The sequence below is a fragment of the Deinococcus metalli genome (genome assembly GCF_014201805.1).
GTDB lineage: Bacteria > Deinococcota > Deinococci > Deinococcales > Deinococcaceae > Deinococcus > Deinococcus metalli.
In genome coordinates this window covers 54,641-165,031 of sequence record NZ_JACHFK010000009.1, presented here as the reverse complement: position 1 = coordinate 165,031, position 110,391 = coordinate 54,641, and the positions used below count along the sequence as shown (strand labels likewise).

Sequence of the window (110,391 nt, the reverse complement as noted above, 5' to 3'; positions counted from 1 at the left end):
TCACGCCGGTCGTGCGCCCGCCCATCGGGGACACGCACCTGATCAAGCAGTACCTCGACCTGGGCGTGCAGTCCCTGCTGATCCCGATGGTCGAGAGCGCCGAGCAGGCCCGTGCGCTGGTCGCCGCTACCCGCTACCCGCCGCGCGGCGTGCGTGGCGTGGGCAGCGCCATCGCCCGCGCGTCGCGCTGGAACGCGGTGCCGGACTACCTCGCGCGGGCGGACGCCGAGATCTGTCTGGTCGTCCAGATCGAGTCGGCTGCCGGGCTGGCCGCGCTGGATGAGATCGCCGCCGTGGAGGGTGTGGACGGCGTGTTCATCGGGCCGGCGGACCTGTCGGCCAGCCTGGGGCACCTGGGCCACCCGGAGCACCCCGACGTGGTGGACGCCATCGCGGACGCCATCCGGCGCATCGTCGCGTCGGGGAAGGCGGCGGGCATCCTGCACTCCGACACCGCGCAGGCGCAGGCGTATCTGGACGCGGGCTGCACCTTCGTCGCGGTCGGCGTGGACGTCAGCCTGCTCGCACACGCGACGCGGCGGCTCGCGGCGCAGTTCGGGCGGGGCGAGGCCGCCGGGTCGGGCGGGGGCGTGTACTGAGTCTGTCCCGGGTTATCCGAAGCGCGTCAGGAACTCGTCGCGGGGCATCCACGCCATCTTCGGCCCCTGCATGCTGGGCGGGCGGACCGTGCCGTGCACCAGGCGCAGCACGCGGAAGCCCAGGGCGTACACCCGCGTGCGGGCCGGGGGCAGTTCCAGCAGCGTGAATCCCGCCTGTTCCATCGGGCCGTAGAACAGCGTCACCGCGAAGACGGCCCGCGCGTCCGCGAGGTCCGGGCGCTGCCGCAGGGCCACGGCGACGTCCTTGAGGCTGCGCTGGTACGCGCGGTACGTGCCGAGCTGGCTGCGGGCCGCCATGCTCACCAGCCGCGCGGAGTCCAGGTGCAGCTCGGCGGTGGGCGTGTTTCGGGGCAGCGGCAGGGGCGGGGGCGCGCCTTGCAGCGGGGCCACGCGCATCACGGCGTCCGCGCGGTCGGTCAGGTCGATCACGTGGTGGGCGCGCGTGAAGTTCGCCTCGACGGTCTGGCCGTATGCGTGCACCAGCAGGTCGCGCGGCGTGGCGCGGCGCAGGTCCGGCAGATCGCGCACCGGACGGGGCCGGTAGCCGCGGGCCTTCAGGTCGCTCAGCGTGCCCGGCAGGTCGGCCGGGTTCACCCGCACCGTGCCGCCGGGCCGGGCGTCTGCGCCGGGCAGGGGGAGCGGGTGCACGCCCCGCGCCGCCAGGGCGCGCAGGTCCGCCCACCGGGGGGCCGGCGCGGTGGCGGTATCCCAGGCCCGGACCGGCTGGCCTGCGGCGACGTCCAGGGCGGCCAGTGGCACGGCGGCGCCGCGGCCGGCGATCTCGTGCCCGGCCCGCGTGGCGGCGCGCAGGGCGTCGTCCCAGCCGGCCCCGGCCCCGGCCGGGACGATCACGGTCGCCCGCGTGGTGCCCAGGGCCTCGAGAACGCGCTCCAGCGTGGCGGGGTCGTCCACCGGCACCGTCAGACCGATTTCAGGGCCGCCGCTGCCGCCCTGCCACGCGCCGTGCGCGCCGGCCCGCAGCAGGGCGTGCCGCAACCGCACCAGGAGGGGAAGGAGCGCGGCCATGCGTGAACTGTAGCGGGTTTCGGGTGAGTCCAGGATGGCCGGGCCTCCACCGGAAGTCGGGCGACATCCTCATGGCTGGCGTCGTATGCTCTACTGGCGATGCTTCACGAATCCTTGAAGATCCAGAAGCGGGGCCCGGCCGGCGGGCGCGAATGAGGCCACTGCGCATCGGCCTGTTCACGGACACGTTCCTGCCGGATCAGAACGGCATCGTGACCAGCGTCGGACTGCTCAGCGACGAGCTGCGCAAACTCGGGCATCACGTGGACGTGGTCGCGCCGGATTTCCCGGAGCACGTGGACACCCGCCAGGACGTGCGGCGCGTGGATTCCGTGCGGTACATGTTCCTGCCCACCTACCGCCTGGCGTGGCCGACCCGCAAGGACTTCGAGCAGAAGTACGACATCGTGCACACCCACACGCCCCTGACGCTGGGGCTGGCGGGCATGCGGCTGGCGCGCAAGTGGGACGTGCCGCACGTCGCCACGTATCACACGCACATTGAGGCGTACACGCACTACGTTCCGGGCCTCACCGCCGTGCAGCGGGCGACCGGGGTGGTCACCAGGGCCATGGGGCTGCTGTACGGCCGCGCCGCTGCCGTGATCGCCCCGACCCCCGGGATGCTGGACGTCCTGCACGACATGAAGATCCGCTCGCCGGTCGTGATTCCCACGTCCATCGACCCGGCCGTGCTGGAGGCCGCGCCGCCCGTGGAGAATCCGTGGCCGGAGGGCACCCGGCGGCTGCTGAGCGTGGGCCGGCTCGCCAAGGAAAAGCGTTTCGATCACGTGCTGGACACGGTCGCCGCCCTGCCCGACGCGCACCTCGTGCTGCTGGGCGAGGGTCCTGAGCGCGAGCACCTAGAAGCGCACGCCGAGCGGCTGGGTATCACCCACCGCGTGACGTTCCTGGGCGTGAAACCCTGGACGCAGATCGGCGCGTACTACCGCCTGGCCGAGCTGTTCGTGTTCGCCAGCGACACCGAGACGCAGGGCCTGGTGCTGCAGGAAGCGCAGCTCATGGGCATGCCGGTCGTCGCCGTGGGCGCGCGCGGCACCCTGAGCGGCGTGGCGCACGAGCGCAGTGGGTACCTGGTCGCGCCGGGCGACGTGAACGCCATGATCGCCCACGCGCACCACCTGCTGGAGGACGCCGAGCTGTGGGCGCGAATGTCAGTAGGCGCGCGCGAGTTCGGGCACACGACCACGCCAGCCGGGGTGGCGCGGCAGGTTCAGGACGTCTACGCGGACGCCCTGAACCTGCCGCGCACCGTCACTTTCCCGGTCGAGGCGGGCGTGTCGGGTCATCCGCGAAGTACCCTCGCGTATGACCGGTGATGTTGCGGTAGTGCTGCCACAGGAAGGGGACCAGACCCTTGTCGAGCCGCCGTGCGCTCGTCTCGACCAGGGCGCCCGGCACGTAGCCCAGGCCGCCCAGCCGCGCGAGTTCCTGACCGAGGATCACATCCTCGTAGGCCTCCACCATGGGGTAGCCGCCGGCCAGCAGCGCCGCCTCGCGCGAAAAGGCCATGTTCCCGGCCGCGAGGTTCGGTTTGCCGACCACCCGGCACACGTGCAGGAAGGCGCTGTACGCCGTGCCCGACAGCCGCGACCACACCGGCGCCACGCCGCAGAAGCGCATGGGGCCGTACAGCGCCACGTGCCCGTCCGTGTGTTCCGCCAGGCGCTCGAGCCAGTCCGCGCACGGCAGCGAGTCGGCGTCGGTGGTGGCGACCCATGCGCTGCGCGCGGCGAGCAGCCCCGCCTGCCGGGCGCGGGCCACGCCGCGCTCCGGGCACGGCACCACCCGCGCGCCCCACGACGCAGCCACGTGCGCGGTGTCGTCCACGCTGCCGTTGTCCACCACGATCACCTCCGCCGGCGGGCGGGTCTGGCGGCCCAGCGCCTCCAGGGTCGCGGGCAGGTACGCCGCCTCGTTGCGCGCGGGAATGACCACGGAAAAGTCGGGCACCCGCCCAGGCTAGCAGTTCCGCGGGAACGCAAGTCCCGTCACAATGGAGCGCTGTGACCCTGCGTGACCGCCTGCGACTGCCCCTGGCCCCCGGCACCCTGCCCGGCGTGCTCGCCGCCGCCGCCGCCCTGGCGTGTTCGGAGTTCGTGCGCAGCGGCCTGTACGGCGCGTACCTCCAGCAGGCCGCGCCGGGACTGCTGAACCTGCCCAAGAAGGAGGCGGTCGCGGTGGCCGCCACGGCCTTCACGGTGCACTTCATCTCGGACACCGTCATGCGGCCGGTGACCGGCACTCTGATCGGCCGCTACGGCGGGCGGCCGGTGGTCCTGGCCGGCGCGGCCGTGAGCCTGCTGGCCATGGCCGTGCTGGCGACCGCGACGCACTCCATCTGGCTGCTGCTGCTGGTCGCGGCGCTGCACGGCGCGGGCTTCAGCGCCATGTGGCCCACCCTGATGAACCTGACCGCCGAGGCCGCCCACGAGTCCCACCAGGGCCGCACCCTGACGGCGGTGTCCATGACCGTGCTGCCCGCCATCGGCCTGGGTGTGCTGCTGCTGGGCGCGCTGGGCGGGCGGCCCTTCGGGCAGGTGGCGGCCCTCATCGTGGTCGTGCAGGCCCTGTCGCTCGTCGCCGCGCTGTTCGTGCCCGGACGAACCCGGACCACGGCGGCTGCGCCCACCGCGCGTCCGGTCCGCGCCCGGCTGGGGGTCGCGGCCCGCGCGCTGGCGCCACTGATCCCGGCGGCGTTCATGCAGACCCTGACCATGACCCTGCTGGGGCCGCTGCTGTTCACGCTGTACCCAGAACTGCACCTGGATTACTGGCAGATGGTGGCGGTGCTGGGCTTCGGCGCGGCGGTGGCCTTCGGCAGCATGCCGTTCACCGGCCGCGTGGCGGACCGGGGCCGGGCGCGGCTGGCGGTCATGCTGGGCTTTGCGCTGCTCGCGGCGGGGCTGGGCGGCATCGCCACCCTGCCGCCGCTGTGGGCGCTGTTCCCGCTGGCCGCCCTGGTCGCGGTGGGCTACGCCTTCATCGCGCCGGGGTGGTCGGCGCTGGTCGTCAGCCGCCTGCCCGAGCGCGAGCGGCCCGCCGCGTGGGGCGCCCTGATGATCTTCGAGAACGTGGGCACGTCGCTGGGGCCCATCGCCGGCGCCTTCGCGTACCGGCAGCTGGGCACGGCCGGTCCCTTCGCCACCGGCGCCGTGCTGGCGCTGATCACGGCGCTGGGCTACCTGATCTTCCGCCGCGCCTTCACCCGGCCCATCGAGACTGGCCCGGTGGAGCGGCCCGCCGACGCGCCGCTGGAGTCCTGAGCCGACCGTGAAGCGGGCGCTGGGGTGGGCCGTCCTGACCGTGGCCGGAGCGGTGCTGGCCGCCGAGGTGCTGGGCCGCGCGGCTGGCTGGGGCGCGCTGGGCGCCGGAGCGGACGACCGCCCCCGCGTGGCCGTGACCTTCGACGACGGGCCGTCTGGGCGCACCGCCGCGCTGCTGGACGTGCTGGCCCGCCACGGCGCGCGAGCGACGTTCTTCGTCACGGAGCCCGCGTGCCGCGCCCACCCGGACGACCTGCGCGCGATCCGCGCCGGCGGGCACCGGGTCGAGGCGCACGGCCGCTGGCACACGCACGCGCTGCTGCTGGCGCCGTGGCGCGAGTGGGCTCAGGTGCGTTGGCATCCCCGCGCAGCCGAGCCGGGCCGGCACCTGTACCGCCCGCCCTACGGGGGGCACAGTCCACTGACCCGCGTGTTCGCGGCCCTGAACGGGCGTCAGGTGGCCCTGTGGGACGTCGAGGGCCGCGACTGGACTGCCGGTGATGCTTTCACACTGGCCCAGCAGACCGTGGCGCGCACGCGGCCGGGCAGCGTGATCCTGCTGCACGACGGCCCGGACGTCACGCCCGCCCTGCTGGACGCCCTGCTGGCTGGCCTGAGGGCACGCGGCCTGGAGGCCGTGACGGTGGACGACCTGCCTGCCCGGCGCATTCCGCTGTACGCGGGACTGCGGCGTCTCCTCGCCAGCTACGGCGGCTGAGCCTCCATGAAGGCCACTTCGCGCTGACGTCATCTTCGGGCCATGGATACGCCCTAGGCTTACTCAAGCGAGGTGATTATGTCTCTGAACGACCTGAAACAGAACCACATGATGGCGCACCTGACCCAGGCCCTCGACGACGGCCAGGACATCGGACACTACGGCCGGCTGGTCTACGCGATCGTGGCCCGGCACTTCCTGAGCGACAAGGCGCTCGCGGCGCAGCTCGCCAAGGACAGCGACTTCACTCCCGAGGCGGCGCAGGATCTCGTCCGGCAGGTGCAGGACGCGGATTACAGCCCGCCCCGCCGCGACACGATCCTGGAGTACATGGGCAAGCAGGACTTCCCGATCCTGCCGGACGCCAGCGATCCCGACGAGGGCAACGTCTACCGCGACCTGGAGTTCCCGCAGCACGTCTACGACCACATCCAGCAGTACCACCACCAGAAGGCAGAGTGAACGCCTGACGCTCTGAGTGCCGAACGCTCCACCGTCAGGCCGGCCGGGCCATCTCCACCAGGGAGAGGCCCGGCCGGCCATGTTCCGTGGGGGAATCAGCCGGCGGGCTTGCTGACCCGCTGGCGGCCCATCAGGGCGCGGCCGAGCGTGACCTCGTCGGCGTACTCCAGCGCGCCGCCGACCGGCAGACCGTACGCGATGCGGCTGACCAGCGCGCCCAGGGGTTCGAGCAGGCGCTGCAGATAGAGCGCGGTGGCGTCGCCCTCGACGGTGGTGCCGGTCGCCAGGATGATCTCCATGCCGCCCTGCACCCGCGGCAGCAGCGGCTTGATGTGCAGCCGGTCCGGGCCGACGCCGTTCATGGGGCTCAGGACGCCGTGCAGGACGTGGTACAGGCCCCGGTACTCGCCGCTGCGCTCGATGGCCAGCACGTCGCCGGGTTCCTCGACCACGCAGATCACGCCCTGGTCGCGGCTGGGGTCTGAGCACACGTCGCACCGTTCGGCGTCGGTGATGTTGAAGCAGATGGGGCACGAGTGCAGGTCGCGCTTGGCTTCCAGCAGCGACGAGGCGAGCCGCTCGATGTCCTCGCGCGGCTGCTCGAACAGGTGGAAGGCCAGCCGCTGCGCGCTCTTGGGGCCGATGCCCGGCAGGCGCGACAGTTCGCGGATCAGCGCGACGAGGGAAGGGGGGTATTTCAAGCGGGCCTCAGAAGCCGGGGATGCCCAGGCCGCGCGTGGCGTCCTGTTGCAGGGCGTCCGCCTTGGCGCTGGCGTCCTGCACGGCCACCAGGATCAGGTCTTCCAGGGCTTCCACGTCCTCCGGGTCGACGGCCTTGGGATCGATCTTCAGGGCGGTCAGCTTGCCGTGGCCGTTCATGGTCACGGTCACCAGGCCGCTCGCGCTGCCCTCCACCGACTTCGCGGCCAGGTCTTCCTGGATCTTCGCGGCAGCGACCTGCGCCTGCTGCATCTGCTTCATCAGTTTCTTCATGTCCATGCCGAGCAGTCTACCGGGACACGGCGGCCGGGAAGGTGCCGGGCTGCCGGGTTCGGGGCGATCATGGCCCGATCACCGCGCGTGACGATGATGGCGGCTGAAGGGCGGCGGCTGCGCTGCCCCTTCGGGACATCATGCCGGGGCGGGCGCCGGGGGGCGCGGCCGTGCGCGGCATGTCCACGGGGGAAGGAGGACGCCCGTGTTCCGCTGATCGTCGGCCACACCACCGCTCAGGGCCAGCGCGCCCTGGGGCCGCCACCGTGTTCCGAAGCTGCCTGGGTCGCCGCGCGATCCGGGAGGGGGGTCGTCATGCTGCCTACTCCATCAGTCCCGCCTTCCGTCCGTTCCTCGCTGGCCCGCGTGAGCGTGTGCCTCACGGTGGGCGCCGTGCTGGGCGGCGCGGCCCTCGCCAACCCGGCCGAGGACGCCGTCCTGTCGAATTTCCTGGCCCAGCCCGCGTCGGGCCTGGGCGACATGATGGCCCCCAGTCCGTGGATGTGCGGCACGCTGTTCGGCATTCCCGATCCGGGCACGCAGGCGATCCTCGACCTGCACATGAACTGGCACTGCTCGTACGACAACACCATCAACCCGGCGCTGGGCCGTTTCCCGAACGACGGCAACCGCTTCTTCGGGTTCCACCGGCAGTTCCTGTACACCTTCAACACCTTCCGGCAAGCGCAGGGCCTGCCCTTCGTGCAGACGTGGATGCCCTTCCCGAACGCCGTGATTCCGCTGGGGCACAGCACCCGCCCCGACAACACGCCCTGCCCGCCCACGCCGATCGCCACGACCGTGTCGGGGCGCTGGACCATCGGCTGCACCAGCCTGCCGAACAGCCAGCGGCTCCCGGCGGCCGGCGGCACCCTCGACCCCACCGTGACCACCATCGAGGACTACGGCAACGGTCTGGTGCCGTGGCACAACGGCTCACACGTCGCCATGGCGAACTCCGGCGCCCCGAACGGCCCGGACTGCGCCGGCGCACGGAACATCGAGTGCGTGACCACCGCGCCGCGCGACCCGATGTTCTTCCGCTTCCACAACTTCGTGAACGACCTGCAAGACGAGCTGCTGACATACCAGGACACCGACGTGATGGTCGTGTTCGACAAGTCCGGCTCCATGACCCTGCCCAACGGCATCGGCAGCGACACCCGCCTGAACTCCGCCAAGGACGCCGCGCGGCTGTTCGCGGACCTGCTGCGCGACGCCAGCAACAACCGCGTGGGCCTGATCAGCTTCAGCACCGCCGCCAGCCCCAGCCCGGAGATGCCGCTGACCCTGGCGAGCGGCGCGAACAGCGCCATGAACACCGCCCTGAGCGGTATCAGCGCGGGCGGTGCGACCAGCATCGGCGGCGGCCTGCTGGGCGCGGTCACGGCCCTGAACGCCAGCAGCAACCCGCACAAGGCCATTCTGCTGCTCACCGACGGCGTGGAGAACACCGCGCCCATGATCGCGGACGCGGTGGGCCGGAACCCCAACCAGCTGCGCGACACGCACGTGTGCGCGGTGGGCTTCGGCACGCCCGGCAGCCTGGACGGCCCGCGGCTGCGCGAACTGGCCGAGCGGCAGGGGGGCACGTACCGCTCGGACGCCGACCCGCTGACCCTCAAGAAGTACTTCGTGGAGTGCTTCGCGGACATCTTCGACACCTTCGTAGGCAAGGACCCGGTGGCGACCCTGGGCGCGGCGCAGCTCGCCAGCGCGCCCACCGTACACGTGGCCAGCGGCGACGGCGAGGTGGTGTTCGTGCTGTCGTGGGACACGCCGGTGCCGCCCGGCAGCCTGCGCCTCGCGGTGACGTCGCCGTCGGGCGCGGCCGTGAACGTGAACGCCCCCAACGTGGAGAGCCGTTTCGGGCCGACGTGGCACATCGTGCGGATCAAGACGCCCTACCTGCAGGAACGCGACGGCCGCTGGACCGCGCGGGCGGTGCGGCCCCTGCGGTCATTCGTGAACGGCGTGAGCCCCGACGCGTTCCGCGATCCGGCGGTCGGCACCGCCATCTACGGGCAGCAGCTCGCGCAGCTGTGCGCGGCGGCGACGTGCGGGCGCACCCTGTACTTCGAGGAAGCCGTGCCCAGCCTGAGCCACGGCGGGCACGGCAATAGCCTGTACCCGGCGATCATCGGGGCGCGGCGCTCGGGCGTGCTGCCGGCCGTGACGCGCGTCGCCACGGCGGCGGACTTCCAGGCGGCACTCGCGCAGGGCGGCTACGACCTGATCGTGGTCAGCACCCTGCCGGACGGCAAGGCGCAGCCCTACGACGACGTGCTCGCCAAACTCGCGTGCAGTGAACGCGGCCCGAAGATCCTCCTGAACGACGCACGTGCCAGCGGCGGCGAGGCCACCCTGCGCTGCCTGGGCGCGCTGCGCACGGATGAACGCGGCATCGACCGCATGAAGGGCGACGGGTCGCTGTTCACCGGTGGCGTGGGCTTCGTGGCGATGGGCATGCCGGGCATGGCCATGGCGCCCAGCACCGTGACCTTCAAGCGCACCGGCGCGGCCGGCACCGCCGTTCCGGGCGTGGCCGCCAGCGGAAACGCCGTGGTCATCTCGCGCGCCGTGGGAGCCGCCCCGGCCGCGCAGCGCTACTTCATCGAGTCTCTGGCCAGCGGCGCCGCCCGCGTGCGGCCCTTCACGTGGCGCAGCCCCAATTACACCGGAGAGTCGCTGCACCCCGCGTTCCACATCCCCGAGCTCTACATGCCGCTCAATGGCTTCGACAAGGTCACGGCCCGCGTTAAGGTGACGCGCCCGCTCGAGAGCCAGAGCCGCCTCCTGGCGCGCGCCGACATCAAGGAGGGCGGCGGGCAGCAGGGCGATCCGCTGAGCGTGCGGCAGGCCGCGGACCTGCGCACCAATCCCAAGCAGGCGTCGGGCGCGATCAGGACCGAGACCCTGACGTTCCCCCTGAACGACGCCGGTCAGGACGGCGACACCAGCGCCGGCGACCGCTACTGGGAGGTCGCGCTGCCGGCCGATGTGGCGAAGTTCGACGGCCAGTACACCTTCCACGCCTACTTCACGCTGTGCCGCGGCGCGCTATGCGTGGACCGCGAGGCGGAACAGACCGTGACCGTGGACGCCCTGCCCGATCCCGCGTCCAGCCGCGTCCAGCTCGTTCCTGTGGCAGGCGCCGGTGCCGGGGGCGCCACCGTGCTGTACACCCCGCTGGACGCCGCCGGGCAGCCGCTCGGCCCCGACCGTCAGTCGCTCCTGCGCTTCGCGGGCAGCAAGGGCGTGGATGTCAAGGACGTGCGCAGCGCGGATTCCAGCGGCACCTACCGCATCACCGCCACGTACGACCCGCTGAACACCAACCCCACCCTGACCGTCGCGCCCTTCGGCCGGCCGGAGCAGGGACTGGAGATCAAGCTGAGGTGAGGGGCTGAAGGTCGAACGGTCGAAGACGCAGAGAAGCCGTTCTTCGACCGTTGGACTGGGTGGCGCCTCTACAGCGCCGCGAGGCGGGCGTGTTTGGCGCGTCGGTAGAGCTGGGCGGGGCGGCCCACCCCGGTACGGCGCTCGCCGCTGGGCGTCAGGATGCCCTGCGACAGCAACCTCTTGCGGAAGTTGCGTTTGTCCAGATTGCGGTTCAGCACGGCCTCGTACACGCCCTGGAGTTCCGGCAGCGTGAAGGTGTCCGGCAGGAACTCCATGGCGAGGTTGCCGTACTCCAGGCGCAGTTGCAGCCGCCCGATGGCCTTGTCGAGGATGGCGTGGTGGTCGAAGGCCAGCGTGGGGGGCTGGTGGGCGCTGAGCCACTCGGCGCCCAGGGTGTGCCCGCCGGCCGTGACGTGCACCGTGCCGTGGGGCAGCACGGCCAGGTGCGCGACGCTCACGATCCGGCCGCGCGGGTCGCGGTTCACCTCGCCGAAGGTATAGAACTGCTCGAGGTGGCGGGGTTCGAGCTGCACGGTGGTCTCGGTGCGCAGTTCCCGCAGCGCGGCCTCGTGGAGCTCCTCGCCGGGTTGGACGAAGCCGCCGGGCAGGGCCCAGTCCCGGGCGTGCGGCAGGGCGCCGCGCTGCACGAGCAGGACGCGCAGTTCGCCGCCGTGCATGGCGAAGGCGGCCACGTCCACCGCCAGGCCCACCTGTGTGGCCTGTGGTGGAAGGATCAGCCGGGTCATCCCCGGATGGTAGATTCGTGTACTCGGTACGTCAAGGATAAGCGTCTAGGGGTTTGGCGGTCAACAGAGTCCAGTACACGTTTCGCCCGGGATTTCGGGCGCTGCTGCGCGCAGGGATGACTTCGGCCGGAGCCGTGGTCCACGTGGTAAACTACGGTCTCCCCGCAAGTGCGTGGGACAGCCGCCCTGGCGCCAGCGTGCGCAGGGCGAGCGGAGGTGATGAACATAGCGAAAGACCACAAGGTCAACGAGCAGATCCGTGTCCGGCAGATCCGTCTGATCGGCGCGGAGGGCGAGCAGGTGGGCATTATCGACACGCGCGACGCCATGGGTATGGCGCGTGAAGCGGGCCTGGATCTCGTCATGGTCAGCCCGCAGGCCGTTCCCCCTGTGTGCCGCCTGCTCGACTATGGCCGGTTCCGCTACGAGCAGCAGCAGAACGAGAAGGAAAACCGCAAGCGCGCCCGCGCGCAGGAAGTCAAGGCGATCAAGTTCCGCGTCAAGATCGATGACCACGACTTCAACACCAAGACCGGGCACGTGCGCCGCTTTCTGGAAGAAGGCCACAAGGTCAAGGTCACCATCATGTTCCGTGGCCGCGAGCGGACGCACCCGGAACTCGGCGAACGGATTCTGACCCGCGTCGCGGAGACGCTGGCGGACATCGGCGCGCCCGAAAGCATGCCGAGCATGATGGGCATGGACATGAACATGATCATGGCCCCCAAAGCCGCGCCGGCGCCCCGCCGGGACCGCGCCGAGGACGAGGGCGTGGCCGTGTCGGCCCCGGCCAGCCCTGCCGCCGCGCCCGAACCGACCGCGACCGTCTGAGGCAACAGCGCAGCCAGGACGCCTGGAGTGTCCTCGCCAGCTCAGCAGTCAAGCACGGCCCACCGCCAATGGTGGGCCGTCTCGCGTTCAGCCCTGCTTTATTTTGTAAACTGAGGATGTGGAGTTCGACTCCGGGAGGTTCACCGTGATCAAGATGTATACCACCACGTGGTGCGGCGACTGCCAGGCCGCCAAGCGCGCCCTGACCAGCCGCGGCATTCCCTACGAGGAGATCAACATCGAGCAGGACGATCAGGCCGCCGAGTACGTGATGAGCGTGAACGGCGGGCGCCGCAGCGTGCCCACCCTGGTCGCGGGCGACGTCGCGGCCAGCCTCAGCGGCTTCCGGCCGCAGAAACTCGACGCGTTCCTGGCCCAGGCCGGCCTGTAAGCCCCACGCACGTGCGGGCCGCCCTATATAGGGCGGCCCGCATTCGTATCAGCTCCCGGCCGGCACCGGCCGCACTGTGTAGATGCCGGGATCGCTGGGGTTGCTGGACGCCACGAGGTGCGCGACCTCGTCGGCATCGGGCTCGGCCAGCACCCGCGTGAAATCCGACGCGCTCAGGACCGTCTCGCGCACCGGCAGATTCTGGCCCTCGGCCCAGCGCACCAGCGCCGACAGGGCCTGGGCGCCCGCGGCCCCGAAGCGCGGCCCGAAGGCCGCCGCCGTGACCACCGCCGAGGCGCCCGCGCCCTGCCCCGTGACCAGCAGCGCCGCGTATCCGGCGCGCGGGCGCTCGCCCTGCCGGTCCGTGACCAGGATCAGCCTGCCTCCCGTCAGCTCCGAGCCCTCCACGCGGGCCATGACGGCGTTCAGGGTCTCCTGCGGCGCTCCGGGCACTCCCAGCGGATCGGCGACGTTCATGTGTGCAGTGTAGCCGCCGGCATCACATCAGCGCGCGGTGGTCCGTGAGCATGCAGCGGTTCTGCACGACCTCGATGCCGCGCGCCGTCAGCTCGGCCGCCACGCTGTCGTCCCGGATGCCCTGCTGCATCCACACGACCTTCGGCAGCGGCTGCATGGCCAGGATGTCCTCCAGGTGCGAGCGCACCTTGTCGCTGCGGCGGAACACCTCCACGACGTCCACCGGCACCGTGAGTTCCGCCAGGGACGCGACCGCCTTCTGGCCGAAATAGCTCTCGCCGCGCTGCGCCAGGGCCGGATTCACGGGAATGACCGTGTAGCCCTGCCGCTGCAGGTACTCCGGCACGAAATGCGCCGGCTTCATGGTGTCCGGATGGAAGCCCAGGACCGCCACCACCCGGCTCTGTTTCAGGATGCGGGTCAGGTCGGCATGCAGCGTGGTCACGAGGTCGCTCCTTTGGCCGCCCCGGCGGCAGCGGTGTAGGCGGTGTGGGCCGCGTCCAGCGTGGTCGACAGCTCGGCGTCCGTGTGCGCGGCGCTGACGAAGATGCTCTCGAACTGCGACGGTGCCCAGTACACGCCCCGCGCGAGCATGCCCTGGAACCACGCCGCGAACCCCGCCGTGTCGCTGCCGGCCGCCTGCGCGTAGCTGCCCACCGAGCCGTGCGGCGCGCCTTGATGGAAGGCCGTGAGCATCGACCCGATGCGGTTGACCGAGATGGGCACGCCCGCCGCATGGGCCGCGTCCTGAAGCCCGGCCGCGAGCCGCGCCGTGTACGCGTCCAGGCGGGCGTAGATGTCGGGGTCGGCCTCCAGCGTCCGCAGGGTCGCCAGGCCCGCCGCCATCGCCAGCGGGTTGCCGCTCAGGGTGCCGGCCTGGTACACCGGGCCCTGCGGAGACACGAACTCCATGATCTCCGCCCGGCCCCCGTAGGCCCCGACCGGCAGGCCGCCGCCGATGATCTTGCCCCAGCAGCTCAGGTCGGGCTCCAGGCCCAGCAGGCCGGTCGCGCCGCTCAGCGACAGCCGGAAGCCCGTCATCACCTCGTCCGCGATCAAGAGCGCGCCGGCATCCTTCACACGGTGCAGGGCGTCCACGAAGTCCGGCGTGGGCACCAGGACCCCGGCGTTGCCCACCACGGGCTCGAAGATCACGGCCGCGATCTCGGCGCCGCGCTCCTGCATCAGGGCGTCCAGCGCGGCCGGGTCGTTGTATTCCGTCACCAGCGTCAGGGCCGCGTATTCCGGCGGCACCCCCGCGCTGCTGGGGGCCGCCGCGCCCAGCGGGCCGTCGGCGTTCGTCATCAGGCCGCTGCCGGCCTCGACCAGCAGACCGTCGGCGTGCCCGTGGTAATTCCCGCGGAACTTCACGATGAACTTGCGGCCGGTGAAGCCGCGCGCCAGCCGCAGGGCGCTCATGGTCGCCTCGGTGCCGCTGGACGTGAAGCGCACCTTGTCCGTGCCGGTCAGGCGCGTGACGAGTTCCGCGAGTTCCACCTCGCGCGCGGACGGCGCCCCGAAGCTCGTGCCGCCCGACAGCGCGTGCGCGACTGCTTCCCGCACCGCCGGGTGGTCGTGGCCCAGGATCATCGGACCCCACGACCCGATGTAGTCGATGTACCGCGCGCCGTCCACGTCGGTCAGGTACGCGCCGTGCGCCGAGGCGATGAAGCGCGGCACGCCCCCCACCGAGCGGAACGCGCGCACCGGGCTGTTCACGCCGCCCGGCGTGACCGCCCGCGCCCGCGCGAACAGCGCCTCCGAGCGCGCCGTGGACGACGGCCCGGCGGGGGACGGAGCGGGAGCCACGGGCACGTCACGGGTCATGGCCCTACGTTAGCGCGGGCCCCCGCCAAGGAAGGAAGCCCGCGCTCCTTTATCGTCCCGTGTGCCCGCGCTACAGGCCCAGCAGCCCCACCGCCGCGGTCGCCGTCAGCTCCTGCCGGAACGGCTCGACCAGCGCCTTCTCCTGCGCCGAGGCCGTCTGCACGGTGGAGTTCAGGTCCGGCATCTGGCCTTTCTGGAGTGCGTCGGCGGCCTTGGCGAAGTCCACGTCCGGCACGCCCAGGCCGCGGTTGATCTCGGTGCGGACCGCCGCGTAGCGTTCCGCGCTCATGTTCTCGCGGCGCAGGGCGGCCGTCTGGGCCGTGCGGGCCGCGCCGATGCTGCTGCCCACCTGCCGCAGCACGTTCAGCACCTGCACCACGTTCGGCGTCTGGCCCGCCTGGATCTGCGTGTACACCTCCTGCGCCCCGGTGAAGCTCTCGCCCAGGGCCGCGCGGATGTCGCGGCGCACCCGCACGAACTTCTGCACGTCCGCCCTCGTCAGCGGGGCCTGCACGTTCCCGCTGGGCGGCGGCGTCTGCCCCTGCGACTGCGTCTGGGGCGGCCGCCAGTTCGCCAGGAACTGCTGCGCGGGCTTGATCACCACGAACCACGCCACCGCCGCCAGAACCACCAGCACCAGCAGCGATCCACCACAGCCCAGGCACCCGCAGCCCACTCCACGTCTCTGTCTCATCCCTGACCGGTACGGCGCCCAGGCCCGCTGGGTTCCCGGCTCGGTGCCGGCCCATGACCTGGCTGCCTCAGGCGGCCGGGAAGTCGCCGGTCAGGGCGGTCACGAGCGCCCAGCCGCTGCGCAGCGACGCCGTGACCGGGCCGCCCCGCGTCTCGTTGCTGACCGTCCAGCCGCTGCCCAGCGGCACGTCCGCCCCGGACAGCGGCCAGCGCACGCCCGACAGCGAGAGCCCGCCCAGGTCGGAGGCCGCGATCACGCTGAGCGTCGTGCCCGGCGGAAGGTCCAGCGTCAGCGCGGGGCCGGGCAGCAGGGGCCACGCCCACTCGTCGCCGCTGGTCAGGGTCACGCCCGCGTGCGCGTCGCGGGCCAGCCGCAGCGCGCCCAGCGTGAGGGCCGCCGTGTGGTCGAAGCGGCCCCCGAAGGCCCCCACGATCACCACCTCGTGCGCCCCCCGCTTCAGGGCCACGCGCACGGCCAGTTCCGCGTCCGTCTCGTCCTTCGCGGCCGGGTGCACCTCGCGCGGGGCATCCAGCTCCAGCCCGGCCGAGGAATCGAAATCCCCCACCCACGCCTCCACGGTCACGCCCAGCACGCCCGCGTGCCGCGCCCCGCCGTCCGCCGCCACGACCACGGCCGGACGCGGCAGCGCCCGCAGCGCCGGGGTGGAGACCAGTCGGCCGCCGACCAGAATCCACGCGGTCATCCCGCCAGTCTAGGGCAGGTGCCATAAGAATGCGGTGCCGTTCCGCATTCGTTGGCCGAGCGGACTGGCACAGCTCGAAGAGAGCGAGTGAATTTGACAAGAGCATTGGGCAGAATGGAGGCACCTGGGGCGCTGTCCCCCAGGGGCCGTAATTCTGTCAAATGCTCTAGGGCCAGGGCTCAGGACGGCGCGCGGGCCGACCCGGCCGGGCGGGGCCGCAGGCTCCACAGCCACACCGCCATCACGCTGTTGATCACCACGTTGAAGACCGCGCTCTGGAACGGGTAGTGCCCCACCGCCCACCAGTAGATGGTGATGACGACATTCAGCACGAGCGCCAGGCCCACCACGCCCATCACCGGGGCGTAGCGCTCGGTGTCGGTGGAGAACACCCAGTACAGCGCGTCCAGGCTGACGAGGATGCCCCCGTACTCGGACGCCAGCCCCCAGTTCGTGAGGTGCAGGTCGAAGACCCCGTCGCCCACCCTCGGGAACAGCAGGGCCACGCCCGCCAGACACAACCAGACCGCCAGCACACGGAACGCTATCTGCCTGTTCCTGAGTAGGTCTTCCTCCTGGGGACGTGGCCGCCACGGGCACGCGTCCACGCGCCACCGGGTAAGTCGGGCGCGGCCGACCCATCCCACACCCCGATCTTGAGTGGAGATCACGGGCCGCCGGCGCCCGCATGCGGCGGGACGGCCCGGTCGTCCGGCACGTCCAGCAGGCTGGTCAGGTTCACGTCGAGCCGCAGCGTGTTCCCGTCGATCAGCGCGGACTCGCGGGCGCTGAGGTGCAGGGTCAGGGGGCCGAGCGGGTGCGCCACCGTGACGGTCCGGCCACGCTCCGTCGGCTGCTGGGCGGTCACGGGCACGGCCGCGCCCATGCCCACGCGCACCGCGGCCTCCGGCACCAGCCGGGCCCGGTCCGGCCCACCCGACAGGATGTTCGCCCACCCCAGGAACGCCGCCACCCACGCCGATTCCGGCCGGGCGAACACGTCGTGCGCCGCGCCCTGCTGAACAATCTGACCCGCGCGCATGACCGCCACCCGGTCGCTCAGCGCCAGGGCCTCGCGCTGGTCGTGCGTGACCAACAGCACGCCCGCGCCCACCCGGCCGAACAGCGCCCGCAGGTCAGAGCGCAGCTCGTCGCGGCGCTGCTCGTCCAGGTTCGACAGCGGCTCGTCCAGCAGCAGCAGGCCCGCGTCGGTCGCCAGCGCGCGGGCCAGGGCCACACGCTGCTGCTGCCCACCCGACAGCTGCGCGGGACTGCGGCGCTCCATCCCCGGCAGGCCCACCAAGGCCAGCACCTCGCGCGCCCGCGCCCCCGCCACGGCCCGTGGAGCGCCACGCCGGCGGGGGCCGTAGGCCACGTTCTCCAGCACGCTCAGGTGCGGGAACAGCGCGTAGTCCTGGAAGACCAGGCCCACGTGCCGGGCCTCGGGCGGCCGTTCTGTCACGTCCCGCCCGGCCATCTCTATGCGGCCCGTGTCCGGGCGTTCCAGGCCCGCCACGCAGCGCAGCACCGTGCTCTTGCCGCAGCCGGACGGCCCCAGCAGCGTCAGCGTCTCGCCCGCCGCGACCTCCAGCGACACGTCCTGCACGGCCCGCACCGTCCCGAAGGTCTTGCTCAGGCCGGTGATGGTCAGCGCGGTCACGTCATCTCTCCCCGGCCACCGTCCAGCACCGTGAAGGTCAGCGCCGACAGCAGCAGCAGCGCCGTCGCCAGCGCGCACGCCTCGCCCAGATTGCGCTCGCCGGGCCGGCCCAGCCGCTCGTACAGCCCGGTGCTGAGGGTCGCCCACTCCGGGCGTGTGAGCACCAGGGTCGCGCCGAATTCCCCCAGCACGGTGGACAGGGCCAGCGCCGCGCCGCCCCGCAGGGCCGGAAGGGTCAGCGGCCACGTCACCGTGCGGAACACCGCCCACGGCCCCGCGCCCAGTGAACGCGCCGCCTCCAGCACGCGCGGCGGCAGGGCCCGCAGTGCCGGCAGCAGTGAGCGCACCACCAGCGGCAGCGCCAGCAGAACGTACGCGGCCAGCAGCATCGGCAGGGTGGCGGCCAGCCGGGGGTACGCGAGCAGGTACCCGACCGCCAGACTGACCGGCGACACCATCAGCGGCAGCAGCGACGTGGCGTCCAGCACCCGCGAGCGCGCCCGCCATGCCCCCAGCGCGAACGAGCCACCCAGCAGCACGGCCCCCACACCGGCCAGCAGCGCGAAACGCACCGTGTTCCACACCAGCAGGCCGGTCTGCTGGTCGGTCAGCACGCCCTGCCAGTACGCCAGCGTCGGGCCGGCAGACCCCAGCAGGCCGCGCGCCACCACCGCCAGCAGCGGCGCGAAGCAGATCACGGCGGTCACGGTGCCCAGCGCCAGCACCCCCAGCAGCGCGCCCCCCCACGCCCGCGGCACCGCCGGGGCGGGCACTCCCGTGCCCCCGCGCGTGAGCGACACGTACACCCACGTCGCCACCAGCGTCAGGGCGAGCTGGCCCAGGATCAGTGCGCTCGCCTCCGGCAGCCGCAGCGCGAAGGCCGACTGGTAGACCTCCACCTCCAGCGTGCCGTATGCCTCGCCGCCCAGCGCCAGCGGCAGCCCGAAACTGAGCGCCGAGTACAGGAAGACCAGCACTGCCCCCGCCGCCACGCCCGGCAGCGCCAGGGGCACCGCCACCGACCACGCCGCCCCCCACGCCGACGCTCCCAGCGACCGCGCCGCGCCCAGCAGCGCCGGCGGCACCCGCGAGAAGCCCCCGTACGCCAGCCGCACCATGACCGGCAGGTTGAAGAACAGGTTCCCCAGGATCAGCAGCGCGGGCGAGTCGCTGATGTCCACGCCCGTCCAGCGCGTCACCCAGCCGTGCGGCCCGAGCAGCGCCGACAGGCCCAGCACCGCCACCAGCACCGGGGTCACGAACGGCAGCAGCAGCAGGCGCAGGAACAGGGCCTTGCCCGGCACGTCGTAGCGCGACAGCAGGTAGGCCAGCGGCGCGCCCAGCAACAGCGCCAGCAGGGCGGTGCCGGCTGCCTGCGCCAGCGTCCACGCCAGGCGGCCCAGGAAGTAGGGGTCGCGCCACACGCTCAGGTTCACGCCGCCCTCCAGCAGGGTTCGCACGAGCGGCACGGCGAGGAAGGCGGTGATGAAGAGGAGGGCGGGGAGGGTCAGGAGGAGGGGGGGGTTGCGGCTCACGGTTGCCCCACCCCCCCAGCCCCCCTACCCCGGCGGGGCAGGGGGGAGCGGCGCTGCGCTGGGCAGGAGTTGGTCCGCGCGGTGGGTCGGCGGGTCAGGCCTGCCCATGTTCCGGCCTCGACGCCATGCTCCGCCCCGCGATAGGCCCGGACGCTGCGCGTCCAAGGGCCGGTGGGGATCTGCGGCGAGTTGTTCGGTGGGACGTCTGGAACCGCTGATCGACTTTTGACCACCGGAGCCAGGAACCCCTCCCGCTGGCGTGGTGGGTGGGGCACAGGGTGGATGGCTGCTCTCGTGATCCCTCTCCGGCCTAACGCGCCCGCAGGACGTTGGTGATCCAGGCGTCCACGAGGCGCTGGGGATTCGCGGGCACGGGAGTTCCCCCCGGCTGACTGTCAGGCACCTGGGCGTAGCGGTAGACGGGGTCGAGCTTCACGCCGCTTACGGCCGGGTAGACCCACATGCGGGTCGGGAAGTCGGCCTGCACGGCGGGACTGAGCATGAAGTCCACGAACTTGCGCGCCAGGGCGGCCTGCCTGGTGCCCTTCAGGATGCCGACGCCCTCGAGTTGCAGCCACGTGCTGCCGGGCAGCAACAGGTTCCCGGTGGGGGCCTGATCGGGCAGCTTCTTGGGGTCGTAGCCGTCGGCGTAGTAGACCTCGGCGGCGGGACTGCTGGCGTAGGACAGCACGATGGGGTACTTGCCGCCATTGCGGCTGAACTCCTTGTTGTACGCGTCGCTCCAGCCGCGCGCGACCTTCATGCCGTTCGTGCGGGCCGCCTTCCACCACGCCCACGCGCCCTGTTCGCCGTAGTGGGTCACGGTGGCGAGCAGGAAGGCCAGGCCGGGGCTGCTGGTGGCCGGGCTCTCCACGACCGTCAGCTTGGCGTAGGTGGGGGTCTTCAGGTCGTCCAGGGAGGTGGGCAGGGCCAGCCCCGCTTTCTGGAAGTACGCGCGGTCGAAGTTCAGGGCCACGTACCCGTAATCGACGGTGTTCAGGGCGCCGGCCTCGTCCAGGCGGCGGGCGGCCGGCACGTTTGTCAGGTTGGGCGAGACGTACGGCGTGAGCAGGTCGGCGGCCTTCGCGCGGGCCAGCAGACTGTTGTCCAGGCCATACACGACGTCCGCGATGGGAGCGCGACGGGTCAGGATCAGCCGGTTGAGGAGGTCGCCGGCGTCGCCGCCCTTCACGAAGCGCACCTTCACGCCGTTCTGCTGCTCGAACGCAGCGATCAATTTCTTGTCCACGTCGAAGGAGTCGTGGGTGGCGACCGTCAGCGTGGCGGTCTGGGCGTGGGCGGCGCCGGCAAGCAGCAGGCTCAGAAACACAGCAGGTGTACGCATAAAAAAGTCCCCTCGCGTCACGAGGGGAAGCGGGGAGGCAGCCCTGCGCTGCACTCCGGTCACGCTCCCTCCGCCGGAATGACCCGGATCAGGTTCCTGGGGTAAGTCTCAGCCCGTGTCCGCCGCAAGTGGCGGAGGCGGGGCACCCCCGGTGACGCGGGAGCAGGATAGCAGGTGAGCACCGCCGGCGGCCCGGGGCGCGAGTCCTGAAGTGGACGTTTCGGCCGAACACGGACACGTGCGGCCGGAATGCGGCATGGTGGGGGAGATGACGTCCGCCGACCGTCCGTCCCGCCGCGCGGCGCCGCCGGCCCTGCTGGTGCTGGGCGTGGTGCTGGTCGCGCTGAACCTGCGCCCGGCCATCGCGGGCTTCGGGCCGCTGCTGCCGCAGCTCCAGTCCGAACTCCACCTGAGTGCCGCCACGGCGGGTCTGCTGACCACCATTCCGCTGCTGTGCTGGGGGCTGCTCGCGCTGCTGGCGCCGCTGCTGACGCGCCGCTGGAGCAGCGAGACCGTGATCCTGGCGATGGTCGCCGTGCTGGGCGTGGGCGCGCTGCTGCGGGCCGGGCCGACGCTGGGCGTGATCCTGCTGGGCACCGTGCTGGTGGGCTCGGGGATCGCGGTGGTAAACGTGCTGCTGCCCAGCCTGGTGCGCCGCGACTTTCCCGCGCGCGTCGGCCCGATGCTGGGCGTGTACACCCTGGCGGTGGTGGGCGGGGCCGCGCTCGCGTCGGCGGTGGCGGTGCCGCTACAGACCGTGGGCGGGTCGTGGCGGGCGTCGCTGGGCACGTGGGCTGGCGTTGCCCTGCTGGGCGTGCTGGGCTGGCTGCCGGCCGTGCGGGGCCGCCCGCACCGTGGCGTCGGCGCGGTGCCGGTGTGGCGCGACGTATTCCGCAATCCCGCCGCGTGGCCGGTGACGCTGTTTATGGGCACGCAGTCTCTGGTGTTCTTTACGTGGCTGGCGTGGCTGCCGCGCGTGTGGCACGACCAGGGCCTGAGCGCCGGGGTGGCGGGGTCGCTGCTGTCGGTGGGCAACGTGGTGCAGCTGCCCTTCGCGCTGCTCATGCCGATCCTCGCGGGGCGCTGGGGCGCGCGGCCGCTGATCGTGGTGGCCGCCGCGCTGGATCTGATCGGCCTGCTGGGGCTGCTGCTCGCGCCGGCGCAGCCGCTGGTGTGGACGCTGCTGCTGGGCGCGGGCTGCGGCAGCACCTTTCCGCTCGCGCTGTACCTGATGGCCGTGCGCGCCCACACGCCCGCGCAGGCCCCGCAGCTGTCCGCGCTGGCGCAGGGCGTGGGCTACTCGCTGGCGGCGACGGGACCGGTTGCCTTCGGGGCGCTGCACGACCGCACCGGCGGGTGGAATGCTCCGCTGTGGTTCCTGATCGTGGTCACGGGTCTGGTGCTGGTCACCGGCCTGTGGGCCACCCGGCCGGCGCGGAGGGCCGCATGAGTTTCCATCTGGTGTCGTGGTTGATCGTGCAGGACGGTGCCGGGCGTGTCCTGCTGGGCCGGCGCGCGGGCACGTCGTACGGCGAGGGCGAGTGGGGCCTGCCGGGCGGCCGGGTCGAGCCGGGCGAGGCCCTGGCAGACGCCGCCGTCCGCGAGGCGCTGGAGGAGGTCGGGGTGGTCGCGCACGTCGCGGCGCTGGACCCCCTGGGCGTATGCCGCTACGACCACGGCGGAGCGCAGGGCGCCGACGTGTTCTTCCTCGCCCGCTCGTGGTCGGGCGAGCCCCGGCCGCTCGACAAGACCTCGGAGGTCGCGTGGTTCGCGCCGGATGCCCTGCCGCCGGACGCGCTGTGGTGGGTGGGGGGCATCCTGCGCGCGCACCTGCTGGGCGGCGCCCGCCTGACGGAACTGCTCGACGGCTGGGCAGACCTGCGCGTGCTGATCTGACCGCAGCGAGCGGTCCACACCTGAAGTAGGGCGCTGCCCCCAATTCGTCGGGCTGCCCACAGCCATGCCCAGGGCTGGCTCCGATGCGCGTGTCTGGCATGCAGGAGGCGGCCCATCGTTTCCCTGAAGGATGAACACCTTCCGGTTGCCAGGGGTACTTTCGTATGGAATACTTCCAAATGAAATGAGTCTGTCCCTGTCTCCCACTGATGCCCCACCGGACGACCTGTACGACGTCGTCCGGTTGACCCTGCGCCTGTCGCGGCGCTTCATGCAGGCGCTCGACGAGCCGCTGGAGCAGGCCACCGGCCTGAACACCAAGGAACTCGTCGTGCTGGCCGCGATCATGGACGGCGCCCACACGCCCGGCAAGGTCGCTGCCGCGCAGAACCTGCCCGCCCCCACCGTGACCCGCATCATCACCACGCTGGTCGGGGCCGGGCTGGTCGAGCGCGTCACGGACCCCAGCGACCTGCGCCGCTTCGAATTGCGCCTGACCCCCCAGGGCGAGGCCACCCGGGCGGGCGTGCGCGCCAGCGGTCAGGCCATCGTGGGCACCCACTTCGGCCACGTGCCGCCGGCCACCGTGCAGGCCGCCCTGGAAGCCCTGCGGAACCTGCACGACGCGCTCAGTCCCCAGCCCCTCGCCGCCACCGGGAGAACCGCATGACCAGCCCTGCCCCCCTTCCCACGCCCGTGGGCGCCGCTCTGGCCCCACGTGACAAGCTCCTCGCCTTCGTCGGCATCCTGACGGTGCTGTTCCTCGCCAGCCTCAACCTCACGGTGGTCGGCAGTGCCATGCCGCGCGTGATCTCGGACCTGGGCGGCTTCCACCTGTACGCGTGGGCCTTCACCGCGTACTCGCTGGCCACCACCATCACCATTCCCATCGTCGGCACGGTCAGCGACCGCTTCGGGCGGCGGCCACTGCTGCTGTTCGGCATCGCGGTGTTCGCCGTGTGCTCGGTCGCGCTGGGCTTCGTGACCAGCATGGAACAGCTGATCGTGTGGCGCGCTTTCCAGGGCATCGGCGGCGGCACCCTGATGGCCATGAGCTTCACCGCCATCGCGGACATCTTCACGCCGCTGGAGCGCGGCAAGTACCAGGGCTACACCGGGGCGGTGTGGGGCGTGAGCAGCGTCGTCGGCCCGCTGGTCGGCGGGTTCCTGACGGACCACCTCGGGTGGCGCAGCGTGTTCTTCGTGAACATCCCCTTCGCGCTGCTGGCGGCCGCCGTGATCTTCCGCTTCTTCCGCCTGCCGGCCCCCGGTGCGCGCGGGCACTTCGACGCGCTGGGCGCGGCGCTGCTGGCCGGCACCGTCACCACCCTGACCCTCGCCATGAGCTGGGGCGGCGGCACCTACGCGTGGGGCAGCCCGCGCATCCTCGGCCTGCTGGCCGCCACGGTCGTCCTGGGCGGATGGTACGCGTGGCACGCGGGCCGGCAGGAACGCCCCATCCTGAACCTGCGCCTGATGGGCGAGCGCTCGATCCTCACGGCCTCGGTGGCCGGCCTGCTGGTCAGCGCCGGCATGTACGCCGCGATCCTGTACCTGCCGCTGTACATGCAGGGCGTGCGCGGCGCCAGCGCCAGCGGCAGCGGCCTGGCCCTCGCGCCCCTGATGGGCGGCATGATCCTGACCTCCACCCTGTCGGGGCAGATCGTGAGCCGCACCGGCCGCTACAAGTGGATGGTGCTGCTGGGCTCGGCCGTCGCCACCGGCGCGCTGCTGCTCGCCACGCAGCTGTCGCTGGGCACCCCGCTGATGCTCGCCGTGGGCCTGATGATCCTGCTGGGCATCGGCCTGGGCCCGGTGAACAGCCAGCTGACCCTGGCCGTGCAGAACGCCGCGCCGCGCGAGCAGCTCGGCAGCGCCACCGGCGGCAACCAGTTCTTCCGGCAGATCGGCGGCACGCTGGCCGTCAGCCTCTTCGGCGCGCTGGTGAACGCGCAGCTCGCCGCGAACCTCGGTCCCGCCCTGCCCGCCGCCGCGCGCACGCTGCCCGCGCCCGTGCAGGACGCCATCGCCAACCCCAACGTCCTGAGCAGCCAGCAGGCCACGCAGGCGCTGGGCGGCGCCCTGGGCAAGGTGGGGCACCCCGAACTCCTGACCCCGGTGCTGGACGCGCTGCGCGGCGTGCTGATGGGCGCCATCGACCACGTGTTCCTGGTCTCGGCGGTGCTGGTGGGGCTGGCCTTCGTGGTCACGGTGTTCCTGCCCGAACGCCCCCTGCGGGGCCGCGCCACCGTGAAGGTCGAGGAGACCCGGCTGGACCGCGCCGGCGCGACGGACTGACGGGGAGCAGCGAGCGGAGGGCCGAGGGCGTGGGCCCTCTGCCCTTTGCTCACCGCTCTCTGCTCTACTGTCCGCATGCTCGACGTTCTGGTGATCGGAGGGGGGCTCGCGGGCCTCACGGCGGCGCGCACCCTGACGCGTGCCGGGCGCCGCGTGCGCGTGCTGGAGGCGGGGTCGGAGGTGGGCGGGCGCGTCCGCTCGCGCACGGTGGACAGCTTCACGCTCGACGCCGGGTATCAGGTGCTGTTCCCGGCGTACCCGGCCGTGAAGCGGCAGCTCGACCTCGCGGCGCTGGATCTGGTGGCGCTGCCCCCGGCGGCGGCCGTGCGCCGCGGCGCCCGCGTGGACGTGCTGGGCGACCCCATCCGCGATCCGGCCGGGCTGTTCTCGACGCTCACCACGCGCGTGCTGCCGCTGGCGGACAAGCTGCGCGTGGCGAAGCTCGCCGCCGCGCTGCGGGTGCCGGCGCCGCACAGCCTGCTGGTCGGCCCGGACGAGACCACCGCCGCGTACCTGCGCCGCCAGGGCTTCAGCGGCGCGGCCCTGGACGTGTTCTTCCGGCCGTTCTTCGGCGGCATCTTCCTGGACCGCACGCTCGACACGTCGGCGCGGCTGTTCCGCTACTACTTCCGCATGCTGATGGACGGCGGCGCGGCCCTTCCGCGCGCGGGCATGGGATCGGTCAGCGCGCAACTCGCGCAGGGCGTGGACGTCAGCGTGTCCACCCGCGTGACCCGCGTCCTGCCGCACGGCGAGCACGTCACGGCGGTTACCACCGCCGGCGACATCGACGCGCGGCAGGTGATCGTCGCCACCGATCCGAACACCGCGCAGGCCCTGACCGGCGAGCCCGTGTCGCGCGGCAGTGTGGGCAGCACGTACGTGTACTACGCCGCGCGCGACCGCCTCGACCCGGAGGTCCGGCTGCTGCTGAACGCGCGAAGCGGCGTGATCAACAACGCGCACTGGCTGTCGAACGCCGTGCCGGGCCGCGCGCCCGCCGGCCAGCACCTGCTGACCGTGACGGTGCTGGGCCTGCCGGACCTCGACGACGACGCCCTGGACGCCCGCGTGCGCGGCGAACTCGGCGGGTGGTACGGCGGGCCGGCCGCGCAGGGCCTGCGCCCACTGCTCACCGAACGCATCCGCCACGCGCAGTACCCGCAGCCGCCCGGCTATGCCGCCACCCTGCCCGGCCACGCCACCGCCCTGCCCGGCGTGCTGCTCGCCGGCGAGGTGACGTCCATGAGCGGCATCCAGGGTGCGCTGGAGAGCGGCGAGAAGGCCGCCGCCATCGTGCTGGGCGACCTGCACGGCATGAGCCGTCCGCGCGGGGCGTGACGGCACCGTTCTCGCCCGCTCCTGCGGCGCGCGTTCGTGAACGTATGCTGGGCGCATGACGGCCCGTCTCGATCACCTGGTCATCGCCGCGCGCACCCTGGACGAGGGCCGCGCGTGGCTGGAGGGTCGCCTCGGCGTGCCCATGCAGCCCGGCGGCGAGCACGCCGCGTACGGCACCCACAACGCCCTGCTGTCCCTCGGTCCCGACGCCTACGCGGAGGTCATCGCCGTGAATCCGGCCGCGCCCGCGCCGGGCCGCCCGCGCTGGTTCGCGCTGGACACCGACGAGATGCGCGCGCAGCTGGACGCCGGCCCCGCCCTGATCCACTGGGTGGCGGCCGTCGAGGGCCTCGACCCCGGCCCCGAGGTGCCCGAACTGTCGCGCGGCGAGCACCGCTGGCGCGTGACGGTGCCCGCCACCGGCGCTCTGCCGATGTACGGCGTGGCCCCGTCGCTGATCCACTGGCTGACCCCGCCCCCCTCCACGCGCCTCCCGGACGCCGGGGTGCGGCTGGTGAAGCTGCAACTGGGCACCGCCCACCCGGACCGGCTGCGGGCCCGCCTGGACGCCCTGCAGTTCGAGGGCGAGGTCGAGGTCTACGAGGCCCCGCAGGCCGAACTGCGCGCCGTGCTGCGGACGCCCGGCGGTCTGGTCACCCTCTGAGGGCCGCGCGCCGGGGCCGGCGGCCGTGCAGCAGCAGGGCCGCGACCAGCCCCGCCACGAACCCGAACAGGTGCGACTCCCACGACACGTAGGGGTTGCCCGGCAGCACGCCCCACAGGATGCCGCCGTACAGCGCGAAGGCCAGGGCCGCCACGCCGATCGCCACCGGCGTCCGCTCCCACCAGCCCACGCCCAGCAGGTACGCCAGCAGCCCGAAGATCAGCTCGCTGGCACCCAGGTGCACGCTGCCGCCCCGCCCGAACAGCCACACCAGCGCGCCGCCCAGCACGGCGATGATCATCAGGGCCGCCACGAAGCGCCAGACGTTGCGCACCGCGCCCATGAAGGTCAGCACCGCCAGCGGCACCGTGTTGGCGATCAGGTGCGCGAAGCCCGCGTGCAGGAACGGCGCGGTCAGCACGTGCCAGAACGTGCCCGGCACGCGCGGCTCGATGCCGTAGGCGTCCAGCCGCCCGCCGAAGCCCACACTGTCCACCACCTCCTGCCCCCACACGCCGGCGATCAGCGCCGCCGTGAGCGTCAGGGCGGGCCGCACCTGCGGCGCCCGGCGCGGCGGCACCAGCGGCGAACCCGGACGGGGGGGCGGGGCAGGGGAGCGCACGCCCACAGTGTGCCGGACGGCCATGAGGGAACAAGTCCCAAGGCTTTCCGAAGGCGCCGCCCGCGTCACGGCCCACGCCCACGCGCCTAGCATGCGGCCATGCACACCAGAACCCTCGGTCACTCCGGCCTCTCCGTCTCCGTCGTCGGGCTGGGCTGCAACAACTTCGGTGGCCGGCTCGACCAGGCCGGCACCGACGCCGTCGTGCGGCGCGCCCTGGACGCCGGCATCACCCTCTTCGACACCGCCGACGTGTACGGCAACCGCGGCGGCAGCGAGGAGATGCTCGGCAAGGCCCTCGGCGCGCAGCGCGCGGACATCGTCCTGGCCAGCAAGTTCGGGCACGACATGGGCGACGGCCGCAAGGGTGGCCGGCCCGAGTACGTCCGGCAGGCCCTGGAAGCCAGCCTGCGGCGCCTGGGCACCGATCACCTCGACCTGTACCAGCTCCACACCCCGGACCCCGCCACCCCCATCGAGGACACCCTTGGCGCGCTGAACGACGCGGTGCAGGCGGGCCTCGTGCGCCATATCGGCGTGTCGAACATGGACGCGGCCGGCGTGCGCGCCGCCGACGCCGCCGCCCGGCAGCACGGCTGGGCGCGCTTCACCTCCTGCCAGGACGAACACAGCCTGCTCGTGCGCGGCATCGAGCAGGACCTCGTGCCCACCATGAAGGAACTGGATCTGGGCCTGCTGCCGTACTTCCCGCTCGCCAGCGGCCTGCTGACCGGCAAGTACCGCCGCGACGAGCCCCTGCCCGAGGGTGCGCGCATCACCGGCTCCGAGGGCGCGCAGCAGCGCTACCTGAACGCGCACAACTGGGACGCCGTGGAGAAGCTGCGCGCCTTCGCGGAGGGGCGCGGACACACGCTGCTGGAACTCGCGTTCAGCTGGCTGCTGTCGTTCGACGTGACGAGTTCCGTGATCGCCGGCGCGACCAAACCCGGCCAGATCGACGCGAACGTCGGGGCGGCCGGGTGGGTGCTGTCGGCCGACGACCTGGCGGAGGTCGACCGGATCACGGGCTGAGGGTTTGCGGTTGCCCCCTCCCGCTCACCCCGGAGGGCAGGGGAGCGGCGCTCGGCAGGCAGTCGCCGTCTTGCTCGGGCTGACCTGTAAGGGGACCTCGTCAGCGAGCGGCCGTGGACGTGTATCGGTATCGTCAGCGCTCGCGCCCTTCGCGCACGACGGCTTTGAGTCAGGCGCAGGGTGGGACGCTTCGGATTTTCCTGCTTGGCTTGAGTGGCCTCTGGAGCGTCACGTCCCCCGCTCGCCCAGCCACGTCACCGCGTCGCGGATGGGCATCGTCTCGACATGGCCCGATGTCCGTTCCTGGATCTCGACCTCGCCGCGGTCCAGCGCCCGGCCGATGGTGACGCGCCACGGAATGCCCCACAACTCCGCGTCCGCGAACTTCACGCCGGGCCGCTCGTCGCGGTCGTCGAGCAGGACGTCGACCCCGGCGGCGCGCAGGTCCGCGTAGAGCTGGCCGGCGGCCTGTGCCTGCGCGGCGTCCTGCATGTTCACGACGGTGAGGACCACGTGGTAGGGCGCGATGATCTCCGGCCACACTAGGCCGCGCTCGTCATTGTGCACCTCAGCGACGGCCTGCACGAGGCGGGTGACGCCCAGCCCGTAACAGCCCATGAACACCGGCTGGGGCGTGCCGTCCGGACCGCTTACGGTGATGTTCAGGGCGTCCGTGTAGCGGGTGCCGAGCTGGAAGACGTGCCCGACCTCGATGGCGCGGGCCGCCTGGAGGTGCTGGGCCGGATCGTGCCGGCACGCGTCGCCGGCGCGGGCCTGCCGGAGATCCACGATGTCCGGCAGGCGGTACTGGGCGTGCCAGTTGGCGCCCGTGACGTGCCAGCCGGTCTCGTTGGCGCCGGTGGCGAAGTCGCGCAGGGCGGCAGCCTCGCGGTCGCACAGGCGCAGGAAATCCGGGTGCAGCGTGTCCTGGCGGGCAAGGACTTCGTCCGGAAGGTCCGGGGCGACATAGCCGAGCGGCACCGCGGCCGGATCGGCCCAGATGTCCGGCCCGGCCGCGTCAAGGCGCAGAAGGGTGCCGCCCCCGACCTGCCCGGCGCGTTCCTGCACGGCGTTCCAGACCTTCACGGTGTTCACGCTATCGTCGCCGCGCACGCTGACGAGCACCGGCACGCGGTCATCGGCGTCCGGCCGGGCGAAGGTGGCGAGCAGCAGGACGTTCTTGACCATGTGGCCCGGCGCGCACCCCAGCGCGGCGCAGGCCGCCTCGACCGTGCCGGCGTCCGGCGTGCGGCGGCGTGTCGCGCCCGCAAACGGCGACGGACCGGGGTCCGCCGCGCGGCCCACGGCGCGCTCCGCGTTCGCGGCGTACTGGCCGTCCGGGCTGTAGAGCACCTCGTCCTCGCCCACGTCGGAGAGCAGCATGAACTCGCGGCTGCCGGTGCCGCCGATGCTGCCGCTGTCCGCCTCGACCGCCCGCCACGGCACGCCCAGCCGGGTCAGGACGCGGGCGTACACGTCGCTCATGGCGCAAAACTGCGCGGCGAGGTCGTCAGGCGTCGTGTGGAACGAATACGCGTCCTTCATGACGAACTCCTGCGTGCGCAGCAGGCCGGCGCGGGGCCGCAGCTCGTCGCGGAATTTGCGGCCGATCTGGTACACGCACAGCGGCAGGTCGCGGTAACTGCGCGCCACGTCGCCCACCACGGACGCGGCCAGTTCCTCGTGTGTCGGCCCCAGGGCGTGCGCGCGACCGGCGCGGTCCGTGACGGTGAACATGATGCCCTCGGCGCGCGTGTACGCGTCCCAGCGGCCCGACTGCTGCCACAGGGCCTGCGGTTGCAGCAGCGGGAAGTCCACCTCCTGCGCCGCGCCCTCCAGTTCCCGGCGCAGCAGCGTTTCCAGCCGGGCCATCACCCGGGTCATCAGCGGCAAATGGGCGTACAGGCCCGCCCCGACCTTCTTCACGAATCCGGCACGGCTCAGCGCCCGGATGCCCCTCGTCTCGGCGTCAGCGGGCGCGTCGCGCCACGTCACGAACAGTCCCTGCGATGTCCGCATGGTATGTCTCCTCTGTGAATGCAACGGCGGTGGTCGGCGTCACCAGGACGCGCGGCGGCACGTGACGCGGTTACACCCCGGAGGGTGGCGGGAGCACGGGCAGGCCCGCTCCGACACGCCCCACCCGGAACCGGATGGAGGCGTCGGGGGTCGTCTGGCCGCTCATGCCGCGGAGCTTAGCGGCTGGGCGCGCCGGGCGTCAATCGCCTAGACGGCCTGTCCCGAGTCATACAGCTGGGCGTACGCGCCGCCGCGCGCCAGGAGCTGGGCGTGCGTGCCGTCCTCGACGATGCCGTCCTCGGTGAGCACCACGATGCGGTCGGCGGTGCGGACGGTCGACAGGCGGTGGGCGATCACCAGCTGGGTGCGGTGGCCACGCAGGGTTTCCAGGGCGGCCTGCACCGCGCGCTCGCTGCCGGTGTCCAGGGCGCTGGTCGCCTCGTCGAGGAGCAGGATCGGCGGGTCTGTCAGGAACGCGCGGGCGAGGCTGAGGCGCTGGCGCTGCCCGCCGGAGAGCATCACGCCGCGCTGCCCGACCTCGGTGTCGTAGCCCAGTGGCAGGGCGCGGATGAAGTCGTGCGCGTGCGCGCGGCGCGCGGCGGCCTCGACCTCGGCGTCGGTGGCGTCCGGGCGGCCGTAGCGGATGTTGTCGGCCACACTGCCCGCGAACAGGTACACGTCCTGCGGCACCACCCCGATCTGCCGGCGCAGCGACGCGAGCGTCACGTCCCGCACGTCGTGGCCGTCGATCAATATGCTGCCGGCCGTGACCTCGTAGAAGCGGGGAATCAGGGCGCACAGCGTGGACTTGCCGGCCCCGGACGGCCCGACCAGCGCCACGGTCTCGCCGGGCTGGACCCTCAGGTTCAGGCCGCGCAGGACGTGTTCGCCGTCCTCGGCATACGCGAAGGACACGTCGCGGAACTCGATCCGGCCGCGCACGCCTGTCAATGGCGTGGCGTGCGGGGCGTCCGCGATCTCCGGCTGAAGGTCCATGATCTGCATGAAGCGTGTGAAGCCCGGCAGACCCTCCTGAGCCACGCGGGCGAAGTTCACGAAGCGCTGCACCGGATCGACCAGCACGCCGACCAGCAGCAGGGCGGTGAGCAGGTCCGCCAGCGCCAGGTCGCGGCGGGCGATCAGCACCCCGCCCAGCACGACCACCAGAATGGTCAGCAGGCCCGTGAAGGTCTGGACGCCCTGGTGAAACCACGCCTCGTTGCGGAAGACGTCGCGCCGCGTCTGCACGAAACGCGCATTCTCTAGGGCAAACTTGCGTGCCTCGGCGGTCTCGCCGGCAAACGACTGCACCACCCGGATGCCGGCCAGCGAGTCCTCGACCTGCGCGTTCACGTCGCCCATGCGCTCGCGGCCCCGCAGGTACGCGGCGCTCAGGCGGCGGTGGAAGCGCAGGGCGTAGACCAGCATCACCGGCAGCAGCGCGAAGATCACGCCGGTCAGGCCGGGCGTGACCTGGAGCAGCACCGCGAAGGTGCCCACGAACTTGATCACGGCGATCAGCACGTCCTCGGGGCCGTGGTGGGCGAGTTCGCTGATCGCCTCCAGGTCGCCCGTCAGCCGCGACAGCAGCTGGCCGGTGCGCTGCGTGTCGTGGAAGCGCCGCGGCAGGCGCTGGTAGTGGTCGAACAGGTCGCGGCGCATGTCGCGCTCGATCAGGGTGCCCATCATGTGCCCCTGCACGTCCACGAAGGTGTCGCACGCGACCTGCACGACCAGCAGGCCGAGCATGGCCGCCCCGACCGCGACGATGGGGCCGGGCAGGGTGGGCGGCGCAGCGGCCAGCAACTCGCCGGTGATGTACCGGACCAGCAGCGGCACCACCACTGCGATCCCCGCCACCACGAACGCGCAGGCGAGGTCGGCCAGCAGCAGCCGGCGGTATGGCCGGTAGTACGAGAGAAATGTCCGCAGGTACCGCCGGGAGCGGGCGGCGTCGGATTCGGGAGCAGGACTTACATGGGGCGTCGGCCCCGGGCGGGTGTGCAGCATGAAGCGTTCTGGCCTCCGGTACGGGCGCGGGTGCGAAGTCGGCTGGTCAGAACGAGGTGCGTCATGGTCTCCCTCCGGGGGCCGCGCTCACGGGGAGCGCACCGGCCCAGGCTACCGCGCCACGCCCGCCACGCGGTAAGCGCAATGGCCGAGCGGGAGGAAACAGGAGAGGGGCGCGGCGGGCCGCACCTTCTGGCCCCCGCGCCCCCCATCCGTCGGCTCAGCTGTTCAGGTACTGCTTGAACCACGCCATGGCGTCGGCCCACGCGGCGTCGGCGGCCGACTTCACGTAGTTCTGGCCGGTGTCGTTGTTGAAGGCGTGCCCGGCGCCCTCGTAGACCTTGATGCCGTAGCGGGTGCCGGCGGCCTTGAGCGCCGTTTCCAGCTGCGGAATGCCGGCGTTGATGCGGGTGTCGTTCGCGCCGTACACGCCGAGCACCGCCGCCTTGATGTCCTTGACCTTGGCGGTGTCTGGCGCGGGGCCGTAGAACGGCACGACTGCCCTCAGCTCCGGCACCTCCGTCGAGAGCCGCCACGCCAGCCCACCGCCGAAGCAGAAGCCGATCGCCCCGATGCCCTGCACGCCCGGCTGTTTTTGCAGGACGGCCACGGCCTCCTTGAGGTTCGCCACGTGCTCGTCGCCGGAGACCTGCGCGAGGTACGAGCTGATCTGTGCGGTGTCGATGTACTGCGCGGTGCCGCCGATCTTGGACACCAGGTCCGGCGCCAGCGCGATGTACCCCGCCTTCGCCAGCCGCCGCGCGACGTCCTGGATGTGCGGTTGCAGCCCCTTGTTCTCGTGGATGACCACGATGCCGGGGGCCGGCGCGTTCCCAGCGGGCCGCGCGAGGTAGGCGAGCTGGGTGAAGCCGCGCGCCTCGTACGTCACCGGCCCGACCTTGATGGCCGGGTCGCGCGGATCGACCATGCCCGCGCCACTCGCCTGGTCGGGCTGCGGCGGCGCGGTCTGGGCCTGCGCCAGTTCGGCCGCGCTGATGCCCGCGATCCCCAGCGACGCGATCAGGGTGCGCGCACCGACCACGCCGCCGCCCAGCAGGGTCATGCGGCGCAGGAACTCGCGGCGTTGCAGCTCGCCCTCGTGGTAGTCCTCCGCGAACTCCTCGGCGACGTAACGGAACAGGTCCTGCTTGTATTCGGTCATGGTCAGTCCTCCAGGGTGGGGGGCGGGCCGGGCGACAGCGGTGGCGCGGGGGCCACTCGGGACAACGGGGCCGGCTCGGCTCGTGGTGCGCGGGCGGGGGATGGGTCGGCGCTGTCGTATTCCTCACCTTGACAGGGCTTTGTCAATGTTTCGTGCAGACGCCGACCCGGGGCCCTGGACCCGGCCGGAACGGCGAAGGCCTCCCGCGCGGGGAGGCCTCCAGCAGTGGGCAGCAGCGGTCAGGCGCGCTGACGGGCTTTCAGGGCGCCCTTCTGTTGCAGGTACTCCGCGATCTGCACCGCGTTCAGCGCCGCACCCTTGAGGAGCTGGTCGCCCGACACGAACAGGTCGATGCCGCCCTCGAACACCAGCGATTCCCGGATACGCCCGACCTCCACGTCGTACTTGCCGCTCGCGGTCAGCGGCATGGGGTAGAGCTTGCCGGCAGGATCGTCGCGCACCTCGACGCCGGCGGCGCCGGCCAGCAGGGCGCGCACGTCCTCCGGGGCGGCGGGCCGCTCCAGTTCCAGCGTGATCGCCTCGCTGTGCGTGCGCAGCGTGGGAATCCGCACGGCGGTGCACGAGATCAGCGGGGAGTCGTCCCCGAGGATCTTGCGGGTCTCCCACACGACCTTCATCTCCTCCTTGGTGTAGCCGTTGTCCTGGAAGGCGTCGATGTGCGGGATCACGTTGAAGGGAATCGGGTGCGCGAACACGCTCGCCTGCGCCTGCCCGCCGTCCAGTTCCACGCGCGTCTGCTCCAGCAGCTCGTCCATGCCCTTGGCGCCCGCGCCGCTGGTCGCCTGGTACGTGCTGACGATCATGCGCCGGACGCCGTACGCCCGGTGGATGGGAGCCACGGCGACCACCGCGATGGCCGTGGTGCAGTTCGGGTTGGCGATGATGCCCCGGTGCGTCAGGGCGGCGTCGCCGTTCACCTCGGGCACCACCAGCGGCACGCCCTCGTCGTAGCGGAAGGCGCTGGAGTTGTCGATCACGACCGCGCCGCCCTCCACCCACTTCGGGGCCTTTTCCTTGCTGATGCTGCCGCCCGCCGACGCTAGGATCACGTCCGCGTCGATGGCGCCCTCGGGGGTGGCCTGCACGGTCAGGTCGCGGCCAAGGAAGGGCAGGGTGCTGCCCGCGCTGCGCGGCGAGGCGTACAGCAGCAGCTCGTCAAACTGCAGACGGCTGGTCTCCAGCACCTTCAGAAGTTCGTGTCCCACCGCTCCGGTCGCTCCGACGATCGCTACGCGCATACGTCCTCCATAAAAAATCCGCCCCGCAAGTCCTGCGGGGCGGCTGCCGTCACGACACCGCCCTCACGGGGTAATGGTGGTCGGGCGGGCGTTCATGCCGGTCAGGGTAGACGCTGCGGCGCGGGGGGTCAAGCGCCACGTCTATGGCGCGCTCACAGCGGTGCTCCGTTGCATTGATGGTGGCGGTGTCCCGCCATCAATTCCACGAAGGCGGCTGTCTGTGGCGGTCACTCGCTCTGCTCGCACCACATCTGTTGAAGGTTTTCCCTCAACAGATGTGGTGACCGGTGTCAGCCCTTGCGGCGGAACAGGCCGCCCAGCAGGCCGCCGCCCGGCTTGCGCGGCTCGCGGCGCGGCTGGAAGTCCTCGAGCTTGATCTCCGCTTCCGGGTGCGGCGCGGCCTCCCAGCCGTACTCGGTGGCGATCAGGCCGCCGTAGCGCCCCGCCGCGTACAGGGCGTGCTCGCGCTCCTGCTCCTCGGTCAGGGCGCGCGGGTCCGCCAGGGCCTCGAGCATGGCCCGCAGGCTCTCGTCCGGACACGACCAGTGCCCCTGGCTGAACACGGCCTCCTGACCATAGATACGGATTCTGGCGGACATAGCGGGCTCCGGGAAACGGGGGCGGGCACGGACGGGTGGCGTCCGGGCAGGGCAGCGGGCTGTGTAACCCGCCCAGGATAGCGCTCCTGGTCCCCGGGTCGTCCCCTCACTTCACCTTTTCGCCTAGACGCCGCTCGGTGCCCTCGTGCAGCCGCGTGATGTTCGCCCGGTGCAGCCATACCAACTGCCCGGCCAGCAGCAGCACGATCACGGTCATCCATATGGGGCGCTGCATGACCATGACCAGGAGGCCCGCCGCGACCGCCGCGATGATGCTCCCGGCCGACACGAAGCGCGTGAGCCACATGGTGAAGATGCCCAGCACGAACGCGCACGCCCCCACCACCGGGTCAATCACCGCGAGCGTGCCGAAGCTGGTCGCCACGCCCTTGCCGCCCCGGAAGCCCAGGAACGGGCTGTAGTTGTGCCCGATCACGGCCGCCAGCCCGCACAGCGCCGACCACAGCGGGTCCAGCCCCAGCGCCCGCGCGATCACCACCGCCAGCGCGCCCTTGAGGATGTCGAACACCGCGACCGCCAGCGCCGGTCCCCGGCCGACCGAGCGCAGCACGTTGGTCGCGCCGCTGTTCCCGCTGCCGACCGTGCGGATGTCCACGCCCCGCGCCCGCGCCACCCACGCGGCAGCCGGAATGGAGCCCAGCAGATACGACAGCAGCAGGGCGAACACGGTCACGAGGGTCACGCGCCGATTGTATGCCCGCGGGCTGCGGACCCGGCGGGGAAAACGTCATGGTTTGATTTCCCCGCGACCCCTTGCTACTCTCTTGGACGCCTGGAACGGTGCCCGAGTGGTTGAAGGGGCACGCCTGGAAAGCGTGTGTACGGGCAACCGTACCGAGAGTTCGAATCTCTCCCGTTCCGCCAGCTCTGCGCCCCGGATGGTTCTCACCACGGGGCGTCGCTCATTGCCCTCGCCCCTCGCCGCCGGACCGTCTGCCCGCAGGAGTTCCCCATGTCCACCGCTGTCCGGCGTCCCTGGCCCTCCCTGGTGGGTCTGCCCCGCAACGCGCGCAGCGCGATCATCACCGAGCCGCTGTGGGCGGTCTTTGGGGTGGTGGTGCTGTACTACACGCCGCTGTACATGCGTGAAGTCGGGCTGAGCAGCACCGAGATCGGGCTGGTCGGGTCCATCACGCTGGCGTTTTCCTTCGTGTTCCAGCTGCTGGCCGCGCCGATCACCAACCGCCTGGGCCGCAAGCGCACCACCCTGTGGTGGGACCTGGTGTCGTGGACGATGCCGATGTTCGTGTGGGCGCTGTCGGACAGCGTGGGCGCGTTCCTGCTGGCCGGCGTCCTGAGCGCCACGGGCCGCATCGTGATGGTGTCGTGGAGCCTGCTGGTCATCGAGGACGTCGAGCAGTCGCAGCGGGCGCGGGTGTTCGGCATCATCAACCTGATCGTCGCCACATGCGGGCTGATCACGCCCCTGGTCGGGCTGGTGATGCAGGCATACGGCGTGGTGCCGACGCTGCGGGTGTACTACGCGCTGGGCGGGGTGGGCATGACCGTCATGTTCCTGTGGCGCAACGCGATCACGCAGGAGACCGGCACCGGCGCGGCGGCCATGCACGAGCACCGCGACCTTCACCCCCTGCAGAGCCTGCGGCAGACCGTGGCGCACGTGTGGGAGGGCCGCCGCGCGCCGGGCCTGTCGCAGGTGGTGGCGTTCACGGTGCTGAGCTTGTTCATCGACCAGATGAACGTGTTCCAGATCCTGTACTTCCGCGAGGCGCTGGGCTTCAGCGTGAACAGCGTGTCGCTGCTGCCGGTCGTGACGGCCGCCGTGACCGCGCTGATGTACGGCCTGATCCTGCGGCGTATCGCGCACGTGCCTGCCGAGCGAACCCTGGTGTTCACGCGGGTGCTGGGTCTGCTCGGCGCGTCGGCGCTGCTGCTGGTGCCGGCCGGGAACCTGGCGGCGCTGCTGCTGGTCGTGGGGGTGCTCGCGGCGTCGATCTTCCTGACGCAGACCTACCAGAGCGCGGTGCTGTTCGCCCGCCTGCCCGCGCGCGGCGGCGCCGACCTGTACTCGGGCGTGCAGCTGCTGGGGCTGCTGGCGTCCATTCCCGCGGCGGGTCTGGCGGGCGTGATCTTCCACGCGCGGCCGGGCGCGCTGTTCGTGGTGATCGCGGTGCTGAACGCCGCGCTGCTGGGTCTGGCCGTGGTGCTGGCCCGCACGCGGCCCCAGGCGCCTTGAGTCTGTAGGGCCACGCCCGGCTGACAAACGGACCTACCGGGTGGTGGCCGCCACAGCACGGGCGTGCCCACCGCGCTGGCCTGGTGCACTATCTCCCAGCGGCTGACACGGACTTGACACGGCCTGACGGAGCACTGACACAAGCCCGCCAAGCTACGACCGTATGAAGACGATCATGATCTTGGGCCTGGCCCTTGTCGCAAGCTCCGCCACCGCCCAGAGCCTCACGGGCGCCGGCGCATCCTTCCCGTACCCGCTGTACTCCAAGATGTTCGCCGAGTACAAGAACGCTGCCGGTGTGGACGTCAACTACCAGTCGGTCGGCTCCGGCGCCGGCCAGAAGGCCATCACCGAGCGCACCGTGGATTTCGCCGGCAGCGACAACCCCATGAGCGACGACGCCATGAAGGCGGCGCCCGCCAAGCTGCTGCACATCCCCACCGCCATCGGCGCCGTGGTGCCCGCGTACAACCTGCCCGGCGTGACCGAGCCCCTGAAGTTCACGGGTAAGGTGCTCGCGGACATCTACCTGGGCAAGATCAAGACCTGGAACGACAAGGCCATCGCCGCGCTGAACCCCGGCGTGACCCTGGCTCCGCTGCCGATCACGGTCGCCCGCCGCAGCGACGGCTCGGGCACGACCTACGTGTTCAGCGACTACCTGAGCAAGGTCAGCACCGAGTGGAAGACCAAGGTCGGCGTGGGCAACTCGCTGAGCTGGCCGGTCGGCACCGGCGCCAAGGGCAACGACGGCGTGGCCGGCGTGGTCAAGAGCACCCCCGGCGCCATCGGCTACGTGGAACTGGTGTACGCCAAGCAGAACAAGCTGCCCTACGGCAGCGTGCAGAACCGTGCGGGCAAGTACGTGCTGGCCGACAACGTCCCCGCCGCGATGGCCGCCAAGGGCGTCGTGATCCCCGCCGACACCCGCGTGTCGCTGACCAACTCCGCGAACGCCGACGCCTACCCGATTGCGAGCTTCACGTACGTGATCTTCTACCAGGAGCAGAAGTACGGCAGCCGCACCCAGGCGCAGGCGCAGCAGCTCAAGAAGCTCCTGACGTGGATGGTCACCACCGGGCAGGGCTACAACGAGCCCCTGGACTACGCCAAGCTGCCGGACAACGTGGAAGCCAAGGCCAAGAGCATCATCAACACCCTGACCTTCGACGGCAAGAAGTTCTGAACGTCTGAACCTCTACGGGGCGGTCCACCACGCGTGGCCGCCCGTTTTTCGTACCCCGGGACCCGGCCTGACCCGCCCATGACGATCCCGGGGTCAACTGTGGCCCAGATGCCTGCCGAGGTCATGATCCCATGAGTGAACCCACCCGCCCCGCCCCGCCCGCCAGACTGTCGAGCGCCAGCGACCGCGTGTTCGAGGGCCTGATCCTGGTCCTGGCCTCGGTGATCCTGCTGGTCTTCCTGACCAGCATCTACCAGCTCACCCGGGATTCCTGGCCCGCCCTGCAACACTTCGGCCTGAGCTTCTTCACGCAGCGCACGTGGAACCCGGTCGCCGGCGTGTTCGGGGCGTCCAGCATGATCGCGGGCACCCTGGTGACCAGCCTGGTCGCGCTGCTGATCAGCGTGCCGCTGGCCGTCGCGAGCGCCCTGTTCGTCGCGGAGTACGCGCCCCGGTGGCTGGCCAACCCGGTCGGGTACCTGATCGAGCTGCTGGCCGCCGTGCCCAGCGTGGTGTACGGCCTGTGGGCCCTGTTCGTGATCGCGCCCATCCTGGGCCGCTGGCAGATCACCTTCTTCAGCCCCGACCACCCCGACCGCCTGGCGCTGTACACCAAGTGCGCTGCGCTGTGGGCCGAGAACAAGACCACGCTGCAGTGCTTCTTCGTGCCCAGCAGCGGTGCGGGGCGCGGCCTGGCCCTGGCGATCATCATCCTGACGGTCATGATCCTGCCGTACACCGCCTCGGTGGCGCGCGACGTGATCCGGCTGGTGCCGCAGGACCAGCGCGAGGCGATGTACGCGCTGGGCGCGACCAAGTGGGAAGTCATCTCGCGCGCCATCTTGCCTTACGCCCGCGCCGGCATCCTGGGCGGCGTGATCCTCGCGCTGGGCCGCGCGCTGGGCGAGACGCTGGCCGTCGCCATGGTGATCGGGGACAGCCAGGACGTGCTGCGCTCCATCTGGGGCAACGCCAGCACCATGGCCTCGGTGATCGCCAACCAGTTCGGAGACGCCCGTGAGACGCTGCACCGCTCGTCGGTGGTGACGCTCGGCCTGACGCTGTTCTTCCTGAGCGTGCTCGTGAACTACGTCGCGCGGCTGATCATCGCCCGCCTGACGCCCAAGGGAATCCAATGATGAGCGCCCTGACGTCCGCCGCCGCCCGCCCGACCACCGCCCTGAGCCCCGCGCGGCGCGTGAAGAACCTGCTGATGGGCGCGCTGATCCTGCTCGCCACGCTGGTCGTGGTGGCGCCCCTGATCCTGATCTTCGTGTACCTGCTGCGTGAGGGTCTGGGCGCCATGAACCTCGCCTTCTTCACCAAGGTGCCCGCCCCGGAAGGCGAGACGGGCGGCGGGTTGCTGAACGCCATCGCCGGCAGCGTCGAGATGCTGCTGATGGCCTCCGTGATCGGCGTGATCGTCGGCGTGGCCGGCGGGATCTTCCTGTCCGAGTACCCCCGCCACCCGCTGATGCCCACCGTCCGCATGATCAGCGACGTGCTCGCGGGCATCCCCGCCATCGTGATGGGTCTGGTCGCGTACGGCCTGATCGTGCTGCACTTCGGGTTCTCCGGCTTCGCGGGCGCGCTCGCGCTGGGCTTCCTGATGATCCCGATCGTGGTGCGCACCAGCGAGGAAGTCCTGAAACTCGTGCCGCAGAGCGTGCGCGAGGCCGGGCTGGCGCTGGGCCTGCCCAAGTGGCTGGTCACGCTGCGGATCGTGCTGCCGGCCGCCGCCGGGGGCATCGTCACCGGCGTCATGCTGGCGCTGGCGCGCGTGGCCGGCGAGGCCGCGCCGCTGCTGTTCACCGCCTTCGGCAACCCGAACGTGAACCTGAATCCCGCCAAACCCATGAGCGCCCTGCCGCTCGAGATCTACCGCGGTGCGACCAGCGCGTACGACGAGAACCAGCGCCTCGCCAAGGCCGGCGCGCTGCTGCTGATCGTGCTGATCTTCGTGACCAGCCTGCTCGCCCGGCGCTTCAGCCGCCGGAAATAAGGGGACGTGAGCGCTGGGCTCTGAGCTCTGAGCAGGCAGCACACCCGACGCCCACCGGTTTTCCCTCAGCGCTCATCGCCCAGAGCCCACGTCCCAGGAGTCCCCTGACATGACCCAGTCCACCTCCCCCGTGATCCTCAGCGCCCAGAATGTCGACATCTTCTACGGCGAGAACCGCGCCGTGAAAAGCGTCAGCCTGGATTTCCGCCGGGGCACCGTGAACGCCCTGATCGGCCCGTCCGGCTGCGGCAAGACCACCTTCCTGCGCGCCATCAACCGCATGCACGACCTGACGCCCGGCGCGCGCGTTGCCGGCAAGATCCTGCTGGACGGCCAGGACATCTACGACCCGGCCGTCGACCCGGTCAGCATGCGCCGCCGCGTGGGCATGGTCTTCCAGAAGCCCAATCCCTTCCCGACCATGAGCGTGTTCGACAACGTCGTGTCGGGCCTGAAACTCAGCGGCGTGCGCGACCGCGCCCAGCTGATGCAGGTCGCGGAGCGCAGCCTCAAGGGCGCGGCGCTGTGGACGGAAGTCAAGGACCGCCTGAACACGCCCGCCACCGGCCTGTCCGGCGGGCAGCAGCAGAGATTGTGCATCGCCCGCGCCCTGGCGGTCGAGCCCGAGATCCTGCTCATGGACGAGCCCACCAGCGCCCTGGACCCGGCCAGCACCGCCAAGATCGAGGACCTGATGTCGGAGCTGAAGAAGGTCACGACCATCGTGATCGTCACGCACAACATGCACCAGGCCGCCCGAGTGAGCGACACCACGTCGTTCTTCCTGGTGGGCGACATGGTCGAGCACGGCGTGACCGACCAGATCTTCACCAGCCCCCGCGACGAGCGCACCGAGGCCTACGTGAGCGGACGCTTCGGGTAAGCGCCGGGCCGACATTCCGGGCATGACGCGCGCCGCCTTCTGGGATCAGGGCGGCGCGTTCGTCGTGGCCCAGGTCACTCGGGGCGGCCGGACGCTGGGCGCATCCTCACGACGCGGCCCTCAGCGTCACTCCATCCATGCGTGGCTGCTACCCAGCTTGCTGGGCTGGCGGGTCTGGTGCCCAGAGTGCTGGTTCACGTTGGCGGCCGCACCCGCCACGCGCTGACCAGCGGCAGCAGCGCCCACGCCGCGCACGCGGCGGCCAGGACCGGGAAGCCGACCCGGGCGATCACGACGCCGCCGATCAACGTGCCCAGCCCGGACGCCACGAAGCCCAGGCTGTCGGTGATGCCCTGCGCGGCCGGGAAGCGTGTGAGGGCCTTGCTGCCCGCCACGAAGGCCAGGTTCCAGCCCAGGCCCAGCAGGAACATGGACACGCCCAGCCACGCGGTGCCGGTCAGTGGAGCGGTCACGGCGGCGGCCAGCAGCAGGGCCGCGCCGCCCACATATCCGAAGCGCAGGCCCACGCGGTCGATCAGCGGGCCGGTCAGCCATCCGAAGCCGAACATGCCCAGGATGTGCCCCGAGATCAGCGCGGCCACGCCCGCGTGATCCACGCCCATGTGGTGCGCGCGCAGCGGCGTGAGGCTCATCAGCGTGACCATCAGGCCCTGCGCGGTCGCCATGGCCAGCGCGGTGGAGCGCACGCCGGGAATGCGGAACGCCTGGAGGGCGCCCAGCCGGGCCTGCGGCGTGCCGGCGCCGGCGTTCGGGTGGGCCGGGCGCAGCGGCTTCCACGCGACCATCAGGCCGGCTGCGGTCGCCAGCAGGCCTCCACCGACCAGCCACCCGGCGACCTCCGGCGTGCTCCCCAGCGCCCGGCCCAGCGCCTCGATGGGCCGCGAGAAGCCGGTGATCACGAACGAGCCCAGCACGCTCATCAGCATCATCACGCCCAGCGCCAGGCCGCGCCGCCCTTCCGGAACGCTCTCGGCGGCGGCGTAACGGGCCTGCTGGTAGCCGCCCTGCGCGCCGCCCATCAGCATCGCGCCCAGCAGGAACACCGGGGTTATGCCCGCGCGGGCGCCCAGAAAGCCGACCACGGCCCCCAGCGCGCCCAGCGTGAAGGCCGCTGCCAGGCCCGTACGCCGCCCGGCGCGCAGCATCAGCGCGCCGAAGGCCCCGGCCGACAGCGCCCCGGAGGTCTGGATCAGCGTGCTGGGCAGCCCCGCCAGCGTCTCACTGGCCAGCCCGCTGATGATCAGGCTGGCGAGCACCGTGCTGACCGTGGTCGCGCCGGTCGCCAGCGCCTGGGCCGCGTACAGCGGCAGCACGCGGCCCATGTCTGAGCGGGCGGGCGCGCCGTAGGTGGCGTCGCTCACGCGCCGCCCTGTTGTCGCCAGCGCTCCTGCACGGCTTCGCGCAGGTACGAGGCGGCGTCCTCAGTGCTCGCGCCCGGCGTGAATACGCGCCCCACGCCGATCTCCTGCAACTTCGGCAGGTCCTGGTCGGGGATGATGCCGCCGCCGAACACGATGATGTCGTCCGCGCCCTGTTCGCGCAGCAGGCTCATGACGTCGCGGAAGTACACCATGTGCGCGCCCGACAGCACGCTCAGGCCGATGGCGTCCACGTCCTCCTGTACGGCCGCGTTCACGATCATCTCGGCGGTCTGGCGCAGGCCGGTGTAGATCACTTCCATGCCCGCGTCGCGCAGGGCGCGCGCCACGACCTTCGCGCCCCGGTCGTGGCCGTCCATGCCGGGCTTGGCGATCAGCACCCGAATTCGGCGGTCTCCTGTCACGTGTGTGCCTCCTGATCTAACGCTCGTTTGGACGCAGTCTAGCGTCCTCACCTCCGCATCAGGCCGGACGTGGACACTGCGGTCATGCTGAGCATCCTGGCCGTGCTCGCCCTGACCACCGCGCCCCTGCCCGTGCCCTTCGCCGGTCCACGCTGGACGCTCGCGGGCCTCACGCCGGACGGGGGCCGGCTGCGGGTGCCCGGCACGCGGATGGCCCGGCCCGCCTTCACCGTCCACGGCGGGCGGCTGACCGGCACGACGGGGTGCAGTCCGCTGCGCGCCCGCGTGGCGATCAGCGGCAACTCTGTCCGCATCTGGAACGTGCAGGCCGGCACCGGCGACTTCTGCCCGGACCACGCGCTGGCGCTGCGCGAGGACTTCACCACCCTGCTGGAGCGGGTCACGCGCGTGGAGTGGCGCGGCTCCACCCTGATCCTGCACGCCGGTACGGGCCGGCTGGAGTTCACGTCCGGAGCCCGGCCGTGACCGTCAGCGCGACAGCAGCACGGCCAGGATCGCCACGGCGGCCGGTACCGTCTGCACGAACAGGATGCGCCGGTTGGCGGTGAGCGCGCCGTAGATCCCCGCCACGGCCACGCAGCTCAGGAAGAACAGTTGCACCGAGGGTGACTGGATCAGCAGCCCCCACAGCAGCCCGGCGGCCAGGAAGCCGTTGTACAGGCCCTGGTTGGCCGCCAGCGCGCGGGTCTGCCGCGCGAAGTCCGGGGTTGTGCCGAAGGCCCGCATGGCGCGCGGTGTCTCCCACAGGACCATCTCCAGCACCAGGATGTACACGTGCAGCAGCGCGATCCCGGCGACCAGCACGCCTGCCAGCACGCTCATGCCGCCGCGCTCACGGCAGCGCCCGCGTGAGCCGCGCCACGACGCGCTCCTGGCCCAGCGTGGCGAGCAGCTCCGGCAGGTCCGGGCTTTCCAGCGTCCCGGCCACGGCCGCGCGCACCGGCGGCATCACCTTGCCGAGCTTCAGGCCCTGCTCCTCGGCGTAGGTCTGGAACAGCGCCTTGATGCTCACGGCATCGAAGGCGGGCGCGTTCTTCAGGCGGGCGGTGAGGTCCGGCAGCACGTCGCGCGCGCCGTCGATGGCCGCCTGCGCCTTCTCGGTCACGGGGTAGGTCTCCGACCAGAAGTACGGCGTCTTGTCGAGGAACTCGCTGAAGACCTCGATACGCGGCGTCATCAGGCGCGTCACGGCGCGGAAGTGGTCGTCGAGCGGCAGGTCCGACTTGTGCTCTGCCAGGAACGCGTGCAGGCGGCGGGCCACGTCGTCCTCCGTCAACACCTCGCGCAGGTACTTGCCGTTGTACCAGCGCAGCCTGGCCTGATCGAACACCGGGCCGCCCAGCGTCACGTCCTCCACGCGGAACACCCGCTCGAGTTCGGGCAGGTCGAAGATCTCGCGGCCGTCCGGGTGCGTCCAGCCCATGGTCGCCAGGAAGTTCAGCAGCGCCTCGGGCAAGAAGCCCTGCTGCTGGTACCACTCGACGCTGGTGGGGTTCTTGCGCTTGCTGATCTTGCTGCGGTCGGCGTTGCGCAGCAGCGGCATGTGCGCCCACACCGGCTCGGGCCACGAAAAGGCGCGGTACAGCAGGATGTGGATGGGCGTGGACGTGATCCACTCCTCGGCGCGCACCACGTGCGTCACGCCCATCGCGCGGTCGTCCACCACGTTCGCGAGGTGGTACGTGGGAAAGCCGTCGGCCTTGAGCAGCACCTTGTCGTCGATCTCGCGGTTCTGGAAGTGGATCGGGTCGCGCAGCACGTCGTTCACGACCGTCTCGCCCTCACGCGGCACCTTCAGGCGGATCACGGCCGCCTCGCCCGCGTCCACCCGGCGCTGCGCCTCGGCCGCGTCCAGGTCCCGGCTCGGCACGTGGATCACGTGGCCGGCCGCCTGCGCCGCCTCGCGCAGCGCCGACAGCTCGTCCGGCGTCTCGAACGCGTAATACGCGTGACCGGACGCGACGAGCTGCCGGGCGTAGTCGCCGTACAGGTCCATGCGCTCGGATTGCCGGTACGGGCCGTTAGGGCCGCCCTGGAGAGGGGACTCGTCGGGGGTCAGGCCCAGCCACTGCATCATGCGGAAGATGCGCGTCTCGCTGTCCGCGACGTAGCGGCCACGGTCGGTGTCCTCGATGCGCAGGATGAACCTTCCGCCCGCCTGGCGGGCCAGGATGAAGTTGAATAGGCCGATGTACGCGGTGCCCACGTGCGGGTCGCCGGTCGGGCTGGGAGCGATGCGGGTCACGACAGACATACGGGACAGGATACGTTTTCTCATCCAGCCCCCTGGTCAAGTCAGGCCGTGATCAGGCATGATGTGAGAGTTGCGCCGCCCTGGCGGCCCCCCTGGGAGACCCTTGACGAACGCCCTGACTGTCCTTGACGTGCTCGGCCTGCTTCTCTTCGCAGCGTACGTGATCCAGCAGACGCTCGCCGCCACCCGTCCCGCGCCCCGACCCCCACAGCGGCACCACGGCGCGCGGCTGGTGTTCCTGATCCCGGCGCTGAACGAGGCGCAGGTGATCGTGCCCACCCTGGAGAACCTGCGCGCGGCGGTGCCGGACGCCCGCGTCGTGGTGATCGACGACGCCAGCGACGACCGCACCGCCGCCCTGGTCGAGGCGGCGGCGCAGCGCGACCCACACGTGCTGCTGCTGCGCCGCCGCCCGCCCGAGGCGCGGCAGAACAAGGGCCGGGCCATGAACTGGGCCGTGCGGCAGCTCCTGCAGGACCCGCAGCTGACGGCGCATCCGCTGGAGGACACGGTGCTCGTGGTCGTGGACGCCGACGGCCGCATCGGCCCGGACTTCGCGCCGCAGGTGCGCGGGGCCTTCGCGGACCCGCACGTGATGGCCGCGCAGGGCTGGATGCGCTTCCGGCAGAGTGGCGCGCCCGCCGGGTGGCGCGGCGTCGCGGGCCGGATGCTGCTGTTCCAGCAGGACCTGGAGGCCTTCATCACCGGGCACATCCAGCGCTACCGCACGCTGGGCGGCACGGCGTCACTCACCGGCAACGGCCAGTGCATGCGCGCCAGCTACGTGGCCGATCAGCTCGCGCGCGGCGTGGACCCGTGGCCGGACGTGCTGCTCGAAGACTTCGCCAGCGCCGTCGAGGTGCGCCTGCACGACCCCCGGCACCGCGTGGCCTACCTGACGGCACACGTGCAGCAGCAGGGCGTGCTCGACCTGCGGCAGTTCGTGCGGCAGCGGGCGCGCTGGACCCAGGGCACCATGCAGTGCCTGGCCTACCTGCCCAAACTGTGGCAGCGGCCCGCGTCCCTGCTGACTCGCGTGGACTTCAGCTACTTCATCCTGGCGCCGTGGCTGAACCTGATCCTGATCGTGTCCATGGCCAGCCAGGGCCTGCGCCGCGTGACCGGGTGGCAGGGCCTGTGGCTGCCCGGCTGGGTGGGCGTGCTGCTCACGGTGCTGCCGCTGGCCCTGCAACTCAACTGGGCGCTGCGTTACCGCGCCGAGCGCCGGCTGGCCTGGTGGGCGGTGCCGTACACGCTGCTGAGCCTGCCGATCTACTCGGTGGCGCTGCTGGGCAACATGCCGCTGGCGTACTGGAACCATTTCACCGGCAAACGCGCGTGGTACAAGAGCGAGCGCCACGACGAGGTCGCGCCGGACCCCGCTCCGCACCGGGCCGAGCCCCGGGCCGACGCGCGGCAGTACGGCACGGACTGACCGCAGGCGCCTGCATGGAAGACACCGGGTGAAGGCCCGGTGTCTTGTGATTGGAGCCCATGTTGAGTGGCGGTCGCGGTCAGCCCTGCTTCAGCCACACCCTACGCGACCGGTTCGCCCCGCTGCAGCCGCACGGCCCGCACGAGGTTCTGGTACGTCAGCGCGCTGGTCAGGGGCCCCACGCCGCCCGGTACGGGGGACTGGGCGCGCACCGGCAGCTCCGGCACAGCGTCGCCCTCCACGCCGCCCCCGGCCTTCACGTTGATCCCGGCGTCGATCACCACGTGGTGCGGCTGCACGTGCTCCGGGCGCAGCAGGCCCGCGCGGCCCACCGCCACGACCACCGCGTCCACCCCGGCCAGCACGCCCGGCAGGTCGCGCGTGTGCTCGTTGCACACCGTCACGGTCACGCCCCGGTTGTTCAGCATGAAGGTCAGCGGGCGGCCCACCGTGCGCCCCGGCCCGACCACCGCCACCCGCAGGCCGCGCAGGTCGTCGCCCAGGACAGAGCGCAGCAGGAAGCGCACCGAGCGCGGCGTGGGCGGCAGCAGTGCCTCGGGCTCGCGGCCCGCCGCGATCAGGGCCAGGTTGCCGGGCGTCAGGCCCTCTACGTCCTTGCGGTGAGCGACATGCAGCAGCGCCTCGTCGGCGTCCAGGCCGGCGGCCAGCGGCAGCTCCAGCATGATGCCGTGCACGGTTTCGTCGGTGGAAAGGGATTCCAGCGCGGCATGCAACTCGGCCTGCGTGGCTCCGGCCCCCAGGTCGCGCACGCTGAACGCCACGCCCAGCTTGCGTGCCCGCCGCGCCTTGGCGTCCACGTACACTGCCGACGCCGGGTCGCTGGAGGCCAGCACACTCACCAGGTGCGGCTGGAACGGCTCCGGGGCCTGCGCCCACTGCGTCAGCGCGCTCCGGACCCCGGCCATGACCCCCTCGGCCAGATGCTTGCCCGTCAGGGCCTGGGGGTGCGCCCCCGACATCAGTGCTTGAAGTGCCGCGAGCCGGTGAACACCATGCTCAGGCCCAGTTCGTTGCACGCGGCGATCACCTCGGGGTCGCGCTTGGCGCCGCCGGGTTGCAGGATGGCGCTCACGCCTGCCTGCGCGGCGAGGCGCACCACGTCGTCGAAGGGGAAGAACGCCTCGGACGCCAGCACCGCGCCCCGCGCGCCCTCGCCCGCGTTCGCCACGGCGCGCTCGGCGGCCCAGATGCGGCTGACCGCGCCGGCGCCCAGGCCGACCGTCACGCCGCCCCTGGCGATCACGACCGCGTTGCTGCGGGCGTGCTTCACGGTCGCCCACGCGAAGCGCAGGTCGAGCCACTCCTGCTCGGTCGGTTCGCGCGTCGTGACCGTCTCGGGGCACAGGTCGTCCCACGGGCGGGTATCCCGCTCCTGCACGGCGAAGCCGCCGGTCAGGGGCCGCACGTCCAGCACGCTCACGTGCTCGCTGGGGCCGGCGATCAGCACGCGCAGGTCGGGCTTCTTTTCGGCGAACCACGCGGTGGCCTCGGCACTCACGTCCGGCGCGATCAGCACCTCCAGGAAGGTGCCGCGCATGCTCTGTGCCGCCGCCAGATCCACGGGCCGGTTCACCGCGACCACGCCGCCGAACACGCTCAGGGTGTCGGCGTCACGGGCGCGTTCCCACGCCGACTTCACGTCCCCGGCCAGGGCCACGCCGCAGGGGTTGGCGTGCTTGACGGCCACGCACACCGCCGCGTGCTCCGGCACGGCGGCCTCCTGCGCCGAGAGTTCCTGGCACAGCGTCCACGCGGCGTCGGCGTCCGTGAAGTTGTTGAAACTCATGGGCTTGCCCGACACCACCTGCGCGTCGATGACCGGCCCGCGTGCGCTGCCCAGGCGGTAGATCGCGCCGGGCTGGTGCGGGTTCTCGCCGTACCGCACCTCGGCGGCCTTGTCGAGGGTCAGCGTCAGCGTCTGCGGCAGGCCGGTCGGCAATTCGTCGGAGGTGCCCTCCAGGTACGCGGTGATGGCGGCGTCGTATTCGCTGGTGTGCCGGTAGGCCTTGGCCGCCAGGCGCTTGCGGTCCGTGTCCGAAACCGCGTCCGCCAGGGCCAGCGGGTAATCGGCCGGATCGACCAGCACCAGCACGCCCGCGTGGTTCTTCGCGGCCGAGCGGATCATGGCAGGCCCGCCGATGTCGATGTTCTCGATCACCTCGTCGAAGGGGGCGCCGCGCGCCACCGTCTCCCGGAAGGGGTACAGGTTCACGCATACCAGGTCAATCGTGCCGATGCCGTGCTCCTGGAGCTGCCCCAGATGGTCCTCGTCGCGCCGGGCGAGGATGCCGCCGTGGACGGCCGGGTGCAGGGTCTTCACGCGGCCGTCGAGCATCTCGGGAAAGCCGGTCACGTCGCTCACCTGCCGCGCCGGGATGCCCGCGCCGGTGATCGAGGCGTAGGTGCCGCCGGTGCTGAGGATCTCCCAGCCGCGCTGCTCGAGCTGCCGCGCGAACTCGATCACGCCGGTCTTGTCGCTCACGGAAATCAGGGCCCGTCTCGCCATATGTCATGTCCTCCGGTGCAGCGAACCGCCCGCCCCGCAGGGGAGAGCGTCCGACCCAGGCGCGCGATCACGAAGTCATGTCCAGGGGCTCCCCCGTGGTCGGCCCACGTTCAGCGCCAGTCGCCCCCGCGCTGCGCCCAGCATAGAGCATCCGCCCGGGGCGGGGGAGTGGCGCCTTTGGCAGCCATGGTAGCGCCGTTCGCCAGTGACCTGGCGTGTCCGCCCGCCTACGCTGGGGGCATGAAGACCACGCACCGGTACGGCCGCGGAGCCGCGGCATGAGCATCATCCTGATCACGGGCGCCTCGTCGGGCATCGGCAAGGCGGCGGCGCAGCGCCTCCTGAACGAGGGCCACACCGTCTATGTCGCGGCCCGCCGCACCGAGGCCATGCAGGACCTGCAGGCCAGGGGTGCGCTGCCCCTGCGGCTGGACATCACCCGCGAGGACGAGATCACGGCCGCCGTCGAGCGGATTACCGCCCAGCACGGTGGGCTGGACGTGCTGATCAACAACGCCGGATTCGGCATGTACGGCTCGGTGGAGGAGACCACCCTCGAGGACGCCCGCTCTCAGTTCGAGGTGAACGTGTTCGGCATGGCCCGCCTGACCCAGCTGGTCATTCCCGTGATGCGGGGGCAGGGCCGCGGCCGGATCATCATCACGTCCTCGATGGGTGGGCGCATCTACACGCCGCTGGGGGCGTGGTATCACGCGACCAAACACGCGGTCGAGGGCTGGAGTGACGCCCTGCGTCTGGAACTCGCGCCGTTCGGTATCGACGTGGTGCTGATCGAGCCCGGCATCATCGGCACGGAGTTCGGGACCGTGATGACGGGGCCCATGCTGGAACGCTCGGGAAGTGGCCCGTACGCGCGGCTGGCCCACGCGGTCGCCGGCGCCACCGCGCCCATGTCGAAGCCGGACGTCGTCGCCGGCGCGATCAGCCGGGCGGTGACGGCCAGGCGGCCGAGGACGCGCTACGTCGCCGGCAGCCTGGCCCGGCCCCTGATGTTCATCCGCAAGCACCTGGGCGACCGCGTGTACGACCGGGTGATCATGGCCCCGTTCGGCCGGGGATGACCCGCCGGTTCGCGGTGGAACTCGGCTGGCGCACGCTCCTGCGTGACCTGAACGTGCGCGAGTTGGCCGTCCTGCGCCGCGCCGGGCTGCCGGACGACCTCTTCTCGCGGCCCGGTCAGGGCCTGGACACCGGGGAGTATTTCCGCTTCTGGCTCGGCCTGGAGGCGGAGGTGCGTGATCCGCTGCTGCCCCTGCGGGTGATGGAGACGATCACCACGGAACTCTTCAGTCCGCCGCTGTTCGCCGCGCTGTGCAGCGCCACCCTCGTGCAGGCCGCGCACCGACTGGCCACGTACAAGGCCCTGATCGCCCCGATGGAACTGGACGTGCGGGCCTCGCCCTCCGGCACCCTCACCCTGACACCGCGCTGGCTGGAGGCCGTGGGCGACGTGCCCGTGATCGTCACGGTGACCGAACTGGCCTTCTTCGTGCGGCTGGCGCGCATGGCCACGCGGGATCGGGTGCCGGCGCTGGAGGTGACGCTCCCCGATCTGCCCGCGAGGAGCCACATGCCGGCCTACACCGAGTTCTTCGGCGTGCGCGTCACGCGGGGTGAGCGGCCCAGCATCACCTTCGGCGCCACGGACGCGGTGAGACCCTTCCTGACCGAGAACGCGGCGATGTGGCAGGTCTTCGAGCCCGAGCTGCGCCGGCGCCTGAGCGACATCGGCGACCGGGCGAGCATGGGCGAGCGGGTCAGCGCCGTGCTGCTGGAACTGCTGCCGGGCGGGGCCGCCGGCATCGACGTCGTGGCGGCCCGGCTGAACGTCAGCACACGCACCCTTCAGCGCCGGCTGGACGCAGAGGGCGTGACCTTCCGCGCGCTGATCAACGTCACCCGCGAGAAGCTGGCGAGGCATTACCTGACCCGGACGGTACTGTCCGGTGCCGAGATCGCCTTCCTGCTCGGCTTCACCGACCCCAATTCGTTTTTCCGCGCGTTCCGCGAGTGGACCGGCGTGACCCCCGACACCGTGCGGCGGGTGCTCACCTGACGGTGGGCCGGGCGATGCCCACATCAAGTCGAGGGGGCGCCCCGACGTGCGATCAGGTGGCGTTCCCGCTGGCGTCCGGTGTGGTCAGTGCCGTGCCCTGGCCGGTGCCCCGGATCACCCCCTGCAACTCCGCGAGGACGTCGCGTTCCTTGTCGTTCACCTGCTCGCCGCCGATGCCGAGGAACCCGCCTTCCTTGGCCGCCTGCGCGGTGCGCTCCGCGACCTGCATCAGCATGTCCCGGTACGCCTGGGCGTCCTCGGGGCTGGTCTTGGCGGACACCAGCCACACTGCCTGCCGCACGGCCTGCACGTTCTGCTCGACGGCCTCCTGCATGTTCTTTGCACGTTCGCCCTGCAGGTCCCTGAGTTCCTCGGGGTTGGGGCCCTTGCCGAGCAGGTCGGCGGCCATCGCTTCCATCAGCGGCGTGCGCCCGGCGCTGCTCACGCTCTCGCGGATCGAGGCGGCAATCGCCTGCGCTTCGGCCAGCAGGCCGGTCAGGCCGCTGGGACTGGCGGCGACCACGGCGGCGCCCGCCCGGCCGGGGCCGGTCATGATCTGGAACCACTCCTGCGTGCTGAAGTTGTCTTTCAGGCTCATGCGTTCAGCGTAGGGCGGGGCCGCCGGGCCGGCCCTCGGCCTTCATTCACGCGCCTTCACGTCCGAGAAGTCGAAGCGGGGCGCCTCGGTGTCCTCACGCACGCTGCGGGCATCGGGCTCCAGGCCGTGCCCGCCGAACATGCCGCCCGCCGCGAGCGACCCGCCGACCGCGTCGCCGGGCCGGCCGTCGCGCGGCACCAGCGGCTTCATGCGCCACGCGACCACGATCAGCACCAGCGGCAACACGATAAAGAGCAGTGCAGCGACCATGCGCGCAGTGTCCCACGGGGAGGACACGACAACACCCGGCGCGGGGCCGGGTGCGGGCGAGGGGGCGCGTTACGCGCTCTGCGCGTCGGGGAGCGGGGGAAGGAGATGGACGCGGCCCCAGGTGTCGATGGCGTCGATCACCGCCTGCAGTTCGCGCCCGGCGGGCGTCAGCGAGTACACGCTGCGGGCGAGTTTGCCGTGGCTGTCCTCGGTGCGCTTGGAGATGATCTGCAGGGTCTCGAGGTGCTCCAGCCGCTGGGTGAGGGTGGCGCTGTTGCAGCCGCCGACCGCGCGGGCGAGTTCGTTGAAGCCCTTCTCGCCGTCCAACAGGGAGCGGACGATGTGCAGCACCCACTTCTCCTGCAACACCCCGATCGCCCGGTAGACCGGGCAGAATCCAGTGTGTTCCGTGCTCATGACACAAAGCATACACCTAACGGCGAACTAAAGTGCAGCCGAACTCACACCGCTTGACTTTGTAAAGCAGTGGGTTTATGGTGACGGGCATGACGACCGCCACCGAAGTCCACCCCACCGCCGCCCACACCGTTGCCGAGGCGATCCAGACCCGCCGCAGCATCCGCAAGTTCGTCCAGGAACCCATGAACCAGGATGACCTGCACGAGATCCTGCGCCTCGCCAGCCTGGCCCCCAGCGCGTGGAACGCCCAGACGTGGCGTTTCGCCGTCGTGCAGAGCCAGGACGTCAAGGCCAAGCTCCAGGAAGCCGCCTACGGCCAGGCCCAGATCGGCAACGCCCCCGCCGTGATCGTGGTCTATTCCGACATGGAAGACACCCTGAACACCGTCGACGAGATCGCCCACCCCGGCATGGGGGAACAGGGCCTCGAGTACATCCGCAACACCTTCAACAACGTCTTCGGTGGGCAGGACGTGGCCCAGCGCGGCCAGTGGGGTCTGTCCCAGGCGAACATCGCCTTCGGCTTCCTGATGCTCGCCGCCCGCAGCCTGGGCTACGACACCGTGCCCATGCTCGGCTTCAACCCCCAGGCCGTGCGCGACCTGCTGGGTCTGCCCGAGCACGTCCAGTTCGCCGGCCTGCTGCCCGTCGGCAAGCGCGCCGAGGACGGCTTCCCGCACCACCGCCACAGCGTCGAGCGCATCACGAAGTTCTACTGACCTCTGCCGAGTCCGGGTGTCGGGCCCGCGCCCGCGGGCACACCGGGAATCACTGAAGGCCGCTCCCATCCCGGGGGCGGCCTTGTCGTGTCGACTGGACGGCATGAGCCATGCGATCACCGTCCACGCGTTCGGCGGCCCGGACGTCCTGACCTGGGAGGAGCGCCCCCTGCCGGTGCCGGCGGCCGGTCAGGTGCGGGTGCGCGTCACATTGACCGGGGTGAACTACGCCGACCTGCTGGCGCGTCAGGGCCGGTACGGCAACGCCGCGCCGCCCTTCACGCCCGGCCTGGACGCGGTGGGAGTGGTGGACGCGCTGGGTGATGGGGTCACCGGCCTGAGCGTGGGGCAGCGGGTCGCGTGTTACCCGGTGGGCGGCGGCTACGCCACGCACGTGCTGGCGAGCGCCACACTGTGTCTGCCCGTGCCGGACGGCGTGCCCGATGAGTCGGCTGCCGCGCTGACGATGCTCGCCACCGCCTACGGCATCCTGACCACGGCCGCGCGGCTGGAGCCCGGCGAGAGCGTGCTGATCCACGCGGCGGGCGGCGGGGTGGGGCACCTCGCCGTGCAGTACGCCCGCGCGCTGGGAGCGGGGCGCATCATCGGCGTGGTCGGCAGCGAGGCGCGCGCCGCCTTCGTCCGGGACCTGGGCGTGGATGACGTGATCGACCGCCACCGGGAGGACTTCGCCGCGCGCGTGCAGGACATCACCGGCGGGCGCGGCGTGGACGTGATTCTCGACTCGGTCGGCGGGGACACGGCCGAGCGCGGCGCGGGCGTGCTCGCGCGCTTCGGGCGGCTCGTGACGTATGGGCACGCGGGCGGGCGGCCCGGCCTGATTCCCACCGCGCCCCTGCACCGCGAGTGCCGCGCCGTGATCGGCTACAGCAACGGCACCCTGCGCCAGCACCGCCCGGAGCAGGCGCGGCGGACCACGCTGGAGGCCCTGGACGTCCTGGCGCGCGGCGGCGTGCGCGTGCACATCGGGGCGCGCGTGCCCCTGCGAGGCGCGGCCGAGGCGCACCGGATCGTCGAGTCCGGCCGGGTGGAGGGCAAGGTGCTGCTCACCGTGGGCTGAGGGTTCAGGTCAGCGGCTCGGGCCACTCCCAGCGGGGCAACAGGTCGCCCAGCGGCCGCGCCTCGGCCCGGCCCAGGATCACCTGCGTGCCGATGTTGCCGGGGTCGATCTGGCGGATGAATTCCCGGCAGCGGCCACACGGCGGCAGCACGGACAGCTGGCCGCTCTCCTCTTGGCGCAACACCGCGACGATGGACGCGATGGAGTACTCGCCGGCCGTCACCATCGCCGCGATGGCGGCGTGCTCGGCGCAGAAGCCGGTGCCGGAGCCCGTGTCGATGCACACGCCGTGGAAGTGCTGTCCGGAACCGCTGACCAGCACGCAAGCGACGTCCCCGAACAGGCGGTCACCCACCCGGTGGGGGCGCAGCGCGCCGGCCGCCTCGGCGATCAGCGCGTCGTGGGGCCGGGAACCGTCGAGCATGGAGTCAGGGCCGGTCATGATCCCGGATTCTCCTCCACGCCGCCCCCGCCCACGCGCCACACCCGCGTCGCCACCCTCCGGATCAGCGTGCGGTCGTGGCTGGCGAACAGCACGGCGCCGGGAAAGGCCAGCAGCACGTCCTCCAGCGCCTCGATCATGCGGATGTCCAGGTGGTTGGTCGGTTCGTCCAGCACCAGCACCTGCGCCCGCGTGACGCTCAGCCGCGCGAGGCTCAGGCGGGTGCGCTGCCCGCCCGACAGGCTGGACAGGGTGGAGGCCGGACCGGGCAGCCACAGCTGCGCGGCGACCTCGTGCAGCTGGTGGGGCGTGAGCAGCGGGTTCGCGTCCAGCAGCGCGTCCCCCACTGTGTCCAGGCCCGAGAGTTCCTCGCCGTGTTGCCCGGCCACATATGTCATGAGGTTTGCGCCCCAGTGCACCGTGCCCGCGTGCGGGAACTGGCCGAGGAGCGCGCCCAGCAACGTGCTCTTGCCGCCGCCGTTCGGGCCGGTCAGCGCGATCTTCTCGCCGCGCCGGGCGTGTAGAGTCACGCCGTCCAGCACCGGGTGCCCGTCCCGGCATACGCGCAGCCCCTGCACCGTCAGCACCTCCGCCGGGCCGGGCGGGACCGGGGGCAACTCCAGGCGCAGGGTGCGGCGGTCCGCGAAGGGTTTCTCGGTCGCCTGCGCATCCAGGCGGTCGATCTGCTTCTGCATCGCCCTGGCGCGGGCGGAGTAGATCTGCTGGCCCCGCTCGCTCTTGAAGGTGGACAGGAACTTGTCGTTGTCGCGCGCCCGGTTGCGGTTTTCCGGCACGCCGCTCTTGCTCGCCTGACGCCGGCGTTCCTCGTCCAGCGCGGCGCGCTTGCGGCGGTACGCCTCGAAGTCCCGTTCCTGCGCCTCCCGCAGCGTGGCCTTCAGGGCCATCGCCTCCGAGTAGCCGCCGGGGTACACGCTCAGGTGGCCGCGTTCCAGCTCGGCCGTCTGGGTCGCCACGGCGTCCAGAAAGGCGCGGTCGTGGCTGGCGAGCACGAAGGCCGCGCCCGAGGCGCGAATCCAGCCCTCCAGCCAGCGCGCGCCGTCCGCGTCGAGGTGGTTGGTGGGCTCGTCCAGCAGGTACACGTCGGCGGGCGACAGCAGCAGCCGCGCGAGCAGCGTCCGGCGCGCCTGCCCGCCCGACAGCCGCGCCGCGTCCGCCCCGGCGTCCAGGCCCAGGCCCGCGAGCACCGCCGCCGCACGGCCCGCGAAGTCGTAGCCGCCGGCCAGCCGGTACGTCTCCTCGGCCTCCGCGAAGGCCGTGAGCGCCGCCTCGGAGCCGCCCTCCAGCGCCGCCGAGGCCGCGTCGAAGGCCACCTGGGCCGCGCGCAGCGCCGGGGGCGTGACCGTGTCCAGCAGCGTGCCGATGCCCGGGTCCTCCTGCTGGGCGAGCAGGGCCACCCGGCCCGTGACCAGCGCCGTGCCGGCATCCGGCGCGTCCAGGCCGGCCATCACGCGCAGCAGCGTGCTCTTGCCGCTGCCGTTGGCACCCACCAGGGCGAGGCGCAGGCCCGGCGCCACGTCCAGCTCCACATCCTCGAAGACTGACCGGTCGCCGTATGTCCGGGCGACCTTTCTGAGTTGAATAGGCACATGTACTCCCTGCAGATCAGGCCAGCCCGCGTAGAGCGGGCGGCAACGTCAGACCGTGGATGCAGGGCTTACAGACGCAAGACTTCGGACTCCTCTGAGTGGACGGCAGGGGAACACCAGGAAACCTGGGGCTGCGCGCAGCATACGGCCGGATACGCGCGCTAGGCCAATCGGCGCACTTGAGCCTCACGCGGCGTCAGGCCGCAGGGTGGGGCCATGACCACCAGTCCTGTGAACACCCTGGACGCCCTGCGCGCCGTCCTGACCGCCCCGGAGCCCCAGCAGGACGCCCTGTACCGTCAGCGTGTCCTCGAACCGCTGCGGCCCGTGTGGGAGGGCCTGCTGCGGTCCGCCCCGCCCACCGGCGACCCCGCCATGACCGCCGCCCGCGTGATGAAGCTGTACCGGCCCGAGCACGGCGCCGCGCGGGGACTGGAGGCCGCGGCGCAGGTGGAGGCCGCCGGGGTGGTCGCGGCCTGCCTCGCCGCCGTCCGGCACGCCGGAGACACGCTGCGGCCTGCCGAGCACGGCGTCCACCTGCCGCCCCTGCACGTCGCCGTGACCCTCGCGGAACCCGGCGGCCTCGGCGCGGACGGCGTGACCGGCGCGGCGAACGTGCCCGGCTGGGTGCTGCTGTCGCTGTGGCCGCAGCGCTTACCGGACGGAACGTGGAACCACACGAAGCTGCCCGCCATCGCCGCGCACGAGTTCCACCACGCCGTGCGCTTTGCCCAGCCGGACTGGACAGTTTCCATGACCCTGGGTGCGTACCTCGTCGCCGAGGGCCTAGCCGAGGTCTTCGCTGCCGAGCTGCACGGCGAGGCCAGCCTCGGCTCGTGGACGACCACCCTGCGCGAGGCTGACCTGCGCGCTCTGGCTCCCCGCTACGGCGCGGTACTGGACGACCGGGACTTCACCACGGTGCGCGGGTACATCTTCGGGGATTCGGTCATGCGGGAGTACGGCGGGCACCGCGACCTGGGCGTGCCGCCCTACGCCGGCTACGCGCTGGGCTACCACGTCGTGCGGGACTTCCTGCGCCGCAGCGGGCGGACCGTCGAGCAGGCCACATACCTTCCGTGGCGGGAGATCGCTGCCGGCTCCGGGTGGTTTGGGGCGTGACGGCCGCTATGCTCCGGTGACATGCACCCCACCACTGCGGTCATCGTCATGGGCGTCTCGGGCAGCGGCAAGACCACGCTGGGCCGCGCCCTGGCCGCGCGGCTCGGCTGGGCCTTCGCGGACGCCGACGACTTCCACCCGCCGGCGAACGTGGAGAAGATGGCGCGCGGTGAGCCCCTCACCGACGCCGACCGCGCGCCGTGGCTGGCGGCCCTGCACGCCGTGATCGCGCGGCACGCGCGGGAGGGCTCGCCGCTGGTGCTGGCGTGCTCGGCCCTGAAGGACCGCTACCGGCAGACCCTGACCGGCGACCTGGGCGGGGTGCGCTTCGTGCATGTGCACGGCCCGCGCGAGCTGATCGAGGCGCGCATGCGGGCGCGCCAGCACTTCATGCCGCCCAGCCTGCTGGACAGTCAGTTCGCGGCGCTGGAGCCGCCCACCGACGCCGTGATGGTGGACATCGCCCGGCCGGTGGAGCAGGAGGTCGAACAGGTCGTGCGGGCGCTGGAGCTGGCCTAGGACGCGACGGACCGCGTGACCGCTGCCCACACGCTGCCGCCGGGTAAGCTGCTGCCTGTGGCCTTCCTCGTCCAGCACGTGTGGATTGAACGGGTTCGCCTCCTCGCCCGGGCCGACGAGCGCGTGGTGGCTGCCCTCACCTACGGCTCGTTCACGAAGGGCGAGGGCGACGAGTTCAGCGACATCGAGTTCTGGCTGTTCGTGCGCGACGACGCCCTGGCCCAGGTGGACCGTGTCCGGTGGGTCGAGGCGGTGGCGGCGCCCCTCGCGGTCCTCACGGACCTCCCGAATCACCTGACGGTGGCGATCTTCGAGGGCTACCGCCGGGGCGAGTTCCATTTCGCTCCCGCGAGCGAACTGAACACGGTGCGTTCCTGGGCGCCCAACGGCCCCTTTCCACCGCCCGAGTCGATGCTGCTCGTCGACCGGACGGGCGAACTGCGCCGCCATCTTCAGTACCTCCACGGTCATCCCCCACGCCACGGCGGGCCGCCAGAAATGCTGGAGGTGATCGGCGGGTTCATCAACTGGAGCGTGCAGGGCGCGCATGTCCTGCGCCGGGGCGAGGACGCCCGCGCCCTGAATACCCTCGGCATCCTGCATGTCCACCTGCTTCAGCTGGCCCGCCTGGTGGAGGGCACCACCCTTCACTGGCCCACCCCCAGCAAGGGGGCCGAGACGGACCTCTCGGACGAGGCGTACGCGCGGTTGCGGGCGTGCACCGCGGCGCTGGACCCGCATGCGCTGGAACGCGCCTACGCCCATACGTGGGCCTGGGGCCAGGAGCTGGCGGGCATCCTCCTGGGCCGCGTGGGGAAGGAGTGGCCGGCAGTGTTCGCCGTTCCGTTCGGGGCGCTGGTCAGCCCGGTTCAGGCCAGCGGCACGCTGGAACCGCCCGGTTCCGTCGCCCGCAGGCCCTAGGCGTCCCGCCGCCGCACCAGCAGCGCGAGCAGGAACACGGCGGTGTTCACCAGCACGATGGTCGCGCCCGGCGCGGTGTCCAGGTAGTAGCTGACGTACAGACCCGTGATCCCGCCCACGCTGCCGAGCAGGGCGGCGAGCAGGATCATCTTGCGCAGGCTGCGCGCCAGCAACCGGGCGGCGGCGCTGGACGTGATCAGCAGGCTCACGCTGAGGGTGGTGCCCACGAGCTGCACGGTCAGCACCACGACCAGCCCGATCAGCACCAGCAGCAGGTTGTTCAGTCGGCGCACCGGCAGGCCCACGGCACGCGCCTCGGTGGGGTCGAAGGACGCGAGCAGGAGTTCCTTCTGGATGGCGGTCAGCAGGCCGCCGACGACTGCCGTGACGGCCAGCGCGCCCCACAGGTCGGCCGCGCTGACACCCAGCGGATTGCCGATCAGGAACGCGCTGAGGTCGCTGGTAAAGGTGGGAGCGCGCGACAGCAGCACGATGCCCAGCGAGAACATGCCCACGAACACGATGCCGATGGCGCTGTCCTGTTTGAGCCCGCCCCGGTTTCCGATCGCCCCGATGCCCAGGGCGGTCAGGATCGCGGCGATCAGCGCGCCCACCAGCAGGTTGCCCTTCGTGAGGAACGCCGCGACGATGCCGGGAAACACCGCGTGGCTCATGGCGTCCCCGATGTAACTCAGGCCGCGCAGCACCACCCACGCCCCGATCAGGGCGCACAGCACGCTGACGAGCACCACCGCCAGCAGCGCCCGCACGAAGAACCCGAACTGGAGGGGATCACTCAGGACGTGCATGCGAGTTCCGAGGATAGAGGAGAGCGGATGGATGGTGGGCGCTGTGCGGCGTGAGTGCTCTGTGCCTTACGCCTCCGCATGCATGTGCCCCAGGTGGCTCGAACTGAACGTCAGCTCGATGTTGTGCGGCGTGTAGACCTCTTCGGGCGTGCCGCTGGCGATGACCCGGCGGTTGATCAGCACGAGGTGGTCGCACCAGCGCCGCGCCTGTTCGAGGTCGTGCGTGACCATCACGACCGCGCGGCCCCGGTCGGCCTCGGCGCGCAGCAGGGCCATCAGGCTCTCCTGGGTGGCGGCGTCCACGCCGGTCAGCGGTTCGTCGAGCAGCAGCAGGTGCCCGCGCCGAGCGAGCATCCGCGCGAGCAGCACGCGCTGGCGCTGCCCGCCGGACAGCGCGCCGATGTGACGGTGGCGCAGATCGGCCACGCCGGTCTCCCGCAGAGCGTCCTCGACGATCTCGCGGTCCTTGCGCCCCGGGAAGCGCAGCCACCCCAGGCGGCCGGTGCGGCCCATCATGGCGACGTCCCACACCGTCACGGGAAACGCCCAGTCGAGCGTCTGCTGCTGCGGCACGTAACTGATGCACTCGCGGGCCGTGTGGCCGGGGTCGAACTGCACCGCGCCCGCGTGATCCGGCAGCAGGCCCACCAGGGTTCTCAGCAGCGTGCTCTTGCCCGCGCCGTTCGGGCCGATGATCGCACTGAACTGCCCCGCCTCGAAGCGCACGGTGGCGTCTTCCAGCGCGACCTGCGTTCCATAGGTGACGGTCAGGTGATTCACGCCCAGCATTCGCAGCTCCTCCGCGCCCAGCGTACCCTGCGGGCATGACCAAGTTCCTGCCCGACCATGACCTGCTGGCCGCCTACGACGCGCAGCTCCGAGAGGCGTCCGAGCTGGCGTCGGCCGACACCTTTGACCGCGCCGGCCCGCTGTACCGGGGCGTGTTCGGCGACCGGGGCCACGTGACCTACCGCGACCTGGGAGGGCTGACGGGCGCAGCCCTGGACGACCTGATCGCGCAGACGGTCCAGCACTACGCCGCCAATCCGCAGATCACGTCCTTCGAGTGGAAGACGCGCGGCCACGACGCGCCCGCCGACCTGCCGCAGCGCCTGACCGCGCACGGCCTGGTGCCCGGCGAGGTCGAGACCGTGATGCTGGGCGAGGCGGCGGCGCTGGCCGGGCCGGTGTCGCTGCCGGACGGCGTGACCGTGCGCCGCATCGACGACCAGCCGGACCCCCGCGCGGACGTGGAGCGGATGTCGGCCATGCTGGGCAGCGTCTTCGGCCATGCCTTCGGCGCGCAGGGCCTGCTGCGCCGTATGGCCAGGTCCCCGGAGCTGATCGAACTGTGGGTGGCCGAGGCGGGCGGCGAGATGGTCAGCGCGGGCCGGCTGGAATATGTGCCGGGCAGCGACTTCGCGGGCCTGTGGGGCGGCGGCACGCGGCCGGAGTGGCGCGGACACGGCCTGTACCGGGCGCTGACGGCCGCCCGCGCCGCCTCGGCGGTGGCGCGCGGCGTGCGCTTCTTGCACAGCGACTGCACGGCGATGTCGCGTCCCATTCTGGAACGTGGCGGCCTGCGCCCCGTCACGACCACCACGCCCTACGTGTGGCAGCGCTGAGGTCCGGGCGGCCCGGCACGTCACTTCAGCGCCCGGACCATGATCTGCACGTTGGCCCGCAGCGCCTTCACGAAGGTGTCGCCGGCGCTGCCCTGCGGTCCCAGCGCGTCGGTGTAGAGGGGCGGAGCGACCTTCGCGCCGGTCTCGGCAGCCAGGGTGCGCGCCAGGCGGTCGTTCACGGTGTTCTCGGTGAAGATCACCTTCGCCCCGCTGTTCCGGACGGTGGCGATCAGCGCGGCGAGTTCGCGGGCGCTGGGTTCGCGTTCGGTGCTCAGGCCGGGCAGCACCGTGCCCTCCAGGGTCAGGCCGTAGTGCGCGGCGAAGTACGCCAGGGCGTCGTGGTTCGTGACGATCTTTTTCTGGGCCGGTTTCAGCGTGGCGAACTGCGTCTTCGCCCACGCGTCGGTGGCCGCGAGCTGCTTCACGTACGCGTCGGCGTTCTGCGCGTACGTGGCCTTCCCGGCCGGGTCGGCGGCGCTCAGGGCCTGCTGGATGGCGCGCACATAGCGGGCGGCAAGGGTGGCGTCCCACCATGCGTGCGGATCGCGGGGGCCGCCGCTGCCGGTCTCGCCGGGCGCAGGGCGCAGGGGCAGGCCGGCGGTGAGCGTGATGGCCTTGACGCCGGGATTCGCGGCCTGGACGGTGGGTAGCCACGGTTCGAGGTTCGCGCCGTTCAGGAACAGCAGCCGGCTGCCGGCCAGCCCGCGGATCACGCTGGTGGTCGGCTGGAAGGTGTGCGCGTCGCCCCCCGCGGGCACGATGGTCGTGACGCTCACGCGCGCGCCGCCGACGTTCTTCACGAAGTCCGCGAGGATCGAGGTGGTGGCGGTGACGGGCAGGGGCGCGGCGTGTCCGGCGGCCGCGCCGGCAAGGATCATGGTGCTGAGCAGGTAGGTGGTTTTCATGGCTGAACTCCGTGGGGGGCAAAGCGGCGCTGTGTGGGAGCGCTCCGGGCGCCAGAGCGTTCGTGTGGAGACCAGCATCAGACGTCAGCTGTGTGACGGATGATCTGTGTGACGCTGTCCTCCTCACTGCTCTGCGGACGTCATGCGGACGGGGCAACGCTGTCGGTCACGGCCCTAGATCAGGTCCACGCCCGGAAAGCCTCCGCGGGCCAGTGTCCGCAGCGCGTTCGTGCTGAGCCACACGCGCCGGAGCTGTCCGTGTTCGCGGATGGTCTTTTTCTGGAGGTTGGGCTGCTGTCTGCGGGCACTGATCCCCGTGACCTTGCGTCCCACCCCTCCGTCGGCGCGGGCCTTGCCGCGACGCGTGACACGGTTCACCACCAGGCCCCGCTTTCCCGTGAGGTGGCACGTCCGGCTCATCTGGCACCGTCCTGAGCAGAAACGGCACTGTCCATCAACTGCTGCAGGGCCACCGGATCGAGCTGCTGTCCGATGAACACGATTTCACTGAACGCCTGGGCCGGGTCGTGCCACGTCCCCGCCTGTTCCAGGGCCAGTTGCCGGCCGGTGTGGTTCCACAGGGTGGCCAGGCCGTCGCCCAGGTTGACCCAGCCCTTGCTGCGGATGACGCTGTGCGGCAGGCCCTGGGTCAGGGCGCGCTGGAACCGCTCCGGATCGAAGGGCCGTTCACTGCGGTACACGAAGGTGCCCAGACCGTAGCTCTCGGACTCCGGGGTGTGCTCCCTGGCCAGTTCGTCCATCCAGGCGTCCAGTTGCATGCTGGCGGCCTGGTCGAAGAGCTGCACGTCCAGCAGCTGCTCGGTGGGCAGCTCGCCCCTGACGGCGTCCAGCACACGTGCCCTGGGGTTGGTGATTGCGACCAGATCCCGCAGGCGCTGCACATCGCCGGGGGTGGCCCGATCGGTCTTGTTCAGCACCACGATATCGGCGAACTCCAGCTGCTCGGCCAGCAGTTCCCCGAACCCCCGGCCCAGGTCGTCGTCGGGAATGCTGTCCTGGCGATTCCACAGCTCGAAGAACTGGGCACTGTCGACCACGGTGATCATGGCGTCCACATGCACCCGCCCGGTCAGGTCTGGAAGGGCGGGCGCGCCCGGTGCCGGGGTCAGGTCCAGCTCTTCAGGGGTCAGACAGAAGCTCTGCGCGATGGGCAGCGGCTCGCCGATCCCGGTGCTCTCGATCAGGATGGCGTCGAGTTCGCGGGTGGCCAGCAGGTCGTCCACGGCGTGCAGCAGGTCGCCGCGCAGGGTGCAGCAGATACAGCCGTCCGAGAGTTCGATGGTGTGTTCGTCGGTCTTGACGATCAACGTGGCGTCGATGTTGACGGCCCCGAACTCGTTGACGATCACGGCCGTCCGGCGGCCGCCTGAGTGACGCAGCAGGTGGTTGAGGAGCGTGGTTTTGCCGGCACCGAGAAAACCGCACAGCACGGTGATGGGGACGGATGGCGGGGAAGAGGGAACGGTCATCGTCTGAAAATGATAATTCATTCTCAATAACAGGGCAAGCCGGGGATCTCTGGCGGGTCGGGAACGCTGGGGCTGGAGCCGTGGACCAATCCGGGTGAATAGGTCTCGCGGGCGTGTGGGACGTGGTGGAAGCGGCACACAGGCAGTGCACATCGCCCTCGCCGGGTGCCCTAATGCTTTAGAAAGTAAAGTGTGCTCTGCTGACCTTCGGGAAAGGTGCCCGGTGCTACGCTTGGACCATGACCAGTGCCCCCGAATCCGCCCGGAATTATGACGTCGTGATCGTCGGCGGCGGTCCCGCCGGACTCACCGCCGCCATCTACACCGGCCGCGCCAGCCTGAGTACCGTGATCCTCGAAAAGGGCCTGCCCGGCGGCCAGATCGCCCAGACCGAGGAAGTCGAGAACTACCCCGGCTTCCCCGAACCGATCTCCGGCATGGAACTCGCCATGCGGATGCAGCAGCAGGCCGAGAAGTTCGGCGGCACCATTGAGATGGACGAGGTGCAGTCCATCCACCGCAGTGACGACGACCGCGAACACCCCTACCCCTTCGTGGTCACGGGCTACAGCGGCACGTACCGCGCCAAGGCCGTGATCCTCGCCACCGGGGCCAACCCCAAGCGCCTGTACATCCCCGGTGAGGAGCACTTCTGGGGCAAGGGCGTGAGCACCTGCGCCACCTGCGACGGCTTTTTCTACCGCGGCAAGAAGGTCGTCGTGATCGGCGGGGGCGACGCCGCCGTAGAGGAAGGCCTGTTCCTGACCAAGTTCGCCGACGAGGTCACGCTGATCCACCGCCGCGACAGCCTGCGCGCCAACAAGGTCGCCCAGGCCCGGGCGTTCGCCAACCCCAAGATGAAGTTCGTGTGGGACACCGTGCCCCTCGAAATCCAGGGCGAGGAATCCGTGACCGGCGTGCACCTGAAGAACCTCAAGACCGGCGAGGAATACGACATGCCGACCGATGGCGTGTTCATCTTCATCGGCCACACGCCCAACACGGAATTCGTCAAGGACACCGTGAAGCTGCGGCCCGACGGCTACGTGGACGTGACCGACGAGATCTACACCTCCGTGCCCATGCTGTTCGCCGCCGGGGACGTCAGCGACTACATCTACCGCCAGCTCGGCACCAGCGTGGGGGCCGGCACCCGCGCCGCCATGAGCGCCGAACGCGCCCTGGCCGCCCTGGAAGTCGAGCACGAGACCACCGCCGCCGACTGACCGCACGCCGCGCTGCCCGTGCCCCCGGCCTCAGCGCCGGGGGTTCGCCTTGACCCACGCCTGCGCCAGGTCGTCGGTCAGTTCTGCCGCCCGCGCGGCCACCACGCCCCGCACCGGCCGGCCACTGCGGGACTCGGAGTGGATGTCCGTGTATCCGGCGTCGAAGCGCGGCGGCGACCGCTGCCAGCGCCGCTGCACCGCCAGCTGGACGCCGTACGAATACGCGGGATCACCGAAGCCCCGGTATGTCGCGGGGTTCAGGTACCGGACGTTCACCGCCACCGTCAGGATGCCGTCCCGGCCCCAGCACCACCGCGGTCGGGCCACGCGCACACCCTGCCGCTCCAGCCGGGCGGTCATCTCCTGCCGGAGGTCCTCCGCCAGCCCGGCGAGCGCGCCCTGCTGCCGCGCGTCCGTCAGGGCCTCCAGCGTGACCTGCACGCCGCCGGACGCCACGCACAGCGTCACGCCGCCCAATTCCGGCGGCACGTTCTCGCCGTGCCCGCCCGCGTGGCCTGCCAGCAGGGCCGCCACAAGCAGGACGCGGTGCCCCACCCCGCGCGGCCGCCGCACGCCTACTTCAGTACGCCGGCCCACACGAGCAGCGCCCACAGGATCACGGGAATGGCGAGGGACCCGGCGATCAGTTTGATCAGCCGCCACCAGTCGTTCAGGAACTCCCGCATGCCTCCAGGCTAGCAGGCGCGCGCCGCGCTGTCCGGGAGGCCGTTCACCCTCCGGGGGCGGGGACGCCCGGCCCTTGACGCTGTCTTGCTGATCAGGGTGACCGGGGGCGGGGGTTCATTACACTGCCCATATGACCCTCAGCGAACTGGCCGGCAAGACCGCCCCTCAGAGCCTGCTGACGAACATTCCGCGCCTGGTCGCCCACTACTACGAGACCCGGCCGGACGCGCGCGATCCCCTGCAGCGCGTGGCCTTCGGCACCAGCGGACACCGGGGCACCAGCCTGGCCGGCACCTTCAACGAGGCGCACATCCTGGCCGTGTCGCAGGCGGTCGCCGAGCACCGCGCCGCTCAGGGCATTACGGGGCCGCTGTACATGGGCCTGGACACGCACGCCCTCTCGGAACCCGCGTGGATGACCGCGCTTCAGGTGCTGATCGCGGGTGGCGTGCGGGTGCGGGTGCAGCCCGGCACGTTCACGCCCACGCCGCTGGTCAGCCACGCGATCCTGGAGCACAACCGCGGCGGCAGGGACGGCACCGCCGACGGCATCGTGATCACGCCCAGCCACAACCCCCCGCAGGACGGCGGCTTCAAGTACAACCCGCCCTCGGGCGGCCCCGCCGACACCGACATCACCAAGGTCGTTCAGGCCCGCGCGAACCAGATTCTGGAAGACGAGATGCGTGACGTGAAACGCGTGTCGCTGGAAGACGCGATGGCCGGCCTGGAGGACTTCGACTTCATCACGCCCTACGTCGAGCAGCTGCCGCAGGTGATCGACCTCGACGCCATCAAGCACAGCGGCGTGCACATCGGCGTCGATCCGCTCGGCGGCGCCAGCCTGCCCGTGTGGGAGGCCATCCAGGCACGCTACGGCCTGAACCTCGATATCGTGAACACGCAGATCGACCCGCGCTTCGCGTTCATGAGCGTGGACCGCGACGGCAAGATCCGCATGGACTGCTCCAGTCCCTACGCCATGGCCGGCCTGCTGAGGTTGAAGAACGACTTCGACGTTGCCATCGGCAACGACCCCGACTCCGACCGGCACGGTATCGTCACCGCCGACGGACTGATGAATCCCAACCACTACCTCGCCGTGATGATCGAGTACCTGTTCCAGAACCGCCCCGGGTGGCGCGCGGACGCCGCCATCGGCAAGACCCTGGTGTCCAGCGCCCTGATCGACCGCGTCGGCGCGGGCATCGGCCGTACGGTCGTCGAGGTGCCGGTCGGCTTCAAGTACTTCGTGAACGGCCTGCTGGACGGCTCCTTCGGCTTCGGCGGCGAGGAGAGCGCCGGCGCGAGCTTCCTTCGCCTGGACGGCGGCGCGTGGAGCACCGACAAGGACGGCCTGATCCCTGGCCTGCTGGCCGCCGAGATGACCGCGAAGACCGGCAAGACGCCCGCTCAACGCTTCGCCGACCTGACCGCCAAGTACGGCGCCACTGCCTACGACCGCCAGGACGCGCCCGCCACGCCCGACCAGAAGAAGATCCTGGGCAACCTCTCGCCCGAACAGGTCACCGCCACCACCCTGGCCGGCGACCCGATCACCGCGAAGCTCACGCGCGCGCCCGGCAACAACGAGCCCATCGGCGGCCTGAAGGTCACCACCGATCAGGCGTGGTTTGCCGCCCGTCCCAGCGGCACCGAGGACGTGTACAAGATCTACGCCGAGAGCTTCAAAGGGGCAGAGCACCTGAAACAGGTCATGGACGAGGCGCGGGATGTGGTGGGAGCGGCGCTGGGGGGGAAGTAGCGCCGCTGTCGGGAGTCATCTCGAACGCCGTTGGTCGTGGTGTTGGAGAGTGGGCTTCGGCCACGGCCCCGTGGCGTCAGATCGTCGAAGTGCCGCTCAAGGGACGACGGCCGTGATGTAGAAGAGAATGGGAGGCACTGTCATGCGGCTGATTCTTGGGCTGGCCACGTTTCTCGCCGGACTGAACGCCGGACTGCTGATGACGGGTGTGCTTGAGAGCATCCACATGAAGACTGTCGGTCTGGGCGGGTATCTGCAATTTCACCAGCCCCGCGATCAGCTGTACAGGCGGGTGATGCCTCCGCTGCTGCTGACCCTGATGGCCCTGTGCATCGTGTGTGGGTTGTTTGGCATGTCGGGCAGCGCCCGGCTTCTGTCGTGGGTGGCCTTTGCCCTGGTGGCGCTCGACATCATGCTGACCGTCCGTGTGATGGTGCCGCTCAACGGGTGGCTACAGAAGTTCGACGCCCTGAATCCCCCACCGGAGGCACAGCAGGTGCGGGAGCGCTGGTATGCGCTGCATCCCCTGCGCACCGTGCTCGGTCTGGGGGCGTTTGTGGCCCTGCTGGTCAGCGGCGCGCCGTAGCTGTTGGGGCCGGGAAGAGCCTGCGCGTGAGTAACGGTCTCCGACAGGGCCGCTCAGGGTGCACAGCACTTCGACCATCACCTCTGACAGTTTCACCCTCCGCGCTACACTCCCCTGCGTGACGGTGCCGCCTGCGGGGTCTTCCTCTCCCGATGTTCCCCCCGAGATCGACCTGGAATTCCCGGCCGACGTGAATCCGCGCTCGCCCCGGCGGTCGCTGCGGGTGAACACGCTGATCGTGATGGCGGGCACGCTGGGATCGCGCGTGTCGGGCATCGTGCGCCAGCAGATCATCAACCTGTTCGACACGTCCCTGACGGACGCCTTCAACGTGGCGGTGAAGGTGCCGAACCTGCTGCGCGAACTGCTGGCCGAGGGCGCGCTGGTCAACTCGTTCATTCCGATCTACAAGTCGCTGGACGCCACGGAGCGCCGGAAGCTGGCGCAGTCGTTCAGTGGCGTGATGATCGCCGTGAACCTGATCCTGATGGCGCTGGGCATCCTGGCCGCGCCGTGGATCGTGGGGCTGCTGACGGCGGCAGACGCGAACATCGACCGGGCGGTGGCGGTGTACATGACGCAGCTCGTCATGCCCTTCCTGACCCTGATCAGCCTGTCGGCGGTGGCGATGGGCTTGCTGAACGCCGACGAGCACTTCCGCGAGAGCAGCTTTGCGCCCGTGGCCTTCAACCTGGCGTCTATCGTGGCGCTGCTGCTGCTGCCCGACACGGCGACGTGGCTGGCCTTCGGGTGGCTCATCGGCGGGGTGGCGCAGCTTGCGGTGCAGTTGCCGTCGCTGCGGCGCTTCGGGCTGCTGCCCACGCCGGCGCTGGTGGGGCATCCGGCGCTGCGGCGCGTGCTGGTGCAGATGGCGCCGTTCACCCTGACCGCCGGGGCGCGGCAGATCCTGAACGTGTACGTGACGCGCCTCCTCACGAACGGTGCGCAGTTCGGGGCGGGCACTCAGACGGGCTACGCGAACGCCGAGGCGCTGTTCACGACCGTGAACGGCCTGTTCGTGGTCTCGCCGGTGCTGGCGATGTTCCCGCGTTTTGCCCAGCACGCGGCGGATCAGGACTGGCGGGCGTTCCGGGGCCTGACCGCGCAGGCGATCCGCACCACGACCTTCCTGGCCGCGCCGATGAGCGCGCTGCTGGTGGCGCTGGCCCCCTACGCGGTGAGCCTGTTCAACCTGGGCCGGGGCTTCGATGCGCAGAAGTTCCAGGCGGGCGCGGGCATCCTGACCGGGTGGGCGCTGGCGCTCCTTCCCTGGGCGCTGGTGACGGTGCTGCTGCGGACCTTCTACGCCCGCGAACGCACGCGCGAGGCCGTGCTCGTCAGCGCAGTGGGCTTCGTGCTGGAGGTCGTGCTGTACGGGCGGCTGGTGCCGCTGCTGGGTTTCCTGGGCTTCGGCGTGAGCACCGCCCTGAGCGGCACGCTGATGACGGCTGCGCTGATCTTCATGTACCGCCGCGCGCTGGGCTTTCCCGGCGCGGAGGTCGCCGCGCACCTGCTGCGCGTGGTACCGCTGGCCGTGGTGGCGGGGCTGGTCGCGTGGGCGGTGTCGCGCGTGCTGCCCGCGCCGGGCTTCATCGTGCCGGGCGCGCTCGGGCTGGCGGTTGCGGGCGGAGCCGGACTGGCGGTGTACCTCGCGGGCGCGCTGGCGCTGCGCCTGCCGGAAGTGGGCGGCCTGCTGCGACGGCTGCGGCGCTGAGCAGCGGATGAAGTGCGGCGCTGTCGTTCACGGATGGCGTCAGGACGTGACCTGCCGGAGGAGGTCTGCCGTGGTCGCTCCGGCCCGCTCCCGTTACCGGGGGGCCGGGGCGCGGCGCGGCCGGGTGCCCAGCACGCCCCGGTACACCGCCTCCAGGGCCGCGGCGCGGGTGCCCAGGTCGTAGGCGACGGCGCTCTCCCGGGCCTGGGCCTGCCATGCGGGCAGCGTGGCGGGGTGCAGCGCGGTCAGCAGCCCGTCCGCGAGGGCCTGCGGCGCCCCGTCCCGCACGGTGCCGTTCACGCCCTCTCGGATCAGGTCGAGGGCGGCGGGGCTGCGCGCGGCGACCAGGGGCACGCCCGCGGCGAGCGCCTCGATCATGCTCATGGGCAGCACCTCGCTGGTGCTGGCGGTCAGGAACACGTCAGCCGCGCTCAGGGCGGCGGGAATGCGCGCGTAGGGCAGCGGGCCGGTGAACGTCACGCCCTCGGGGGCGGCCTGCTGCAGCGCCGCGCGGCTGGGACCGTCCCCGATCACCAGCAGCCGCAGCTCCGGGCGGCTGGCGCGGGCCACGTCGTACGCGTGCAGCAGGGTCTCCAGGTTCTTCTCCGGCGCGAGGCGGCCCAGCGCCACGACCAGCGGCGCGTCCGCCGGCAGGTGGTACTCCGCGCGGATGGCCGCGCCGCTCACGTCCCGGAAGGCGGCCAGATCCACGGGGTTCGGGAAGACCTCCACGCGGCCCGCGTACCCGTACTCGCGCAGCATGTCCACCATCGCCTGCCCGGGGGCCAGCACCGCCTGCACCCGCCGGGCGAAGGCGCCGATGTGCGGGCGGATGATCGCGCGGCCCACCCGGGGCGGCACCGGGGCGTAGTGCAGGTACTCGTCGTACTGGGTGTGCGCCGTGTAGACCACCGGCGCGCCCGACAGCCGCGCCCACTTCAGCGCGAGCTGCCCCGCCAGGAAGGGATGCATGGTGTGCAGCACGTCCAGGTCGCGCAGCGGCAGCCGGGCGGTCAGGCGTGGCCCCGGCGCGAGCATCACGGGGTAGTCCGGCGGCGCGCCCAGCGCGCGCGCGCCCGCGAAGGACGTGTTCAGGCGGTACACGCCGTGTTCGGCGGGCGGCATCAGTGGGTGGCGCGGCGCGAAGATCCGCACGTCGTGCCCCCGCTCGCGCAGGCCCCGGGCATACAGCGCCGTACTCGTCGCAACCCCGTTGCGCGAGGGGGAGTAGGTGGCCGTGACGATTCCGATGCGCACGCTGCGGGCAGTCTAGCGGGCACGCCGGTATCCTGTGCGGCATGAACGCCTCCCTGCCCCTGGTCATTCCGTGCGTGGACATCCAGTCCGGCCGCGCCGTCCGGCTCTACGAGGGTGACCCCGACCGGGAGACGGTGTATTTCGACTCGCCGCTGGACGCCGCGCGGCACTGGGTCGCGCTGGGCGCTGGCCTGGTGCACCTGGTCGATCTGGACGCCGCGACCGGGCGGGGCGAGAACCGGGCCGTGATCCGCACCATCACCCAGGAACTGGGTGTACCGGTCGAGGTGGGCGGCGGTATCCGTGACCGCGCCGCCGCGGAGGACCTGCTGCTGGCGGGCGTCGACCGCGTGGTGATCGGCACCGCCGCCGTGACGCGCCCGGAACTCGTGGCGGAACTCATCGCGGCGCACGGGGCCGAGCGGGTGGTCGTCAGTCTGGATGCGCGCGGCCTGGAGGTCGCCACGCACGGCTGGGCGGCGGGCAGCGGCGTGAATGTCGCGGAACTCACGCCGGCCCTGGCGGACGCTGGCCTGGAAACCCTGATCTTCACGGACGTCACGCGCGACGGCACCCTCAGGGGCCTGGACCGCGAGCTGATGCGGCAGGTGCGCCGGCTGTGGGTGAACACCCTGATCGTGGGCGGCGGCGTGGCGAACGTCGAGGACGTCCGGCTGCTGCACGAGGAGGGCATCCAGGGCGCCATCGTGGGCCGCGCGATCTACGAGGGCACGCTGCCGTACCCCGTCACGCTGGAGTGAGCGGGCAGGGCTCTCATAGCGGTACCCACATCAGTTGAAGATTATGTCCTTCAACTGATGTGGGGCGAGCGGAGCGAGTCACCGCGACAGACATTGGTTGGAGTGGAGTTGAAGGGCGGCTTTTGACCCTTCAACGGAACGGAAGACCGATGTCAGACCCGGATGGTCACGCGGGCCTTGTCGTCCTCGAGGTGCACCGAGTCGATGAAGCGCACCACGCGGGTGGCGTAGCCCATCACCAGCGTGTGGGTGCGCGCGCCGCCCGAGAAGCGCCGCACGCCGTTCAGCAGCTCGCCGTAGGTGATGCCGGTCGCGCTGAACACCATCTGGTTCCCCGGGGCGAGGTCGTTGGTGCGGTACACGCGGTGCTCGTCCACACCCATCTCGCGGAAGCGCTCACGCATCGCGTCGTCCTCGGCCAGGAAGCGGCCCTGGATCTCCGCGCCCAGGCATTTGCACGCCGCCGCCGACAGCACGCCCTCGGGCGCGCCGCCCGAGCCCATCAGCGCGTGGACGCCGGTGCCGCGCACGCCCACCGCGAGGCCCGCGACCACGTCGCCGTCCCCGATCAGCTTGACGCGCGCTCCCGTGGCGCGCACGCGGCGGATCAGGTCGGCGTGGCGCTCGCGGTCGAGGATGGTGATCATCAGGTCGTCCACCTCGCGGTCCAGGCTCTGCGCGATCACGTTCAGGTTCGCCTCGACCGGCCACTCGAGGTTCACGCGCCCGGCGGCGGGCGGCGGCACGATCAGCTTGTCCATGTAGCAGTCCGGCGCGTGCATCAGGCCGCCGCGCTCGGACAGGGCGATCACGGCCAGGCCGTTGGGGAGGCCCTTGGCCGTCACCTCGGTGCCCTCGACCGGGTCGACTGCGATGTCCACCTCGTACTGCCCGTGGCCGACCTGCTCACCGATGTACAGCATGGGGGCCTCGTCCATCTCGCCCTCGCCGATCACGACGGTGCCGCGGATGTCCAGCGAGTTCAGCAGGCCGCGCATGGCCTCGGTGCCCGCGCCGTCCACGGCGTTCTTGTCACCCAGCCCCAGGTAGCGGCTGGCGGCCAGGGCGGCGCCCTCGGTGACGCGGGCGGTTTCCAGCACCAGCGCGTGCTCGAAACTCTGCGAGACCTCTCCTGCCGCCGGCCGCTTGGTCGTCATGCAAGGACCGTAACACGCGTCACCCGGCGCGGCCCGCTGGGAGCGGTTCCAGCGCTGTCACCCGCTGGGGGAATCCGGTCGTGGCGCGCCGGGGGCACCCGGGCCGTATGCTCGGGCCATGCCGCACCGCACCCTGCTTCAGCGCGCCCTGCGCAAGGCGCGGGGTTACGCGGCCAAGGCCCGCCGCCTGTGGCGCAGCGTGCACGTGGACCGCGCCCACCCGGACGACACCTGGGCCGCCGCGCAGCTCACGCCGGGCGAGGCGCGGGTGTACGCCGCCATGGACCCCCGTGACCGCGAGCACGCGTGCCGGGTGACCCGTTCGCTGCTGCGCGACCACCCCCGCGCGGCGCCGGAGGTCGTGGCGGCCGCCCTGCTGCACGACTGCGGCAAGAGCCTGCGCCCGTACCATGTGGCCGAGCGGGTGCTGGTCGGCCTGATTCCCAACCGGCTGGCGCGGGTGCTGCCGCCCATCGGGGCCATCGGCATCCGCGCGCACCACCCGGAACTCGGGGCGCGTCTGCTCGCCCATGCGGGGGCGCGGCCGCGCGTGGCCCGCCTGGTCGCCCGCCACCACCACCCCAACGGCGATCCCGACGCCCTGCTGCTCCACGAATACGACGACCGCGAGTGAGCCGGCGGCGCGCTCCCGCGGCGCTCAGGTGCCGTCGCTGATCTTCACTTCCGGGGCGCGCAGCCACAGCGCCCGGCCCCGCGCGTCCTGCACGCGCGCCACGACCTGCACCGTCTGCCCGGCCCGCAGGCCCGTGGCGCCGCCCGCAGCGGTGCCCAGCACGCAGGCGTTCCGTGCGCACGCGGCCCGCTGGTCGGCGCCCACCGCGCCCTTCCACACGCCGCTTCCCGTGACCACGTACACGCCGGTCACGGTCATGTTCGGCACCGGGGGGCGATTCGAGGTCAGGCGCACCAGCACGCTGAACGTGCCGCCCTGCACGCTGGGCGTGGCCTGGGCGGTCACGGCGGTCCCGCCGATGTTCAGGGTGGTCGGGGCGCCCAGCAGCTCGACCGTGGGCGTCGGCGCGGCCGGCGCGGCGCAGCCCACCAGGGCAAGTGCGGTCAGCGGCAGCAGGGCCCTCTTCATGCCCCCAGCGTAGCGTCCCGCGGTGAGACCGGGATGCGCGGCGAGTCAGTGTGTCGCGCTTACCAGTCGAGGTCGGGGACGGTGCCCACGCGGTCGGCCGGCTGGTCCGACACCAGCGTGTAGGTCACCACGTACGTGCCCGGCACGACCTGCGCCAGCACGACCGCGTCGCCGTCGAAGCGGGCCCTGGGCGCGGTGCCGGCCGGGCCTTCCACGCTCAGGTTCGTGCGCGCCGCGCCGCTGGGCAGCGGATCGATCACGCGCACGTTCGTCAGCGCGCTGTCCACCGCCAGCCGCAGCGTCACGGTGTAGCCGCCGCCAACGGCGTCCAGCGTCTTGGCGAGGCTGGCGCGCGCGCCGCCCTGCACGTTGCGCGTCACGTTCGATCCGCCGGGGCTGCGCACGCGCGCCGCGCCGGTGGTCCGCAGGTCGATGGGATCGAGGATCGCCTCGGCGCTGTCCGAGCGGCACACCCGCACCGGCACCTTCAGGCGCAGGGGCAGGCCCGCGCTGAACTCCCCGGGCGCCTCCAGCGGGTAATCGGTGCTCCACCCGCTGGGCAGACTCAGTTTCAGGCGGCCCGGCAGGCGCTGTGGGAAGTCCGTGCGCGCGGTCGCCGTGACCTGCGTGACGTCGCAGGCGTTCACGATGTCCGGGCTGGTCACCAGGGTGATGTCAGTCTGTACGCGGTATTCGATGGTCACGCGCGAGGTGGCGCTGTCCGTCACGTGCCCCGGCAGTGGCGGGCTGACGGTCGTGCCCGGCACCGCGCCCGGCTTGACCGCGTAGTCGCCCGGCGCGAGCGGCACCGTGCCCGGCGTGCTGAGGGTGCGGCCCGCCACCTCGAAGGGCGTGCCGGTCAGCGGAATGCGCTGGGTGCCGTAGATCGCCACGGCGTCGACCGTGAGGCGCCCGGACGGCGGGCGCGCCACGAAGCGCACCTTCGTGAAGCCCGGCTGAAAGCGCACCTCGGCCGCCGACGTGATGTTCCCGCTGCCCTGCACGATGCTCGCGCTGACCGGCACGTAGCCGGGCGGCAGTTGCGGGCGCACCACCGAGTCCCCCACCAGCGTGTACGACGCGCCGGGAATCGGCTGGCCCTGCGGGTCGAGCACGTCCACCAGCAGCTGGTTGCTGATCTTCAGGCCGTCGGGCGGGGCGAAGCCGCCCACCTGCGCCCGCACCGGCTGGCCGTCCAGCCGGAACGAGTAGCGGATCGCGTTGCTGTACTGCTTGGTGGTGGGCAGCACCCGGATGTAGATCTGCCACGTGCCCACCAGCGCGGGCGTGACCGTGAAGCTGTCCGTGACCGTCTCACCGTTGCCGCTGACCTTGAGGTTCACGCGGGCGCCGCCGGGCTGGATCACCCACGTCTCGGCCTCGCCGGGACCGTCGATGTCGTAGTTCTGCAGGGCCACCGCCCTGCCCACCCAGTCCGGCGTGACGTTCAGGGTCGCGGCCAGCACCGCTGCCTTCTCGCTGGCGCGGGCGTTCACGCTGAAGTCGCTGGTCTCCAGCACGAAGGGCGCGGCCACCCGCAGCGCGAAGGAGTTCTTGCCGTCGCCGCTGCTCACCACCTTCAGGGTGTACGTGCCGGCGGGCAGACCCCCGGCGAACACGCTCTCCCAGGTGTGCTCGCGGTTCATGCCGTACTTCCGCTCCACCACCGGGCCGCCCGGACCGCTCAGCGTGAAGGTGCTCTGGAACACCTCGTTCTTCTTGTACAGCTCGTCCCCGAAGTACCCGGCGCTGCGCCGGCCGTCCACGTAGTCCGCGAGGTTGAACGTCGGGCTGTAGACCTCCAGGCCAATCGGTTTGCCGGCGTCCTGCGGCGACACGCGGATCACGTAGGATTCCTGCGCCTGGGGCCACTTCTGACCGACCGACACCAGGGGCAGCACGCCCACCACCTGACCCTGCGCGTGGCCCGCTCCCAGCAGGGCCCCCAGCACGGTCAGCACGGCGATCACGGAGCGGTACAGGGGCATCGGCATGGCTGAATGGAGGATACACGGGCCGCCCGGCCCCGCCGCAGGGCGCGCTACAGTGGCCCCCATGTCCGAGTTGGCGCGCCTGACGACCCCCCGCCGCTGTTCCGCTGAGGCGCTCCGGTGACGGTGCCGGCCTTCGCGGCCCGCGCCCGCGCCCTGGTCTCGCGCTCGGCCCTGCTGGAGAACCTCGCGGCCCTGTCCGGCCGGGCAGGTGTGCCGCTCCTGCTGCCCGTGAAGGCCGACGCCTACGGCCACGGGCTGGAGATCGTCGCCCGGCACGCCGCGACCTCGCCGCACGTGTGGGGCTTCGCGGTCGCCGTGCCGCGCGAGGCGCAGGCGCTGGCGGCCCTCGACCTCGGCAAGCCCGTCGTGCTGCTCACGCCCCCCACGCCGCAGGAAGTGCCGGCCCTGGCGGACCTGGGCGTGCGGCTGCCCGTCGCCACGCTGGCCGAGGCCGACGCCCTGCCGGGCCATGCCCGCGCGCATCTGAAGGTGGACACCGGTATGAACCGCCTGGGTGCCCGCCCCGAGGACGCCGTGGCCGTCGGCCAGCGCCTGGCCGAGCGCGGCGTGCTGGAGGGCGCGTACACCCACTTCGCCACCAGCGATGAACCGGACCTGAGTTTCGCGCACGAGCAGTTCCGGCGCTTCCAGACGGTCCTCTCCGGCCTCCCCCCGCTGCTCGCTCACGCCTCGAACGGCGGCGGCATCCTCAGCCTGGGCGCGCTGCCCGGCATGGCACTGGCCCGGCCCGGCCTCGCGTCGTACGGCTTCGCGCCGCCGCACCTGCGCGGCGTGCTGCCGCTGCGCCCCGTCCTGAGCCTCCAGGCCCAGGTGACCTTCCTGCACGACGCCCACGCCGGCGAGACGGTCAGCTACGGCGGGCTGTACACCGCGCCGCGCGACCTGCGCCTCGCCACGGTCGGGATGGGCTACGCCGACGGCTACCCGCGGAACGCCACGCTGCGCGCCCACGTCACCGTGAGGGGCGAACGCCGGCCGGTGCTGGGCCGTATCTGCATGGACCAGTTCATGGTGGACGTGAGCGGCCTAGACGTCCAGACCGGCGAGTGGATCGACCTGTGGGGCGAGCAGGGCATCACCGTCACCGACGTGGCCGGCTGGGGCGACACCATCGAGTACGAGGTGCTGACCGGGCTGGGCGCCCGGGTCGAGCGCATCGCGGTGCCGTGAGTCGACCGGTCGGGGCCGGACCGGCTGTCAGTTGGGGCCGTTCGGTCCGCTGCCCTGGTTCTTGGATTCCGCGCGGCGGCGCAGTTCGCTGGCGAGGTCCGTGAAGTCCTGCGCGCTGGGCAGCACCCGCCGGGACTGCTGCTTGGCTTCCTGCACGATCTGCACGCGCTGCTCGCGCGAATCCGGCAGGCCCTGGCGGCGGCGCTCGAAGTAGTTCTGCGCGACCCGGCCCAGGGCGAAGGTCCAGCCGTACACGGCCGGCGCGGTGATCAGGCCGCCGATGACCGGCAGCGCCAGCTTGGCCAGGCCGCGCATCACCTGCCGGGCCGCGACGCCGTATGCGACCGTCACCCCCAGTTCCCGCGCGATCTCCAGGGACCGCTCCGGCGTGATGTCGAAGCCGTAGATCTTGCCGATGTGCAGCACCATCTTGGCCTGCACGGGCGTGATCAGCAGGATGTCCGCGAAGGGAATGGGTTCCACCGCGATCGCGCCGGCCAGCAGCGCGGCGCTCTTGATCACCTCGTCGACGTTCTCGTCCTGCGACCGCGCGGGATCGACATCGAGGTTGAAATTGTCGAGCACCTGTTTGACCAGTGGCGGCAGCATGTGTGGAGTGTACCCCCGCCCCGTGCGCCCGCATGAACCGCAGGTAATCGCGGTTTCACCTTGCCGCGCCGGACAGCGCCACATGCCGCCACAGCACAAAAAGTAGGACACGCCCAAGGGGGGGGTGGCGTGTCCTGAGGAGGGAAGGATGAGGGTGTTGCCACCGCTCGAACCACACTGTACAGGCTTTGCATTGCCGCTTCCTGACAAGATGGCTAGAGTCCCTTCATGGAGCGGGGACGTGGCCCTGGGCGGGCAAAATCAAGGACTCAGCGCCGCCAGCGGGGGCCGTCCTTGGTGTCTTCGACGGTCACACCCACGTCGGCCAGGGTCCTGCGCAGCTCGTCCGCCTCGGAATACTGCTTGCTCAGGCGGTAGTGCTGCCGGGCGCGCAGCACCACGTCCATCAGGGCGTCCACGACCGGCGCGTCGTCCTGGCCGCGCGCGGCGCCGTGGCCGTCCGCGAACAGGCCCAGCACGTCCCCACCCAGCGTGCGGTACGCGGCCTGTACGCGCTCCAGTGTGTCCCGGCCGGGCGTGCCGGCGCCCAGCGCCGCATTCACGTCGGTCGTCAGGCCGAACAGGGCGGCCACGGCCTTGGGCGTGTTGAAGTCGTCGCGCATGGCGTCCTCGAAGGCCTGCACGTGCGCGGCGACCTTCGCGTCCAGCGCCGCGTCCGCGCCGGCCGGGGCGTCCTTCACGCGGCGCTCGACCTCGCCCAGCGCCTCGGCCAGGCGGCGGTAGCCGTTGCGGGCGCCCTCGAAGGCCTCCTCGCTGAACTCGGTCACCGAGCGGTAGTGGCTGCCCACCAGCAGGAAGCGCACCACCATCGGGTCGTGCTGCGCAAGCACGTCCTGGATGGTCGTGAAATTGCCCTTGCTCTTGCTCATCTTCTCGCCGCCAATGGTCAGCATGTTGTTGTGCATCCAGTAACGCGCGAAGGGATGTCCGGCCGCCTCGGCCTGCGCAATCTCGGCTTCGTGGTGCGGGAACTGGAGGTCCAGGCCGCCGCCGTGGATGTCAAACCCCTCGCCCAGGTACTTCAGGCTCATGGCCGAGCACTCGATGTGCCACCCGGGAAAGCCGACGCCCCACGGCGAGTCCCAGCGCATGATGTGCTCCGGCTCGGCGCGCTTCCACAGCGCGAAATCGCGCGGATCGCGCTTGTCCTCGCGCACGGCCTCGCGGGTGCCCTCTTCCTGGTCGTCCAGCCGGCGGCCCGAGAGCTTGCCGTACTCCGGCCAGCTTCTGACGTCGAAGTACACGCTGCCGGCCGATTCGTACGCGTGGCCGCGCTCGATCAGCTCCTGGATCAGCGCGATCTGCTCGCCGATGTGCCCGGTCGCGCGCGGGTTGATGCTGGGTTTCAGGACATTCAGGGCGTCCATGTCCTTCACGAACGACCAGAAATACTTGTCCGCGACCTCCATGGGTTCGAGCTGTTCCAGCGCGGCGCGGCGGGCGATCTTGTCCTCGCCGTCGTCGCTGTCGTTCTGGAGGTGGCCTACGTCGGTGATGTTGGCCACGTAGCGCACCGCGTACCCGAAGTGCATCAGCGCCCGGCGGATCACGTCAAAGGCCACCTCCTTCTTCGCGTGCCCCAGGTGCGCGTCGCTGTACACGGTCGGTCCGCACAGGTACATGCCCACCCGGCCCGGCGTGGTGGGTGTGAAGCGGACCTTCTTGCGCTGCATGGTGTCGTACAGGACGATGTCGGGGTCGGGCGCGCGGCGGCCCGCGCTGGGGGACGGGGCAGGGGTGGGCTGGGGCGGTCGGGTCATCGGGGCTCCTTGGCGGCTGGGGCAACAGAAAAACCGCGCCACGAGGTCGGGGCGCGGCCGGGCAGGCGGAAGCTGCTTACCGCAGGGGAGAGCAACACTGGAGGAGGGAGCGCTGCGCCGTCATGCCCTCAATGTAGCAGAGCGGCTCCCGCGCGCCACGCGCTGCCCATCCGGGTGTCCGGCGCGCCCAGCGACGCCACCAGGGCCGCCGTGAAGGTCCGGATCACCGGCAGGTGCGCCCGGTGGGGCAGGGCAGCGACCGCCAGCGGCCGGGTCAGCGACTGCGGCAGCGGCAGGGCCACCAGACCGTCCGGCAGCGGCAGCAGCGCCAGGCGCGGCATCACCGTCACGCCCAGGCCGTGGCGCACCATGCCCAGGATCACGCTGTCCTGATCGATCTCCGTCACGGCCGCCGGACTGATGCCCAGGGGCCGCAGGTACGACTGCACGCGCACGTGGCACGAGTTCAGGCCGGGCGGCAGCAGCAGCGCCGAGCCCGCCACCTCCTCGAAGGTGACCGGCTGGGTGCCGCGCGACTCCGGCGCCACGAACAGGTATTCGTCGTCCAGCAGCGGGGTCAGGCGCAGGCCCGGCATCTCCTCGCCCACCACCAGCGCGAGGTCGGCCTGTCCGTCCCTCACCTGGGCCTCGCCGCCGCCGTCGGCCTCGCCGTCCAGCAGCCGCACCGTCACGTCCGGGTGTTCGCGCCGGAACGCCGCCAGCACCGGCGGCAGCAGGTGGGTGGCGGTCGAGCGGAACGACGCCACCCGCAGCACCCCCGACAGCGCCTGGTCGTCCTGTGCGGCCAGCAGCACGTCGCCGGCCGCCTGCACCGCCGTGCGGGCATGCGCCAGCACCCGCGCGCCCGCCGGCGTGACCACGGTGCCGGCTGGAGAGCGCCGCAGCAGCGGCCGGCCCACCACGTCCTCGAGTTTGCCCACCGCCTCGCTCAGCGACGACTGAGACACGCCCAGCTCCGCCGCCGCCTCGCTGAACCCGCCGGCGTCCGCCACCGCGAGCAGCGCCCGCAACTGCGACAGGGTCGGGTGGGGAGTGGACTTGCCGGTGGCCATACTCCACTGTATGCCTCCGGCGGTCACTTCCCCATCGGGAAAGCCGATTCCTGCCTTCCCACGTACCCGCCGCACCCGATGTCCTGAACCGACCTTGCCGGCGCACACTCAGGGCAGGAGGTTCACCATGACCCTGTTCGTCCCCACCCCCCGGCCGCACCTGCCGCAGAACCTCGCCCCGAACGCCGTGACCGGACCCACCTTCGTCCTCGAAGCGGTCCTGGACGGCCCGGCGGACCAGCCCGTGCGCGTGCCCGGCTGGACGATCCGCGCGTGGCCGGTCGCCCGGCTCGGCGACGTCACCCTGGAAGCGCATCCCCACGACGCGCGCTGCACGGCTGCGGACCTGGCCGCCGCCCTGCGGGACGTGCGCGTTACGCCGCTCGGTCCCATCCGCGCCCGTCGCTCCTGAGCGCCAGCGCAGCAAAACGGGCACCGCTCCGAAGGGAGGGTGCCCGGCTCTCGTGTTGTTCAGCTCAGTAAAAGGACCTGCTTCAAACGCCTGCTCAGTGACCGTAGACCTGCAACACCTGATGCACGAAGATCCGCACCAGCCTCGGGTCGAAATCCGTGCCCGAGTGATCCATCAGGTACGCCACGGCCTCGTCCGGAGACCACGCCGCACGGTACGGCCGGTCCGTCACCAGGGCGTCGTACACGTCCGTGACCTTCAGGATTCTTGCCAGGACCGGGATCGACTCGCCGATCAGTCCGGCCGGGTAGCCCAGGCCGTCCCAGCGCTCATGGTGGTGCTGCACTGCGTTCAGGATCTCCGCGTCCACATCCGGGGCCATGGAGGCCAGCCGGCGGCCCAGCGTCGGGTGCTGCCGCATGATGTCCTGCTCCTGCGCGGACAGCGTGGCGGGCTTGTTGGTGATGCGCGGGTCGATGGCCGATTTGCCGATGTCGTGCAGCATGCCTGCCCAGATCACCTGGCGGATACCCAGGGTCGTGCGGACTTCTCCAGCCTCCAGGGCCAGGCGCAGCGCCAGCATCGTGACCTGCCGCTCATGTCCCTCTGCGGGTCGGCCGAGCAGCGTCCTGATCCAGCTGCACGCCTCCTCGAAGGTGTCCTGCACCACTGCGTCCGGCGCCTGCGACAGCCGAGTGAACGTCTCCGGGAGACGGTCGTCGAATGGTCTGAGCGCGCCGTCGTACATGCTTATTCCAGTCCGTAGCAGGCTAGGCGGCCGACCTGAAGCGTCAGGGCGTCCATGCGGTTGGAGAGCACGCCGCTGGTGGCGGGGCGAACATTCGAGGCGTGCACGTCGGTGATCGAACGGGCAAGGGGCGCGGCGGGCTTGGCGTCGGTGCCGTTCTGGCGGGCGCGGGCCGGGTAGGTCGAGTACGCTATGCTCATGGTCGTCCCTCCGTCCTTACTTGGCTTTGCTGAGCGAGGTCGAGGTCGAAGCGCTCTTCTCGAGGCCGTAGCCGCCCACTGGGACAGCGCTCGCGGCGGTCACGAGGAGTGCGAAGGTGAGGCCGAGGGCCGCCCGCAGGGACTTGGTCATGGATGTATCTTAGGTGAGGGGTTGTGAAAGAGCGATTTATGCCTTCTGGACACGTGCAATCTGCATTTGAAGGCGGCGATTACGGAGCTGTATTAACAGCTCTTCACGGTCGTCCCGGCCTGAGCGCAGACGAGCTGGCGATCCTGGGCATCTCACTCCTGAGAACCGCGAATTTCGCGTCCTGCGAGGAACCCCTCGAACTGGCGATGGCGCTGGGTAACGAGGAAGCGGCTGTGGAGTTCGGCAATTTCCTGCGGGCCACCGGCCAGAACCGTCGGGCCGCCGAGCACTTCCGCGACCTGCTGCCCACCCTCGGCGGCGAGCTGCGCTACCGCGCGCTGCGCTGGTACGGCGTGACCCTGGAACAGATGGGCGAGGACGGCGCGGTGCGTGCGATGGAGGAAGCCAGGCGCGGGTATCTCGCCCTGGGCGACCGGCGCATGGCCGCGCGCATCACGCATACGCTGGCCGCCAGTCACTCGGTGCATGGCGACTACGCCACGGCCATGAAACTGCTCGACTCGGCGATTCCCACGCTGGCCCAGGAGCACAACCAGCGGCCGCTCCTTGCGGCGATATGCACTCTGGTCGATGTGCAGATTGAGTGTGGTCAGTTTGACGCCGCGTTTGAGTCATTGGAACGGGCTCAAGCTATCGCAGAGGGCTTACAGGACGCTTACATGGGCCTGCATCTCGACGCACGCCGGGCGAACATCATGCTGATGACCGGCGATTACGGCGGGTACCAGGACCTGCTCGCGGGCCTGGCAGACCGCAGTGCGGCAATAGGCGAGTCACAGGTGACCGAGCATGCCCTCAACCACCTGGCCAACCATCAGAGCCGGATCGGCGAGCATGCCCTGGCCGTGCGCACCATGGGACGCCTGCGCACGGTCGCGCCCAACCTGTCGCTGCACAGCCGCGTCGTCCTGGGCATGATGACCCTGCGCCGGGGCGATGCGGCGAGCGCCCACCGGATGCTTCTGGAGGCCAGGGAAGAAGCCCAGCGACGCGGCGCCATGACCGACGCCACCCGCGCGCTCCTGCTGGCCGCGTACAGCGCCTACATGATGAACGACCTCGGCCGCTGCTCCGATCTGCTCTCGGAGGCCCTGCTGGAACTGGCCGGTCAGCCCAGGGCGCAGACCCAGGCCACGATCGCGCCGGAACTGCGCGAACTCGAGGAGATGCTGGCCTTCGCGCGCCTGAGCCCGAACCTCGCGCCGCTGCTGGAAGCCGCCCTGGAGGACGCTTCACACCTGAGTGGCAACATGCGCGACGACCTGTTCACCAGCGGCATGCGCCTGGAGGTCATGACGCTGGGGCAGGAACTCGTGCTGCGCGACGGCGTGCCGTGCACCCTGCGGGTGCGGGGCAGCGTGGCCGTGCTGACGTACCTGGCCATGCACCCGCGCAGCACCCGGCAGACGGTGATCACGGACCTGTGGCCCGAGCGCGACCCGAAAAAGGCCGCATCGTACTTCCGGCAATGCATCTCGGATATCCGCGAGGCGATCGGCTCGGACGTGATCCTGGTCGAGGGCGCGCACCAGGCGCCGGACTACCGCCTGAGCAGCAAGGCGACCGTGATCCTCGACAGCCAGCGCGTGCTGCAACTCGTGGCGAACGGGCAGGTCCCCGCAGCGGTGGCCGCGTACAAGGGCGAGTTCCTGCCGAACCTCGAGGGCAGCGAGTGGGCGGACGAGCAGCGCATTCACATCCGCGAGGCGCTGCTGGGCTCGCTGCACGGCGAACTGCGCGCGGCGCGCCTAGCCCGCGAGTACCGGCGCGTGGTGCTGCTCGCCACCGCGATCCTGGACATCGATCCGTCCGATACGGAGACCGAGGAACTGCGCCTGGACATGGCGCGCGAGGTCTCCGGCGCGGCCGAGGTGGCGCGCTTCGAGGCCGAACGGCACCGCCGGATGAACTGAGGCGGGGTGGTCTGACGGTGCATGCACCGGCCACAGGGCTGACGCCGCTCGACAGTCAGCTCGTCAGACGCGGCCTGTACCGGCCGCCTCAGAAATCGCCGAGGTCCGTGCCGAGCGCGACGGTCTGCGCCACGCCCACGTCGTCCAGGCGGACGATGAAGCCGGCGCCGTCGCGGTACGCCATGCCGCTGTCCACGGCGACGCACAGGCCGTCCGCGTAGGTGATGGGCAGCGGCTCGTCCATGTCGGTGTCGAGCCCGAGTTCGTCGTTCAGGACGTACACCGGCGTGTGGCCGTGCACCACGCGGGCGCCGCCGTACGTGCCCAGCAGGCCCGTGGCGACGGCCTGCGCGTCGGTATCCGTGAAGGCGAAGCGGTCGGCGAAGTGGTTGAGGAAGGTGCTCCACAGCTTGGGGTCGGGGCTGCGCAGCAGGGCGTGCACGGAGCGGTTCACGGCCTCCACGCTGCGGCCCAGGCGGCGGTAGAACGGACTGTCGGCGTGCATCAGCAGCCACTCCCCGGCGTGGGCGAGGGCCGGGCGGGCGCGCAGCCAGTCGAGGTCTGTGACCTGCACCTGCGCGGCGTCGCTGTTCTGGCCGCCGTTGCTGCGCCAGTAGTCGAGGAAACCCAGCGTGTCGCCAGGGTCCTGCGCGCGGAAGGACTGCGCGGCCAGGAACATCACCTCGTGGTTGCCGATCAGCGCCGTGACCCGGCCGCCGGTGGCCGGCGCTTGACCTTCCAGGCGGCGCACCAGCCGGACGACGTCCATGCCGCGCGGCCCACGGTCCAGGTAATCGCCGAGGAAGACCAGGTGACTGGGGCCGCCGTGCCACGCGTCGTCATGGTCGATCAGGCCGGCGCCGAGCAGCAGGGAGCGCAGCGAGTCGTAGGCGCCGTGGACATCACCGACCACCCACAGGGGCGTCACGGGCGCCCGTCCGGGGCGTCGTCCTCGTCGGGGTCCTGCGGCCCGTCCGAGGCGGACTCGCTGCTGGCGGGCGGCAGGGTACGCAGGCGGGTCATGCGCTCCGACAGGTCGTCCTGCAGGCGGCGCACGTTGCCCTCCAGGTGCGAGCGGGCGCCGTCGAGCTCGTGGCGCAGGCGCATGATCTCCTCGACGCCGGCGAGGTTCACGCCGAGTTCCTGGGTCAGGCGGCGGATCTCGCGCAGGTGCTCGATGTCGCGCTCCGAGTACAGCCGGGTCTTGCCGCTGGACCGGCCTGGCCGGATGAGCTGCTTGCGCTCGTACAGCCGCAGGGTCTGGGGGTGCATGTCCACCAGTTCCGCCGCGATGGAGATCACGTACACCGGCCGGTCCTTGGGATCGGTGCGGGCGCCGCCCTCGGGCAGGGCCTGGGCCTGGCCGCGCAGCTCGCCCTCCAGGCGCTCGATCTCGGCCTCGAACTCGCCCTGGAGGTCGTCGAGTTCGTGCTGGAGGCGCATGACCTCCTCGACGCCGGCGAGGTTCACACCGAGTTCCTGGGTCAGGCGCCGGATCTCACGCAGGTGATCGATGTCGCGTTCCGAGTACAGCCGGGTCTTGCCGCTGGACCGGCCCGGCCGGATCAGGCCCTTGCGCTCGTACAGCCGCAGGGTCTGGGGGTGCATGTCCACCAGTTCCGCCGCCACTGAGATGACGTACACAGGGCGATGTTTGGAGTCCGAGGCCATAACCGGACCTGAGTATACGGGAAGCAGGATTGATGAAATCCGTGTGACGACGGAATCCCGCCGCACCACACGCGTCGTCCGGGCGGGCGGGCCGGGCGTGCAGGCGGGCGCATTATCATCCCGGCATGACGACCGACCTGGCTTCCCACCTCGACCGCGACGCGGCCCGCGCGGAACTGTTCGACCTGCTGCGTATTCCCTCGGTGAGTGCCGATCCTGCCTACGCGGCCGACGTGGTGCGCGCCGCGGAGTGGCTGCGAACCAAGCTGGGCACGCTGGGCTTCGCCGCCCGCGTGGACGCCACAGCCAAGCACCCGGTCGTGTACGCCGAGCGGCTGGACGCACCGGGCAAGCCCACCGTGCTGATCTACGGTCACTATGACGTGCAGCCCGAGGCCCCGCTGGAGGAGTGGGTGTCGCCGCCCTTCGAGCCGACCGTCCGCGACGGCCGCATCTATGCGCGCGGCAGCACCGACGACAAGGGCCAGGCCTACGCGCACGTGCGCGGCGTGGAACTGCTGCTCGCGCAGGGCGACCTGCCGGTGAACGTGAAGTTCCTGCTTGAAGGCGAGGAGGAGATCGGCAGCCCCAGCATCATTCCGTACCTGCAGGAACACGCCGACGAGCTCAGGGCCGACGTGATCCTGATCAGCGACGGCAGCCGCTTCGCCGCGGACGTGCCCACCATCACCTACGGCATCCGCGGCCTGAGCTACGTGGAGATCCACGTGCAGGGCGCCAACCGGGACCTGCACAGCGGCTCGTACGGCGGGGCGGCCCCCAACCCCATCAACGCACTGTGCGAGATCATCGCGCGGCTCAAAGATGAGCACGGCCGCGTGACCATCCCCGGTTTCTACGACGGCATCGAGCCCCTCACCGAGCAGGAACGGGCCATGTGGGCCTCGCTGCCGCACGACGACGCCGCCTTCGCCGCGAGCATCGGCGTGCCGGCCCTGCCCGGCGAGGAGGGCTACTCGGTGCTGGAGCGCATCTGGGGCCGCCCCACGCTGGACGTCAACGGCATCTGGGGCGGCTACCAGGGCGAGGGCAGCAAGACCGTGATCGCCGCCAAGGCGGGCGCAAAGGTGTCCATGCGCCTGGTACCCGGCCAGGACCCCGAGCGCATCACCCGGCTGATCACGGAGTACGTGCCGCAGATCGCGCCGGCCGGCGTGCGCGCCGAGGTCGTGCCGCACCACGGCGGGCAGCCCATGAAGTTCCGCACCGACAGCCCGTATATCACTGCGGCGAACGCGGCCCTCCGGCGCGTGTATGGCCGTGACGCCGTGTTCGCGCGCACCGGCGGCAGCATTCCGATCGTGGCGGCCTTCGCGGACATCCTGAAGACCGAGGTGCTGTTCGTGGACATGGGCCTGAACGAGGACGCGCCGCACAGCCCCAACGAGAGTTTCGCCGTTCAGGACTTCGAGAACGGCATCCTGACCAGCGCGTACCTGCTGCAGGAACTCGGGCAGGCATGAGGCTGGCCGCGTGAAGCTGGGCTTTCTCGCGTCGCACGGGGGCAGCGCCGCGCGGCACCTGACGGCCGCGTGCCGTGGTGGCCGCCTGGACGCCGAACCGGTCGTGCTGGTCAGCAACAACAGCCGCTCGCCCGCGCTGCTGTGGGCCCGTGAGGCGGGCCTCGCCACGGCCCACCTGAGCGGCGCGACCCACCCCGACCCGGACGACCTCGACCGTGCGCTCTTGGACACGCTGACGCAGGCCGGCGCGGACACGCTGGTGCTCAGCGGCTACATGCGCGAACTCGGGCCGCGCGTGCTGACGCACTACGCGGGCCGCGTGGTGAACATCCACCCCAGCCTGCTGCCCCGACACGGCGGGCGCGGCATGTACGGCGACCGCGTGCACGAGGCCGTGCTGGACAGCGGCGACACGGAATCCGGCGCGACCGTGCACCTCGTCACGCAGGGCATCGACGAGGGGCCGGTGCTGGCGCAGGCCCGCGTGCCCGTGCAGCCCGGCGACACGCTGGAGAGTCTCAAGGCCCGCGTGCAGGCGGTCGAGGGCGACCTGATGCTGCGCGCCGTGCGGGACCTGGGGCGGGTGCCGGGCGCGTGAAACGCAAGGTCTTCGATCTGCGCCCGTGGGCGCGCGTGGCGCGGCACACCCAGACCGTGCTGACGCTGCCGGGGTACGTGATCGTGGACTTCGTGGCGCACGACGTGATCCGCCCGCTGGACGTGATGTTCGGGGAGCGGACCCTGCGCGTGCTGGACAGCGGCTACCGCTGGGTCCGCGTGCACCCGACCGGCCGCGGGCCGGGCGCGCTGGGTAGCGCCCTGAGTGCCATGCTGGACGGCGACGGCGTGCCCGTGCAGGTGTATGTCGACATCCACTGGGGCGAGGGTGTTGGAGAGGGCGGCCTGCCCTGGACCGACGACGCGTACCTGGACGTGATCGGGAACTGGCGCGTGGAGGACACGCACGCGGGCCGCGTGATCGAGACGCACATCATCGACGCCGAGGATCTGGACGCGGCGGTGGGGGCAGGTGCCGTCACGCCGGAGCAGGCGCAGGCCGTGTGGGCGCACGCGCGGGACGTGCAGGCCGAACTGCTGGGCGACACCTACGCGCCGCTGGCCGTGCTGCGGCGGTATCTGAGCGATCCGTACACCTGAGTCTCAGGGGCGCCGGGCTTCGAGACGGCAGGTGCCTCCGGGTCCACAGCGCACCCTGCCCTGACCTCCGTATACTTGAACTCAGTTCAAAATCCGGAGGTTCCCGTATGTCCGACCCCCTGCCCCAGGCTTCCGCCCTGCCCGCGCCCGCCGTTCTTGCCATTCAGCACGCGCTGCACGCCATTCCCATGAACGCCACGGTGGGCGTGCGGATCACCTACGTCGGTGTGGGCTGGGCGACCGGCGCGTGCCCGGACAGTGCGCCGTACCGCAACCATCTGGGCACCATCCACGCCGCGGCACAGTTCCTGCTGGCCGAGGCGGTGAGCGGCGCGGCCTTCGCCGGGGCCTTCGCGGCGCAGCTCGGGCACGCGGTGCCGCTGATCGAGCGGCTCGACACGCACTACATCGGCCGGGCCGTGGGCGACCTGAGCGCCCGCGCGCAGATCGATCCGGCGACGATCGCCGGCGCGCACGCCGCCTACGCGGCCGAGGGCAAGGCCCGCCTGACCGTACACGTGACCGTGCAGGACGGGGAAAACAAGGACGTGATGCGCGCGGCCGCGCACTGGTACCTGCGGTCGATGGCGTCCCTGCGCGGGAATTAAGGCGAAACCGCCGGCGATGCCGTAGTGTGCGCGCATGCCGGTCACGCTGCTCGACCACGTCGCCATCGCCACTCCGGACCTCGACGTGGGCAGCGCGCCCTACGTGGCGCTGGGCCTGCACCCCGAGGGGCCGGACGAGGACGTCGAGTCGCAGGGCGTGCGCGTGCGCGCGTTCCAGGTGGGCGACACCCTGATCGAGCTGCTGATGCCCACCCGCCCGGACAGCCCCATCGCCACGTACCTCGAGAAGCGCGGCCCCGGCCTGCACCACACCGCGTACCGCGTGACGGACCTGGACGCCGAGGTCGCGCGCCTGCGCTCGGGTGGCGGGCGGTTCCTGCGGGAGGAGCCCACGCCGGGCCGCGCCGGGACGCGCGTGACCTTCCTGCACCCGAAGTGGGGCCAGGGCACCCTGATCGAACTCGTGGAGCACCCGGCCGGAGCCGCGCAGTGAGGCGCAACTGCGGCCGCTGGATCCTGGCGGCGCTGCTGCTGGTGGGCGCCGACTGGCACGTGCTGCACACGGACCTACCGGGCAACTTCTCGAACCGCGCCGCGCACCTGCTGCTGCTCGCGCTGCTGGGCTTCGCGCTCGCGCGCGTGGTGGGGCGCCGGGGCGTGGCGCTGGCGCTGTGCGCGTGGTGGAGCGCGGCCCTGCAGTGGCACCTGGCCTTCGTGCCGGGCCACGAGGTCGGCGTGAACGTGTGGCTGCCGGACGTGCTGGCCGCGATTGCCGGCGCGTGGTGGGCCGTGCGCCGGCCGGCCCTGGCAGCGCGTGTGAACGGCGTCAGGAGCGTCGCAGTTTTGTCAGACATTCCCCGGTAGGCTGCCAGTGATGACCGCCGTGACCTCCGCACACTCCCCGGCCGGTCACCACGCCGCCCTGCTGGGCCGCCTGCTGGCGCAGCTCGACAGCGTGATCCTGGGCAAGAGCGGCCAGGTGAGACTGGCCCTGACGTGCCTGCTCGCGCGCGGCCACCTGCTGATCGAGGACCAGCCGGGCGTGGGCAAGACCACGCTGGCGCACGCGCTGGCGCGCACGGCCGGCCTGCACTTCCGGCGCGTGCAGTTCACCGCCGACCTGCTGCCCGCCGACTTGACCGGCGTGAGCGTGTGGGACGGCGTGAACGGCGTCTTCCGCTTCCACGAGGGGCCAGTCTTCAGCGAGGTGCTGCTCGCCGACGAGATCAACCGCGCCACGCCGCGCACGCAGGGCGCGCTGCTGGAGGCCATGGAGGAGGGGCAGGTGTCGGAGGGCGGCGTGACCCGGCCCCTGCCGCGCCCCTTTTTCGTGATCGCCACGCAGAACCCCGCCGCCTTCGTGGGCACCAGCCCGCTGCCCGAGGCGCAGCTCGACCGCTTCCTGATGACCGTCACGCTCGGCTACCCGGACCCGGCCGCCGAGCGGCAGCTGCTGGAGGGCGGCGGGCGCAGCGTGACGGTGCGTGACCTGCCGCCCGTGCTGGACGCGGCCACGCTGCTCGCCATGCAGGCCGAGGTCGACCGCGTGTACGCCGCCGCGCCGCTGCTCGATTACCTGCAACTGCTGGCCCGCGCGACCCGCACGCACCCGGCCTTCGCGGCGGGCCTGAGCCCGCGGGCGCTGCTGGCGCTGCTGGCTGCGTCGCGCGCGTGGGCGTATCTGCACGGCCGCAGCATGGCGCTCCCCGAGGACGTGCAGGCCGTGTTCCCGGCGTTGGCCGCCCACCGCCTGCCGCTGCGCGATCCGGCGCACGACCTGCCGGGCCTGCTGCGCGCCGTGCTGACCGAGACGCCGATTCCCTGAGCGGTGCCATGACCGCGCCCGCCTCGCCCATGACATCCGACGCCGCGTCGCCCGCTGCTGCGCGGCCGATGCGCGCCCGCATGGGCCTGACGCAGTTTGGCCTGTCGTACCTGCTGCTGGTGCTGCTCACCCTGATCGGCTGCGTGAACTACGACCTGAGCCTCGGCTACGGCCTGACCTTCGTGCTCGCGGGCGTGTGGGTGGTCGCGTCCGGACAGGCCGCGCGGGCGGCCCGGCGCGTGACCGTCCGTGTGGGGGCACCCACCGCCGCTGTCGCGGGCGGCGAGGCCGTATACACCGTGCACTTCGGCGCGCCGGGCCGCGACGTGCCGGTCGCGGTGGTCGTGCGGACCAGTCAGGGCGATACGCGCTACGTGAACGCCCGCGTGCGCGCCGGCGAGCCGTGCGCCGTGGCGGTGGCGGTGCCCGCCCGCGTGCGCGGCGACCTCACGCTGACCTCTGTTCGGGTGAGCGCGCTGGACGACCTGGCGATCTGGCAGGCCACGCTGCGCCCCGCGCCGGACGCGGCCTGGAACGTGACGGTCCACCCCGCACCGGAGGTGGGCGCGCCCCCGCTGCCTCCGCACGCTCCGGGCGGCGTGGGAGACGGCACCCGGCGCACGCGTGGCGACGAGGACTTTGCCGGCCTGCGACCGTACCACCCCGGCGACTCGCCGCGGCAGGTGTCGTGGCGGCACGTGGCGCGCACTGGCACGCTGCTCACCCGTGAGACGGACGCCCCCCTGGGCCGCGCCGTGCACCTCGAGTGGCACGCCACCGAAGGCGCCGGGACCGTCGAGGCGCGGCTGTCGCGGCTGGCCGCGTGGATCGCGGCGCTGCGCGCGGCCGGGCAGCCGTTCGCGCTGAGCCTTCCCGGCCACACCCTGCCCGCCGCGTCCGGCGACGCCCACGCCGCCCGCGCGCTGGACGCCCTGGCCCGCGTGACGCCCCGGCCCGCCGCGCCCACCGCGAAGGTTGGCCGAACGTCCGATCCCACCGGGCTGAGCGCGTCCGCGATGCGCTCCACGCTGATCGCGCTGGCCTTCACGCTCGCGCCGGCCGTGCTGCGCGAGCCCGTGTGGATCACGGCCCTGATCGCGGGCCTGCTGCTGCACACCGCCTGGCGGGTGCGCCGGGCCCGCGCGCCGATTCCCACGTGGGCGCTGGGCGTGGTCGCGGGCGTGAGCGCGGCGCTGCTGGCCGGCACCTACGGCACGCTGCTGGGCCGCGACGCCGGCACGGCCCTGCTGGCGCTGCTGGCGGCCCTCAAGACCGCCGAGAGCCGCACGCGCCGCGACGCGAACCTCCTGATCCTGCTGGCGCTGTTCGTGGCGAGCACCCACTACTTCTTCGGGCAGGGCCCGCTGACCGCGCTGCACAGCGTGCTCTCGGCGTGGGCACTGCTGGCCGCCGCCGCCCGCTGGACCGTGACCGCTCCGCCGGAGCCGCCGCTGGAGGAAACCGCCAGCGCCGCGCAGGCGGGCACGCTGCTCGCGCTGGCGATTCCGCTGGCCATTACGCTGTTCGTGCTGTTCCCCCGGCCGTCCGGGCCGCTGTGGCACCTGGCGGTGCAGGGTGGGGCCTCCACCGGGCTGGCGAACGAGATCACGGCTGGCGAGTACAGCGCGCTGGCCCAGAACCGCGACGTGGCGTTCCGCGCGGACTTCCAGGGGCCGGTGCCGCCGGTCTCGGCGCGCTACTGGCGCGGCCCGGTATACGAGTCCTACGACGGGCAGCGCTGGGGACAGATCCGGCAGGGCAGCGCGTCGGCCAGCGTGGACTTCGGCGGCCCCACGTGGACATACACGCTGACGCTGGAACCCACCAGCAGTCCGTGGCTGCCGGTGCTGGACGCGCCCAGCGCGCTGCCGGCCGGCACCTTCATGACCACGAACTTCCAAGCGTTCATGGTGCGCCCGCCCTCGACCCGGCAGCGCGTGACGGTGCAGAGCCGCGGCGCTCGCCTGGGCCTGCGCGAGTACGACGAGCGGCTGCGCTACGACACGGCGCTGCCCCAGGGCGAGAGCCCGCGCGCCGTGGCCCTGGCCGCCACGTGGCGCTCGCTGGCGCCTGAAGACCGCGTCCGCGCCGCGCTGACCTACTTCCAGCGGGGCGGCTTCGCGTATACCCTGACGCCGCCCACCCTGCCCCGGCACGACCGCGTGGACGCCTTCCTGTGGGACTCGAAGCAGGGCTTCTGCGAGCACTACGCCAGCGCCTTCACCTTCCTGATGCGCGCCGCCGGCCTGCCCGCGCGGATCGTCGGTGGGTACCTGGGCGGCGAACTCAACCCGGACGGCGGCTACCTGATCGTGCGGCAGCAGGACGCCCACGCGTGGAGCGAGGTGTGGCTCGCCGGGCAGGGCTGGGTGCGCGTCGACCCGACCGCCCTGATCGCGCCCGCACGCGTGAACGCCGGTGTTCAGACGGCCCTGAGCGCGCCGCAGGCGACCGCCGCGCCCGCGCCTGGCCCCATGCAGCGCCTGCAACTGCGCCTGGACGCTGTCCAGAACCGCTGGGACGACGTGATCATCGGCTACGGCGGCGAGCAGCAGCAGAGCCTCCTGAGTCGCGTGGGCCTGGGCGATGTGGGGGGGGCGCGCTACGCCGTGGTGCTGACGCTGCTGCTGGCCCTGGCCCTGCTGCCCGCCGCGTTGTGGCGCCGCCGACTCGCCGTCCCGAACGACCCGGCCGCCCGCGCCCTGCACGACCTGACCGTGCGCCTGCGCCTGCCCCGTGAGCCCGGCGAGACGCCCAGCGCGTATGCCGAGCGCGCCCGCGCCCAGTGGCCTGCACTTGGCCCGGCCCTGGACGCCGTGGTGCGGGCGTACCACGCGGCCCGCTACGCCCCGGGCGACCACGCGGGCGCCGAGCGCGAGGTGCGCGCCGCCGTGCAGCGCATCCGCCGGCCATCACGCCAGGATTGATTCCAGTTGCCCGCCGCGCCCTGCCGTAGCATGGGCGGGTGAACGTGCCGCGCTCCGCTTTGTCTGTCATCGCCGGCTGCTCGGCCGCCCTGATCGCGTACGCGGTGATCTTCGTGCGGGGCGACCTGGGCGGCGTCATGACGTACCTGCGTGCCCGCGCTGCTCTGCGCCACCTGCGCGAGGCAGGGGCGGGGAGCGCCGCCATCCAGGCCGCCCGGGATCACCTCACGGCTGTCGGGATGCAAGTGGGGGACCCAGCCTTGGCCGCCCGCCTGATCCCGCTGGCCGCGCTGCTGGGCGTGGTGGTGGGCGCGCTGGTGTGGCGGCTGTTCAGCGCGCAGGCCGCCCGCCCGGCCGTCAGTGCCCAGGAGCGCATGGTGGAGCGCTTCGCCCACCGCAATGGGGGCCGCTTCACGCTCGACGACCTGAGCGCGCGCAGCCCGCTGTCGGGCGAGCAGGCCCGCGCCGCGACCGCCCGCCTGACCGCGTCGGGCCGCCTGACCCGCGACGGCGACACGTACCGGCTGTCATGAGGAGCCGCCGATGACGCCCGACGATCTCGCTGGCCTGCTGGACGAGGCGAACCACGACCCGTGGGAGAGCGTGAGTTCGGCCCTGGCCACCATCGACGGGCAGCCACACCCGCGCGTGGGCTGGCTGACCACCCACCTGCGCGCCACCAAACACGAGTCCTGGACGGCCATTGCCGCCGCCACCGGCACCCCCGCCCCGCCGGACGACGCCGGCCTGACCCGCCTGATGGCGTGGGAGGTCGGAGCTGCCCGCGCCCTGAGCCCGCAGGCGCTGGACACGGCGGTCGAGCACGCGGGCCGCGCGTTCACGGTGGCCGGGCTGCTGCGCGTGAACGCCCGGCACACCGCGTGGCACGCCGGACAGATCGCCGCGCTTGCCTCCCGCGATCGCCGGGCGTGACGTGCCCCGCGAGCGGCCCTTCCTGACCGAGCCCAGCCCGCAGGGCGAGGCCCCGGCCGGCGCGGTCCCGGACGCCCTGTACGACCTCGCGGTGAACCGCGCATGGCGCGTGGTGCGCAGTGTGGGCCGGCCGGACGCGCTGGCCGCGTGGCACGCCCGCACGCGCTTTGCCCGCCGGGTGCCGCTGGACGCCGTGCGCGCCGCCCTGAGCACGTATCCGGGCGCCGGCGAGTGGCACTGGGCCGGTGGCCCGGCCGGCGGCTGGGTGCCGGGCCGCGCGCCGGTTCCCTAGAGCCCCTGCGCGATGGTGCGCGCGGCGACCTCCACCGCCCGCGTGATGTCGTCCTGCGGCAGGTAGGGCAGCGCGGGCCGGTCGGCGGGCCACGCGAGCGCCACGGCCGCGTTCGCGGGCACGTGCAGGAACCCGCAGGGCACGGCTGAGCGCCCGGCCTGCGCCAGCCGGTGCCGCGCGTGGTACAGCACGAAGTTACACACGTACAGGCCCGCCGTGTTGCTGATGTGCCCGGGAATGCCCGCCGCGTGCCACGCGGCCACGACGGCCCGCAGCGGCAGGGTGCTGAGGTACGCGGCGGGCGCGCCGTCGTCCGGGCACGCGGGTACGTCGCGGTAGACCTGCCCGGCGTTGTCGGGAATCGCGAAGTCCATGACGTTCACGCCCACACGTTCCAGCGTGACCTGCGGCCGGCCCGCCGCCAGCCCCGTCATCAGGACCGCGTCCGGCGCGTGCGCGTCCAGCAGGGCGTCCAGCGCCCGTCCGGCCGCGTGGGGTTCCACCGGCAGCAGCGCCGCAGTGACGCGCACGGCCCCGATCTCCAGGCCGTCCAGCGCCCTTGCGGCGTGCGCGCTGGGGTTGTCCGGGTGCGTGTGGAAGGGCTCGAAGCCGGTCAGGAGCAGCGTGGGCATGCGCGGAGCATAGCGGCGCGGCCGAACCGTCACGCCGCACCCGGCATCCCGCACGCGCGCGTCCTATCCTGCCCCCATGCCGGAACTGCCGGAAGTCGAGACCACCCGCCGCCGCATCGAGCCGCTGCTGCGCGGCCGCACCATCCTCCGGGTCGAACACGACGCCCCGCACAAGTACCGCGACACGCACCTCGCGGTGGGCCGCCGCGTGCAGGCCCTGTCACGCCGCGGGAAGTACCTGATGCTGCACCTCGCCGCCGGGGACGCCGCCGAGGGCGATCCGCACGACCTGGAATTCATCGTGCACCTGGGCATGACCGGGGGTTTCCGGCTGGAGCCCGGCAAGCACACCCGCGTGACCCTCGAGACCGACGCCGGCACCCTGCACTTCGACGACGCGCGGCGCTTCGGCAAGATGGCGGTCGTGCGGCCCGGCGAGTACGCGGGCATGCCCACCCTGGCCGCAATGGGTCCCGAACCGCTCTCGGACGACTTCCGCGAGAAGGACTTCGTGGCGCTGGCACGGGAAGCGGGCGCCGTGAAGCCCTGGCTGCTGTCGCAGAAGCCCGTGAGCGGCGTGGGCAATATCTACGCCGACGAGGCCCTGTGGGAAGCGGGCATCCACCCCGCCCAGACGCGCCTCACGGCCGCCGAGGGCAAGCGCCTGTACCGCGCGGTTCGGGACGTGATGGGCCGCGCGGTGGAGGCCGGCGGCAGCAGCCTGGGCGACGGTATCGGCAACTACCGCCAGCACGACGGCGTACCCGGCGCGTACCAGCACGAGCACCACGCCTACGGCCGGGAGGGCACGCCGTGCGCCCGCTGCGGCACGGAGATCGTGAAGACCGTGCTCGCGCAGCGCGGCACCCACTCCTGCCCGAAGTGCCAGGTGCTGAAGGAGCGGGCGTGACTGACCTGACGTCCCTGCGCCTGTCGTACGCCCGCGCGGAGCTGCGCCGGGCCGACCTGAAGGCCGATCCGTTCGCCCAGTTCCAGGGCTGGCTGGATGAAGCCCTGGGCGCGGACCTCCTCGAGCCGTACGCGATGCAACTCGCCACGGCCGACGCGTCGGGCCGCCCGTCCATCCGCACGGTGCTGCTGCGTGGGGTCACGCCGGAGGGCCTGACCTTCTACACCAACTTCGAGTCGCACAAGGGCCGCGACCTGAGCGCGAACCCGCAGGCGGAGGTGGTGTTCTTCTGGGCGCCGCTGGAACGGCAGGTACGCGCCTTCGGCCCGGTGAGCCGCGTGCCGGACAGCGAAGCCGACGCGTACTACCACGTCCGGCCGCGGGACTCGCAGCTCGCCGCGCACGCCAGCGACCCGCAGAGCGCGCCGGTGCCCGACCGGGCCACGCTGGAGGCGACCTTCGCCGCCCTGGACGCCCGCCACCCGCACGGCACGGTGATTCCCCGCCCGGCCTTCTGGGGCGGATACCGCGTGCACGTGCAGGAATGGGAGTTCTGGCAGGGCCGGCCGAACAGGATGCACGACCGTTTCCGGTATGCCCGGCAGGGCGACGGGTGGCACATCGACCGGCTGCTGCCGTAACTGCGCCGGGGACTCTGGTCCGTACCTGTGGGCTGAACTGCGGTCGTCAGGACGTCCGGCACGCCATCCTGCCGGCCGTGAGCCACCTCTACACCGCAGAAGCGACCGCCACGGGCGGCCGGGCCGGACACGCCAAGACCACCGACGGTCGCCTGAACGTGGACCTCAGCGTGCCCGCTGGCATCGGCGGCGACGACGGTCCCGGCACCAACCCCGAGCAACTCTTCGCCGCCGGGTACGCCGCGTGCTTCCAGGGAGCGCTGGGCGTGATCGCCCGCCGCCAGAAACTCGACCTGGGCGAGGGCACCACAGTCACCGCGCGGGTGGGCCTTCAGCGCGCCGGCCTGTCGTTCGGGCTGGACGTGGAACTCGAGGGCCATTTCCCCGGCCTGACGCCCGAACAGGGCCTCGAGCTGATGGAAGCGGCGCATCAGGTGTGCCCTTACTCGGTCGCCACGCGCGGCAACGTGGAGGTGCGCCTCAGCGTGGCCTGAGCACGGTCACCAGATCAATTGGGGGGAATCCCGGCCATTGATCTGGGGGAGAGCAGATCACCGCGACGGACCACAGTGTGGGCGAAACGGCACACCGGTTGGAGTGCCGTTCCGTGAACCTCCCGATGGTCCTTCTGCTGACGGAGCCGCCCTCACTGGCCGGGGCTGCCCACCGCCCACGTGTCCAGGGCGGTCTCGCCGTCGTCGCCCAGCAGGGCGGCGCGTTCGGCGGGGGTCAGACCGACCATCACGCGGCGCAGCACCACGTCCACCGCCTGGTCCGCGCTCTCGTCCAGCGTCAGGCCGTCCAGCAGCGGCACGTCCTGCTTGCGGGCCAGGGCTTCAAGTTCCTCCTGCATCATGCGGATCTCGCGGAAGTAGCGCATGTAGCGGTGCATCGGGCGGCTCGCGGCGGTTTCGGCGTCGCGCGACTGGAAGTGGCGGCGGTGCTCTTCCTCGTCGGGCAGGCTCACCAGCATGGGAATCACCAGGGCGCCCTCGAAGGCCTCGGCGCGCAGGTAGCCGGGCACCAGATGCACGCCCTCGAGCACCAGCGAACTGCCCTCCTGCACGCTGCGCTGCACCACGGCCTGCAGCCCTACGTTGACCTGCTGCACCTGATCCCGGAAGCCTGCCAGCAGCGCCGCGCGCCCCGGCTGGTCCGGCCGCGCGGCCCCGGGCGGCAGCAGCGCTTCCCACGCGCTGAAGGTGCTGGCGTGCAGCGTGGGCAGCAGTGCGGGCGAAACCATGGCGCGCATGACCTCACGGATCGAGTCCGTGCTCACCACCCGCGCGATCCCCAGGCGGTACGCGATCTCGGCCGCCAGGAAGCTCTTGCCGGTGCCGCTCACGCCGCCCAGCAGCACGATCACCGGGCGCGGCGGGCGGCGGATCACGCGCAGCAGCCGGTAGCGGGCGCTGACGTCCGGGCCGACCTCGTCGCGCAGCAGCCGCTCGACCTTCTCGCGGATCACCCGGCTGCTCACCACGCGGTCCTCCGAGCCGCGCAGGTCGCGCTGCGTGACGCGCGCCACCCGCCGCGCCACATCCGGCGCGACGCCGGCCGCCAGCAGCGACTGCACCAGCAGGCCCTTCGAGAACGGCGTGGGGGCCGAGCCCCCACTGTCCTGCACGCCCAGCTTGCCGCGGTTGCGCCGCAGGAACCGGTACGTGCTGCGCAGGTGCTCGCCGTAGGTGGCTTCCAGCATCTCCTCGGTGCGGTTGTCGATGTCCTCGGCGCTCACGCTGCGCGCGCCGTCCCGCCGCAGCTGCACGTCCACCGCGCTGGCGGTGGCGTAGGCCTCGCGGCCGGTCAGGCCGGCGTCTTCGAGCGTGCGGGCCAGCACGCCGCGGCTGAACGGCAACTGGCCCTTCCTGGCCGTGACCTGGATGTCCACGAAGGCCGGCGTCTGCCGGGCCGCCTCGGCCGCGACCGCCGGGCCGGCCACGTCCTGCGCGACCTCGACCATCAGGGCCTGCAACTCGCCGGGCGAGACCAGCGTGCGCCGCGCCAGCCGCAGCTGCTGCTCGACCCGCCGCGCGGCGGCGGCGGCCTCGCCTGCGGGCGCCCCGGCGTTCACCAGGGATTCCACGATCAGACCGCGGCTGAATGGAAAAGCCTGGCGGCCCGTACCGATGCGCAGGTCAGGCTGGGTGATGGCAGGGAACCTCCGGGGTGAACTGAAACGCGCGCGTTCCTGCCCCCAGTGTACCTCCCGCGTCCGCCGGACGCGCTCCACGTCGGCGTGGCCGGCCAGTCGGGGTCAGGACGGCGTGCCCTCGCGCGCCACCGCGCCGTCCAGCAGCAGGTTCAGCGCCAGTCGCATCTCTTCTTTCAGGGGGCGGTCCGTGCCGTACGCCGCCCAGCGCAGCGCGACCATCAGGTACGTGTCCGCGATCAGGTTGCTGATGCGCTGCAGGCTCAGGTCCGTGCGCAGCTGCCCCGCCTGGTGCAGGGGCCGCAGGATCATCTCGATCACCTTGCTCAGCGGCAGCGCCTGGTATGCCGTGCGGGCGCGCTCGGGGTTGGGATTCAGCACCTCGTAGGCCAGCGGCGGGAACAGGTCGCGCTCGCTGGTGTTGTGGTCGGCCAGGCGGTCCCAGACCTCGTACAGCACGGCCAGGGGCGCGGCGCCCTCCTGCAACCGGGCCTCGGCGTGGTCGCGCAGGCGGTCCATCACCTCGCTGCCGTAGTCGAGCAGCACCGCTTCCTTGTACGGGTAGTAGTTGAAGAAGGTGCCGCGGGACACGTTGCTGGCGCGGGCGATGTCGGTCGCGGTGGTCGCCTGGAAGCCGCCGCGTTTGAACAGTTCGATGGCCACGCCGTAGATGCGGGCCCGGCGCCGCTCCTTCTGGCGTTCACGCAGCGAGGTAGAGTCCATTGCCCTCATGCTATACCCGGCAGTCCAAACTTACACCCCGTCCAAGAATGGCTGAGCTCCAGCGATCCCTCTGCGGGCGCCTGACATTCCCTCCGGCCGGGTGGCATAGGCTAAGCTCATGAGTGCGATCCTGGGCATCGACATCGGCGGCAGTGGCATCAAGGGTGCCCCCGTGGACACCAGTACCGGACAACTGCTCTCCGAGCGCGTCCGCATCCCCACGCCCGAGGGCGCCCGCCCGGCCGACGTGAAGGACGTCGTGCGCCAGCTCGTGGAGCACTTCGGCCTGCCCGGCGCGGTCGGCGTGACCTTCCCCGGCATCGTGCAGCACGGACACACCCTCAGCGCCGCGAACGTGGACAAGGGCTGGATCGGGCTGGACGCCGACACGCTGTTTACCGAGGCGAGCGGTCACGACGTGCACCTGATCAACGACGCCGACGCCGCCGGGCTGGCCGAGGCGAAGTTCGGCGCGGGCGCGGGCGTGCAGGGCACGGTCATGGTGCTGACCTTCGGCACCGGCATCGGCAGCGCCCTGATCCTGAACGGCACCCTGATTCCCAACACCGAACTCGGGCACCTGTGGCTGCGCGATAAGCACGCCGAGACGTGGGCCTCGGACCGCGCCCGCGAACTCGATGACCTGAACTGGAAGCAGTGGGCCAGGCGCGTCAGCACGTACCTGCAACACCTGGAACTGCTGTTCAGCCCGGACCTGTTCGTCATCGGCGGCGGCGTCAGCAAGCGCCCCGAGAAGTGGCTGCCGCACCTGCAGCTGAGCCGCAGCCGCGTGGTGCCCGCCCAGCTCCAGAACGAGGCCGGCATCGTCGGGGCCGCCATGATGGCCGCCCAGCCCCCGGGCCGGCCCGAACGCCCCGCCGGGCCGCTGGTCGGGCAGGCCACCGTGCCGCGCAAGCTCAAGGCCGAGGCGGCGCTGGACAAGCCGGCGGGCAAGCGCACCGCGCCCGCGCGCAAACCCAGCGCGGTCAAGCCGAAGAAGTAGGCCGCGGCGGGCCGCTGCCCTAGCATGCCCGCATGACTGCGCCCGGCCCGTACACCCCCCGCCTGCTCACCTGCGACGTGCTGTACACCGGCATGGGGGGCGGCCACGCGCCGGGCGGCGTGGTCGTGGTGGGGGAGACCGTCGCCGCGACCGGCGATCCGGCCGAGCTGCGCCGCGCGTACCCGCACGCCCGCGAGGAACACGTGGGCGGCGTGATCGCCCCGCCGCCGGTGAACGCGCACACGCACCTCGACATGAGCGCCTATGACTTCCAGGCGCTGCCGTACTTCCGCTGGCTGCCCGAGGTGGTGGTCGCGCAGCGCGAGTTGCGTGGTGTGGGGGGTGCCCAGGCCGGAGCCGACACGCTGGCCCGGCTGGGCGTCGGCGGTGTGGGCGACATCGTGTGGTCGCCGGACGTGATGGACGCCCTGCTGGACCGGAACGACCTGACGGGCGTGCTGTACTTCGAGGTGCTGGGCGCCTTCCCGGAGCACGCCGAGGAGCGCTTCGCAGCGCTGCGGGCGCGGATCGAGGGCTGGCGGGCGCGCGGGTTGCCGGAGGGCCTGCGCGTGGGTGTCACGCCGCACACGCCGTTCACGGTCAGTCACCGCCTGCTGCGGCTGGTGACCGAGTACGCGCACGGTGAGGGCCTGCCCATGCAGATTCACGTGGCCGAGCACCCCAGCGAACCCGAACTCTTCGAGACCGGCGCTGGCCCGCTGTGGGAGCACCGCCTGAAGCCCTTCACGCCTGACACCTTCGCCCAGGTGATCGGCCGCGACCCGGAGCCCGGACTGACCCCCGTGCGCTACCTGGACGAGCTGGGCGTGCTGGAGCGTCGGCCCACGCTGATCCACATGGTGAACGTCACCCTGGACGACATCGCCCGTGTGGCCCGCGCCGGCTGCGCGGTCGTGACGTGCCCGCGCAGCAACCACCACCTGGAGTGCGGTGTGTTTCCGTGGGCGGCGTACGCGGCGGCCGGCGTCGAGGTCGCCGTGGGCACCGACTCCGTCGCCAGCGGCGGCTCGCTGGACGTGCGGGACGACGTGGCCTTCGCCCGGACGCTCTACCCGGACCTCGATCCGCGCGTGCTCGTGCGCGCCGCCGTCAAGGGCGGCCACCGCGTGCTCGGCTCCCGTGCACCCTTCCTGCGGCGCGGCGAGCCGTGGCGGGACGCCTACGTGTGGTGAGTTTTCGGCGGCCGTTGCTCGGCCGCGTGGGAGCCGGCGCGGGACGTGCCCTTGCCCTCCGGCTCACGGCGGGCCAGGAACCCCAGAGCCGGCGGCCTGCTCACCGCCAGCGGAGGGTCGGCACTGAAAGCACAGGGCCCGGATGACGTTCCCCGGCCCGTCCGGCGAGGGTCACGTCAGCGTCATGATCCTGCGTGTCCGGGCCGCCCAGTGATGCTGGGCGGCTCTATAACGTCCGGCCTCAGGGCGCCTGGCTGACCAGGGCGTCACAGGTGCCGGTGGCGACCACTTTACCCAGGCGCTCATAGGTCAGTTCGCCGCGCAGGGGGCTGGCGCCGGTGTGCGAGGCGACGCAGGTGTAGCTGATGCCGTCGGCTTCTCCCACCCAGCGGAAACGGACCACGCGGGTGGACGGATTGAAGTCCGCGACGGTGAAGCCCGCGCGGCTCTCCTCGAAGGCGGCGATCTGGTCGCGGGCATTCACGCTGCCGGTGCCGTTCGGAACGTTCACGAGGTCGCGGATGCTGACCGTACTGGTGACCGCGCGGCCGTCCACCAGACCGCTGACAGTCCACGTCTGCCCGACGACCAGCGGCCCGGCGCGGCGCGGCGAGGGGCCGTTCGCGTCGCGCTCGGCCAGCATGGCGTACAGCGGCGCGCACGCGCCCAGGAGCGGCAGGGTCAGGGCCAGGGGCAGCAGGGCAGGAAGACGCATGAGCGCAGCATACGGGCCTCAGATGAGCGGGCACACATGAACGCGCGCTCCCGTGAAGGCCTGCTTCGGGCTTCACATTCAGCCTGAGTCCAGGCCGCTCAGGTTGCCTTCGCCCGTCTCACTGAAGTCGTGAGGTTCCGGTCAGGTCATGGGCGGTATACTCGCGTGTCATGTTCCGTGTCCTGAACAAAATGTTTGATACCAACCAGCGGGACGTCGCGCAGATCGTGAAGACGGTCGTGCAGCCGGTCAACGCGCTGGAAGACGAGACGAGGAAGGTCGAGGATCTCGCCTCGGCCTTCATGGAACTGCGCCGTCAGGTGCAGAGCGGCGAGAAGACCCTCGACGACGTGGTGGTGCCGGCCTTCGCGCTGATCCGCGAGGCGGGCCGGCGCTCCATCGGCAAGCGCCACTACGACGTGCAGCTCATCGGCGGCTACGCCCTGCACAAGGGCCGCATCGCGGAGATGCGCACCGGGGAGGGCAAGACGCTGGTCGCCACCCTGGCCCTGGCGCTGAACGCCCTGGAGGGCAAGGGCTGCCACCTCGTCACGGTGAACGACTACCTCGCGCGGGTGGGGGCCGAGGAGAACTCCCTGCTGTTCCGCACGCTGGGCCTGACCGTGGGCCTCGCCAACCGCGAGCTTCAGCCGCACGAGAAGCAGGCCGCGTACGCCTGCGACATCACGTACGTCACGAACTCGGAACTCGGCTTCGACTACCTGCGCGACAACATGGCGCAGAGCCGCGAGGCGCTGGTGCTGCGCGCCGACACGCCGCTGAACTTCTCCATCGTGGACGAGGTGGACTCGATCCTGATCGACGAGGCCCGCACGCCGCTGATCATCTCCGGCGCGGCCGAGCGCGCCACCGACCTGTACTACGTGTACGCCAAGCTGATCCGCCGCCTGAAAAAAGGCCTGCCCGCCGAGCCCGGCGTGCGCACCGAGGCGACCGAGGATTACACCATCGACGAGAAGGGCAAGCAGGTGCACCTCAACGAGGCGGGCATCGCCAAGATCGAGCGGCTGCTCAGCCTGGGCGACCTGTACTCGCCCGAGAACATGGACAAGGCGCACATGATCACGCAGGCGATCCGCGCCGCCGAGCTGTACCACCGCGAGAAGGACTACATCGTCAACGCTGAGGGCGAGGTCATCATCATCGACGAGTTCACGGGCCGCTCGATGCCGGGCCGCCGCTACGGCGAGGGCCTGCACCAGGCCATCGAGGCGAAGGAGGGCGTGAAGATCGAGAACGAGAACCAGACGCTCGCAACCATCACGTACCAGAACTTCTTCCGTCTGTACACCAAGTTCTCCGGCATGACCGGCACCGCCAAGACCGAGGAAAAGGAATTCCTCGACATCTACGGCAGCGACGTGCTGGTGATCCCCACCAACCGGCCGGTGGTCCGCAAGGACGCCGAGGACCTGGTGTACCGCACCAAGCTCGGTAAATACCGCGCGGTGGTCGAGGAGGTGCGCGAGATGCACGCCTCAGGCCGCCCGATCCTGATCGGCACGGCCAGCATCGTGACCTCGGAGCAGCTCAGCGGGCTGCTGCAGGACGCACAGATTCCACACTCGGTGCTGAACGCCAAGTTCGAGGCGCAGGAAGCGAGCATCATCGCGCAGGCCGGGCGCAGCGGCACGGTGACCATCGCCACCAACATGGCCGGGCGCGGCACCGACATCAAGCTCGGCGGCGACGCGGAGTTCATCATCGGCGAGGCCATCGAGCAGCAGCTCGGCATCAGCCGCTTCTCGCCCGAGGCCGAGAACTTCATCAAGGCGGTCAGCCGCGACGATCCGCAGGCGATGGAGCTCGGCATGCTGATCCCCGGCATCACGCCCGAATTCATCACGCAGGCCCAGCAACTCCACCGCGACACCATCGCGGACCACGCCCGCGTGCGCGAGCAGGGCGGGCTGCACATCATCGGCACCGAGCGCCACGAGTCGCGCCGCATCGACAACCAGCTGCGCGGCCGCGCCGGACGCCAGGGCGACCCCGGCAGCAGCCGCTTCTACGTGTCCTTCGAGGACGACCTGATGCGCCTGTTCGCCAACGACCGCGTGGTGGCGATGATGGACCGCCTGGGCATGGACGACTCGCAGCCCATTGAGGCCAAGATGGTCACGGGCGCCATCGAGAAGGCGCAGGCGCGCGTGGAGGACCGCAACTTCAGCACCCGCAAGCAGCTGCTGGAGTTCGACAACGTGATGAGCAAGCAGCGCGACACCGTGTACGCCCAGCGCCGCGAGGTGCTGCTCGGGCCGGACGAGGACGTCGAGGAATCGACCGAGGGCATGATCGCGGACTTCGTGGACCTGCAGCTCGCCACGTACCTGCCCATCGACCAGAGCGCCGATACGTGGGACATCGAGGGCCTGCGCACCGCCGTGGTGGACGCCGTGCCGCAGCTGGAGGACTTCGACTTCGAGGGCCTGCGCGCCCACACGCCCGCCGACGCCCAGAATGCGCTGCTCAAGGCCGTCGCGGACGCCTTTGACGCCCGCCGCGAGGAGCTGAGCCCCACCATGCTCAACTCTCTGTCGCGCTACGTGCTGCTGCAGGTCGTGGACCAGCACTGGAAGGAGCATCTGCACGGCATGGACGTGCTGCGCCAGGGCATCGGGCTGCGCGGCTACGGCCAGCGCGATCCCTTCACGGAGTACAAGTTCGAGGCGACGAACATGTTCAACGAGATGATCGACACGCTCAAGGGCGAAGTCACCAAGTTCATCTTCCGCATGCAGTTCGGCGGCGCGGCCTAAGCGGCAGTCGGCACGGGAGAGGGCGGCCGTTCAGGCCGCCCTTGTGCGTGCACGCCCCCGCCGGGGGGGACCGCTGGGGGGCGTCCAGGACGCGGTTTTGTCAGAGTGGCGTCACCGTGTCCTGCCTACCGTGAGGCATGACGTTCTTCACCTTTCCTTTACCCGCTGCAGGGACAGGTCGGCACGTAGCCGGGTCGTCGCGCCATGTCCGCTGACTTCGGCCTCCACCTCGACTGGACCGGCCACGCGCTCCCCGCCGGGCCCCTCACCAGGGCCGCGCTGGCCCAGCCCTTCGCGGTCGGCCCGTGGCGCGCACAGCTCAGTGCGGTCGGCGTCCGGCCCGTTGTGTGCCCCGCATCGGACGTCGTGGCGCTCCTGCACGGTCAGGTGTACGGCACACCGGTGGCGGCGCTGCCGGCCCTGTACCGTCAGCACGGCGCGGCGCTGGGGAGGCACATCGAGGGCGCGTACACGCTGGTCCTCCTCGACCTGCGGCAGGGCACGGTCAGCGTGATCACCGACCCGTCCGGGTCGCACAAGCTGTACGCCGCGCACGACGGCGACCACGTGGCCCTCGCCACCCGCGCCGACTGGGCCGGGTTCCAGCCGCGGCCGCTCGACCCGGCCGGCGTCGCCGCGTACCTGGCGACCGGAAACATGTTCGGCGGCCTGACTCTGCACGCCGGCGTGCGCGCCCTGCCGCGCGCCAGCGTCACGACCGTGGAACGCACCCGGCTGCACGTGCAGGAGTACTGGAGCGTGTCGCCCGGCCCGCTGACCGGAAGCGTCACGGAGGACCTGACGCGCGAACTCGCGCACCTGCTGCGCGCCGCCACCGCACGCCGCGTGGCAGAGGCCGGCCCACGCGTGATCCTGTCGCTGAGCGGCGGCTACGATTCCCGCGGCCTGCTGAGCCTGCTGGCGTCGGGCGGCCCGGCCCTGCAGAGCTTCTCGTACGCGCTGGGCGACCAGACGCGCCGCTCCGACACCAGCGTCGCCGCGCGGCTCGCCGCGCAGTACGGCGCGCAGCACACCGTGATCGGCGCGTACGGCGGCGACCTGCCGAGCACCGTGCGCCACAACGCACAGTGGGGGCAGGGCGTCACGCACTTCTGCGACGAGGCCGACGCGTGGACACAGCTCGGCGCGCTGCGGCCCACCGACGTGTTCACCGGCGAGCAGGCCTTCGAGCTGTGCAGCCACCCCCTCAAGACCGTGCCGGAGCAGCTCAAGAACCACTACCTGACCGGCTTCGCGCCCCTGGCGTGGTTGCAGGGCCGCATCCCCGCCGACCGGTACGCCACGCTGGAGGGCGCGTGGCAGGCGGAACTGGACGTGATCACCGCCCGCACCCTGAACTGGGAGCACCCCGCCCAGCGCGACCTGATGCTGATGCTCGACCAGCACCTGCCGCACGTGCTGCTGCCGTGGCGTGAGCGCTTCGCCGGACACGCCGCCCGCGTGCACACGCCGTTCCTGGACACCGAGGTGCTGAACTTCCTGAGCCGCATTCCGCTGCCCGCGATGGCCGACAAGGCCCTGTTCCGCGCCGCCCTGCTGCACCTCGACCCGCAGCTGCTGCGCGTGCCCATCGCCGCCAGCCAGGGCTACGAACCCGACTGGAACGCCGAACTGATCGCGCAGCGCGCCGCTGTACAGGCCATGGCGGACCAGCCCAGCCGCATCGACGAGCTGCTGGAGCCGGGGCTGATCGCGGGGCTGCTGGACGACCTGACCCTGCCCTCGCGCCGGGCAACCCTGAAAGGCCACGTCCGCAGCCACCTGGGCCGCCTGCGCCGCACGCCGCTCGGCACGCGGCTGCTGGGCGTGCCGGGCCTGCGGATCGGCACGGTGGACCACGCGACCTTCCTGATGCGCCTCCTGACCCTGCGCGCGGCCGACGCGGTCGTCACGGCCCACCCGGCCCACGCCCGCCGTGCGGACCCCGGCGTGCTGAACGTGCTGACGGCGCCCGCGTACACCGCGCCCGCCGGAGACTGACGGTTCTCCGGCCCGGCCGGCCCTCGCCTGAAGGCGCCTCCCCGCAGTTGACGTCCCGGCAGCCGGGGTGGAATCGTCGGGGAACGCCGGCCCGGACGTCTCCGGGCGGTCCCGGAGGGCCTTCATGACCACGATCTCCACGACCCGCGCCGAGCAGGTCATCGCCTGGCGGCGCTGGCTGCACCAGCACCCCGAACTCTCCTTCCAAGAACACGCCACCGCTCAGTACGTGGAAGACGTGCTGCGCGGCTTTCCGCACCTGACGGTCACGCGCCCCACGCCCACCAGCGTCCTGGCCGTGCTGAAGGGGACCGCCGGACCGGGCCGCACGGTGCTGCTGCGCGCCGACATGGACGCGCTGCCCATCCACGAGGACACCGGCCTGGCGTTCGCGTCGCAGACGCCCGGCGTGATGCACGCGTGCGGCCACGACGGCCACACCGCCATGCTGCTCGGGGCCGTGCAGGACCTCAGCGCGCATCCCGAGACCCTGCACGGCGAGGTGCGCTTCATCTTCCAGCACGCCGAGGAACTGTTCCCGGGCGGCGCGCGCGAACTCGTGGACGGCGGCCTGATGGCCGGCGTGGACGTCGCGGTCGGCATGCACCTGATGAGCCCGCTGCCGGCCGGCGTGATCGTGCTGCGCGACGGCCCGCTGCTCGCCGCGCCCGACAGCTTCGACGTCACCATCCGCGGCAAGGGCGGGCACGCCGCGTTCCCGCACACGACCATCGACCCGGTCGTGATCGCCGCGCAGGTCATCCTGGGCCTCCAGAGCGTGGTCTCGCGCCAGCGCGACCCCGTGCAGCCGGCGGTGCTGAGTGTGACCACCCTGCACGGCGGCACCGCGCACAACGTCATTCCCGGCGAGGTCACGCTGGGCGGCTCAGTCCGCACCTTCGACCCGGCGCTGCGCGCCGCCATGCCGGAGCGTATCGAGACCGTCGTGAAGGGGATCACGGCCGCGTCGGGCGCCACCTACACCTTCGCGTACCACACCGGCTACGACGCCGTGAACAACGACCCCGGCGTGACGGCCACGCTGCGTGACGTGGCGGCGCAGGCCCTGCCGGACGCCACGCTGCACCCCGGCGAGCCCTTGATGGGCGGCGAGGACTTCAGCGCCTACATGGGCCGGGTGCCCGCGTCGTTCATCCTGGTCGGCGCCGGCGGCCCGGACGCCGCGCCGCACCACCACCCGAAGTTCGACATCGACGAGCGCGCCCTGGAGTACGGCATGCGGCTGTACGTCGCGGCGGCCCGGAGGCTCACGCAGCCGCAGTGAGCCGGGCCGCGGCTCAGGGTTTCAGGCCCGGCACGCTGTCGCGCCCGCGCGCCACGTCGCGCACGCCGCGCCGCCCGAAGGCGTGGGCCAGTTCGCGTTCCGCCAGCCGCAGCACGGTCGGGCGGCCGTGTGGGCACGCCCACGGGTGCTCGCACGCGGCCAGCGCGGCAAGCACGTCCTCGCCGCGCGCGTGGTCGAGCATGCCCGCCTTCAGGGCTGGGGCGCACGCCAGCCGCGCCAGCACGTCCCGGCGCGGGTCCGGCGAGTCGCCCAGCGCGGCCTCCACGATCTGCTCGTGCAGCCGCGGCACGCCCAGCGCGGCCAGGCTGGCCGGCAGGGTCCGCAGCCGCGCCAGGCCCGCGCCGAAGTCCTCCAGCGTCAGGCCCCAGGAGTGCAGCGTGGGCGCACGTTCGTGCAGCCGCGCGGTCTGTTCCGGGGTGAGGTGCAGCAGTTCGGGCTCGGGCAGCTCGACGGCGGGTGCCTCCGTCAGGCCGCGCGCCAGCCGCTCGTACAGGGCGCGTTCGTGGGCCGCGTGGGCGTCCACCACCCACAGGTCGCCCTCACCCTGCGCGAGCAGGTACAGGCCCTGGTACAC

At 71.7% G+C, this 110,391-nt stretch carries 113 protein-coding genes, 1 tRNA gene and 1 riboswitch (2 of these 115 only partly in view); of the genes, 59 read left to right on the top strand and 55 right to left on the bottom strand.

All coding sequences use genetic code 11. From position 1 onward, the window contains the following. Positions 1-599, top strand: the 3' portion of a protein-coding gene (gene hpaI / locus HNQ07_RS17015) for a 4-hydroxy-2-oxoheptanedioate aldolase (RefSeq protein ID WP_184113939.1). Its footprint begins 202 nt before the window's first position; only the last 599 of its 801 coding nucleotides appear in the window; its start codon lies off the left edge, out of view; its stop codon occupies positions 597-599. Between the two features lie 12 nt (positions 600-611). On the opposite strand, the gene HNQ07_RS17010 is transcribed toward hpaI, so the two are convergent. Next, a complete protein-coding gene (locus HNQ07_RS17010) occupies positions 612-1,646 on the bottom strand; it encodes a YkoP family protein (RefSeq protein WP_221275143.1) in 1,035 nt (344 codons plus the stop codon). 152 nt (positions 1,647-1,798) lie between these two features. Between HNQ07_RS17010 and HNQ07_RS17005 the strand changes: the two genes are divergently transcribed. After that, on the top strand, positions 1,799-2,986 hold the full coding sequence (locus HNQ07_RS17005) for a glycosyltransferase family 4 protein (protein WP_184113937.1): 1,188 nt from the start codon (positions 1,799-1,801) through the stop codon (positions 2,984-2,986). On the opposite strand, the gene HNQ07_RS17000 is transcribed toward HNQ07_RS17005, so the two are convergent. Next, complete coding sequence (locus HNQ07_RS17000; protein WP_184113935.1) at positions 2,922-3,620, bottom strand: glycosyltransferase family 2 protein; 699 nt, start codon at positions 3,618-3,620, stop codon at positions 2,922-2,924. The genes HNQ07_RS17005 and HNQ07_RS17000 overlap by 65 nt on opposite strands. Before the next feature lie 53 nt (positions 3,621-3,673). On the opposite strand from HNQ07_RS17000, the gene HNQ07_RS16995 reads away from it, so the two are divergent. From HNQ07_RS16995 to HNQ07_RS16985, 3 genes are all read left to right on the top strand, one after another. Next, positions 3,674-4,933: an MFS transporter gene (locus HNQ07_RS16995; RefSeq protein ID WP_229832117.1), complete on the top strand. Its 1,260-nt coding sequence runs from the start codon at positions 3,674-3,676 to the stop codon at positions 4,931-4,933. A 7-nt stretch (positions 4,934-4,940) separates the two neighbouring features. Continuing rightward, positions 4,941-5,651 (top strand): polysaccharide deacetylase family protein, encoded by a 711-nt coding sequence (locus HNQ07_RS16990; protein WP_229832119.1) that lies wholly within the window; start codon positions 4,941-4,943, stop codon positions 5,649-5,651. 78 nt (positions 5,652-5,729) lie between these two features. Continuing rightward, positions 5,730-6,113 (top strand): hypothetical protein, encoded by a 384-nt coding sequence (locus HNQ07_RS16985; RefSeq protein ID WP_184113933.1) that lies wholly within the window; start codon positions 5,730-5,732, stop codon positions 6,111-6,113. 95 nt (positions 6,114-6,208) lie between these two features. Here HNQ07_RS16985 and recR read toward each other — a convergent pair whose 3' ends face one another. Together recR and HNQ07_RS16975 are read right to left on the bottom strand one after the other, a co-directional pair. Then, a complete protein-coding gene (gene recR / locus HNQ07_RS16980) occupies positions 6,209-6,814 on the bottom strand; it encodes a recombination mediator RecR (protein WP_184113931.1) in 606 nt (201 codons plus the stop codon). A gap of 7 nt (positions 6,815-6,821) precedes the next feature. Next, entirely contained in the window at positions 6,822-7,112 is a 291-nt protein-coding gene (locus HNQ07_RS16975; RefSeq protein ID WP_184113929.1) for a YbaB/EbfC family nucleoid-associated protein, read from the bottom strand. A gap of 309 nt (positions 7,113-7,421) precedes the next feature. On the opposite strand from HNQ07_RS16975, the gene HNQ07_RS16970 reads away from it, so the two are divergent. Beyond that, on the top strand, positions 7,422-10,508 hold the full coding sequence (locus HNQ07_RS16970; protein ID WP_184113927.1) for a vWA domain-containing protein: 3,087 nt from the start codon (positions 7,422-7,424) through the stop codon (positions 10,506-10,508). 68 nt (positions 10,509-10,576) lie between these two features. On the opposite strand, the gene HNQ07_RS16965 is transcribed toward HNQ07_RS16970, so the two are convergent. Next, positions 10,577-11,254, bottom strand: a complete 678-nt coding sequence (locus HNQ07_RS16965; protein WP_184113925.1) for an NUDIX hydrolase — start codon at positions 11,252-11,254, stop codon at positions 10,577-10,579. Positions 11,255-11,470: 216 nt separating this feature from the next. Here HNQ07_RS16965 and infC point away from each other — a divergent pair, with 216 nt between their 5' ends. Next, positions 11,471-12,085 (top strand): translation initiation factor IF-3, encoded by a 615-nt coding sequence (gene infC, locus HNQ07_RS16960; RefSeq protein WP_184113923.1) that lies wholly within the window; start codon positions 11,471-11,473, stop codon positions 12,083-12,085. Between the two features lie 145 nt (positions 12,086-12,230). After that, on the top strand, positions 12,231-12,476 hold the full coding sequence (locus HNQ07_RS16955; protein WP_184113992.1) for a glutaredoxin domain-containing protein: 246 nt from the start codon (positions 12,231-12,233) through the stop codon (positions 12,474-12,476). A 48-nt stretch (positions 12,477-12,524) separates the two neighbouring features. Here the strand turns inward: HNQ07_RS16955 and HNQ07_RS16950 are convergent, their stop codons facing one another. The 9 genes from HNQ07_RS16950 to HNQ07_RS16910 all read right to left on the bottom strand — a co-directional run bounded on the left by HNQ07_RS16950 (position 12,525) and on the right by HNQ07_RS16910 (position 20,717). Beyond that, on the bottom strand, positions 12,525-12,953 hold the full coding sequence (locus tag HNQ07_RS16950) for a DUF3197 domain-containing protein (RefSeq protein ID WP_184113920.1): 429 nt from the start codon (positions 12,951-12,953) through the stop codon (positions 12,525-12,527). A gap of 22 nt (positions 12,954-12,975) precedes the next feature. After that, complete coding sequence (locus HNQ07_RS16945) at positions 12,976-13,398, bottom strand: CoA-binding protein (protein WP_184113918.1); 423 nt, start codon at positions 13,396-13,398, stop codon at positions 12,976-12,978. Further along, positions 13,395-14,780: a glutamate-1-semialdehyde 2,1-aminomutase gene (gene hemL / locus HNQ07_RS16940; protein WP_184113916.1), complete on the bottom strand. Its 1,386-nt coding sequence runs from the start codon at positions 14,778-14,780 to the stop codon at positions 13,395-13,397. Before hemL ends, HNQ07_RS16945 begins: the two co-directional genes overlap by 4 nt. A gap of 70 nt (positions 14,781-14,850) precedes the next feature. Then, positions 14,851-15,417, bottom strand: coding sequence for a hypothetical protein (locus HNQ07_RS16935; RefSeq protein WP_229832121.1), 567 nt, complete (start codon positions 15,415-15,417; stop codon positions 14,851-14,853). Between the two features lie 124 nt (positions 15,418-15,541). After that, on the bottom strand, positions 15,542-16,177 hold the full coding sequence (locus HNQ07_RS16930) for a thiamine diphosphokinase (RefSeq protein ID WP_184113912.1): 636 nt from the start codon (positions 16,175-16,177) through the stop codon (positions 15,542-15,544). A 179-nt stretch (positions 16,178-16,356) separates the two neighbouring features. After that, a complete protein-coding gene (locus HNQ07_RS16925) occupies positions 16,357-16,713 on the bottom strand; it encodes a hypothetical protein (RefSeq protein WP_184113910.1) in 357 nt (118 codons plus the stop codon). Between the two features lie 131 nt (positions 16,714-16,844). After that, entirely contained in the window at positions 16,845-17,837 is a 993-nt protein-coding gene (locus HNQ07_RS16920; protein ID WP_229832124.1) for an ABC transporter ATP-binding protein, read from the bottom strand. Beyond that, on the bottom strand, positions 17,834-19,372 hold the full coding sequence (locus HNQ07_RS16915; protein WP_184113908.1) for an ABC transporter permease: 1,539 nt from the start codon (positions 19,370-19,372) through the stop codon (positions 17,834-17,836). The genes HNQ07_RS16920 and HNQ07_RS16915 overlap by 4 nt, the downstream gene beginning before the upstream one ends. A gap of 310 nt (positions 19,373-19,682) precedes the next feature. Next, positions 19,683-20,717, bottom strand: coding sequence for a thiamine ABC transporter substrate-binding protein (locus tag HNQ07_RS16910; protein WP_184113906.1), 1,035 nt, complete (start codon positions 20,715-20,717; stop codon positions 19,683-19,685). Between the two features lie 268 nt (positions 20,718-20,985). On the opposite strand from HNQ07_RS16910, the gene HNQ07_RS16905 reads away from it, so the two are divergent. From HNQ07_RS16905 to HNQ07_RS16880, 6 genes are all read left to right on the top strand, one after another. Next, positions 20,986-22,167: a CynX/NimT family MFS transporter gene (locus HNQ07_RS16905; protein WP_184113904.1), complete on the top strand. Its 1,182-nt coding sequence runs from the start codon at positions 20,986-20,988 to the stop codon at positions 22,165-22,167. Continuing rightward, on the top strand, positions 22,164-22,613 hold the full coding sequence (locus HNQ07_RS16900) for an NUDIX domain-containing protein (RefSeq protein WP_184113902.1): 450 nt from the start codon (positions 22,164-22,166) through the stop codon (positions 22,611-22,613). The genes HNQ07_RS16905 and HNQ07_RS16900 overlap by 4 nt, the downstream gene beginning before the upstream one ends. Positions 22,614-22,797: 184 nt before the next feature. After that, positions 22,798-23,283, top strand: a complete 486-nt coding sequence (locus tag HNQ07_RS16895; protein WP_184113900.1) for a MarR family winged helix-turn-helix transcriptional regulator — start codon at positions 22,798-22,800, stop codon at positions 23,281-23,283. Beyond that, on the top strand, positions 23,280-24,911 hold the full coding sequence (locus tag HNQ07_RS16890; RefSeq protein WP_184113898.1) for an MDR family MFS transporter: 1,632 nt from the start codon (positions 23,280-23,282) through the stop codon (positions 24,909-24,911). Before HNQ07_RS16895 ends, HNQ07_RS16890 begins: the two co-directional genes overlap by 4 nt. A gap of 75 nt (positions 24,912-24,986) precedes the next feature. Beyond that, on the top strand, positions 24,987-26,252 hold the full coding sequence (locus tag HNQ07_RS16885) for an NAD(P)/FAD-dependent oxidoreductase (RefSeq protein WP_184113896.1): 1,266 nt from the start codon (positions 24,987-24,989) through the stop codon (positions 26,250-26,252). A gap of 55 nt (positions 26,253-26,307) precedes the next feature. Next, positions 26,308-26,916: a VOC family protein gene (locus HNQ07_RS16880; RefSeq protein WP_184113894.1), complete on the top strand. Its 609-nt coding sequence runs from the start codon at positions 26,308-26,310 to the stop codon at positions 26,914-26,916. On the opposite strand, the gene HNQ07_RS16875 is transcribed toward HNQ07_RS16880, so the two are convergent. After that, positions 26,906-27,538 (bottom strand): rhomboid family intramembrane serine protease, encoded by a 633-nt coding sequence (locus tag HNQ07_RS16875; protein WP_229832126.1) that lies wholly within the window; start codon positions 27,536-27,538, stop codon positions 26,906-26,908. The two genes, HNQ07_RS16880 and HNQ07_RS16875, sit on opposite strands and share 11 nt — an antisense overlap. A 99-nt stretch (positions 27,539-27,637) precedes the next feature. Between HNQ07_RS16875 and HNQ07_RS16870 the strand changes: the two genes are divergently transcribed. Next, on the top strand, positions 27,638-28,570 hold the full coding sequence (locus HNQ07_RS16870) for an aldo/keto reductase (protein ID WP_184113890.1): 933 nt from the start codon (positions 27,638-27,640) through the stop codon (positions 28,568-28,570). Between the two features lie 228 nt (positions 28,571-28,798). Here the strand turns inward: HNQ07_RS16870 and HNQ07_RS16865 are convergent, their stop codons facing one another. The 6 genes from HNQ07_RS16865 to plsY form a co-directional block, all read right to left on the bottom strand. After that, on the bottom strand, positions 28,799-30,589 hold the full coding sequence (locus HNQ07_RS16865) for a proline--tRNA ligase (RefSeq protein ID WP_184113888.1): 1,791 nt from the start codon (positions 30,587-30,589) through the stop codon (positions 28,799-28,801). Positions 30,590-30,796: 207 nt separating this feature from the next. Continuing rightward, positions 30,797-32,599, bottom strand: a complete 1,803-nt coding sequence (locus HNQ07_RS16860; RefSeq protein ID WP_184113886.1) for an ABC transporter ATP-binding protein — start codon at positions 32,597-32,599, stop codon at positions 30,797-30,799. 220 nt (positions 32,600-32,819) lie between these two features. Then, complete coding sequence (locus HNQ07_RS16855) at positions 32,820-33,761, bottom strand: dienelactone hydrolase family protein (protein ID WP_184113884.1); 942 nt, start codon at positions 33,759-33,761, stop codon at positions 32,820-32,822. A gap of 239 nt (positions 33,762-34,000) precedes the next feature. Then, positions 34,001-35,020 (bottom strand): aspartate-semialdehyde dehydrogenase, encoded by a 1,020-nt coding sequence (locus tag HNQ07_RS16850; protein ID WP_184113882.1) that lies wholly within the window; start codon positions 35,018-35,020, stop codon positions 34,001-34,003. A 290-nt stretch (positions 35,021-35,310) separates the two neighbouring features. Next, entirely contained in the window at positions 35,311-35,619 is a 309-nt protein-coding gene (locus HNQ07_RS16845) for a hypothetical protein (RefSeq protein WP_184113880.1), read from the bottom strand. Between the two features lie 106 nt (positions 35,620-35,725). Continuing rightward, entirely contained in the window at positions 35,726-36,322 is a 597-nt protein-coding gene (gene plsY / locus HNQ07_RS16840) for a glycerol-3-phosphate 1-O-acyltransferase PlsY (protein ID WP_184113878.1), read from the bottom strand. A 92-nt stretch (positions 36,323-36,414) separates the two neighbouring features. On the opposite strand from plsY, the gene HNQ07_RS16835 reads away from it, so the two are divergent. The 6 genes from HNQ07_RS16835 to pstB all read left to right on the top strand — a co-directional run bounded on the left by HNQ07_RS16835 (position 36,415) and on the right by pstB (position 41,908). Further along, positions 36,415-36,504 (top strand) — tRNA-Ser (locus tag HNQ07_RS16835). An 88-nt stretch (positions 36,505-36,592) separates the two neighbouring features. Continuing rightward, positions 36,593-37,837, top strand: coding sequence for an MFS transporter (locus HNQ07_RS16830; protein WP_229832127.1), 1,245 nt, complete (start codon positions 36,593-36,595; stop codon positions 37,835-37,837). Between the two features lie 163 nt (positions 37,838-38,000). Then, the gene (pstS, locus tag HNQ07_RS16825) at positions 38,001-39,023 is read left to right on the top strand and encodes a phosphate ABC transporter substrate-binding protein PstS (protein WP_184113877.1); all 1,023 of its coding nucleotides are present in this window, start codon (positions 38,001-38,003) and stop codon (positions 39,021-39,023) included. Positions 39,024-39,154: 131 nt separating this feature from the next. Further along, positions 39,155-40,162, top strand: coding sequence for a phosphate ABC transporter permease subunit PstC (gene pstC / locus HNQ07_RS16820; RefSeq protein ID WP_184113876.1), 1,008 nt, complete (start codon positions 39,155-39,157; stop codon positions 40,160-40,162). After that, entirely contained in the window at positions 40,162-41,025 is an 864-nt protein-coding gene (pstA, locus tag HNQ07_RS16815) for a phosphate ABC transporter permease PstA (protein WP_373298093.1), read from the top strand. The genes pstC and pstA overlap by 1 nt, the downstream gene beginning before the upstream one ends. A gap of 109 nt (positions 41,026-41,134) precedes the next feature. Then, positions 41,135-41,908 (top strand): phosphate ABC transporter ATP-binding protein PstB, encoded by a 774-nt coding sequence (pstB, locus tag HNQ07_RS16810; RefSeq protein WP_184113874.1) that lies wholly within the window; start codon positions 41,135-41,137, stop codon positions 41,906-41,908. 194 nt (positions 41,909-42,102) lie between these two features. Here the strand turns inward: pstB and HNQ07_RS16805 are convergent, their stop codons facing one another. Together HNQ07_RS16805 and HNQ07_RS16800 are read right to left on the bottom strand one after the other, a co-directional pair. Continuing rightward, positions 42,103-43,251 carry an MFS transporter gene (locus tag HNQ07_RS16805; RefSeq protein WP_184113986.1) on the bottom strand — a complete coding sequence of 383 codons (1,149 nt, stop codon included), beginning with the start codon at positions 43,249-43,251 and terminating at the stop codon, positions 42,103-42,105. Between the two features lie 35 nt (positions 43,252-43,286). Continuing rightward, positions 43,287-43,712 carry a cobalamin B12-binding domain-containing protein gene (locus tag HNQ07_RS16800; protein ID WP_184113873.1) on the bottom strand — a complete coding sequence of 142 codons (426 nt, stop codon included), beginning with the start codon at positions 43,710-43,712 and terminating at the stop codon, positions 43,287-43,289. Positions 43,713-43,796: 84 nt separating this feature from the next. On the opposite strand from HNQ07_RS16800, the gene HNQ07_RS16795 reads away from it, so the two are divergent. Continuing rightward, positions 43,797-44,198: an META domain-containing protein gene (locus tag HNQ07_RS16795; RefSeq protein ID WP_184113871.1), complete on the top strand. Its 402-nt coding sequence runs from the start codon at positions 43,797-43,799 to the stop codon at positions 44,196-44,198. Positions 44,199-44,201: 3 nt separating this feature from the next. Here the strand turns inward: HNQ07_RS16795 and HNQ07_RS16790 are convergent, their stop codons facing one another. Together HNQ07_RS16790 and gltX are read right to left on the bottom strand one after the other, a co-directional pair. Beyond that, positions 44,202-44,555: a DUF1304 domain-containing protein gene (locus HNQ07_RS16790; RefSeq protein WP_184113869.1), complete on the bottom strand. Its 354-nt coding sequence runs from the start codon at positions 44,553-44,555 to the stop codon at positions 44,202-44,204. Between the two features lie 10 nt (positions 44,556-44,565). After that, positions 44,566-45,987, bottom strand: a complete 1,422-nt coding sequence (gene gltX, locus HNQ07_RS16785; RefSeq protein ID WP_184113867.1) for a glutamate--tRNA ligase — start codon at positions 45,985-45,987, stop codon at positions 44,566-44,568. A 103-nt stretch (positions 45,988-46,090) separates the two neighbouring features. On the opposite strand from gltX, the gene HNQ07_RS16780 reads away from it, so the two are divergent. Then, positions 46,091-47,422 (top strand): glycosyltransferase, encoded by a 1,332-nt coding sequence (locus tag HNQ07_RS16780; RefSeq protein WP_184113865.1) that lies wholly within the window; start codon positions 46,091-46,093, stop codon positions 47,420-47,422. Positions 47,423-47,523: 101 nt separating this feature from the next. Here HNQ07_RS16780 and HNQ07_RS16775 read toward each other — a convergent pair whose 3' ends face one another. Both HNQ07_RS16775 and purH read right to left on the bottom strand, forming a co-directional pair. Beyond that, positions 47,524-48,402 (bottom strand): bifunctional 5,10-methylenetetrahydrofolate dehydrogenase/5,10-methenyltetrahydrofolate cyclohydrolase, encoded by an 879-nt coding sequence (locus HNQ07_RS16775; RefSeq protein WP_184113863.1) that lies wholly within the window; start codon positions 48,400-48,402, stop codon positions 47,524-47,526. After that, entirely contained in the window at positions 48,402-49,949 is a 1,548-nt protein-coding gene (gene purH, locus HNQ07_RS16770; protein WP_184113861.1) for a bifunctional phosphoribosylaminoimidazolecarboxamide formyltransferase/IMP cyclohydrolase, read from the bottom strand. Before purH ends, HNQ07_RS16775 begins: the two co-directional genes overlap by 1 nt. 46 nt (positions 49,950-49,995) lie before the next feature. After that, positions 49,996-50,083, bottom strand: a riboswitch (ZMP/ZTP riboswitch). A gap of 144 nt (positions 50,084-50,227) precedes the next feature. Here purH and HNQ07_RS16765 point away from each other — a divergent pair. Both HNQ07_RS16765 and HNQ07_RS16760 read left to right on the top strand, forming a co-directional pair. Next, complete coding sequence (locus HNQ07_RS16765) at positions 50,228-51,031, top strand: oxidoreductase (RefSeq protein ID WP_184113859.1); 804 nt, start codon at positions 50,228-50,230, stop codon at positions 51,029-51,031. Continuing rightward, the gene (locus tag HNQ07_RS16760) at positions 51,028-52,026 is read left to right on the top strand and encodes an AraC family transcriptional regulator (RefSeq protein ID WP_184113857.1); all 999 of its coding nucleotides are present in this window, start codon (positions 51,028-51,030) and stop codon (positions 52,024-52,026) included. Before HNQ07_RS16765 ends, HNQ07_RS16760 begins: the two co-directional genes overlap by 4 nt. Positions 52,027-52,078: 52 nt before the next feature. On the opposite strand, the gene HNQ07_RS16755 is transcribed toward HNQ07_RS16760, so the two are convergent. The 3 genes from HNQ07_RS16755 to HNQ07_RS16745 all read right to left on the bottom strand — a co-directional run bounded on the left by HNQ07_RS16755 (position 52,079) and on the right by HNQ07_RS16745 (position 53,311). After that, positions 52,079-52,624, bottom strand: coding sequence for a hypothetical protein (locus HNQ07_RS16755; RefSeq protein ID WP_184113855.1), 546 nt, complete (start codon positions 52,622-52,624; stop codon positions 52,079-52,081). A 42-nt stretch (positions 52,625-52,666) separates the two neighbouring features. After that, entirely contained in the window at positions 52,667-52,894 is a 228-nt protein-coding gene (locus HNQ07_RS16750; RefSeq protein ID WP_184113853.1) for a hypothetical protein, read from the bottom strand. Positions 52,895-52,963: 69 nt separating this feature from the next. Next, complete coding sequence (locus HNQ07_RS16745) at positions 52,964-53,311, bottom strand: winged helix-turn-helix transcriptional regulator (protein WP_184113851.1); 348 nt, start codon at positions 53,309-53,311, stop codon at positions 52,964-52,966. 89 nt (positions 53,312-53,400) lie between these two features. Between HNQ07_RS16745 and HNQ07_RS16740 the strand changes: the two genes are divergently transcribed. Then, entirely contained in the window at positions 53,401-54,033 is a 633-nt protein-coding gene (locus HNQ07_RS16740; RefSeq protein ID WP_184113849.1) for a nitroreductase family protein, read from the top strand. A 103-nt stretch (positions 54,034-54,136) separates the two neighbouring features. Continuing rightward, entirely contained in the window at positions 54,137-55,114 is a 978-nt protein-coding gene (locus tag HNQ07_RS16735; protein WP_184113847.1) for a quinone oxidoreductase family protein, read from the top strand. A 4-nt stretch (positions 55,115-55,118) separates the two neighbouring features. Here HNQ07_RS16735 and HNQ07_RS16730 read toward each other — a convergent pair whose 3' ends face one another. Further along, on the bottom strand, positions 55,119-55,556 hold the full coding sequence (locus HNQ07_RS16730) for a cytidine deaminase family protein (protein ID WP_221275141.1): 438 nt from the start codon (positions 55,554-55,556) through the stop codon (positions 55,119-55,121). Further along, entirely contained in the window at positions 55,553-57,163 is a 1,611-nt protein-coding gene (locus tag HNQ07_RS16725) for an ABC-F family ATP-binding cassette domain-containing protein (RefSeq protein WP_229832132.1), read from the bottom strand. The genes HNQ07_RS16730 and HNQ07_RS16725 overlap by 4 nt, the downstream gene beginning before the upstream one ends. 216 nt (positions 57,164-57,379) lie before the next feature. Here HNQ07_RS16725 and HNQ07_RS16720 point away from each other — a divergent pair, with 216 nt between their 5' ends. From HNQ07_RS16720 to HNQ07_RS16710, 3 genes are read left to right on the top strand one after another with little or no spacing between them, the layout of a single operon-like run. Further along, entirely contained in the window at positions 57,380-58,285 is a 906-nt protein-coding gene (locus tag HNQ07_RS16720; protein WP_184113845.1) for a DUF2268 domain-containing putative Zn-dependent protease, read from the top strand. Between the two features lie 21 nt (positions 58,286-58,306). Then, entirely contained in the window at positions 58,307-58,804 is a 498-nt protein-coding gene (locus HNQ07_RS16715; RefSeq protein ID WP_184113843.1) for a gluconokinase, read from the top strand. A 15-nt stretch (positions 58,805-58,819) separates the two neighbouring features. Further along, complete coding sequence (locus HNQ07_RS16710) at positions 58,820-59,725, top strand: nucleotidyltransferase domain-containing protein (RefSeq protein WP_184113841.1); 906 nt, start codon at positions 58,820-58,822, stop codon at positions 59,723-59,725. On the opposite strand, the gene mntB is transcribed toward HNQ07_RS16710, so the two are convergent. Next, positions 59,722-60,534 carry a manganese ABC transporter permease MntB gene (gene mntB, locus HNQ07_RS16705; RefSeq protein WP_184113839.1) on the bottom strand — a complete coding sequence of 271 codons (813 nt, stop codon included), beginning with the start codon at positions 60,532-60,534 and terminating at the stop codon, positions 59,722-59,724. The genes HNQ07_RS16710 and mntB overlap by 4 nt on opposite strands. Before the next feature lie 66 nt (positions 60,535-60,600). Continuing rightward, a complete protein-coding gene (gene mntA, locus HNQ07_RS16700; RefSeq protein ID WP_184113837.1) occupies positions 60,601-61,323 on the bottom strand; it encodes a manganese ABC transporter ATP-binding protein MntA in 723 nt (240 codons plus the stop codon). Between the two features lie 35 nt (positions 61,324-61,358). Here mntA and HNQ07_RS16695 point away from each other — a divergent pair, with 35 nt between their 5' ends. Then, a complete protein-coding gene (locus tag HNQ07_RS16695) occupies positions 61,359-62,159 on the top strand; it encodes a GNAT family N-acetyltransferase (protein ID WP_184113835.1) in 801 nt (266 codons plus the stop codon). A gap of 20 nt (positions 62,160-62,179) precedes the next feature. Here HNQ07_RS16695 and mntC read toward each other — a convergent pair whose 3' ends face one another. The 3 genes from mntC to HNQ07_RS16680 form a co-directional block, all read right to left on the bottom strand. Next, on the bottom strand, positions 62,180-63,064 hold the full coding sequence (gene mntC, locus HNQ07_RS16690) for a manganese ABC transporter substrate-binding protein MntC (RefSeq protein WP_184113833.1): 885 nt from the start codon (positions 63,062-63,064) through the stop codon (positions 62,180-62,182). Positions 63,065-63,238: 174 nt separating this feature from the next. Next, a complete protein-coding gene (rpmB, locus tag HNQ07_RS16685; RefSeq protein ID WP_184113831.1) occupies positions 63,239-63,484 on the bottom strand; it encodes a 50S ribosomal protein L28 in 246 nt (81 codons plus the stop codon). Beyond that, the gene (locus tag HNQ07_RS16680; RefSeq protein ID WP_184113830.1) at positions 63,481-64,554 is read right to left on the bottom strand and encodes a CobW family GTP-binding protein; all 1,074 of its coding nucleotides are present in this window, start codon (positions 64,552-64,554) and stop codon (positions 63,481-63,483) included. The genes rpmB and HNQ07_RS16680 overlap by 4 nt, the downstream gene beginning before the upstream one ends. 239 nt (positions 64,555-64,793) lie before the next feature. Between HNQ07_RS16680 and trxB the strand changes: the two genes are divergently transcribed. Then, on the top strand, positions 64,794-65,780 hold the full coding sequence (trxB, locus tag HNQ07_RS16675) for a thioredoxin-disulfide reductase (RefSeq protein WP_184113829.1): 987 nt from the start codon (positions 64,794-64,796) through the stop codon (positions 65,778-65,780). A gap of 30 nt (positions 65,781-65,810) precedes the next feature. Here the strand turns inward: trxB and HNQ07_RS16670 are convergent, their stop codons facing one another. Beyond that, positions 65,811-66,353 carry a hypothetical protein gene (locus HNQ07_RS16670; RefSeq protein ID WP_184113828.1) on the bottom strand — a complete coding sequence of 181 codons (543 nt, stop codon included), beginning with the start codon at positions 66,351-66,353 and terminating at the stop codon, positions 65,811-65,813. A 244-nt stretch (positions 66,354-66,597) separates the two neighbouring features. Between HNQ07_RS16670 and pgm the strand changes: the two genes are divergently transcribed. The 3 genes from pgm (at position 66,598) to murJ (ending at position 70,532) form a co-directional block, all read left to right on the top strand. Beyond that, on the top strand, positions 66,598-68,232 hold the full coding sequence (gene pgm / locus HNQ07_RS16665) for a phosphoglucomutase (alpha-D-glucose-1,6-bisphosphate-dependent) (RefSeq protein ID WP_184113827.1): 1,635 nt from the start codon (positions 66,598-66,600) through the stop codon (positions 68,230-68,232). A gap of 142 nt (positions 68,233-68,374) precedes the next feature. After that, positions 68,375-68,818, top strand: coding sequence for an anthrone oxygenase family protein (locus tag HNQ07_RS16660; RefSeq protein WP_184113826.1), 444 nt, complete (start codon positions 68,375-68,377; stop codon positions 68,816-68,818). A gap of 172 nt (positions 68,819-68,990) precedes the next feature. Further along, positions 68,991-70,532 carry a murein biosynthesis integral membrane protein MurJ gene (murJ, locus tag HNQ07_RS16655; RefSeq protein WP_221275160.1) on the top strand — a complete coding sequence of 514 codons (1,542 nt, stop codon included), beginning with the start codon at positions 68,991-68,993 and terminating at the stop codon, positions 70,530-70,532. Between the two features lie 93 nt (positions 70,533-70,625). Here murJ and HNQ07_RS16650 read toward each other — a convergent pair whose 3' ends face one another. Continuing rightward, positions 70,626-71,789: a glycosyltransferase gene (locus HNQ07_RS16650; protein ID WP_184113823.1), complete on the bottom strand. Its 1,164-nt coding sequence runs from the start codon at positions 71,787-71,789 to the stop codon at positions 70,626-70,628. Between the two features lie 41 nt (positions 71,790-71,830). On the opposite strand from HNQ07_RS16650, the gene hisA reads away from it, so the two are divergent. After that, the gene (gene hisA / locus HNQ07_RS16645; protein ID WP_184113822.1) at positions 71,831-72,550 is read left to right on the top strand and encodes a 1-(5-phosphoribosyl)-5-[(5-phosphoribosylamino)methylideneamino]imidazole-4-carboxamide isomerase; all 720 of its coding nucleotides are present in this window, start codon (positions 71,831-71,833) and stop codon (positions 72,548-72,550) included. A 152-nt stretch (positions 72,551-72,702) separates the two neighbouring features. On the opposite strand, the gene glpX is transcribed toward hisA, so the two are convergent. Continuing rightward, positions 72,703-73,707, bottom strand: coding sequence for a class II fructose-bisphosphatase (gene glpX / locus HNQ07_RS16640; RefSeq protein WP_184113821.1), 1,005 nt, complete (start codon positions 73,705-73,707; stop codon positions 72,703-72,705). A 118-nt stretch (positions 73,708-73,825) separates the two neighbouring features. Between glpX and HNQ07_RS16635 the strand changes: the two genes are divergently transcribed. Continuing rightward, on the top strand, positions 73,826-74,341 hold the full coding sequence (locus HNQ07_RS16635) for an HD domain-containing protein (RefSeq protein WP_184113820.1): 516 nt from the start codon (positions 73,826-73,828) through the stop codon (positions 74,339-74,341). A gap of 24 nt (positions 74,342-74,365) precedes the next feature. On the opposite strand, the gene HNQ07_RS16630 is transcribed toward HNQ07_RS16635, so the two are convergent. Both HNQ07_RS16630 and HNQ07_RS16625 read right to left on the bottom strand, forming a co-directional pair. Further along, entirely contained in the window at positions 74,366-74,809 is a 444-nt protein-coding gene (locus HNQ07_RS16630; RefSeq protein ID WP_184113819.1) for a hypothetical protein, read from the bottom strand. Between the two features lie 59 nt (positions 74,810-74,868). Further along, positions 74,869-76,803: a hypothetical protein gene (locus HNQ07_RS16625; RefSeq protein ID WP_184113817.1), complete on the bottom strand. Its 1,935-nt coding sequence runs from the start codon at positions 76,801-76,803 to the stop codon at positions 74,869-74,871. A 117-nt stretch (positions 76,804-76,920) separates the two neighbouring features. Between HNQ07_RS16625 and alr the strand changes: the two genes are divergently transcribed. After that, positions 76,921-77,994, top strand: coding sequence for an alanine racemase (gene alr / locus HNQ07_RS16620; RefSeq protein ID WP_229832133.1), 1,074 nt, complete (start codon positions 76,921-76,923; stop codon positions 77,992-77,994). Positions 77,995-78,021: 27 nt separating this feature from the next. Here the strand turns inward: alr and HNQ07_RS16615 are convergent, their stop codons facing one another. The 3 genes from HNQ07_RS16615 to HNQ07_RS16605 all read right to left on the bottom strand — a co-directional run bounded on the left by HNQ07_RS16615 (position 78,022) and on the right by HNQ07_RS16605 (position 81,457). Next, entirely contained in the window at positions 78,022-78,603 is a 582-nt protein-coding gene (locus tag HNQ07_RS16615; RefSeq protein WP_184113815.1) for a YcjF family protein, read from the bottom strand. Positions 78,604-78,872: 269 nt separating this feature from the next. Beyond that, positions 78,873-80,384, bottom strand: a complete 1,512-nt coding sequence (cysS, locus tag HNQ07_RS16610) for a cysteine--tRNA ligase (RefSeq protein ID WP_184113813.1) — start codon at positions 80,382-80,384, stop codon at positions 78,873-78,875. Positions 80,385-80,512: 128 nt separating this feature from the next. After that, the gene (locus HNQ07_RS16605) at positions 80,513-81,457 is read right to left on the bottom strand and encodes a LysR family transcriptional regulator (protein WP_184113811.1); all 945 of its coding nucleotides are present in this window, start codon (positions 81,455-81,457) and stop codon (positions 80,513-80,515) included. A gap of 127 nt (positions 81,458-81,584) precedes the next feature. Between HNQ07_RS16605 and HNQ07_RS16600 the strand changes: the two genes are divergently transcribed. Next, positions 81,585-81,869 carry a hypothetical protein gene (locus HNQ07_RS16600; protein ID WP_184113809.1) on the top strand — a complete coding sequence of 95 codons (285 nt, stop codon included), beginning with the start codon at positions 81,585-81,587 and terminating at the stop codon, positions 81,867-81,869. A 94-nt stretch (positions 81,870-81,963) separates the two neighbouring features. On the opposite strand, the gene HNQ07_RS16595 is transcribed toward HNQ07_RS16600, so the two are convergent. The 3 genes from HNQ07_RS16595 to HNQ07_RS24140 are packed head-to-tail and all read right to left on the bottom strand — an operon-like array spanning position 81,964 to position 82,968. Beyond that, the gene (locus HNQ07_RS16595) at positions 81,964-82,617 is read right to left on the bottom strand and encodes an HD-GYP domain-containing protein (protein ID WP_184113807.1); all 654 of its coding nucleotides are present in this window, start codon (positions 82,615-82,617) and stop codon (positions 81,964-81,966) included. A 2-nt stretch (positions 82,618-82,619) separates the two neighbouring features. Then, positions 82,620-82,817 (bottom strand): hypothetical protein, encoded by a 198-nt coding sequence (locus HNQ07_RS16590; RefSeq protein WP_184113805.1) that lies wholly within the window; start codon positions 82,815-82,817, stop codon positions 82,620-82,622. A gap of 16 nt (positions 82,818-82,833) precedes the next feature. Continuing rightward, positions 82,834-82,968, bottom strand: coding sequence for a hypothetical protein (locus HNQ07_RS24140; protein WP_260322980.1), 135 nt, complete (start codon positions 82,966-82,968; stop codon positions 82,834-82,836). Between the two features lie 53 nt (positions 82,969-83,021). Between HNQ07_RS24140 and HNQ07_RS16585 the strand changes: the two genes are divergently transcribed. Next, positions 83,022-84,902, top strand: coding sequence for an AfsR/SARP family transcriptional regulator (locus tag HNQ07_RS16585; protein ID WP_184113803.1), 1,881 nt, complete (start codon positions 83,022-83,024; stop codon positions 84,900-84,902). Positions 84,903-84,990: 88 nt separating this feature from the next. Here HNQ07_RS16585 and HNQ07_RS16580 read toward each other — a convergent pair whose 3' ends face one another. Both HNQ07_RS16580 and hspR read right to left on the bottom strand, forming a co-directional pair. Beyond that, positions 84,991-85,830, bottom strand: a complete 840-nt coding sequence (locus tag HNQ07_RS16580; RefSeq protein WP_184113800.1) for a metallophosphoesterase — start codon at positions 85,828-85,830, stop codon at positions 84,991-84,993. Continuing rightward, positions 85,827-86,573, bottom strand: coding sequence for a heat shock protein transcriptional repressor HspR, fused homodimer type (gene hspR / locus HNQ07_RS16575; RefSeq protein ID WP_184113798.1), 747 nt, complete (start codon positions 86,571-86,573; stop codon positions 85,827-85,829). The genes HNQ07_RS16580 and hspR overlap by 4 nt, the downstream gene beginning before the upstream one ends. Positions 86,574-86,698: 125 nt before the next feature. Here hspR and HNQ07_RS16570 point away from each other — a divergent pair, with 125 nt between their 5' ends. From HNQ07_RS16570 to HNQ07_RS16520, 11 genes are all read left to right on the top strand, one after another. Further along, a complete protein-coding gene (locus HNQ07_RS16570; protein ID WP_184113796.1) occupies positions 86,699-88,057 on the top strand; it encodes a dipeptidase in 1,359 nt (452 codons plus the stop codon). Between the two features lie 10 nt (positions 88,058-88,067). Continuing rightward, the gene (purN, locus tag HNQ07_RS16565) at positions 88,068-88,655 is read left to right on the top strand and encodes a phosphoribosylglycinamide formyltransferase (protein WP_184113794.1); all 588 of its coding nucleotides are present in this window, start codon (positions 88,068-88,070) and stop codon (positions 88,653-88,655) included. Next, a complete protein-coding gene (locus HNQ07_RS16560; protein WP_184113792.1) occupies positions 88,652-89,215 on the top strand; it encodes a DUF402 domain-containing protein in 564 nt (187 codons plus the stop codon). The genes purN and HNQ07_RS16560 overlap by 4 nt, the downstream gene beginning before the upstream one ends. A 107-nt stretch (positions 89,216-89,322) precedes the next feature. Next, the gene (locus HNQ07_RS16555; RefSeq protein ID WP_229832135.1) at positions 89,323-89,823 is read left to right on the top strand and encodes a DUF4442 domain-containing protein; all 501 of its coding nucleotides are present in this window, start codon (positions 89,323-89,325) and stop codon (positions 89,821-89,823) included. Between the two features lie 34 nt (positions 89,824-89,857). Then, positions 89,858-90,277: a VOC family protein gene (locus HNQ07_RS16550; protein ID WP_184113790.1), complete on the top strand. Its 420-nt coding sequence runs from the start codon at positions 89,858-89,860 to the stop codon at positions 90,275-90,277. Then, complete coding sequence (locus tag HNQ07_RS16545) at positions 90,274-90,648, top strand: antibiotic resistance protein VanZ (RefSeq protein ID WP_184113788.1); 375 nt, start codon at positions 90,274-90,276, stop codon at positions 90,646-90,648. The genes HNQ07_RS16550 and HNQ07_RS16545 overlap by 4 nt, the downstream gene beginning before the upstream one ends. A 10-nt stretch (positions 90,649-90,658) precedes the next feature. Next, on the top strand, positions 90,659-91,609 hold the full coding sequence (locus HNQ07_RS16540) for an AAA family ATPase (protein ID WP_184113786.1): 951 nt from the start codon (positions 90,659-90,661) through the stop codon (positions 91,607-91,609). An 8-nt stretch (positions 91,610-91,617) separates the two neighbouring features. Beyond that, positions 91,618-94,536 (top strand): transglutaminaseTgpA domain-containing protein, encoded by a 2,919-nt coding sequence (locus tag HNQ07_RS16535; protein WP_229832137.1) that lies wholly within the window; start codon positions 91,618-91,620, stop codon positions 94,534-94,536. Positions 94,537-94,574: 38 nt separating this feature from the next. Beyond that, the gene (locus HNQ07_RS16530) at positions 94,575-95,069 is read left to right on the top strand and encodes a hypothetical protein (RefSeq protein ID WP_184113784.1); all 495 of its coding nucleotides are present in this window, start codon (positions 94,575-94,577) and stop codon (positions 95,067-95,069) included. A gap of 10 nt (positions 95,070-95,079) precedes the next feature. After that, a complete protein-coding gene (locus HNQ07_RS16525) occupies positions 95,080-95,469 on the top strand; it encodes a hypothetical protein (protein WP_184113782.1) in 390 nt (129 codons plus the stop codon). Between the two features lies 1 nt (position 95,470). Beyond that, positions 95,471-95,761, top strand: coding sequence for a hypothetical protein (locus HNQ07_RS16520; protein ID WP_184113974.1), 291 nt, complete (start codon positions 95,471-95,473; stop codon positions 95,759-95,761). Here HNQ07_RS16520 and HNQ07_RS16515 read toward each other — a convergent pair. Beyond that, entirely contained in the window at positions 95,758-96,393 is a 636-nt protein-coding gene (locus HNQ07_RS16515; RefSeq protein ID WP_184113780.1) for a pyroglutamyl-peptidase I, read from the bottom strand. The genes HNQ07_RS16520 and HNQ07_RS16515 overlap by 4 nt on opposite strands. A gap of 76 nt (positions 96,394-96,469) precedes the next feature. Between HNQ07_RS16515 and HNQ07_RS16510 the strand changes: the two genes are divergently transcribed. From HNQ07_RS16510 to HNQ07_RS16500, 3 genes are all read left to right on the top strand, one after another. Next, positions 96,470-97,303, top strand: a complete 834-nt coding sequence (locus tag HNQ07_RS16510) for a DNA-formamidopyrimidine glycosylase (RefSeq protein WP_184113778.1) — start codon at positions 96,470-96,472, stop codon at positions 97,301-97,303. After that, positions 97,300-97,944: a pyridoxamine 5'-phosphate oxidase gene (pdxH, locus tag HNQ07_RS16505; protein WP_184113776.1), complete on the top strand. Its 645-nt coding sequence runs from the start codon at positions 97,300-97,302 to the stop codon at positions 97,942-97,944. Before HNQ07_RS16510 ends, pdxH begins: the two co-directional genes overlap by 4 nt. A gap of 77 nt (positions 97,945-98,021) precedes the next feature. After that, positions 98,022-98,438 carry an organic hydroperoxide resistance protein gene (locus tag HNQ07_RS16500; protein ID WP_184113774.1) on the top strand — a complete coding sequence of 139 codons (417 nt, stop codon included), beginning with the start codon at positions 98,022-98,024 and terminating at the stop codon, positions 98,436-98,438. A 152-nt stretch (positions 98,439-98,590) separates the two neighbouring features. On the opposite strand, the gene HNQ07_RS16495 is transcribed toward HNQ07_RS16500, so the two are convergent. After that, the gene (locus HNQ07_RS16495; protein ID WP_184113973.1) at positions 98,591-100,096 is read right to left on the bottom strand and encodes an ATP cone domain-containing protein; all 1,506 of its coding nucleotides are present in this window, start codon (positions 100,094-100,096) and stop codon (positions 98,591-98,593) included. A gap of 105 nt (positions 100,097-100,201) precedes the next feature. Next, positions 100,202-100,819, bottom strand: coding sequence for a TetR/AcrR family transcriptional regulator (locus HNQ07_RS16490; RefSeq protein WP_184113772.1), 618 nt, complete (start codon positions 100,817-100,819; stop codon positions 100,202-100,204). A gap of 118 nt (positions 100,820-100,937) precedes the next feature. Between HNQ07_RS16490 and ppgK the strand changes: the two genes are divergently transcribed. Both ppgK and HNQ07_RS16480 read left to right on the top strand, forming a co-directional pair. Beyond that, positions 100,938-101,822: a polyphosphate--glucose phosphotransferase gene (gene ppgK / locus HNQ07_RS16485; protein ID WP_184113770.1), complete on the top strand. Its 885-nt coding sequence runs from the start codon at positions 100,938-100,940 to the stop codon at positions 101,820-101,822. Positions 101,823-101,854: 32 nt separating this feature from the next. Continuing rightward, positions 101,855-103,015 carry an amidohydrolase family protein gene (locus HNQ07_RS16480; RefSeq protein ID WP_184113768.1) on the top strand — a complete coding sequence of 387 codons (1,161 nt, stop codon included), beginning with the start codon at positions 101,855-101,857 and terminating at the stop codon, positions 103,013-103,015. 241 nt (positions 103,016-103,256) lie between these two features. On the opposite strand, the gene HNQ07_RS16475 is transcribed toward HNQ07_RS16480, so the two are convergent. Beyond that, positions 103,257-103,730 carry a hypothetical protein gene (locus HNQ07_RS16475; protein WP_184113766.1) on the bottom strand — a complete coding sequence of 158 codons (474 nt, stop codon included), beginning with the start codon at positions 103,728-103,730 and terminating at the stop codon, positions 103,257-103,259. Positions 103,731-103,900: 170 nt separating this feature from the next. On the opposite strand from HNQ07_RS16475, the gene secA reads away from it, so the two are divergent. The 3 genes from secA to HNQ07_RS16460 all read left to right on the top strand — a co-directional run bounded on the left by secA (position 103,901) and on the right by HNQ07_RS16460 (position 109,796). After that, entirely contained in the window at positions 103,901-106,510 is a 2,610-nt protein-coding gene (gene secA, locus HNQ07_RS16470; RefSeq protein ID WP_184113764.1) for a preprotein translocase subunit SecA, read from the top strand. A 204-nt stretch (positions 106,511-106,714) separates the two neighbouring features. Further along, on the top strand, positions 106,715-108,511 hold the full coding sequence (locus tag HNQ07_RS16465) for an asparagine synthase-related protein (protein ID WP_184113762.1): 1,797 nt from the start codon (positions 106,715-106,717) through the stop codon (positions 108,509-108,511). Positions 108,512-108,635: 124 nt separating this feature from the next. Further along, positions 108,636-109,796, top strand: a complete 1,161-nt coding sequence (locus HNQ07_RS16460) for an amidohydrolase (protein ID WP_184113760.1) — start codon at positions 108,636-108,638, stop codon at positions 109,794-109,796. Between the two features lie 13 nt (positions 109,797-109,809). On the opposite strand, the gene mutL is transcribed toward HNQ07_RS16460, so the two are convergent. Further along, positions 109,810-110,391, bottom strand: the 3' portion of a protein-coding gene (gene mutL / locus HNQ07_RS16455) for a DNA mismatch repair endonuclease MutL (RefSeq protein WP_229832139.1). It continues 1,062 nt past the right edge of the window; only the last 582 of its 1,644 coding nucleotides appear in the window; the start codon falls outside the window, past its right edge — the gene reads right to left on this strand; it ends in the stop codon at positions 109,810-109,812.

Excerpts from the sequence above, each read along its gene's own strand:
- glpX (WP_184113821.1), bottom strand. The coding sequence starts at position 73,707 with ATGACGACCAAGCGGCCGGCGGCAGGAGAGGTCTCGCAGAGTTTCGAG.
- HNQ07_RS16570 (WP_184113796.1), top strand. The coding sequence starts at position 86,699 with ATGACGACCGACCTGGCTTCCCACCTCGACCGCGACGCGGCCCGCGCG.
- HNQ07_RS16845 (WP_184113880.1), bottom strand. The coding sequence starts at position 35,619 with ATGTCCGCCAGAATCCGTATCTATGGTCAGGAGGCCGTGTTCAGCCAG.
- hemL (WP_184113916.1), bottom strand. The coding sequence starts at position 14,780 with ATGACCCGTGACGTGCCCGTGGCTCCCGCTCCGTCCCCCGCCGGGCCG.
- HNQ07_RS16515 (WP_184113780.1), bottom strand. The coding sequence starts at position 96,393 with ATGCCCACGCTGCTCCTGACCGGCTTCGAGCCCTTCCACACGCACCCG.
- HNQ07_RS16890 (WP_184113898.1), top strand. The coding sequence starts at position 23,280 with ATGACCAGCCCTGCCCCCCTTCCCACGCCCGTGGGCGCCGCTCTGGCC.
- HNQ07_RS16630 (WP_184113819.1), bottom strand. The coding sequence starts at position 74,809 with ATGAAGAGGGCCCTGCTGCCGCTGACCGCACTTGCCCTGGTGGGCTGC.
- pgm (WP_184113827.1), top strand. The coding sequence starts at position 66,598 with ATGACCCTCAGCGAACTGGCCGGCAAGACCGCCCCTCAGAGCCTGCTG.
- HNQ07_RS16625 (WP_184113817.1), bottom strand. The coding sequence starts at position 76,803 with ATGCCGATGCCCCTGTACCGCTCCGTGATCGCCGTGCTGACCGTGCTG.
- HNQ07_RS16750 (WP_184113853.1), bottom strand. The coding sequence starts at position 52,894 with ATGGTCGCTGCACTGCTCTTTATCGTGTTGCCGCTGGTGCTGATCGTG.
- HNQ07_RS16745 (WP_184113851.1), bottom strand. The coding sequence starts at position 53,311 with ATGAGCACGGAACACACTGGATTCTGCCCGGTCTACCGGGCGATCGGG.
- HNQ07_RS16635 (WP_184113820.1), top strand. The coding sequence starts at position 73,826 with ATGCCGCACCGCACCCTGCTTCAGCGCGCCCTGCGCAAGGCGCGGGGT.
- HNQ07_RS17010 (WP_221275143.1), bottom strand. The coding sequence starts at position 1,646 with ATGGCCGCGCTCCTTCCCCTCCTGGTGCGGTTGCGGCACGCCCTGCTG.
- HNQ07_RS16905 (WP_184113904.1), top strand. The coding sequence starts at position 20,986 with ATGACGTCCGCCGACCGTCCGTCCCGCCGCGCGGCGCCGCCGGCCCTG.
- HNQ07_RS16595 (WP_184113807.1), bottom strand. The coding sequence starts at position 82,617 with ATGTACGACGGCGCGCTCAGACCATTCGACGACCGTCTCCCGGAGACG.
- HNQ07_RS16510 (WP_184113778.1), top strand. The coding sequence starts at position 96,470 with ATGCCGGAACTGCCGGAAGTCGAGACCACCCGCCGCCGCATCGAGCCG.
- HNQ07_RS16805 (WP_184113986.1), bottom strand. The coding sequence starts at position 43,251 with ATGGGCCGCGTGCTGCCGCTGTACGCGGCCCAGGCGCTGGCGACCGGC.
- HNQ07_RS16695 (WP_184113835.1), top strand. The coding sequence starts at position 61,359 with ATGACCAAGTTCCTGCCCGACCATGACCTGCTGGCCGCCTACGACGCG.
- HNQ07_RS16715 (WP_184113843.1), top strand. The coding sequence starts at position 58,307 with ATGCACCCCACCACTGCGGTCATCGTCATGGGCGTCTCGGGCAGCGGC.
- HNQ07_RS16900 (WP_184113902.1), top strand. The coding sequence starts at position 22,164 with ATGAGTTTCCATCTGGTGTCGTGGTTGATCGTGCAGGACGGTGCCGGG.
- HNQ07_RS16590 (WP_184113805.1), bottom strand. The coding sequence starts at position 82,817 with ATGAGCATAGCGTACTCGACCTACCCGGCCCGCGCCCGCCAGAACGGC.
- ppgK (WP_184113770.1), top strand. The coding sequence starts at position 100,938 with ATGAGTGCGATCCTGGGCATCGACATCGGCGGCAGTGGCATCAAGGGT.
- pstC (WP_184113876.1), top strand. The coding sequence starts at position 39,155 with ATGAGTGAACCCACCCGCCCCGCCCCGCCCGCCAGACTGTCGAGCGCC.
- gltX (WP_184113867.1), bottom strand. The coding sequence starts at position 45,987 with ATGTCTGTCGTGACCCGCATCGCTCCCAGCCCGACCGGCGACCCGCAC.
- HNQ07_RS16465 (WP_184113762.1), top strand. The coding sequence starts at position 106,715 with ATGTCCGCTGACTTCGGCCTCCACCTCGACTGGACCGGCCACGCGCTC.
- HNQ07_RS16885 (WP_184113896.1), top strand. The coding sequence starts at position 24,987 with ATGCTCGACGTTCTGGTGATCGGAGGGGGGCTCGCGGGCCTCACGGCG.
- HNQ07_RS16740 (WP_184113849.1), top strand. The coding sequence starts at position 53,401 with ATGACGACCGCCACCGAAGTCCACCCCACCGCCGCCCACACCGTTGCC.
- HNQ07_RS16965 (WP_184113925.1), bottom strand. The coding sequence starts at position 11,254 with ATGACCCGGCTGATCCTTCCACCACAGGCCACACAGGTGGGCCTGGCG.
- HNQ07_RS16755 (WP_184113855.1), bottom strand. The coding sequence starts at position 52,624 with ATGAGCCTGAAAGACAACTTCAGCACGCAGGAGTGGTTCCAGATCATG.
- HNQ07_RS16775 (WP_184113863.1), bottom strand. The coding sequence starts at position 48,402 with ATGTCGGGGGCGCACCCCCAGGCCCTGACGGGCAAGCATCTGGCCGAG.
- HNQ07_RS16490 (WP_184113772.1), bottom strand. The coding sequence starts at position 100,819 with ATGGACTCTACCTCGCTGCGTGAACGCCAGAAGGAGCGGCGCCGGGCC.
- HNQ07_RS16480 (WP_184113768.1), top strand. The coding sequence starts at position 101,855 with ATGACTGCGCCCGGCCCGTACACCCCCCGCCTGCTCACCTGCGACGTG.
- HNQ07_RS16880 (WP_184113894.1), top strand. The coding sequence starts at position 26,308 with ATGACGGCCCGTCTCGATCACCTGGTCATCGCCGCGCGCACCCTGGAC.
- HNQ07_RS16830 (WP_229832127.1), top strand. The coding sequence starts at position 36,593 with ATGTCCACCGCTGTCCGGCGTCCCTGGCCCTCCCTGGTGGGTCTGCCC.
- mntC (WP_184113833.1), bottom strand. The coding sequence starts at position 63,064 with ATGAAAACCACCTACCTGCTCAGCACCATGATCCTTGCCGGCGCGGCC.
- HNQ07_RS16550 (WP_184113790.1), top strand. The coding sequence starts at position 89,858 with ATGCCGGTCACGCTGCTCGACCACGTCGCCATCGCCACTCCGGACCTC.
- mntA (WP_184113837.1), bottom strand. The coding sequence starts at position 61,323 with ATGCTGGGCGTGAATCACCTGACCGTCACCTATGGAACGCAGGTCGCG.
- hisA (WP_184113822.1), top strand. The coding sequence starts at position 71,831 with ATGAACGCCTCCCTGCCCCTGGTCATTCCGTGCGTGGACATCCAGTCC.
- hspR (WP_184113798.1), bottom strand. The coding sequence starts at position 86,573 with ATGGCCTCGGACTCCAAACATCGCCCTGTGTACGTCATCTCAGTGGCG.
- HNQ07_RS16555 (WP_229832135.1), top strand. The coding sequence starts at position 89,323 with ATGTCCGACCCCCTGCCCCAGGCTTCCGCCCTGCCCGCGCCCGCCGTT.
- HNQ07_RS16680 (WP_184113830.1), bottom strand. The coding sequence starts at position 64,554 with ATGACCGTTCCCTCTTCCCCGCCATCCGTCCCCATCACCGTGCTGTGC.
- HNQ07_RS16735 (WP_184113847.1), top strand. The coding sequence starts at position 54,137 with ATGAGCCATGCGATCACCGTCCACGCGTTCGGCGGCCCGGACGTCCTG.
- HNQ07_RS16730 (WP_221275141.1), bottom strand. The coding sequence starts at position 55,556 with ATGACCGGCCCTGACTCCATGCTCGACGGTTCCCGGCCCCACGACGCG.
- HNQ07_RS16910 (WP_184113906.1), bottom strand. The coding sequence starts at position 20,717 with ATGCGTACACCTGCTGTGTTTCTGAGCCTGCTGCTTGCCGGCGCCGCC.
- cysS (WP_184113813.1), bottom strand. The coding sequence starts at position 80,384 with ATGACCCGACCGCCCCAGCCCACCCCTGCCCCGTCCCCCAGCGCGGGC.
- secA (WP_184113764.1), top strand. The coding sequence starts at position 103,901 with ATGTTCCGTGTCCTGAACAAAATGTTTGATACCAACCAGCGGGACGTC.
- HNQ07_RS16985 (WP_184113933.1), top strand. The coding sequence starts at position 5,730 with ATGTCTCTGAACGACCTGAAACAGAACCACATGATGGCGCACCTGACC.
- HNQ07_RS16790 (WP_184113869.1), bottom strand. The coding sequence starts at position 44,555 with ATGAGCGTGCTGGCAGGCGTGCTGGTCGCCGGGATCGCGCTGCTGCAC.
- HNQ07_RS16660 (WP_184113826.1), top strand. The coding sequence starts at position 68,375 with ATGCGGCTGATTCTTGGGCTGGCCACGTTTCTCGCCGGACTGAACGCC.
- HNQ07_RS16535 (WP_229832137.1), top strand. The coding sequence starts at position 91,618 with ATGACCGCGCCCGCCTCGCCCATGACATCCGACGCCGCGTCGCCCGCT.
- HNQ07_RS16795 (WP_184113871.1), top strand. The coding sequence starts at position 43,797 with ATGCTGAGCATCCTGGCCGTGCTCGCCCTGACCACCGCGCCCCTGCCC.
- HNQ07_RS16970 (WP_184113927.1), top strand. The coding sequence starts at position 7,422 with ATGCTGCCTACTCCATCAGTCCCGCCTTCCGTCCGTTCCTCGCTGGCC.
- HNQ07_RS16765 (WP_184113859.1), top strand. The coding sequence starts at position 50,228 with ATGAGCATCATCCTGATCACGGGCGCCTCGTCGGGCATCGGCAAGGCG.
- HNQ07_RS16870 (WP_184113890.1), top strand. The coding sequence starts at position 27,638 with ATGCACACCAGAACCCTCGGTCACTCCGGCCTCTCCGTCTCCGTCGTC.
- purH (WP_184113861.1), bottom strand. The coding sequence starts at position 49,949 with ATGGCGAGACGGGCCCTGATTTCCGTGAGCGACAAGACCGGCGTGATC.
- HNQ07_RS16895 (WP_184113900.1), top strand. The coding sequence starts at position 22,798 with ATGAGTCTGTCCCTGTCTCCCACTGATGCCCCACCGGACGACCTGTAC.
- HNQ07_RS16975 (WP_184113929.1), bottom strand. The coding sequence starts at position 7,112 with ATGGACATGAAGAAACTGATGAAGCAGATGCAGCAGGCGCAGGTCGCT.
- mntB (WP_184113839.1), bottom strand. The coding sequence starts at position 60,534 with ATGCACGTCCTGAGTGATCCCCTCCAGTTCGGGTTCTTCGTGCGGGCG.
- HNQ07_RS16855 (WP_184113884.1), bottom strand. The coding sequence starts at position 33,761 with ATGACCGAATACAAGCAGGACCTGTTCCGTTACGTCGCCGAGGAGTTC.
- pstB (WP_184113874.1), top strand. The coding sequence starts at position 41,135 with ATGACCCAGTCCACCTCCCCCGTGATCCTCAGCGCCCAGAATGTCGAC.
- HNQ07_RS16460 (WP_184113760.1), top strand. The coding sequence starts at position 108,636 with ATGACCACGATCTCCACGACCCGCGCCGAGCAGGTCATCGCCTGGCGG.
- HNQ07_RS16860 (WP_184113886.1), bottom strand. The coding sequence starts at position 32,599 with ATGCTGCACACCCGCCCGGGGCCGACGCCCCATGTAAGTCCTGCTCCC.
- HNQ07_RS17005 (WP_184113937.1), top strand. The coding sequence starts at position 1,799 with ATGAGGCCACTGCGCATCGGCCTGTTCACGGACACGTTCCTGCCGGAT.
- trxB (WP_184113829.1), top strand. The coding sequence starts at position 64,794 with ATGACCAGTGCCCCCGAATCCGCCCGGAATTATGACGTCGTGATCGTC.
- pstS (WP_184113877.1), top strand. The coding sequence starts at position 38,001 with ATGAAGACGATCATGATCTTGGGCCTGGCCCTTGTCGCAAGCTCCGCC.
- HNQ07_RS16850 (WP_184113882.1), bottom strand. The coding sequence starts at position 35,020 with ATGCGCGTAGCGATCGTCGGAGCGACCGGAGCGGTGGGACACGAACTT.
- HNQ07_RS16540 (WP_184113786.1), top strand. The coding sequence starts at position 90,659 with ATGACCGCCGTGACCTCCGCACACTCCCCGGCCGGTCACCACGCCGCC.
- HNQ07_RS16525 (WP_184113782.1), top strand. The coding sequence starts at position 95,080 with ATGACGCCCGACGATCTCGCTGGCCTGCTGGACGAGGCGAACCACGAC.
- HNQ07_RS24140 (WP_260322980.1), bottom strand. The coding sequence starts at position 82,968 with ATGACCAAGTCCCTGCGGGCGGCCCTCGGCCTCACCTTCGCACTCCTC.
- HNQ07_RS16930 (WP_184113912.1), bottom strand. The coding sequence starts at position 16,177 with ATGACCGCGTGGATTCTGGTCGGCGGCCGACTGGTCTCCACCCCGGCG.
- HNQ07_RS16760 (WP_184113857.1), top strand. The coding sequence starts at position 51,028 with ATGACCCGCCGGTTCGCGGTGGAACTCGGCTGGCGCACGCTCCTGCGT.
- HNQ07_RS16720 (WP_184113845.1), top strand. The coding sequence starts at position 57,380 with ATGACCACCAGTCCTGTGAACACCCTGGACGCCCTGCGCGCCGTCCTG.
- HNQ07_RS16600 (WP_184113809.1), top strand. The coding sequence starts at position 81,585 with ATGACCCTGTTCGTCCCCACCCCCCGGCCGCACCTGCCGCAGAACCTC.
- HNQ07_RS16950 (WP_184113920.1), bottom strand. The coding sequence starts at position 12,953 with ATGAACGTCGCCGATCCGCTGGGAGTGCCCGGAGCGCCGCAGGAGACC.
- HNQ07_RS16475 (WP_184113766.1), bottom strand. The coding sequence starts at position 103,730 with ATGCGTCTTCCTGCCCTGCTGCCCCTGGCCCTGACCCTGCCGCTCCTG.
- HNQ07_RS16865 (WP_184113888.1), bottom strand. The coding sequence starts at position 30,589 with ATGCGGACATCGCAGGGACTGTTCGTGACGTGGCGCGACGCGCCCGCT.
- HNQ07_RS16615 (WP_184113815.1), bottom strand. The coding sequence starts at position 78,603 with ATGCTGCCGCCACTGGTCAAACAGGTGCTCGACAATTTCAACCTCGAT.
- HNQ07_RS16605 (WP_184113811.1), bottom strand. The coding sequence starts at position 81,457 with ATGGCCACCGGCAAGTCCACTCCCCACCCGACCCTGTCGCAGTTGCGG.
- pstA (WP_373298093.1), top strand. The coding sequence starts at position 40,162 with ATGAGCGCCCTGACGTCCGCCGCCGCCCGCCCGACCACCGCCCTGAGC.
- rpmB (WP_184113831.1), bottom strand. The coding sequence starts at position 63,484 with ATGAGCCGGACGTGCCACCTCACGGGAAAGCGGGGCCTGGTGGTGAAC.